At 44.7% G+C, this 115,343-nt stretch carries 112 protein-coding genes, 10 tRNA genes, 1 rRNA gene and 5 pseudogenes (2 of these 128 only partly in view); 30 read left to right on the top strand and 98 right to left on the bottom strand.

The features are described from left to right. From ACH33_RS01425 to ACH33_RS01360, 15 genes and pseudogenes are all read right to left on the bottom strand, one after another. Positions 1 to 716, bottom strand: partial view of a methyl-accepting chemotaxis protein gene (locus ACH33_RS01425; RefSeq protein ID WP_057897393.1) — the 5' portion only. 574 nt of this gene lie to the left of the window's left edge; the window shows 716 of its 1,290 coding nt (coding positions 1–716); its start codon is at positions 714 to 716; the stop codon falls past the left edge of the window. Between the two features lie 105 nt (positions 717 to 821). After that, complete coding sequence (locus ACH33_RS01420) at positions 822 to 1,523, bottom strand: low molecular weight protein arginine phosphatase (RefSeq protein WP_057897392.1); 702 nt, start codon at positions 1,521 to 1,523, stop codon at positions 822 to 824. 227 nt (positions 1,524 to 1,750) lie between these two features. Continuing rightward, positions 1,751 to 2,644 (bottom strand): annotated as a pseudogene (gene tnpB, locus ACH33_RS01415) (IS200/IS605 family element RNA-guided endonuclease TnpB). Next, complete coding sequence (locus ACH33_RS19960) at positions 2,538 to 2,855, bottom strand: helix-turn-helix domain-containing protein (protein ID WP_236781940.1); 318 nt, start codon at positions 2,853 to 2,855, stop codon at positions 2,538 to 2,540. Before ACH33_RS19960 ends, tnpB begins: the two are co-directional and overlap by 107 nt. 7 nt (positions 2,856 to 2,862) lie before the next feature. Next, positions 2,863 to 3,081, bottom strand: coding sequence for a transposase (locus tag ACH33_RS01410; RefSeq protein WP_257721583.1), 219 nt, complete (start codon positions 3,079 to 3,081; stop codon positions 2,863 to 2,865). Between the two features lie 33 nt (positions 3,082 to 3,114). Further along, positions 3,115 to 3,864, bottom strand: a complete 750-nt coding sequence (locus tag ACH33_RS01405) for a ZIP family metal transporter (protein WP_057897391.1) — start codon at positions 3,862 to 3,864, stop codon at positions 3,115 to 3,117. An 11-nt stretch (positions 3,865 to 3,875) separates the two neighbouring features. Continuing rightward, complete coding sequence (locus ACH33_RS01400) at positions 3,876 to 4,439, bottom strand: manganese efflux pump MntP (protein WP_057897390.1); 564 nt, start codon at positions 4,437 to 4,439, stop codon at positions 3,876 to 3,878. Positions 4,440 to 4,609: 170 nt separating this feature from the next. Beyond that, complete coding sequence (locus tag ACH33_RS01395; protein WP_057897389.1) at positions 4,610 to 5,668, bottom strand: L-threonylcarbamoyladenylate synthase; 1,059 nt, start codon at positions 5,666 to 5,668, stop codon at positions 4,610 to 4,612. Positions 5,669 to 5,858: 190 nt separating this feature from the next. After that, complete coding sequence (spoIIR, locus tag ACH33_RS01390; protein ID WP_057897388.1) at positions 5,859 to 6,449, bottom strand: stage II sporulation protein R; 591 nt, start codon at positions 6,447 to 6,449, stop codon at positions 5,859 to 5,861. Positions 6,450 to 6,568: 119 nt separating this feature from the next. Beyond that, the gene (prmC, locus tag ACH33_RS01385; protein ID WP_057897387.1) at positions 6,569 to 7,444 is read right to left on the bottom strand and encodes a peptide chain release factor N(5)-glutamine methyltransferase; all 876 of its coding nucleotides are present in this window, start codon (positions 7,442 to 7,444) and stop codon (positions 6,569 to 6,571) included. 3 nt (positions 7,445 to 7,447) lie between these two features. Beyond that, positions 7,448 to 8,521, bottom strand: a complete 1,074-nt coding sequence (prfA, locus tag ACH33_RS01380) for a peptide chain release factor 1 (protein ID WP_057897386.1) — start codon at positions 8,519 to 8,521, stop codon at positions 7,448 to 7,450. Positions 8,522 to 8,659: 138 nt separating this feature from the next. Then, on the bottom strand, positions 8,660 to 9,187 hold the full coding sequence (locus ACH33_RS01375; RefSeq protein ID WP_057897385.1) for a YhcN/YlaJ family sporulation lipoprotein: 528 nt from the start codon (positions 9,185 to 9,187) through the stop codon (positions 8,660 to 8,662). A gap of 57 nt (positions 9,188 to 9,244) precedes the next feature. Next, positions 9,245 to 9,841 carry a thymidine kinase gene (locus tag ACH33_RS01370; RefSeq protein ID WP_057897384.1) on the bottom strand — a complete coding sequence of 199 codons (597 nt, stop codon included), beginning with the start codon at positions 9,839 to 9,841 and terminating at the stop codon, positions 9,245 to 9,247. 133 nt (positions 9,842 to 9,974) lie between these two features. Further along, a complete protein-coding gene (gene rpmE / locus ACH33_RS01365; protein WP_057897383.1) occupies positions 9,975 to 10,175 on the bottom strand; it encodes a 50S ribosomal protein L31 in 201 nt (66 codons plus the stop codon). Between the two features lie 112 nt (positions 10,176 to 10,287). After that, complete coding sequence (locus tag ACH33_RS01360; RefSeq protein WP_057897382.1) at positions 10,288 to 11,562, bottom strand: radical SAM family protein; 1,275 nt, start codon at positions 11,560 to 11,562, stop codon at positions 10,288 to 10,290. A gap of 170 nt (positions 11,563 to 11,732) precedes the next feature. Between ACH33_RS01360 and ACH33_RS01355 the strand changes: the two genes are divergently transcribed. Further along, entirely contained in the window at positions 11,733 to 13,103 is a 1,371-nt protein-coding gene (locus ACH33_RS01355; RefSeq protein ID WP_057897381.1) for a TrkH family potassium uptake protein, read from the top strand. A 28-nt stretch (positions 13,104 to 13,131) separates the two neighbouring features. Here the strand turns inward: ACH33_RS01355 and ACH33_RS01350 are convergent, their stop codons facing one another. The 19 genes and pseudogenes from ACH33_RS01350 to ACH33_RS19785 all read right to left on the bottom strand — a co-directional run bounded on the left by ACH33_RS01350 (position 13,132) and on the right by ACH33_RS19785 (position 35,699). Next, positions 13,132 to 13,917 carry an undecaprenyl-diphosphate phosphatase gene (locus tag ACH33_RS01350; protein WP_057897380.1) on the bottom strand — a complete coding sequence of 262 codons (786 nt, stop codon included), beginning with the start codon at positions 13,915 to 13,917 and terminating at the stop codon, positions 13,132 to 13,134. A 125-nt stretch (positions 13,918 to 14,042) separates the two neighbouring features. After that, positions 14,043 to 15,323 carry a transcription termination factor Rho gene (gene rho / locus ACH33_RS01345; protein WP_057900203.1) on the bottom strand — a complete coding sequence of 427 codons (1,281 nt, stop codon included), beginning with the start codon at positions 15,321 to 15,323 and terminating at the stop codon, positions 14,043 to 14,045. A 61-nt stretch (positions 15,324 to 15,384) separates the two neighbouring features. Then, on the bottom strand, positions 15,385 to 16,353 hold the full coding sequence (glpX, locus tag ACH33_RS01340) for a class II fructose-bisphosphatase (RefSeq protein ID WP_057897379.1): 969 nt from the start codon (positions 16,351 to 16,353) through the stop codon (positions 15,385 to 15,387). A 19-nt stretch (positions 16,354 to 16,372) separates the two neighbouring features. Continuing rightward, positions 16,373 to 17,641, bottom strand: coding sequence for a UDP-N-acetylglucosamine 1-carboxyvinyltransferase (locus ACH33_RS01335; RefSeq protein ID WP_057897378.1), 1,269 nt, complete (start codon positions 17,639 to 17,641; stop codon positions 16,373 to 16,375). Between the two features lie 75 nt (positions 17,642 to 17,716). Then, positions 17,717 to 18,364 (bottom strand): fructose-6-phosphate aldolase, encoded by a 648-nt coding sequence (gene fsa, locus ACH33_RS01330; protein WP_057897377.1) that lies wholly within the window; start codon positions 18,362 to 18,364, stop codon positions 17,717 to 17,719. 42 nt (positions 18,365 to 18,406) lie between these two features. Then, positions 18,407 to 19,270 carry a class II fructose-1,6-bisphosphate aldolase gene (fba, locus tag ACH33_RS01325; protein ID WP_057897376.1) on the bottom strand — a complete coding sequence of 288 codons (864 nt, stop codon included), beginning with the start codon at positions 19,268 to 19,270 and terminating at the stop codon, positions 18,407 to 18,409. 65 nt (positions 19,271 to 19,335) lie between these two features. Continuing rightward, positions 19,336 to 19,701, bottom strand: a complete 366-nt coding sequence (locus ACH33_RS01320; protein WP_057897375.1) for a response regulator — start codon at positions 19,699 to 19,701, stop codon at positions 19,336 to 19,338. Positions 19,702 to 19,896: 195 nt separating this feature from the next. After that, positions 19,897 to 21,498: a CTP synthase gene (locus ACH33_RS01315; RefSeq protein WP_057897374.1), complete on the bottom strand. Its 1,602-nt coding sequence runs from the start codon at positions 21,496 to 21,498 to the stop codon at positions 19,897 to 19,899. A 197-nt stretch (positions 21,499 to 21,695) separates the two neighbouring features. Next, a complete protein-coding gene (gene rpoE, locus ACH33_RS01310; RefSeq protein ID WP_082705833.1) occupies positions 21,696 to 22,202 on the bottom strand; it encodes a DNA-directed RNA polymerase subunit delta in 507 nt (168 codons plus the stop codon). A 202-nt stretch (positions 22,203 to 22,404) separates the two neighbouring features. Next, positions 22,405 to 25,659, bottom strand: coding sequence for a fused isobutyryl-CoA mutase/GTPase IcmF (icmF, locus tag ACH33_RS01305; RefSeq protein WP_057897373.1), 3,255 nt, complete (start codon positions 25,657 to 25,659; stop codon positions 22,405 to 22,407). A gap of 103 nt (positions 25,660 to 25,762) precedes the next feature. Continuing rightward, the gene (locus ACH33_RS01300; RefSeq protein WP_057897372.1) at positions 25,763 to 26,389 is read right to left on the bottom strand and encodes a TetR/AcrR family transcriptional regulator; all 627 of its coding nucleotides are present in this window, start codon (positions 26,387 to 26,389) and stop codon (positions 25,763 to 25,765) included. A 138-nt stretch (positions 26,390 to 26,527) separates the two neighbouring features. Continuing rightward, positions 26,528 to 27,472 carry a methylmalonyl Co-A mutase-associated GTPase MeaB gene (gene meaB, locus ACH33_RS01295; RefSeq protein WP_057897371.1) on the bottom strand — a complete coding sequence of 315 codons (945 nt, stop codon included), beginning with the start codon at positions 27,470 to 27,472 and terminating at the stop codon, positions 26,528 to 26,530. Between the two features lie 13 nt (positions 27,473 to 27,485). Further along, positions 27,486 to 28,628: an acyl-CoA dehydrogenase gene (locus tag ACH33_RS01290; RefSeq protein ID WP_057897370.1), complete on the bottom strand. Its 1,143-nt coding sequence runs from the start codon at positions 28,626 to 28,628 to the stop codon at positions 27,486 to 27,488. An 18-nt stretch (positions 28,629 to 28,646) separates the two neighbouring features. Beyond that, positions 28,647 to 29,789, bottom strand: coding sequence for an acyl-CoA dehydrogenase (locus tag ACH33_RS01285; protein WP_057897369.1), 1,143 nt, complete (start codon positions 29,787 to 29,789; stop codon positions 28,647 to 28,649). Between the two features lie 59 nt (positions 29,790 to 29,848). After that, positions 29,849 to 30,700, bottom strand: a complete 852-nt coding sequence (locus tag ACH33_RS01280) for a 3-hydroxybutyryl-CoA dehydrogenase (protein ID WP_057897368.1) — start codon at positions 30,698 to 30,700, stop codon at positions 29,849 to 29,851. Between the two features lie 152 nt (positions 30,701 to 30,852). Then, a pseudogene (locus tag ACH33_RS18990) lies at positions 30,853 to 31,470 on the bottom strand (RNA-guided endonuclease TnpB family protein). A 64-nt stretch (positions 31,471 to 31,534) separates the two neighbouring features. Next, positions 31,535 to 32,722, bottom strand: a complete 1,188-nt coding sequence (locus ACH33_RS01270) for an acetyl-CoA C-acetyltransferase (RefSeq protein WP_057897367.1) — start codon at positions 32,720 to 32,722, stop codon at positions 31,535 to 31,537. Positions 32,723 to 32,931: 209 nt separating this feature from the next. After that, on the bottom strand, positions 32,932 to 35,061 hold the full coding sequence (locus ACH33_RS01265; protein ID WP_057897366.1) for a (Fe-S)-binding protein: 2,130 nt from the start codon (positions 35,059 to 35,061) through the stop codon (positions 32,932 to 32,934). Between the two features lie 485 nt (positions 35,062 to 35,546). Further along, the gene (locus ACH33_RS19785) at positions 35,547 to 35,699 is read right to left on the bottom strand and encodes a hypothetical protein (protein WP_175493646.1); all 153 of its coding nucleotides are present in this window, start codon (positions 35,697 to 35,699) and stop codon (positions 35,547 to 35,549) included. A gap of 501 nt (positions 35,700 to 36,200) precedes the next feature. Here ACH33_RS19785 and ACH33_RS01260 point away from each other — a divergent pair. Together ACH33_RS01260 and ACH33_RS01255 are read left to right on the top strand one after the other, a co-directional pair. After that, a complete protein-coding gene (locus ACH33_RS01260; RefSeq protein WP_057897365.1) occupies positions 36,201 to 36,398 on the top strand; it encodes a hypothetical protein in 198 nt (65 codons plus the stop codon). Positions 36,399 to 36,466: 68 nt separating this feature from the next. Next, positions 36,467 to 36,724 carry a hypothetical protein gene (locus ACH33_RS01255; RefSeq protein WP_057897364.1) on the top strand — a complete coding sequence of 86 codons (258 nt, stop codon included), beginning with the start codon at positions 36,467 to 36,469 and terminating at the stop codon, positions 36,722 to 36,724. 1,339 nt (positions 36,725 to 38,063) lie between these two features. Here ACH33_RS01255 and ACH33_RS01250 read toward each other — a convergent pair. The 4 genes from ACH33_RS01250 to ACH33_RS01240 all read right to left on the bottom strand — a co-directional run bounded on the left by ACH33_RS01250 (position 38,064) and on the right by ACH33_RS01240 (position 39,583). Beyond that, complete coding sequence (locus ACH33_RS01250; protein ID WP_057897363.1) at positions 38,064 to 38,345, bottom strand: hypothetical protein; 282 nt, start codon at positions 38,343 to 38,345, stop codon at positions 38,064 to 38,066. A gap of 337 nt (positions 38,346 to 38,682) precedes the next feature. Next, on the bottom strand, positions 38,683 to 38,898 hold the full coding sequence (locus tag ACH33_RS19955; RefSeq protein ID WP_220559197.1) for an integrase core domain-containing protein: 216 nt from the start codon (positions 38,896 to 38,898) through the stop codon (positions 38,683 to 38,685). Beyond that, on the bottom strand, positions 38,895 to 39,101 hold the full coding sequence (locus tag ACH33_RS19950) for a hypothetical protein (RefSeq protein ID WP_057897359.1): 207 nt from the start codon (positions 39,099 to 39,101) through the stop codon (positions 38,895 to 38,897). Before ACH33_RS19950 ends, ACH33_RS19955 begins: the two co-directional genes overlap by 4 nt. Before the next feature lie 170 nt (positions 39,102 to 39,271). Further along, on the bottom strand, positions 39,272 to 39,583 hold the full coding sequence (locus ACH33_RS01240; protein ID WP_057897358.1) for a transposase: 312 nt from the start codon (positions 39,581 to 39,583) through the stop codon (positions 39,272 to 39,274). Positions 39,584 to 39,902: 319 nt separating this feature from the next. Between ACH33_RS01240 and ACH33_RS19945 the strand changes: the two genes are divergently transcribed. The 5 genes from ACH33_RS19945 to ACH33_RS01215 all read left to right on the top strand — a co-directional run bounded on the left by ACH33_RS19945 (position 39,903) and on the right by ACH33_RS01215 (position 44,636). Further along, on the top strand, positions 39,903 to 41,009 hold the full coding sequence (locus ACH33_RS19945) for a hypothetical protein (RefSeq protein WP_236781939.1): 1,107 nt from the start codon (positions 39,903 to 39,905) through the stop codon (positions 41,007 to 41,009). A gap of 5 nt (positions 41,010 to 41,014) precedes the next feature. Then, entirely contained in the window at positions 41,015 to 41,365 is a 351-nt protein-coding gene (locus tag ACH33_RS01230; protein ID WP_006324125.1) for a transposase, read from the top strand. Between the two features lie 508 nt (positions 41,366 to 41,873). After that, positions 41,874 to 42,650 carry a recombinase family protein gene (locus ACH33_RS01225; protein ID WP_057897362.1) on the top strand — a complete coding sequence of 259 codons (777 nt, stop codon included), beginning with the start codon at positions 41,874 to 41,876 and terminating at the stop codon, positions 42,648 to 42,650. Between the two features lie 159 nt (positions 42,651 to 42,809). Beyond that, positions 42,810 to 44,045: an IS110 family RNA-guided transposase gene (locus ACH33_RS01220; protein ID WP_057897361.1), complete on the top strand. Its 1,236-nt coding sequence runs from the start codon at positions 42,810 to 42,812 to the stop codon at positions 44,043 to 44,045. Positions 44,046 to 44,441: 396 nt separating this feature from the next. Next, positions 44,442 to 44,636, top strand: coding sequence for a hypothetical protein (locus tag ACH33_RS01215; RefSeq protein WP_057897360.1), 195 nt, complete (start codon positions 44,442 to 44,444; stop codon positions 44,634 to 44,636). A 461-nt stretch (positions 44,637 to 45,097) separates the two neighbouring features. Here the strand turns inward: ACH33_RS01215 and ACH33_RS19940 are convergent, their stop codons facing one another. From ACH33_RS19940 to ACH33_RS01205, 3 genes are all read right to left on the bottom strand, one after another. After that, positions 45,098 to 45,313, bottom strand: coding sequence for an integrase core domain-containing protein (locus ACH33_RS19940; RefSeq protein WP_220559197.1), 216 nt, complete (start codon positions 45,311 to 45,313; stop codon positions 45,098 to 45,100). Next, a complete protein-coding gene (locus ACH33_RS19935; protein WP_057897359.1) occupies positions 45,310 to 45,516 on the bottom strand; it encodes a hypothetical protein in 207 nt (68 codons plus the stop codon). The genes ACH33_RS19940 and ACH33_RS19935 overlap by 4 nt, the downstream gene beginning before the upstream one ends. A 170-nt stretch (positions 45,517 to 45,686) precedes the next feature. Beyond that, complete coding sequence (locus ACH33_RS01205; RefSeq protein WP_057897358.1) at positions 45,687 to 45,998, bottom strand: transposase; 312 nt, start codon at positions 45,996 to 45,998, stop codon at positions 45,687 to 45,689. A 49-nt stretch (positions 45,999 to 46,047) separates the two neighbouring features. Between ACH33_RS01205 and ACH33_RS18980 the strand changes: the two genes are divergently transcribed. The 4 genes from ACH33_RS18980 to istB all read left to right on the top strand — a co-directional run bounded on the left by ACH33_RS18980 (position 46,048) and on the right by istB (position 49,649). Continuing rightward, on the top strand, positions 46,048 to 46,326 hold the full coding sequence (locus ACH33_RS18980; RefSeq protein ID WP_139184971.1) for a hypothetical protein: 279 nt from the start codon (positions 46,048 to 46,050) through the stop codon (positions 46,324 to 46,326). 89 nt (positions 46,327 to 46,415) lie between these two features. Then, complete coding sequence (locus tag ACH33_RS01200) at positions 46,416 to 47,003, top strand: hypothetical protein (protein ID WP_057897357.1); 588 nt, start codon at positions 46,416 to 46,418, stop codon at positions 47,001 to 47,003. A gap of 685 nt (positions 47,004 to 47,688) precedes the next feature. Next, on the top strand, positions 47,689 to 48,897 hold the full coding sequence (gene istA, locus ACH33_RS01195; RefSeq protein WP_057897356.1) for an IS21 family transposase: 1,209 nt from the start codon (positions 47,689 to 47,691) through the stop codon (positions 48,895 to 48,897). Then, positions 48,894 to 49,649, top strand: coding sequence for an IS21-like element helper ATPase IstB (gene istB, locus ACH33_RS01190; RefSeq protein WP_057897355.1), 756 nt, complete (start codon positions 48,894 to 48,896; stop codon positions 49,647 to 49,649). The genes istA and istB overlap by 4 nt, the downstream gene beginning before the upstream one ends. Before the next feature lie 403 nt (positions 49,650 to 50,052). Here istB and argS read toward each other — a convergent pair whose 3' ends face one another. From argS to speE, 4 genes are all read right to left on the bottom strand, one after another. Then, a complete protein-coding gene (gene argS / locus ACH33_RS01185) occupies positions 50,053 to 51,723 on the bottom strand; it encodes an arginine--tRNA ligase (RefSeq protein WP_057897354.1) in 1,671 nt (556 codons plus the stop codon). A gap of 184 nt (positions 51,724 to 51,907) precedes the next feature. Next, on the bottom strand, positions 51,908 to 52,288 hold the full coding sequence (locus tag ACH33_RS01180; RefSeq protein WP_162264983.1) for a YwiB family protein: 381 nt from the start codon (positions 52,286 to 52,288) through the stop codon (positions 51,908 to 51,910). A 368-nt stretch (positions 52,289 to 52,656) separates the two neighbouring features. Further along, the gene (speB, locus tag ACH33_RS01175; RefSeq protein ID WP_057897352.1) at positions 52,657 to 53,523 is read right to left on the bottom strand and encodes an agmatinase; all 867 of its coding nucleotides are present in this window, start codon (positions 53,521 to 53,523) and stop codon (positions 52,657 to 52,659) included. Positions 53,524 to 53,536: 13 nt separating this feature from the next. Next, a complete protein-coding gene (gene speE / locus ACH33_RS01170) occupies positions 53,537 to 54,367 on the bottom strand; it encodes a polyamine aminopropyltransferase (protein ID WP_057897351.1) in 831 nt (276 codons plus the stop codon). Positions 54,368 to 54,747: 380 nt separating this feature from the next. Between speE and ACH33_RS01165 the strand changes: the two genes are divergently transcribed. Both ACH33_RS01165 and ACH33_RS01160 read left to right on the top strand, forming a co-directional pair. After that, complete coding sequence (locus ACH33_RS01165; RefSeq protein ID WP_057897350.1) at positions 54,748 to 55,572, top strand: hypothetical protein; 825 nt, start codon at positions 54,748 to 54,750, stop codon at positions 55,570 to 55,572. A 113-nt stretch (positions 55,573 to 55,685) separates the two neighbouring features. Continuing rightward, positions 55,686 to 57,710: a transglycosylase domain-containing protein gene (locus tag ACH33_RS01160; RefSeq protein ID WP_057897349.1), complete on the top strand. Its 2,025-nt coding sequence runs from the start codon at positions 55,686 to 55,688 to the stop codon at positions 57,708 to 57,710. Positions 57,711 to 57,882: 172 nt separating this feature from the next. On the opposite strand, the gene ACH33_RS01155 is transcribed toward ACH33_RS01160, so the two are convergent. From ACH33_RS01155 to ACH33_RS01140, 4 genes are read right to left on the bottom strand one after another with little or no spacing between them, the layout of a single operon-like run. After that, entirely contained in the window at positions 57,883 to 58,380 is a 498-nt protein-coding gene (locus ACH33_RS01155) for a YwhD family protein (RefSeq protein WP_057897348.1), read from the bottom strand. Positions 58,381 to 58,399: 19 nt separating this feature from the next. Next, on the bottom strand, positions 58,400 to 59,698 hold the full coding sequence (locus tag ACH33_RS01150) for an HD domain-containing protein (protein ID WP_057897347.1): 1,299 nt from the start codon (positions 59,696 to 59,698) through the stop codon (positions 58,400 to 58,402). Positions 59,699 to 59,709: 11 nt separating this feature from the next. Next, on the bottom strand, positions 59,710 to 60,642 hold the full coding sequence (locus ACH33_RS01145; protein ID WP_057897346.1) for an RluA family pseudouridine synthase: 933 nt from the start codon (positions 60,640 to 60,642) through the stop codon (positions 59,710 to 59,712). Positions 60,643 to 60,688: 46 nt separating this feature from the next. Beyond that, a complete protein-coding gene (locus ACH33_RS01140) occupies positions 60,689 to 61,456 on the bottom strand; it encodes a sporulation protein (RefSeq protein ID WP_057897345.1) in 768 nt (255 codons plus the stop codon). Positions 61,457 to 61,906: 450 nt separating this feature from the next. Between ACH33_RS01140 and ACH33_RS01135 the strand changes: the two genes are divergently transcribed. After that, a complete protein-coding gene (locus ACH33_RS01135; RefSeq protein WP_057897344.1) occupies positions 61,907 to 63,751 on the top strand; it encodes a monovalent cation:proton antiporter family protein in 1,845 nt (614 codons plus the stop codon). 331 nt (positions 63,752 to 64,082) lie between these two features. Beyond that, complete coding sequence (locus ACH33_RS01130; RefSeq protein WP_057897343.1) at positions 64,083 to 64,490, top strand: spore morphogenesis/germination protein YwcE; 408 nt, start codon at positions 64,083 to 64,085, stop codon at positions 64,488 to 64,490. A gap of 71 nt (positions 64,491 to 64,561) precedes the next feature. Here the strand turns inward: ACH33_RS01130 and ACH33_RS01125 are convergent, their stop codons facing one another. Continuing rightward, the gene (locus ACH33_RS01125; RefSeq protein WP_057900200.1) at positions 64,562 to 64,786 is read right to left on the bottom strand and encodes a YuzB family protein; all 225 of its coding nucleotides are present in this window, start codon (positions 64,784 to 64,786) and stop codon (positions 64,562 to 64,564) included. 255 nt (positions 64,787 to 65,041) lie between these two features. Beyond that, entirely contained in the window at positions 65,042 to 65,356 is a 315-nt protein-coding gene (locus ACH33_RS01120; RefSeq protein ID WP_057900199.1) for a DUF3905 domain-containing protein, read from the bottom strand. Between the two features lie 208 nt (positions 65,357 to 65,564). On the opposite strand from ACH33_RS01120, the gene asnB reads away from it, so the two are divergent. Then, positions 65,565 to 67,409, top strand: a complete 1,845-nt coding sequence (asnB, locus tag ACH33_RS01115; protein WP_057897342.1) for an asparagine synthase (glutamine-hydrolyzing) — start codon at positions 65,565 to 65,567, stop codon at positions 67,407 to 67,409. 44 nt (positions 67,410 to 67,453) lie between these two features. Here asnB and ACH33_RS18460 read toward each other — a convergent pair whose 3' ends face one another. Further along, positions 67,454 to 67,609: a helix-turn-helix domain-containing protein gene (locus ACH33_RS18460; RefSeq protein WP_162264982.1), complete on the bottom strand. Its 156-nt coding sequence runs from the start codon at positions 67,607 to 67,609 to the stop codon at positions 67,454 to 67,456. A 31-nt stretch (positions 67,610 to 67,640) separates the two neighbouring features. Next, complete coding sequence (locus ACH33_RS19620) at positions 67,641 to 67,790, bottom strand: hypothetical protein (RefSeq protein WP_162264981.1); 150 nt, start codon at positions 67,788 to 67,790, stop codon at positions 67,641 to 67,643. A 180-nt stretch (positions 67,791 to 67,970) separates the two neighbouring features. Here ACH33_RS19620 and ACH33_RS01110 point away from each other — a divergent pair, with 180 nt between their 5' ends. Then, positions 67,971 to 68,852 (top strand): helix-turn-helix domain-containing protein, encoded by an 882-nt coding sequence (locus tag ACH33_RS01110; RefSeq protein WP_057897341.1) that lies wholly within the window; start codon positions 67,971 to 67,973, stop codon positions 68,850 to 68,852. A gap of 132 nt (positions 68,853 to 68,984) precedes the next feature. Here ACH33_RS01110 and ACH33_RS01105 read toward each other — a convergent pair whose 3' ends face one another. From ACH33_RS01105 to ACH33_RS01090, 4 genes are all read right to left on the bottom strand, one after another. Beyond that, on the bottom strand, positions 68,985 to 69,857 hold the full coding sequence (locus tag ACH33_RS01105; RefSeq protein WP_057897340.1) for a cation diffusion facilitator family transporter: 873 nt from the start codon (positions 69,855 to 69,857) through the stop codon (positions 68,985 to 68,987). A 175-nt stretch (positions 69,858 to 70,032) separates the two neighbouring features. Further along, positions 70,033 to 71,238 (bottom strand): ABC transporter permease, encoded by a 1,206-nt coding sequence (locus tag ACH33_RS01100; protein WP_057897339.1) that lies wholly within the window; start codon positions 71,236 to 71,238, stop codon positions 70,033 to 70,035. Next, complete coding sequence (locus ACH33_RS01095; RefSeq protein ID WP_057897338.1) at positions 71,225 to 71,977, bottom strand: ABC transporter ATP-binding protein; 753 nt, start codon at positions 71,975 to 71,977, stop codon at positions 71,225 to 71,227. Before ACH33_RS01095 ends, ACH33_RS01100 begins: the two co-directional genes overlap by 14 nt. A 187-nt stretch (positions 71,978 to 72,164) precedes the next feature. Further along, positions 72,165 to 72,428, bottom strand: a complete 264-nt coding sequence (locus ACH33_RS01090) for a hypothetical protein (protein WP_057897337.1) — start codon at positions 72,426 to 72,428, stop codon at positions 72,165 to 72,167. 471 nt (positions 72,429 to 72,899) lie between these two features. Here ACH33_RS01090 and ACH33_RS01085 point away from each other — a divergent pair, with 471 nt between their 5' ends. Further along, positions 72,900 to 73,835, top strand: a complete 936-nt coding sequence (locus tag ACH33_RS01085) for a DMT family transporter (RefSeq protein WP_057897336.1) — start codon at positions 72,900 to 72,902, stop codon at positions 73,833 to 73,835. A 611-nt stretch (positions 73,836 to 74,446) separates the two neighbouring features. Here the strand turns inward: ACH33_RS01085 and ACH33_RS01080 are convergent. Then, complete coding sequence (locus ACH33_RS01080) at positions 74,447 to 75,742, bottom strand: class I SAM-dependent rRNA methyltransferase (RefSeq protein ID WP_057897335.1); 1,296 nt, start codon at positions 75,740 to 75,742, stop codon at positions 74,447 to 74,449. A 132-nt stretch (positions 75,743 to 75,874) separates the two neighbouring features. On the opposite strand from ACH33_RS01080, the gene ACH33_RS01075 reads away from it, so the two are divergent. Next, positions 75,875 to 76,720: a YihY/virulence factor BrkB family protein gene (locus ACH33_RS01075; protein WP_057897334.1), complete on the top strand. Its 846-nt coding sequence runs from the start codon at positions 75,875 to 75,877 to the stop codon at positions 76,718 to 76,720. 127 nt (positions 76,721 to 76,847) lie between these two features. Then, complete coding sequence (locus ACH33_RS01070) at positions 76,848 to 79,847, top strand: heparinase II/III domain-containing protein (RefSeq protein WP_057897333.1); 3,000 nt, start codon at positions 76,848 to 76,850, stop codon at positions 79,845 to 79,847. 1 nt (position 79,848) lies between these two features. Here the strand turns inward: ACH33_RS01070 and ACH33_RS01065 are convergent, their stop codons facing one another. The 9 genes and pseudogenes from ACH33_RS01065 to ACH33_RS01025 all read right to left on the bottom strand — a co-directional run bounded on the left by ACH33_RS01065 (position 79,849) and on the right by ACH33_RS01025 (position 87,393). Continuing rightward, positions 79,849 to 80,223: a DUF423 domain-containing protein gene (locus ACH33_RS01065; protein ID WP_057897332.1), complete on the bottom strand. Its 375-nt coding sequence runs from the start codon at positions 80,221 to 80,223 to the stop codon at positions 79,849 to 79,851. 50 nt (positions 80,224 to 80,273) lie between these two features. Beyond that, entirely contained in the window at positions 80,274 to 81,503 is a 1,230-nt protein-coding gene (locus ACH33_RS01060; RefSeq protein ID WP_057897331.1) for an MFS transporter, read from the bottom strand. A gap of 217 nt (positions 81,504 to 81,720) precedes the next feature. Then, positions 81,721 to 82,366, bottom strand: a pseudogene (gene pcp / locus ACH33_RS01055) (pyroglutamyl-peptidase I). A 34-nt stretch (positions 82,367 to 82,400) separates the two neighbouring features. Then, positions 82,401 to 83,363 (bottom strand): DUF979 domain-containing protein, encoded by a 963-nt coding sequence (locus ACH33_RS01050; RefSeq protein WP_057897330.1) that lies wholly within the window; start codon positions 83,361 to 83,363, stop codon positions 82,401 to 82,403. A gap of 2 nt (positions 83,364 to 83,365) precedes the next feature. Next, a complete protein-coding gene (locus ACH33_RS01045) occupies positions 83,366 to 84,073 on the bottom strand; it encodes a DUF969 domain-containing protein (RefSeq protein WP_057897329.1) in 708 nt (235 codons plus the stop codon). Positions 84,074 to 84,115: 42 nt separating this feature from the next. Then, complete coding sequence (locus ACH33_RS01040) at positions 84,116 to 84,880, bottom strand: LamB/YcsF family protein (RefSeq protein ID WP_057897328.1); 765 nt, start codon at positions 84,878 to 84,880, stop codon at positions 84,116 to 84,118. Between the two features lie 28 nt (positions 84,881 to 84,908). Then, positions 84,909 to 85,901 (bottom strand): 5-oxoprolinase subunit C family protein, encoded by a 993-nt coding sequence (locus ACH33_RS01035; protein WP_057897327.1) that lies wholly within the window; start codon positions 85,899 to 85,901, stop codon positions 84,909 to 84,911. Next, positions 85,892 to 86,617 (bottom strand): 5-oxoprolinase subunit PxpB, encoded by a 726-nt coding sequence (gene pxpB, locus ACH33_RS01030; RefSeq protein WP_057897326.1) that lies wholly within the window; start codon positions 86,615 to 86,617, stop codon positions 85,892 to 85,894. Before pxpB ends, ACH33_RS01035 begins: the two co-directional genes overlap by 10 nt. A 17-nt stretch (positions 86,618 to 86,634) precedes the next feature. Beyond that, complete coding sequence (locus ACH33_RS01025; protein ID WP_091260781.1) at positions 86,635 to 87,393, bottom strand: IclR family transcriptional regulator; 759 nt, start codon at positions 87,391 to 87,393, stop codon at positions 86,635 to 86,637. Between the two features lie 508 nt (positions 87,394 to 87,901). Here ACH33_RS01025 and ACH33_RS18975 point away from each other — a divergent pair. Further along, positions 87,902 to 88,054 carry a hypothetical protein gene (locus tag ACH33_RS18975; RefSeq protein WP_156423979.1) on the top strand — a complete coding sequence of 51 codons (153 nt, stop codon included), beginning with the start codon at positions 87,902 to 87,904 and terminating at the stop codon, positions 88,052 to 88,054. Here ACH33_RS18975 and ACH33_RS01020 read toward each other — a convergent pair. The 5 genes from ACH33_RS01020 to ACH33_RS01000 form a co-directional block, all read right to left on the bottom strand. Beyond that, positions 88,033 to 89,253 carry an ABC transporter permease gene (locus tag ACH33_RS01020; protein WP_057897324.1) on the bottom strand — a complete coding sequence of 407 codons (1,221 nt, stop codon included), beginning with the start codon at positions 89,251 to 89,253 and terminating at the stop codon, positions 88,033 to 88,035. The genes ACH33_RS18975 and ACH33_RS01020 overlap by 22 nt on opposite strands. Beyond that, positions 89,254 to 90,468: an ABC transporter permease gene (locus ACH33_RS01015; RefSeq protein WP_057897323.1), complete on the bottom strand. Its 1,215-nt coding sequence runs from the start codon at positions 90,466 to 90,468 to the stop codon at positions 89,254 to 89,256. A gap of 69 nt (positions 90,469 to 90,537) precedes the next feature. Further along, positions 90,538 to 92,208: a DUF6583 family protein gene (locus ACH33_RS01010; protein ID WP_057897322.1), complete on the bottom strand. Its 1,671-nt coding sequence runs from the start codon at positions 92,206 to 92,208 to the stop codon at positions 90,538 to 90,540. Beyond that, complete coding sequence (locus tag ACH33_RS01005) at positions 92,186 to 92,890, bottom strand: ABC transporter ATP-binding protein (protein WP_057897321.1); 705 nt, start codon at positions 92,888 to 92,890, stop codon at positions 92,186 to 92,188. The genes ACH33_RS01010 and ACH33_RS01005 overlap by 23 nt, the downstream gene beginning before the upstream one ends. 555 nt (positions 92,891 to 93,445) lie before the next feature. Continuing rightward, positions 93,446 to 94,798, bottom strand: coding sequence for a TrkH family potassium uptake protein (locus tag ACH33_RS01000; RefSeq protein ID WP_057897320.1), 1,353 nt, complete (start codon positions 94,796 to 94,798; stop codon positions 93,446 to 93,448). Positions 94,799 to 94,981: 183 nt separating this feature from the next. Between ACH33_RS01000 and ACH33_RS00995 the strand changes: the two genes are divergently transcribed. Continuing rightward, positions 94,982 to 95,827: a polysaccharide deacetylase family protein gene (locus ACH33_RS00995; protein ID WP_057897319.1), complete on the top strand. Its 846-nt coding sequence runs from the start codon at positions 94,982 to 94,984 to the stop codon at positions 95,825 to 95,827. Positions 95,828 to 95,960: 133 nt separating this feature from the next. Continuing rightward, on the top strand, positions 95,961 to 96,242 hold the full coding sequence (locus ACH33_RS00990; protein WP_057897318.1) for a HesB/YadR/YfhF family protein: 282 nt from the start codon (positions 95,961 to 95,963) through the stop codon (positions 96,240 to 96,242). Positions 96,243 to 96,422: 180 nt separating this feature from the next. On the opposite strand, the gene ACH33_RS00985 is transcribed toward ACH33_RS00990, so the two are convergent. Beyond that, positions 96,423 to 97,598, bottom strand: coding sequence for a dicarboxylate/amino acid:cation symporter (locus ACH33_RS00985; RefSeq protein WP_057897317.1), 1,176 nt, complete (start codon positions 97,596 to 97,598; stop codon positions 96,423 to 96,425). Between the two features lie 255 nt (positions 97,599 to 97,853). Next, positions 97,854 to 98,405, bottom strand: a complete 552-nt coding sequence (locus ACH33_RS19780) for a zinc ribbon domain-containing protein (protein WP_082705828.1) — start codon at positions 98,403 to 98,405, stop codon at positions 97,854 to 97,856. A gap of 450 nt (positions 98,406 to 98,855) precedes the next feature. Here ACH33_RS19780 and ACH33_RS00975 point away from each other — a divergent pair, with 450 nt between their 5' ends. After that, entirely contained in the window at positions 98,856 to 99,296 is a 441-nt protein-coding gene (locus ACH33_RS00975; RefSeq protein ID WP_057897315.1) for a hypothetical protein, read from the top strand. A gap of 50 nt (positions 99,297 to 99,346) precedes the next feature. On the opposite strand, the pseudogene ACH33_RS18445 reads toward ACH33_RS00975, so the two are convergent. From ACH33_RS18445 to ACH33_RS19610, 5 genes and pseudogenes are all read right to left on the bottom strand, one after another. Continuing rightward, a pseudogene (locus tag ACH33_RS18445) lies at positions 99,347 to 100,015 on the bottom strand (group II intron maturase-specific domain-containing protein); the annotation flags it as partial. Between the two features lie 127 nt (positions 100,016 to 100,142). Next, positions 100,143 to 100,463: pseudogene (locus ACH33_RS00965) on the bottom strand (DUF3238 domain-containing protein); the annotation flags it as partial. A 274-nt stretch (positions 100,464 to 100,737) separates the two neighbouring features. Further along, positions 100,738 to 100,995, bottom strand: a complete 258-nt coding sequence (locus ACH33_RS00960) for a helix-turn-helix domain-containing protein (RefSeq protein WP_057897312.1) — start codon at positions 100,993 to 100,995, stop codon at positions 100,738 to 100,740. Continuing rightward, positions 100,985 to 101,125: a sigma-70 RNA polymerase sigma factor region 4 domain-containing protein gene (locus tag ACH33_RS20520; RefSeq protein WP_442854481.1), complete on the bottom strand. Its 141-nt coding sequence runs from the start codon at positions 101,123 to 101,125 to the stop codon at positions 100,985 to 100,987. Before ACH33_RS20520 ends, ACH33_RS00960 begins: the two co-directional genes overlap by 11 nt. A 20-nt stretch (positions 101,126 to 101,145) precedes the next feature. Continuing rightward, the gene (locus tag ACH33_RS19610; RefSeq protein ID WP_057897311.1) at positions 101,146 to 101,466 is read right to left on the bottom strand and encodes a hypothetical protein; all 321 of its coding nucleotides are present in this window, start codon (positions 101,464 to 101,466) and stop codon (positions 101,146 to 101,148) included. A 310-nt stretch (positions 101,467 to 101,776) separates the two neighbouring features. Between ACH33_RS19610 and ACH33_RS00950 the strand changes: the two genes are divergently transcribed. After that, complete coding sequence (locus tag ACH33_RS00950) at positions 101,777 to 102,154, top strand: hypothetical protein (RefSeq protein WP_057897310.1); 378 nt, start codon at positions 101,777 to 101,779, stop codon at positions 102,152 to 102,154. 2 nt (positions 102,155 to 102,156) lie between these two features. Further along, complete coding sequence (locus tag ACH33_RS00945; RefSeq protein ID WP_057897309.1) at positions 102,157 to 102,600, top strand: N-acetylmuramoyl-L-alanine amidase; 444 nt, start codon at positions 102,157 to 102,159, stop codon at positions 102,598 to 102,600. Positions 102,601 to 102,859: 259 nt separating this feature from the next. Here the strand turns inward: ACH33_RS00945 and ACH33_RS00940 are convergent, their stop codons facing one another. After that, positions 102,860 to 103,849: a zinc ribbon domain-containing protein gene (locus tag ACH33_RS00940; protein ID WP_057897308.1), complete on the bottom strand. Its 990-nt coding sequence runs from the start codon at positions 103,847 to 103,849 to the stop codon at positions 102,860 to 102,862. Positions 103,850 to 104,268: 419 nt separating this feature from the next. Between ACH33_RS00940 and ACH33_RS00935 the strand changes: the two genes are divergently transcribed. Beyond that, a complete protein-coding gene (locus ACH33_RS00935; RefSeq protein ID WP_057897307.1) occupies positions 104,269 to 104,946 on the top strand; it encodes a TerC family protein in 678 nt (225 codons plus the stop codon). Between the two features lie 282 nt (positions 104,947 to 105,228). Beyond that, positions 105,229 to 105,840, top strand: a complete 612-nt coding sequence (locus ACH33_RS00930; RefSeq protein ID WP_057897306.1) for a CYTH domain-containing protein — start codon at positions 105,229 to 105,231, stop codon at positions 105,838 to 105,840. 298 nt (positions 105,841 to 106,138) lie between these two features. Here ACH33_RS00930 and ACH33_RS00925 read toward each other — a convergent pair whose 3' ends face one another. The 7 genes from ACH33_RS00925 to ACH33_RS00895 all read right to left on the bottom strand — a co-directional run bounded on the left by ACH33_RS00925 (position 106,139) and on the right by ACH33_RS00895 (position 113,401). Next, positions 106,139 to 107,608 carry a DUF8451 domain-containing protein gene (locus tag ACH33_RS00925; RefSeq protein WP_412674529.1) on the bottom strand — a complete coding sequence of 490 codons (1,470 nt, stop codon included), beginning with the start codon at positions 107,606 to 107,608 and terminating at the stop codon, positions 106,139 to 106,141. Positions 107,609 to 108,065: 457 nt separating this feature from the next. Continuing rightward, entirely contained in the window at positions 108,066 to 108,734 is a 669-nt protein-coding gene (locus ACH33_RS00920) for an HAD family hydrolase (protein WP_236781938.1), read from the bottom strand. Between the two features lie 201 nt (positions 108,735 to 108,935). Continuing rightward, a complete protein-coding gene (locus ACH33_RS00915) occupies positions 108,936 to 109,850 on the bottom strand; it encodes a ribonuclease Z (RefSeq protein ID WP_057897305.1) in 915 nt (304 codons plus the stop codon). Between the two features lie 168 nt (positions 109,851 to 110,018). Then, entirely contained in the window at positions 110,019 to 111,122 is a 1,104-nt protein-coding gene (locus ACH33_RS00910) for a toxic anion resistance protein (protein ID WP_057897304.1), read from the bottom strand. A gap of 31 nt (positions 111,123 to 111,153) precedes the next feature. Beyond that, positions 111,154 to 111,828 carry a 5-bromo-4-chloroindolyl phosphate hydrolysis family protein gene (locus ACH33_RS00905; RefSeq protein ID WP_062731142.1) on the bottom strand — a complete coding sequence of 225 codons (675 nt, stop codon included), beginning with the start codon at positions 111,826 to 111,828 and terminating at the stop codon, positions 111,154 to 111,156. A 248-nt stretch (positions 111,829 to 112,076) separates the two neighbouring features. Next, positions 112,077 to 112,556, bottom strand: coding sequence for a DinB family protein (locus ACH33_RS00900; protein WP_057897302.1), 480 nt, complete (start codon positions 112,554 to 112,556; stop codon positions 112,077 to 112,079). 50 nt (positions 112,557 to 112,606) lie between these two features. After that, the gene (locus ACH33_RS00895; RefSeq protein WP_057897301.1) at positions 112,607 to 113,401 is read right to left on the bottom strand and encodes an enoyl-CoA hydratase; all 795 of its coding nucleotides are present in this window, start codon (positions 113,399 to 113,401) and stop codon (positions 112,607 to 112,609) included. 184 nt (positions 113,402 to 113,585) lie between these two features. Between ACH33_RS00895 and ACH33_RS00890 the strand changes: the two genes are divergently transcribed. After that, positions 113,586 to 113,771 carry a hypothetical protein gene (locus ACH33_RS00890; RefSeq protein ID WP_057897300.1) on the top strand — a complete coding sequence of 62 codons (186 nt, stop codon included), beginning with the start codon at positions 113,586 to 113,588 and terminating at the stop codon, positions 113,769 to 113,771. 103 nt (positions 113,772 to 113,874) lie between these two features. Here the strand turns inward: ACH33_RS00890 and ACH33_RS00885 are convergent. The 11 genes from ACH33_RS00885 to ACH33_RS00835 form a co-directional block, all read right to left on the bottom strand. Continuing rightward, positions 113,875 to 113,951: transfer RNA gene (locus ACH33_RS00885), tRNA-Ile, on the bottom strand. Between the two features lie 3 nt (positions 113,952 to 113,954). Beyond that, a tRNA-Ser gene (locus tag ACH33_RS00880) sits at positions 113,955 to 114,046 on the bottom strand. A gap of 26 nt (positions 114,047 to 114,072) precedes the next feature. Continuing rightward, positions 114,073 to 114,145 (bottom strand) — tRNA-His (locus ACH33_RS00875). A 16-nt stretch (positions 114,146 to 114,161) separates the two neighbouring features. Further along, positions 114,162 to 114,250, bottom strand: a tRNA-Ser gene (locus tag ACH33_RS00870). A gap of 52 nt (positions 114,251 to 114,302) precedes the next feature. Further along, positions 114,303 to 114,379, bottom strand: a tRNA-Met gene (locus tag ACH33_RS00865). A gap of 26 nt (positions 114,380 to 114,405) precedes the next feature. Continuing rightward, positions 114,406 to 114,482, bottom strand: a tRNA-Pro gene (locus ACH33_RS00860). A 6-nt stretch (positions 114,483 to 114,488) separates the two neighbouring features. Continuing rightward, positions 114,489 to 114,565: transfer RNA gene (locus ACH33_RS00855), tRNA-Arg, on the bottom strand. A gap of 53 nt (positions 114,566 to 114,618) precedes the next feature. Beyond that, positions 114,619 to 114,694 (bottom strand) — tRNA-Gly (locus tag ACH33_RS00850). 38 nt (positions 114,695 to 114,732) lie between these two features. Then, positions 114,733 to 114,816 (bottom strand) — tRNA-Leu (locus ACH33_RS00845). Positions 114,817 to 114,822: 6 nt separating this feature from the next. Continuing rightward, a tRNA-Lys gene (locus ACH33_RS00840) sits at positions 114,823 to 114,898 on the bottom strand. Positions 114,899 to 114,971: 73 nt separating this feature from the next. Further along, a 23S ribosomal RNA gene (locus tag ACH33_RS00835) occupies positions 114,972 to 115,343 on the bottom strand (it continues 2,564 nt past the right edge of the window).

Genomic DNA, 115,343 nt, shown 5'->3' with positions numbered 1-115,343 from the left:
TCCAATCTGCGGACGGTCTGAATAGAATGTTGGTTTTCTTTCGCTAACTTGTGCATTCCCTCTACAAGCGATTCCACGACTTTACTGCTTTCTGTAAGCGTCGTGAGCATTTGCTGTGACAATTTGCGAGAATGTTCAGCGTATTCATTCGCTTCTCGGCTTAATTCTCCCGCCGCCTCCACCGACTCCGCCATCGTCTTTGTATGCCGTGCCTGACTTTCAGCGCCGCGCGCAATTTGATCCATCGTAACGCTAATTTGCTCAATTTGCACTGCAGCCTGTTCAGATGCAGCAGTTAATTCATTTACGCTCTTTGCTGCATGCTCGGATGAAAGATCGATATCTTTAATCATGGTTCGCAAATTGGTAATCATTAAAGCAAATGAATGAGAAAGAGCCGCGATTTCATCGTCTGATTTTGGCTCTTTGATTTCTACTCGCAAATCGCCTGCGGAAGCGCGCGCAGCGGCCTGCTCTAACTCTACAATTGGTTTCGAAATCCAACGTGCTACCATCCACCCAAATATGCAGGACCAGAGCACACCTAGCACGAGCGTCAACAGCGTAAACATCCAATGCGGGATGATGTGAGTCGCATAATCGCTTAACACAAAAATAAAAAATGCACTTGTGCCGTACGTAACGGTGGACAAAGCACCAATCCCTAACACAAGCTTTTTTTCCAAACTAAACGAATAAGTCCGCTTCTTGTCCATACTGCTCCCCCCTGCAATTATAAGAAACGCATTACATCTATTGCATTGCCCCTATTATTTATTATTATCGGATAGAAGCAGGGCAGTTATTGACTAAATTTGTATTTATTTACGATGAAAATTTCGTATTTTTTCAATCATGTCAAGCAAGCGTATAAGTGACTCTTCGATTTCCTGAGCGCACTTTTCATATGTCTCCAACGTTCCACCGAACGGATCAACAATATCATAATCAGGCTTCTGGCTTTCAAGAATCGCGATTTGATTACGTTCCTCGGCCGTTGCCTGCATCATTTTCTCTTTCCAATTATCCAGCTTCTCGCGCACGAGTTCCAGTTTATGATAAAGTTGCTGATATTCTTCCTCAAGCTTGTTGATCTCTTCATAATGTTCTTTCATGAATTGCGTTTGTTTGGCTTCCAATTGCTCATATAAACGATTCAGTTCTTGAAGCCTCTTCCGGGCGCTCTCTGAAGTATCCGTATATTCCTTAAGCGTGTGTACTTTCCCCTGGAATTCAGGGTATCGTTGTATTAATGTATGTTTATGGGATTCCGTCATTGTTACGATAAGGTCGGCCCATCGCAGCAAGTCCTCATTGACCGTCTGTGAAGTATGTTCTTCTTCGATTCCTTTCTTCTCAAGAACCTTTACAGCATTGGGAGAAGCGGCCGAACCTTGCACGGCGAACAAGCCTGCTGATTTTGCTTCCGCTTTCACTCCCCGTTCCGCAGCCAATTTTTTGAATATTTTTTCTGCCATCGGACTGCGGCAGGTGTTTCCGGTACAAATAAACAAAATGCGCATTCAATTCCTCTCCTTTCTTTCCCGCTTTTCTCCTCCATTGTTTTCCGAACGCCATGAAATTGCAAGATCGCAGGAAAAGTTTCTTCTCTATATTATCTTACCTTTCCTCTTTCCTAATAAGTCATTTGAACCTCTCATGGCTAAAGCCACGAGATTCTTGACTAGCCCGCTCTACCGAGCAGAATTAGTACATGATGTACCCCAAGCTATCTCCGCAGTTCCTGCAATTATGCAGATAGTCGTCTTTTGCCTTCGGCAAGAATATTCAAACTTGCGTTTACATCGCGGTCATGGGAAGTATTGCATTCCGGGCATTCCCATTGTCGCAAGGTAAGATTTTTAACTTCTTTGTTTTGGTATCCGCAACATGAACAGATCTGAGAGGAAGCAAAGGTTTTGCCTACGACAACAACAGTGCGACCATACCACTTTGCTTTATATTCAAGCATCGTTCTGAATTGATACCAAGACACTTCACTAATCGCTTTGGCAAGTTTATGATCTTCATCATATTAGACACTTGCAAATCTTCAATCGCAATCATGTCGTGGTTTTTGACAATATGCGTTGGTTGAAATCTTTTGCAAGTAGTCTTCTCGAGCATTTGCAATACGTTCATGGATTCGGGCAACCTTCATCCGTTGCTTATTCCAATTTGAAGAACCTTTCATACGTCTAGAAAGAATGCGTTGAGCGCGTTTGAGTTTTTGCTCCATACTCCGTAGAAATTTTGGATTCTCGAACACTTCACCTGTCGAAAGAACAGCAAAGTCTTTGAGGCCAACATCAATTCCAACTTCGCTGTTTGTTTTCGGCAATGGTTGTACATCGTTTTCAACCAAGATAGAGACAAAGTATTTACCAGAAGGATTGCGTCTAATCGTAGCATGTAAAATCCGACCTTCCACTTCTCTTGATTTCGCAAAACGAACAAGCCCAAGCTTCGGAAGTTTAATTTTGTTTTCTACAATCGCAATATTTCCGTTGGTGTGTTTCGTTGTATAAGACTGAACCTTATTCTTTTTGCTTTTGAAACGTGGTGCATCGTTCTGTTTCTTGAAAAATCGTGAGTAAGCATCGGCAAGATTTTTTACTGACGACTGAATGGCGATGCTGTCCACTTCTTTTAGCCAAGGTAATTTTTTTCAGATTCGGCAATTCAGAACAACAGGCTCCATATGACAACCCTTTGCCTGTTGCTTTGTACGTTTCGTTCCACTTTGCTAAGAAGTAGTTAAACACAAATCGACTACATCCCATCGTTTTAGCGATTAAGACTTCTTGTTCTTTGTTTGGATAGATACGGAATTTGTATGCTTTATTGACTACCATTGTCTTTTCACCTCACTTTCTGATTTTGAATGTATTGTCGTATCTGCGTTTCTGTATGTTCGCTAGCCGTTGCCACAAAGTAGGATGGATTCCAAAGATCCCCTCCCCATAGTTTCTTTTTTAACTGGGGGAACTCTTTAAATAGCAACCTTGCTTTTATTGATTTCAAAGTTAACATATGTCGGACAATTGGCGTGTCAAAAGACACGCCTTGTCCGAAGCCCATTCATCTCATGACTGAAGTCACGAGTGTTCTCGGCTAAATCATAAAAATATGAAGCAGCAGCATCCCCACCAGGCTAACCAGCATGCCAAACTGGGCGCTTAGCGTATGCATTCTAAGTCCGGCCGGTCCAAGCTCTTTCCAAATAAGATAAACCATCGCCCCGGCGGCGAACGCCATACCAAATGTGACAGCCTGAGGACTGGAAGTAAAATAAAAGCCGCCTATCCACGCCCCCGCGGGAATACATAAACTGATAAAAAAAGCGAATAACAAGATCCATCGTTCCCGCATACATCCAAGCAAAAAAGGAGCAGCCAATCCCATCCCTTCCGGAATGTTGTGCAATGACATGGATAAAGCAATCATAACTCCTGCATGATGGTGTGCCTGAAATCCGGCACCAATCGCAATGCCTTCCGGCACATGATGAAATGCGAGCGCCGCGGCCATCATCCAACCGGCTCTCCTCCACTCCTGCACATCATTGTGGCGCGGCCGGGCTTGAGTGCTGTCAGAACCTGCACTCCGCATGCCCATTAGATGATGGAGAAGCTTAAGCAACATGAACCCCATGACCATTCCGAGAAAAGCGCCATATACCTCTCCTTTCCAGAGGGTGGCTGGCAATAATTCAACCGCTACAACTAAGGCCATAATCCCGGTGGAAAGCCCGAGGTAAAACGCCATCAGCTTACGCCCTGGCGTTCCAATAAACAATGTTATCAACACGCCGATAACCGTTGTAAGGCCAGCAAGTGTGCTTATAAATAAAAGTTCGCTCATCTGCCTGACCTCTACAGCAAAAACTTAAGCCCAAATCCAAGCAAGATGAGCGCACCAAAAACCTCGCTGTACTCTCCGAACCATCCTCCGACCCTTCGTCCAAGCAAAAGACCGGTTGCCGCCAGCACCGTACTCGTTACGCCAAAAATCAAAACGGCCAACGCAACGTTAACGCGAAACAGACCAAATGAAAGCCCAACCGATAACGCATCTAAGCTGACACTAAAACTAAACAACAAAAGGCCCCAGAATGTTTTTTTTAAGATAGGACTTTTCTCTTCGCCATCAAAAAAACAATTCCACAACATATGCAGTCCCAACACGACAAGAATGAGACCGCCGATATAGACGGCAATATAGCCGACATACGAAGTCAAAAAAATGCCAAAGGCAATGCCGATAAGTGGCATGATAATATGAAACACGCCGATCGTTATACTAACTTTTGCGATCGTCAAAAGACGTATACCGCCCATTCCCATGCCTACGCCAAGCGAAAAAGCATCCATGCCCAGCGCAACCCCAATCATTAAAACCGTAATTAGTTCCCCCCACTGCAACGCTCCCCATCCCATGTCCACATACATCCTCCTTATATTATATACATAGCTTTTGACCTTTCGATACTTGAGGAAGAGGTGGAGTCTCTTACCACAAAACCAATGTCGAAATTTCAAAATTTCAAAAGATGATGTATATAGACAAGATATGCGGAAACGGACAGGATATGCGGGGAAGCGAAACGCTATAGATAACGGCCGCCTGCCGCCTTTGCCAGGCGGTTCATAATCGCTGCACCAACGCCGCTTTCCGGAAACGTTTCAGAAAAAATCATATCCACTCCCTCCTGATCAAAACGGCGCAGCGCATCATAAAGATGACGGGCTACGCTAATCAAGTCACTGCGCTTTCCGCAAGCAATGACTACATAGTCTTCGCCGTAACATAATTTAGACTCCGCCGTAGCAAGAATCCCCACTTTTTTACCCTGCGCTTGGGCTTCGTGCGCCAACTTCCGAATGCGCCGTACCATCTCTTCCACACTATTTTCTTTTACTAATCTCATGTCTCCTGCAGGCGCATAGTGGCGATATTTCATTCCCGGTGATTTCGGAGCCACACCTTCTTCCAGAATTCCCGGATCCATCCTCACTTCGCCCGTAATCTCAGCAATTTGTTCGGCCGTTACCCCACCTGGTCTGAGAATCATCGGCACATCTCCCGTAACATCCACTACGGTCGATTCCACACCGATGCCGGTCGATCCTCCGTCCAGAACGCCCGCAATTCGGCCATCTAAATCTTCCAGTACATGCTGCGCCGTCGTAGGGCTTGGACGACCAGAAAGGTTGGCGCTCGGCGCTGCAATCGGCAAACCTGAAGCGCGGATAAGTGCCAACGCAAGCGGATGATCCGGCATCCTGATCGCTATTGTATTGAGCCCTGCAGACGCCCGCATTGCCACACCAAGCTGTTTAGGAAATACAATGGTCAGCGGTCCTGGCCAAAACGCCTCCATTAATGCTTCCGCTAGCGGTGGAATCTCGGATACAAGCTCGCCCAGTTGTTTGCGCTCGGCAATATGAAGAATCAGTGGATTATCGCTCGGTCGTCCCTTGGCTATGTATATCTTTTCCACCGTCTTATCCACGAGTCCATTACCGCCGAGTCCATATACTGTCTCTGTAGGAAAAGCAATAAGTTCATTTTGCCGCAAAAGCAACGCCGCCTCGCGAACTTGTGGATAATTTTCTAATCCATCCACAAACTTATCCACATTCCAGTACTTCGTTTCTTGTTTCATTGAATAACCCTCAATTCTGCTAATTATGCTCTTTTTTTAGTTATACCTGCTCTTTTTTCCGTTTGCAATAAACAACATATCCACATGATGTGAATAATTTGTGGATAATTATAATTCGATTCATTGTGTATAATGCTTTCTTATAGAGAAAATAAAAAAGAAAAAACTCCGCCGCATAGACAGAGTTTATTCAAGAAAATAGTTTGTGGAACCATTCAACCAAAAAGAATCGGACTTTAATTTGGCTTTTATCTTTGCCCTGTTCCTTCGCTTGTTCGGCATGTGCCGTGTCCCCATTTGAAATATCCACAAAGCAAAGCGGAGGGAACAGCACGCACCACCAATTTTGTCCTTCAGCATTGCCAATAGCAATGCGAACCGCTTCGTACCTTCCGGCTGGAAATACTTGTGTGCCGTACATCTTTGTTGGAAACTCGGTCGGCCGCAGCTCTACACGCGCAGAATACGAAAAACCTTTTTCCTTAATTGCATTGTTCACCAGTTCCTGCAACTCTGGTAAATGGTTGCTAATAACAGCACGCGCCTCTTCCATTGTTCCCGCTTCACCAGCCCATTGCTTCACTGACTCGATTACGCGGTCGCGCACATAGCGCTTCAATTGCTGATCTTTTGGGCTGTCGCTATTTGCTAGAATCCGCAGGCGAATCGAATGCTCCGGAACGAAATGATTCGTAAAGACAGCCAGCGCTTCCTTCTGACTTTCCCAGCTCATCATTAAAAGAAATAAGGCGAAAAATAGCAGATAATATTTTTTCATCATTTCGACTCCCCTTTCCTCTCCCTGTTCACCAGTATGGACAGAAGAGGCCGGGGATAAACTCGCTATTTTCGTTTCTCGTACATTTATCTTTTTGCGAAAAGGTAGAAAAGGAACGCTCACTATCGGATCGCGATCACGTGACGGCCAATACCTGCCAGATCACGCACAATATACGTTTCTAGAAAAAGACCTGTCTCCATAAGCCAACAACGAACCGTATCAGCTTGGTGAATACCGACTTCAAATCCAACCAACGCCCGCCGCGTTAGCACAGAATCCAATCCTTCTATTATGCGCCGGTAAAAATCAAGGCCATCTTCTCCGCCATCTAACGCGCGGCGCGGCTCATGGTCCTTAACCTGCACATCTAGATCGATAATATCGGCGGAAGGGATATAAGGCGGATTGGACACAAGAATGTCTACGCGCTGCCCGGCATTCAGCAGCGGTGCAAGCAAATCTCCCTGAGCAAACGAAACCTTGTTTTCCACATGATGCCGCTTCGCGTTACGGCTCGCTGTAGCAAGCGATTCTTCTGCAATATCGGTCGCGGTGATCCTCCAGTTCGCTCCACCAATAACCGCCAGCGTAACCGCAATCACCCCACTGCCTGTCCCGATATCCGCCGCGAAAAGCGCCGCATCAGCAGGCCATAATTTAAACGCTTGTTTAACAATCTCTTCCACAAGCAATTCCGTTTCCGGGCGGGGAATTAATACAGAAGGATTGACTTCGAATGCCAACCCGTAAAATTCTTGTTCACCGACAATGTACTGCATCGGCTCCCCAGCGGTGCGCCGCAGCAAAATTGCTTCAATTGCTGCCCACTCTTCCTCTGTTAACGTGTAAGACATACCCGAAATAAACCGGGTACGATCCCAGCCCAGCGCATGCCGGATAGCATACTCAGCCAGAAACGCGGCGTCTTCAATGCCCTTTTCACGTAAAAAACGAGAAGCCTTCTGCAAGGCTTCCCGTACCGTTATTCCTTTCATCTTTTACGCTCCTTCAGCGTTGCGCATCAATTCCGCTTGTTCATGCAACACAAGCGCATCAATAATCTCATCCATCTCCCCATTTAGCACCTGATCCAGCTTGTGCAGCGTCAAACCAATGCGATGATCAGTTACACGGCTTTGCGGGAAATTATACGTACGGATGCGTTCGCTCCGATCGCCGGTTCCAACAGCGGAACGGCGTGCGTCCGCATATTCCGCCTGCGCTTCCTGCTGGTATTTGTCGTATAGGCGCGCGCGCAATACGCGCATTGCCTTTTCTTTGTTTTTATGCTGAGATTTTTCGTCCTGACATGTTACCACAATTCCGGTCGGGATGTGTGTCAAGCGAACAGCCGATTTGGTCGTGTTAACACTCTGTCCGCCGGCGCCGCTGGAACAGAATAGGTCGACGCGTATGTCATTTTCATTAATTTCAACTTCTACTTCTTCAGCTTCTGGCAGCACAGCTACCGTTGCGGTGGATGTATGAATACGTCCGCCCGATTCGGTGGTCGGCACACGTTGCACCCGATGGGCGCCGCTTTCAAACTTCAGGCGGCTGTATGCGCCTTTACCATTGATGGAGAAAATAATCTCCTTATAACCGCCGATATCGGTCGGTGTTGCTTCTAGCACTTCAACTTTAAATTTGTGCTTTGCTGCATAGCGGGTATACATTTCAAACAAATCGGCCGCAAATAAAGCGGCTTCATCGCCGCCGGCTGCGCCCCGAATTTCAACGATAACGTTCTTGTCATCATTTGGGTTCTTCGGCAGCAAAAGAATTTTGATGCGCTCTTCCAGCTCCTGTTTCTTGTCTTCCAGCTCGCTGATTTCCATTTTGACCATTTCACGCATGTCGTCATCGAGCTTTTCTTCCAGCATCTCTTTGGCGTCTTTCAGTTGCTGGGCTACTTCTTTATATTCGCGATACGCTTGTACCGTTTCTTCTATGTCTGATTGTTCTTTCGAATACTCACGCAGCTTGTCCGGGTCATTCATGACCTTCGGGTCGCAAAGCAACTGCGTCAAACGTTCATACCGTTCAACAACCGCTTCCAATCGCTGTAACACGGCGCTTCACCCCCATTTCAAAAATGCGTAACATTATAATTATAATGGGGGATAAACCAAAAAGTCAAAGCAAAAAGATAATACAAAAAAGAGGAAGGCTTATTAGACCTTCCCTAGATTATTGATAAATACATCTTTTTATTTCATGCGTGTATCCAAATCATTCATATGGATGCGGTAGTTATTAAGCGGAGTTCCGCTACGGATGCCGTCGCCGATGTCCTGAATACGGTTGAAAATACCCGCGTCAGAGCTAACACGCACTTCATAGCGCGGCATTTTTTGCTGAACGAGCACACGAACTCTTTCCATAATGTCAGCCGCTTCTTTCCTGCTGCGTACTGTCTCGGCAAGCGTAAGTCCCACATACGCACGAGAGCCATTAATCACTACGCTGGCCCGCTTCACTTTCGGAACTTGTACCGCCACATTCGCCATGCTGTCGGCTTCCGCCTGAATATCGCGCACATCGTTGCGCCCGGTTACAATATTCGGATTCAAATCGCTCCCCACCAGGACGCGGGTCTTCCGCTCCGGCGTCGTGCGATTATATTGATTAATCTGAATGCCTTTTCTTTCGGGGGCCGCTCCTTGGTTGTTCTGGCCGCAGGCCGCCGTCAACAAAAGGGTCACGCCAAGCAGCGCGATTCCGATAATTTTTCGCATACAGCCCACCTCCTCAGTTGTATTGTTTCTGGGAAGAGGCGGACTTATGCGCCCGCATTAGGCAAGGGCAATTTTTCCGCTTATGATTTTTGGATGCTTATAACATTTACGACAAACCGGTATGTAACTGTCATTGCCGCCGATTTGGATTTGCTCACCTTCATATACAGGTTCCCCATCTTTAACGCGCAGCACCATCGTCGCTTTACGGTCGCAAAACCAGCACACCGTTTTAATTTCTTCCAGCTTATCCGCATACAGCAAAAGAGCCTCGCTGCCTTCAAATAAACGATTAGAAAAATCATTTTTTAAGCCATATACGATAACCGGAATTTCCAGTTCGTCTACAATTTCTGTCAGCTGCAAAATATGATGCCTTTTCAGAAACTGCCCTTCATCCACAAGCACGCAATTCGGCAAGCCTTGTTCATTCATTTCCACGATCGTTTTTATATTTGTATCCTCTTCAACAGCAATCGCTTCGCGCTTCAACCCGATCCGGGAAGCTACGTATCCCTTACCGTATCGATCATCCAATACAGACGTAAAAATCATTACCCGCTTTCCCTGTTCTTCGTAGTTATGCGCCACCTTCAATATTTCAACCGACTTGCCACTATTCATTGTACCGTATCGAAAATATAACTGTGCCATGTTTCCTCTCCTTCTAGCTCATTCATGAACAAAAAAACCTTGAGCCAAGCGAACAGCCGCATTTCTCATATACTTTCTTATACGAAAATAAAAACAGACAGGCATACGACCTGTCTGCTTTACTTTTATACAATTACTTGAGATTGTATTTCTTTTTGAAGCGGTCCACACGTCCACCGGAATCTACAAACTTTTGTTTGCCAGTGAAGAAAGGATGACACTCGGAGCAAATCTCCACGCGCAGGTTTTCTTTCACTGAACCGGTCTCGAATTCGTTACCGCATGCACAAGTAACTTTTGTTAACTTGTAGTCAGGATGGATAGCCGGTTTCATTACATTCACCTCTTTCTGCCCTGAATCTTTACGAAACAGAGTTACACTCAAACACACATGAATGCATTATATCACGGTTATACCCTGTTTGCAAATAGTATTCAGAAAAAAATCATACATTCAGCGTCTGGCGCCGCCGTTCCTGAAATTCCAGTGGCGGTACATGCGTATAGGAGCCGATCACCACATCAGGCAGTTCCTGACGATAAATCTCCAGCGCCTGCTTCATGCCGAACACCTGGCCTTTTGCCGGCGGAATCATCGCTAGATAACTGTCCGGATCAATATTAAGATTGCGCATTTGAATCAGACGAATGCCATTCTTACGGATAAAGTCAATCATTGCTTCCATCTCTTCCTCACGATCAAACACGCCTGGAAAGACGAGATAGTTAATGGAGGTGTATACCCCTTTCTCGCTGGCATAGCGCGCCGATTTCGCCACGTTCTCTAGCGTATACGCGCGCGGGCGATAATAAGCGTTGTAATGTTCATCTATAGCGCTAATTGTACTAATGCGCATTAAATCAAGCCCGGCATCGACGATCGCTTTGATATGGTCCGTTAACCCGGCATTTGTGTTAATGTTAACAAAACCCAGCTTTGTCTGCGCCCGCACCCGGCGCATCGCCTGTGTAATAATCGCTGCCTGGGTGGAAGGTTCTCCTTCACATCCTTGACCAAAACTAATGATCGACTCCGGCGTTTTCAGATGGTGCAGCATGACTTCTACTAGCTCGTCCACTGTCGGCTTAAAATTCATTCGTGTCTGTGGCGCCGGAAACCCGCTGTCTTCCGGTTGCTCAGAAATACAGCCATAACAGCCCGCGTTACAGGAATACGATACCGGAAGCCCTGCTTCCCAGCGGTTAAAAAATGTGTTGGACGCAGTTAGGCACCCGTATCCTAGCGTGCAGTTGCTTAAATGATGAAACACACGGTTTTCCGGATATTGTTTCAATACGCTTTTTACCAGACGTTCTTTTTCATCCTCCGGAAAGTTCAAAGGGTTCCATTTGTACGGATCGTCCGACTGTTCAGCCGCCACGTAAAAACCGCCATTATGCCAGACAACCGCCGTGTAGCCAAACAAAGGAAGTTTTTCGTTCTTATCAACTTTTACATAGCCGGGCAACATAAGACGGGTAAACCCTTGCGGCATGAGCGCACCGACCGCCTGATATTCAGTCAGTCGAACCATCTCGCCCGTTTCCGGATCCATACCGACGGGATGACAGTTCGGCAGGCTTACTAAAGTGGCGCCCTCCGGCAGCGGAATCAGCTCTTCTTCCAAAATTTCTATCAGCAAGTCACCGCTGCGGCCCAAGCCGTATAACTCGGGATGATCATATACCTGTCCCTGCTCATCTGCGTAAACCAGATACATATATCAAAGCTCCTTATCTAATTCGTTCGCAAGCACAAAGGGTCGCTACATCCGAAATATTATAATTCACGACGAATCAAAAAGTCAAAGATTGTGCTCTAAAAGGAATTCTCTATAATAAGATTAGCTTGCTAAAACAGGCAATGAACCGGAAAGGAAGGTAGGCGCGAATGCAAATACCGCAGCAGCCCCGCAAAGGCAAAACATCTTTCTCACCCAATATCATAAGCCCGGCCAGAATTCTCGTTATCGGATTTGCCTCCATTATTTTCCTTGGAGCGTTTCTTCTCACACTGCCTGTCGCCACTGTTGATGGGCAAGGGCTTCCATTTGTAGACGCTCTTTTTACGGCCACTTCCGCTACCTGTGTGACTGGCTTGGTAGTTGTCGATACCGGAACAACGTTTACTCTGTTCGGCCAGCTCACAATTCTGGCTATGATCCAGGTTGGCGGGCTGGGGTTTATGACATTTGCCACACTTGTGACGCTTCTGCTGGGAAGAAAAATTTCACTGCGCCAGCGCATCCTGATTCAGGAATCAATGAACCAAATAAACTTAGAGGGAATGGTGCGGCTCGTTAAAAACGTGGTATTGTTTACTTTCATATTTGAAACGGCGGGTGCCATTTTGTTGGCGTTGCGCTGGTCGTTCGATTACGATTGGTCACACGCCTTGTATCTTGGGATTTTCCACGCCATATCTAGCTTTAACAATGCCGGCTTCGATATATTGGGCGGCTTTAAAAGCATGACCGGGTACGTCAGCGATCCGGTTATCAATATCGTAATTATGTTGCTGGTCATTTCCGGTGGTATCGGCTTCATTGTTATCGCGGAGCTTGTCGAGCTTCGCAAAAGAAAAAAGCTTTCCATGCATACCAAAGTCGTACTTACGGCTTCCGCATTCTTAATTCTTATCGGTGCCTTCGTCATCTTTAGCATTGAATACAACAACCCGAAAACAATGGGGCCGCTCAGCTGGACGGGTAAAATTCTGAGCGCGTTTTTCCAATCGGTCGTAGCACGTACAGAAGGTATGAATTCGTTGCCGATTGGCGATCTCCATCAAGCGTCCTTATTTTTCATTATTATCCTGATGTTCATCGGCGCCTCGCCCGGTTCCACCGGCGGTGGTATCAAGACGACAACGTTCATGACACTGCTTGGAGCCGTGTGGGCAATGATCCGCGGCGAGGGGGATGTTGTGTTTTTCAGGCAACGAGTGGACGAAGATAAGGTGTATAAAGCGCTAACAATAACTATGGCATCTGTCCTTCTCGTCATTAGCGTAACCATGATTCTATGCATTACCGAAAAGCAGAGCGAATTTCTTACCATTCTTTTTGAAACGACGTCCGCCTTCGGCACGGTCGGATTATCAATGGGACTGACCCCTCATCTTACAATGTTTGGCAAGATTCTATTGTCGATTGTCATGTTCGCAGGACGCGTCGGACCGCTTACTGTCGCATTCGCGCTGAGCTGGGATCGCAAAAAACGGCGCTTTCGCTATTCTGAGGGTAAAATCATGATCGGATAGAATTTTGAGAGGTTTTTGGCAACCGCTTCTAAAATACTCCAAACCACTGCGCCCCGATAATCAATAACCCCAATATCCAGACATATATCGCAAACGGGCGGAGTGAACCTCGCTTCAGTAAACCTATCATCCAGCGCACGGCAAGATAACCAAATACGGCGGAAAACAACGCACCAAGAAGAAGCGGAGACAGGCCAATTGCCTCTCTGCCTTCCCCGCTAAACAGCTTAGCTCCCTGCAGCATAACCCCGCCTCCAATCGCTGGCAACGAAAGCAGGAAAGAAAAACGTGCAGATGCCTCCCGATTTATACCGCGGAACAATGAAGCAGCGATTGTAAGCCCTGATCTCGACAGTGCAGGCATAATGGCCGCCGCCTGAAAGCAGCCGATAAACAAAGCATCCCTGTATGTAATGTTCTCAATCGGCGCTCCCTCCTTATCTTTCCACCGTTCCGCCATCCAGAGTATAGCTCCCGTCAGAAGAAACTCATAGCCTATCGTTACGCCAGTACGGGAAATCTCTTCAAAAAAGTCTTCAAATAAAAGCCCTGCCCCTGCTGCCGGAATGGTTCCGACCAGCAAAAGGCCCATCAAACGGCTAAACGGTCTTTTTAACATTTCAACCACGTCGTCTCCATAAACTGCCAGCACGGCAAATAAAGTGCCGATATGCAGCATCGTATCCAGAAACAATCCGGCCTCATCCAACCCAAAAAGATGCCGTCCAAGATATAAATGTCCGGTGCTGCTAATGGGGAGAAATTCCGTCAATCCTTGAATCATCCCAAGAATCATCGCCTGAAGTTCGTTCATACTTCTTGTCTCCTTTCTTGTACAATCCTATGAACGAACCAGGTTGAATATAATAAAAAAACCCGCGGGCACGCCTCGCGAGTTTTTCCTGCCTGTACTTCAGAAAGTTTGCATCGAATCTATAATTAAGCCCGCGCTTTAGTTGCGCCTATTTTTTTAATGTCATCAAGTACAAGAGAATCAAGAAATTCCTGGTTGGTTTTCGTTTCGCTAAGCTTTTTAATGAAGGCTTCGGTGAAGTCATTGTTATCATGAATAAATTTGCGGAGCGCCCAGATTTTATCAAGCTCTTCTTTGCTGAATAACAATTCCTCGCGGCGTGTGCCGGAACGGCGGATGTCAATCGCCGGATACACGCGGCGCTCGGCCAGCTTGCGATCCAGGTGAAGTTCCATATTACCCGTACCTTTAAATTCCTCATAGATTACGTCATCCATGCGCGAACCCGTCTCTACGAGCGCGGTGGCAAGAATCGTCAGGCTGCCGCCTTCTTCCACGTTCCGCGCCGATCCAAAGAATCGCTTCGGACGGTGGAATGCAGCAGGATCGATACCCCCGGACAACGTACGTCCACTCGCCGGCACGGTTAGGTTGTACGCGCGCGCCAAACGGGTAATACTGTCCAACAGGATAACTACATCTTTTTTGTGCTCAACTAGGCGCAGGGCGCGCTCCAGCACAAGTTCGGCCACCTTAATATGATTTTCCGGTAATTCGTCAAATGTGGAACTTACGACTTCCCCTTTGACTGAGCGCTGCATATCAGTTACTTCTTCCGGTCTCTCATCAATTAGTAGAACAATCAATTCGACTTGAGGATGGTTGGTTGCGATGCTGTTCGCGATTTCTTTCAACAACACCGTTTTCCCGGCTTTCGGAGGAGCAACAATCAGCCCGCGCTGTCCGAAGCCGACAGGCGCTATTAAATCAATAATACGGGAAGAAATGCTGGTAGGCGATGTTTCGAGCACCATCTTCTTCTGAGGATAAAGAGGCGTTAGCGCCGGGAAATGCAAACGTTCGGGTGAGGTTTCTGGAGGCTCGCCGTTGACCGCGTCAACATGCAGCAATCCGAAATACCGCTCATTTTCTTTCGGCGGCCTTACCTTCCCTGATACTTTGTCGCCGGTTCGTAAATCAAAGCGCCGGATTTGCGAAGCCGAAATATATATATCCTCCGCGCTTGGAAGATAATTGATAGGACGTAAGAAGCCAAAGCCGTCGGGGTGCGTATCCAGCACCCCTTCCATAAACATGTGACCTTGCCGCTCTGCCTGCGCTTGCAAAATCGCAAAAATTAGTTCTCGTTTCTTGAATGTTCCATAATAAGGAATCTGGTATTCTCTCGCCAGCTTATAGAGTTCCGTTAACTTCATTTCTTCTAATTGCGCAAGGTTCATTTCCATATAATGCTCAAACACCACACTTTTCTTAATTAATCTTCATTGTATCCGATTTGGAATTCTATTAGTCTTTCATAACAAATTGCGGTTTGCGTTCAAGACGATGCTGACCCTCGATGAAACGAACCGTTCCTGATTTTGCACGCATAACAATCGATTGGGTAACAGCTTTCGTACCGTCAAAACGCACGCCTTTCAACAATTCGCCATCCGTAACACCCGTCGCTGCGAAAATACAATCGTCGCCTTTTACAAGATCTTCCATACGAAGCACCTGCTTCGGATTTTTTAGTCCCATCTTTTTACAGCGCTCATATTCCGCTTCATCATACGGAACAAGACGTCCCTGGAAGTCACCGCCAAGACATTTCAGCGCCACTGCCGCGATAACCCCTTCCGGTGCGCCGCCGATACCGAATAAAATATCCACACCAGTATGCTCAAACGCTGTATTAATGGCGCCGGCCACGTCTCCATCAGAAATCAGCTTAATTCGAGCGCCAGCTTCGCGAATTTCTTGGATGATTTTCGCGTGACGTTCACGATCCATTACACATGCTACAAGATCGCTAATGTCTTTGCCATTCGCCTGCGCCACCGCTTTTAAATTGTCGATAATCGGCGCATCAATGTCAACCTTTCCCGCCGCTTTCGGACCTACCGCCAGCTTCTCCATATACATGTCAGGCGCATGCAGCAGATTTCCGCGATCAGCTACCGCAAGCACAGTAAGTGCGTTCCACGTTCCTTTGGCAACGATGTTCGTGCCTTCCAGCGGGTCCACAGCCACGTCCACTTCCGGGCCAATGCCCTGGCCCAACTTTTCCCCAATATACAGCATCGGCGCCTCATCCATTTCACCCTCGCCAATGACAACTGTTCCTTGCATCGGCACGGTGTCAAACACAGCGCGCATAGCAGATGTAGCGGCTTCGTCAGCCTCTTCTTTTTTTCCGCGTCCCATCCAGCGCGCGGATGCCAAAGCCGCCGCTTCTGTTACACGTACCAATTCAAGAGTTAAACTGCGTTCCATACTTTTCATCTCCTATTTCTTAGTAAGCACTTTTTATCGGTTTCTCGCGCCACATATCGGCACCCAAACTTCTTAACTTCTCTTCAAGGTTAGCATATCCGCGATCAATATGGTGTACCCCAGTAATTTCCGTAACGCCCTCGGCCATTAATCCGGCCACAATAAGGGCTGCTCCAGCGCGCAAGTCAGTCGCTGTTACCCTGGTGCCTGTAAGTAGCGTCCTTCCCTCAATGACAGCCGAACGTCCCTCTACTTTAATTTTCGCACCCATATTTAATAAATGGTCCACATGCTTAAACCTTGTGTGATAGATGTTATCTGTCACAATACTGGTACCTGAAGCTGCTGTTAAAAGAGAGGTGATAGGCTGCTGAAGATCCGTAGCAAATCCAGGATAAGGAAGAGTTCTTATATCAATCGCTTCATACTTCTCATTACCAATGACGCGAACGGCATCATCGTCTTCTTCCACCCTGACGTTCATCTCCCGCAATTTGGCGATAAGGGATTCAAGATGTCGGGGAATAATATTGTCGATGACGACATCACCACCTGTCGCTGCGGCAAAGATCATGTATGTTCCGGCTTCAATCCGGTCGGGGATAATAGAATGACGGCACCCATGAAGATTTTTCGTACCTTCGATCCGAATTACGTCCGTCCCAGCGCCTTTAATATTTGCACCCATGGCGTTTAACAGCGTTGCGACATCAATAATTTCGGGCTCTTTCGCTGCGTTTTCAATCACGGTTTTACCTTTTGCTCGACACGCAGCCAGCATAATATTAATGGTTGCCCCGACGCTGACCACATCTAGAAAGATTTTGTTACCGACCAATTGTTTCGCTTCAATATGTAAAGCGCCATGCTTATGGAAAAGAGTTGCTCCCAACGCTTCAAATCCTTTAATGTGCTGGTCAATCGGGCGGGGACCAAGATTGCATCCACCTGGCATGCCAACCGTCGCCTGTCCAAACCTGCCCAGCATTGCTCCCATCAAATAATAGGAAGCACGCAGCTCTTTTACTTTTCCATTGGGCATTGGTTTCGCTTCTATATGGCGGGAATCAATGCGCAGTGTATCGTTGTCACGCTCTACTACCGCGCCTAAGTCCTGCAGAATTTCGCTATAGATATGGACATCACTAATATCGGGCACATTGTCCAAAATCACTTCCCCATCGGCCAAAATCGCCGCAGGAATTAGCGCAACCGCGCTGTTCTTTGCTCCGCTGATTTGGATTCTGCCCGCAAGCTTTTGTCCGCCTCTAATGAACAATTTTTCCACAGTTTGATTCCCCTTACTCAACGGGAAAAAGCACCTTTTCTAACACAATTTTTGAAAAGGTGCTTCTTTCCGTTATTATTTTTGTTGCGCTTTTTCCCAGTCGGCAAGAAAGCGTTCAATTCCAATATCCGTAAGCGGGTGCTGCACCATTTGTTTGAAAATCTTGTACGGAATTGTGGCAATGTCCGCCCCCATCTTCGCACACTCTACTACATGCAGCGGATGACGAACGCTCGCCGAAATGATCTCTGTTTCAATGTTGTGGACGCTAAAGATCTGAGAGATATCCTTAATTAGCTGCAAACCTTCATGTGAGATGTCGTCCAAACGCCCAAGGAACGGAGAAACGTATGTTGCGCCTGCGCGCGCCGCAAGCAATGCCTGAGTCGCAGAGAATACGAGCGTTACGTTTGTTTTGATCTTCTTCTTTGTAAAATATTTTACGGCTTTTAAGCCCTCTATCGTCATCGGTACTTTGATCACGATATTTTTAGAAAGCGAAGCGAGCTTTTCACCTTCTTCGATCATACCTTCAGCATCCAGGCTAATGACTTCCGCGCTGATCGGGCCATCGACAATATCAATGATCTCTTTCAGCGTTTCTTCAAAGTCACGCCCTTCCTTTGCCACAAGAGACGGGTTAGTTGTAACACCGGCCAATACGCCCCATTCGTTTACTTCACGAATTTCGTTTACATTGGCTGTATCAATAAAAAATTTCATAATGCACTCCTTCTGTTTCCGTTCCATGCTGGCAAAGTCGGCTTACGCTTTATGGCTGCTGCCGAACTCGCGCATTTTCGCTTTAACGGTTTCTTTAATTGTATCACGCGCCGGACCGAGATATTTTCTTGGGTCGTACAACTCGGGCTTTTCTTCTAGAATTTGACGAACGGTCTTGGAAGCTGCGATTTGGTTTTCCGTATTCACGTTAATTTTTGCTGTACCAAGGGAAATCGCACGCTGAATATCTTTTGTTGGAATGCCTGTACCACCATGCAGCACAAGCGGAACCCCGGTCAGCTTCATAATCTCTTCCATTCTATCAAAACCAAGCTTCGGTTCGCCTTTGTAAGGTCCATGTACAGAGCCGAGCGCAGGTGCGAAGCAGTCTACACCAGTCTCACGCACAAGCTGTTCACATTCAGATGGAACCGCGTACATTGCTTCCGCGTCTTCTACCATCAAATCGTCCTCTTGGCCACCGATGCGGCCCAATTCCGCTTCCACCGATACGCCGAGTGTGTGCGCTACATCCACTACACGCTTCGTGAGCGCAATATTTTCCGCGAGCGGATAGTGCGAACCATCGATCATAACGGATGTAAAGCCTGCATACATCGCTTCCACGCATTTTTCAAAGGAAGAACCATGGTCAAGATGAATCGCCACGGGCACAGTTATTTTATACTCTTCCATCAAAGCTTTTATCATGGCCACAACCAATTTAAATCCGCCCATATAACGAGCAGCACCTTCACTTACTCCAAGGATGACAGGAGACTGTTCTTCTTCCGCCGCTTGCAGGATGGCCTGGGTAAATTCAAGATTATTCAGATTAAATTGACCAACTGCATATTTACCTTCCACGGCTTTATTTAACATTTCTGTCATCGAAACTAATGGCATATGTAAGAATCCTCCTTATTTTCGTGCATACTCTCAAACATTGCTTATTATATCACAATGCAGGATTAGCATGCGAGTTGCTTATTAACCGCCATCCGCAGTTCATCAATATCAAACGGCTTCGTAAAATGCGTCAAAGCTCCTAATTCTGTCGCCTCTTTAATCATATCCAATTCGCCGTAGGCTGTCATCATAATGACTTTCGTATCAGGAGCAATTTTTTTAATTTCTTTTAAGATTTCAAGTCCATCCATGCCAGGGATTTTCATATCAAGAATGACAAGATCCGGCGACTCGTGAATCACAATCTCAAGTGCCTGCTTTCCATTTGCGGCCTGGAACGTTTGATACCCCTCTTTTCCAAATACCTCAAACAACAGCACACGAATCCCATACTGATCATCTACAATTAACACTTTCTTGTCTTTCATGTTACTCCCCCTTCCACCCTTTAATCATGCAACTTACGTAAACTTGACATAAACCTTGTGTAAATCTTGCTGCAACTATGTACGAGATTATGTTTCAGCATTTATTTTACAAATTCGTGGAAACATAAAAAATTCCTGCTTATTTCACAAATGATAAAAAGGGACGAATTTACAACTCGTCCCTTTTAAAACTTATCACTTTTTTAACTGCAACGCAGCGCCTATAAAACCACGGAACAGCGGCTGCGGGCGGTTCGGGCGAGACGCAAATTCCGGATGGAATTGGCTTGCCACAAACCATGGATGATCCGATAGTTCAATTACTTCTACGAGACGTCCGTCCGGAGAAGTACCACTGAATGTAAGACCGGCGTTTTTCAATATTTCCCGATATTGGTTATTAAATTCGTAACGATGACGATGGCGTTCGTATACAAGCTCTTCGCCATATGAAGCGTGCGCGATTGTGCCTTTCTCCAGTTTGCACGGATACAGACCAAGGCGCATCGTACCGCCCAGATTTTCGATATCTTTTTGGTCCGGCAAAAGGTCAATAACCGGGTGTGGCGTAGACGGATTAATTTCTGAGCTGTTTGCATCCTTCAGACCAGCAACATGGCGGGCAAATTCAATCACCGCAACCTGCATACCAAGACAAATGCCAAGGAATGGGATCTTATTTTCGCGCGCATACTTCGTTGCGATAACTTTTCCTTCTACGCCGCGGTCGCCAAATCCGCCCGGCACGAGAATACCGTCCACATGACCAAGCAGATCTGCCACATTATGTTCATATACTTCTTCCGCGTCCACCCACTCGATATTTACTTCAGCATCGTTTTCATAACCGGCATGATATAACGCTTCAGCTACGCTAAGATACGCGTCGTGCAATGACACGTATTTTCCGACGATTGCAATCGTTGTTTTGTGGGAAAGATTTTTGATTTTGTGAAGCATTTCCTTCCATTCTGTCATATCCGCTTCCGGGCAAGTGAGGTTCAAGTGATTGCACACGTATTCATCCAATCCCTGGTCTTTCAGCATCAACGGAACTTCATACAGGGAATCGGCGTCCGTCGCTTCAATTACCGCTTTCGGATCAATATCGCAAAATAGCGCGATTTTTTCTTTCATATCCTGCGACATCAGATGTTCGGTGCGACATACGATTACATTCGGCTGAATCCCCAGGCTACGCAGTTCTTTTACGCTGTGCTGGGTCGGCTTGGTTTTCATCTCACCAGCCGCAGCCAGATACGGAACAAGCGTACAGTGAATGTACATAACGTTTTCACGGCCTACATCGCTCTTGATCTGGCGAATGGCTTCCAGGAACGGAAGGCTCTCGATATCGCCCACAGTACCACCGATTTCCGTAATAACAACATCCGCGTTCGTTTCACGGCCGGCGCGAAATACGCGTTCCTTAATTTCATTGGTAATGTGGGGAATAACTTGCACGGTTCCACCTAAGTAATCGCCCCGACGTTCTTTTGTAATAACGGAAGAATAAATTTTACCCGTTGTCACATTGCTGTTGGAGTTGAGATTAATGTCGATAAAGCGTTCGTAGTGTCCAAGGTCAAGGTCTGTCTCAGCGCCATCCTGGGTAACAAATACTTCCCCATGCTGGTATGGGCTCATGGTACCCGGGTCTACGTTAATGTAAGGATCGAATTTCTGAATGGTCACTTGGAGTCCGCGATTCTTTAACAAGCGGCCCAAAGATGCGGCCGTAATCCCCTTTCCTAAAGAAGAAACTACACCACCAGTCACAAATATATACTTTGCCATACGAATTAAACCCCTCTTTCTTCGCCCATTCAATACTTTTCCACAAACCAATTGGCTGTATGAATCTATAAAATAAAAATAAAAAAAACAAAAGCACTCCCCGGCCGAATATTCGGAGGGGGCACTTTTGTTTTTCATTATATGACATGCACAACGTTTACTTTTAAAGCCCAAAAAGTATTTTATCGTCGTATGTATTACATGTCAAGTTCTTCATCTTCATCTTCCGTATCCAAATCTTCGTCTTCGAGAGCCGACTCGAACTCTTCATCCGCATCTTCATCATAATCAGCGTCTAAATCGTCATGCTCATCATCCGAAGCTTCGATATCATCGTCATCCAATTCATCGTATTCTTCTTCCAGTTCTTCTTCGTCCTCGTAATCATCATCGTCGTCAAGCGCAAATTTGCCGCGGAAACTGCCTTCTGCCGATTCCTCCTGCGTTTCGACGAGATACCAGCGCTTCAATCCCCACAGGTTGTCACCGAGGCAGATAAAACGCCCATCGAGATTGATCTCGGTATATACCTGAGCGATCATGTCCATCGCTTCGGACTCGGACATGTTTTTCATCTCTGTGAGCTGTTTGTATAAATCGCGGTAATACGCCGGTTTCTTTGACTCGTTTAAAATTCGATAAGCGAGATCTACCATCGCCATTTCTTGAATTTTTTCCGCTTCCAGGTTCAAAGCATTGCCCAACCTCGGCACTTCCCTTCTTTAACTTTGATTCAGAAACAAGACGCAAAACCGCGTCCCGGACATACTATACCCTATTATTTAGCATTCCTTATTTTAACCAAATTCATGCACAAAAATCAAGACGGATGTTTGGCGGAGCAGTTCTACCCTCTGAAAAAAGACGAAGGGAAAAAGACAGCGCTTTTTCCCTCATCTTTCAACTCTACATATTCCTACGGTACTGACCGCCTACTTCATAAAGCGCGCCGGTGATCTGGCCCAAGCTTGCGACTTTGACCGTTTCCATCAGCTCCGCGAAGATGTTTCCGCCGCTGCGAGCCACTTCTTTCAAACGCTGGAGTGCAGGGCCCACCTTATCTTTATTGCGTTCCTGGAATGCGCGCAAGTTGTTGATCTGCTGAACCTTCTCTTCCTCTGTTGCACGAGCAAGTTCAATTTCATAGTCTTCTTCAGACGCGTTCGGATTCAGGAATGTATTTACCCCAATAATTGGAAGTTCGCCGCTATGTTTCAATGTCTCATAGTAGAGCGATTCCTCCTGAATCTTGCTGCGTTGATACTGGGTCTCCATCGCACCCAGCACGCCGCCGCGATCGCTTAGGCGCTGAAATTCCGCCAGAACAGCTTCTTCTACCAGATCGGTTAGTTCTTCAATAATAAACGAACCTTGCAGGGGATTTTCATTTTTCGCGAGTCCCAACTCTTTTGTGATAATCATCTGAATCGCCATCGCACGACGCACAGAATTTTCTGTTGGTGTCGTAATTGCTTCGTCATACGCATTTGTATGCAACGAATTGCAGTTATCGTAAAGCGCCATCAATGCCTGCAACGTTGTGCGGATATCGTTAAAATCCATTTCCTGGGCATGCAGCGAACGTCCGGATGTCTGAATGTGATATTTCAGCTTCTGGCTGCGCTCATTCGCACCGTACTTGTACTTCATAACCGTTGACCAGATGCGACGAGCCACCCGTCCAAGCACGCTGTATTCCGGATCGAGACCATTGCTGAAAAAGAATGATAGATTCGGCGCAAAATCATCAATATGCATACCCCGGCTTAAGTAATATTCCACATACGTAAAGCCGTTGGCCAGCGTGAAAGCAAGCTGGGAAATCGGATTCGCGCCCGCTTCGGCAATATGATAGCCAGAAATACTTACGGAATAGTAATTGCGCACTTTGTTCTGAATAAAGTATTCCTGAATATCACCCATCATCTTGAGCGCAAACTCTGTAGAGAAAATACACGTATTCTGACCCTGGTCTTCCTTCAGAATATCGGCCTGCACTGTACCTCGCACGCTTTGCAACGTCCTGGCTTTAATCTGTTCTGCTTCCTCGGCGTTCGGCTCGCGGCCGTTTTCCTTCCTGAATTTCTCCATTTGTTGATCGATAGCCGTATTCATGTACATCGCCAGAATGATCGGCGCCGGGCCGTTAATGGTCATGGACACGGATGTGGACGGATGGCAAAGATCGAATCCAGCATACAGCTTTTTCATGTCATCCAGCGTACAGACGCTAACTCCACTTGTGCCAATTTTTCCGTAAATGTCCGGACGGTAATCCGGATCTTCGCCATACAACGTGACGCTGTCAAACGCAGTGCTGAGCCGCTTCGCTGTGTCTTCCTTGGACAGATAATGGAAACGGCGGTTTGTCCTTTCCGGGGTTCCTTCACCCGCAAACTGGCGCTTCGGATCTTCACCATCACGCTTGAACGGAAATACTCCAGCCGTGTATGGGAAATGGCCAGGCAGGTTCTCTTTCATCACCCAGCGCAAGATTTCGCCCCAATCTTCAAACTTTGGCAACGATACTTTCGGAATACGCGTACCGGACAGAGAAGTCGTGTACAACTTTGTCACGATTTCCCTGTCGCGTACTTTCGTGACGAACTCGTCCTGCTGGTACGCTTCCTTAAGCGCTTTCCAATTATCCAAAATCTTTTTGCTTTCCGGGTGCAATTTTTCTTCATAGTGTGCGATAAGCTTATCAAGTTCCTTTTGAAGATCGGTTGCCAGTTCACCTGTTTGTTTTGCGAGTTCTTCTTTTGTTCCATTCAGTTGGAACAATTTACGTGCGATTTGCACTTGTTTCTCTGTGAAGTTATTGTACTGACGAACCGTATTTGCGATTTCGGCCAGATAATGTACGCGGTCAGACGGAATAATATACTTTTTCTTCGACATTCTGTCTTTGGAAATATCGAGAGTAGTCGGCCATTCCTCACCCGTTTTCTCAGAGATGATCCGCATCAGGTTAACGAATAGTATATTTGTGCCTGGATCGTTGAATTGGCTGGCAATCGTACCGTAAACAGGAACGTCTTCGTCCTTCATATCAAACAGATTGCGACTACGCTTCCATTGCTTCTTCACATCGCGCAGCGCATCTTCTGAGCCACGGCGCTCAAACTTATTGATCGCGATAATGTCCGCGTAATCAATCATATCGATTTTTTCAAGCTGGGTCGGCGCGCCGAATTCGCTCGTCATTACGTACATCGCGACATCACATACCTGCGTAATGCCAGCGTCGCCCTGGCCAATGCCGGAAGTTTCGACGATGATAAAATCATAGCCTGCTGCTTTTACGATATTGATGGCGTCTTCGATCGCCTGGCTAAGTTCACTGTGAGATTTACGAGTCGCCAGCGAGCGCATATATACGCGCGGAGAATGGATAGCATTCATGCGGATACGGTCGCCCAGCAGCGCGCCGCCTGTTTTTTGCTTCGATGGATCCACTGACAGAATGGCAATTGTTTTATCCGGATACTGTTCCAAATAACGGCGCACTAACTCGTCTGTCAACGAGCTTTTGCCAGCCCCGCCTGTTCCTGTGATGCCAAGCACCGGAACCGTTTTTACCATTTCGTTCACTTTTTCAAGCGTGGTTGCTACTTCTTGATCCTGCTTTTCCACGTTTTCCTCCGCCAGTGTAATCAGGCGGCCGATCGCGTTCCAGCTACGATTTTTCAGTTCATGAATTTCTTTTTCTACTTCTTTTGGAGTCGGATAGTCTGTTTGCTGGATCATGTAATTAATCATGCCTTGCAGACCATACTTACGTCCGTCATCCGGAGAAAAAATTTTCGTTACACCGTATTCATGCAGTTCGCGAATTTCAGAAGGAACTATGACACCGCCGCCACCGCCAAACACCTTAATATGGGAGGCGCCCTTTTCTTTTAGTAAATCAATAATGTACTTAAAATACTCCACATGGCCGCCCTGGTATGAACTAACTGCGATTCCCTGCACATCTTCCTGAATGGCGGCATTTACGACTTCTTCTACTGAACGGTTGTGGCCAAGGTGAATCACTTCCACCCCGGACGCCTGCAAAAGGCGACGCATGATGTTAATGGAAGCATCATGACCGTCGAACAGGCTGGCAGCTGTGACAAAACGGACATTATGTTTTGGACGATAAATATTCGTTTCCATTTTGTTCTCCTCCTTCAAGGTCGCGAATCGGACGCGCTTTTTCAATCATAATCACTAAACCCGGTCTAAGGAAGGTTTCTCCTTTCACTAGGTGTCTTCCCAATCACTCTTCTGTTAGCTCGCGCAAAATCAGAGACGTCTGCATTTCCATATACTCTTCCAGCGTGTAGTGCTTATGCAAACTCCAACGCCGGAACGTCCACATTTCTCCCAGCACAACAATGTTATGGGCCATCAGCTTAATGTACTTCTCATCGATTTTAAGGGAACCGTCTTCCCGGCCCCGGCGCAAAATTTCTTCAAAAAAACTCGTAATTTCTTCTTCTTTGGCCAAAACGTACTTCATCGCTTCTTTCGGCAACGATTTAATTTCCTGATAAATCAGAAGTACACGATCCTGCATTTCATCCATTACACGCAGAAAACCTTTGATCGCTGCCTTTAGCATCACAGCGCCGCTGACGCCGTTTACCAGCACTTCCTTTAATCCTTTTTCCACACCTTCGTGAATCGCATCGCATACAAGATAGAGAACATCTTCTTTTGATTCAATGTATTCATATAATGTACCTATGCTGAATCCTGACGCACGGGAAATTTCACGGGTCGTTGTCTTGTGAAAACCTTTGGAGATGAAAAGCTCAACCGCAGCTTCGATAATTTGATCGCGCCGCTTTTCGATAAGTTTCGGATCTTTTACCATCGAAGGAATCGATTTTCGATGTTCCATTGTTTCATTACTCCTTTCCTCACGCCGACTGAGCGATTGCTCAGAGTGCAGGGAAAAAGAAAAGGCACACGGCCTTCTCTTTCTTCTTGATTTTATTATACGCGTGAAGAAATCGAATCCGCAACATTTTTCAGAAAACTATTTTTCTTTCACCAATTGTCTAAGCAAGCGATCGGCTACTTCATACGGATTGACTTCGCGGCGGGCCACCTGTTCCATCGTTTCTTTATACGCTTCACCGCGCAGGTTTGTTACGACAAGCCTGTGCACCTCATGTTCGACGATTTCCGCCACTTCTTCTTTTAAATGAGATGCACGTCGCTTCTCCCATTCTCCGCTCTCTTTGAGGTATTCGTTATGGTCAAGGAACGCCCGCCACGCCTCAGCAATCCCTTTGTTCTGCAGGGTAATCGTTTTAACGATCGGTGGACGCCAGGGGGCGTTATGCTTGACAAGATCCAGCATTTGTTCAACTTCACGAAATAGCTTCTCTGTACCCGGCAAATCGGCCTTATTCAGGATAAACAAATCCGCGATTTCCATAATACCTGCTTTGAACGCCTGCACAGTATCACCGCCGCCTGGATTAAGCACAACCGCCGTCGAATCAGCAATGTTCATAATATCAAGCTCCGATTGGCCAACACCGACCGTCTCAATGATAATTACATCCTTGCCGTATGCGTCCAATATGCGTACCGCTTCCTTCGTGGAACGAGCCAGCCCGCCCAGACTACCGCGCGTGCCCATACTGCGGATAAACACACCTTCGTCAAGAAAATGATCCTGCATGCGGATACGATCCCCCAGAATGGCCCCCCCGGTAAACGGACTGGTAGGATCAACCGCTATAATTCCGACGGTCAGGCTCTGTTTACGCAAATACCCGATTAACTTATCGACAAAAGAACTTTTTCCTGCACCTGGAGAGCCAGTAATGCCGACAAGAAACGCTTTTCCCGTGTATGGAAACACATCTTGTAGAATTTCTTTTTTCTCTGGATGATCATCTTCTATATAGGAGATCGCACGGGCAACCGCCCGACGATCTCCCGCCAAAATCCGTTCTACCAGTGTATGCAATGCGTTCACATCCTTAGTCTTTAAGCAGATAGTTCGAGATAACAAGACGCTGGATTTCGTTTGTTCCTTCATAGATTTGCGTAATCTTCGCATCGCGCATAAAACGTTCGACCGGATATTCACGCGTGTAACCATAGCCGCCGAAAATTTGCACGGCGTCTGTCGTCACTTCCATTGCAATATCGCCCGCGAATAGCTTTGCCATCGCCGATGCTTTGCCGTATGGCAAGCTGTTGTCTTCCAAATATGCCGCTTGATATGTCAACAGACGCGCTGCTTCAACTTTTGTCGCCATATCAGCCAGCTTGAACGCAATTGCCTGCTGCGCGGCAATCGGTTTGCCGAACTGATGACGTTCCTTCGCGTACGCAAGCGCGTGCGTCAGCGCACCGTCCGCAATTCCCACAGCCTGCGCTGCAATACCGTTACGGCCGCCGTCCAGGGTCATCATTGCAATCTTAAAACCCTGACCTTCTTGGCCAAGCACATTTTCCGCCGGAACGCGGCAATCTTCGAAAATGACCTCAGTTGTCGCAGAAGAGCGGATACCCAGTTTCTTTTCTTTTTTGCCGACTTTGAACCCTGGCATATCTTTCGTGACGATAAACGCCGTTTGGCCTTTATGCTTCAACTCCGGCGTGGTCGCTGCAAATACGATATAGATATCCGCCAGGCCACCATTGGTAATGAAAATTTTGCTGCCATTCAGGATATAGTGATCGCCATCTTTCTTCGCTGTTGTCTTCATGCCAGCTGCATCGGAACCCGACCCCGGCTCCGTCAAACAATACGCCCCCATGCTTTTGCCTTCCGCAAGCGGGCGAAGATATTTTTGCTTTTGTTCTTCCGTACCAAATTTGTAAATCGGCCAGCTCGCCAGCGAAGTATGCGCGGATAAGGTAACGCCGACGGAAGCATCAACCCGGGACAGCTCCTCCACCGCGATCACATAGCTTAAATAATCGAAACCTGCGCCGCCGTATTTTTCATCCCAGGGAATTCCGGTAAGTCCCAACTCAGCCAGCTTATCAAACACTTCCATGTCGAAACGTTCCGCTTCGTCGCGTTCCGCAGCTTTGTCAGCCAACTCGTTTTCCGCAAACTCGCGCACCATTTTGCGTATCATTTTGTGTTCTTCAGATAGTTGAAAATCCATGCGTCTCCACTCCCTTTATTATTTATTTAACAAGTGTTTGGAAATTACAATGCGTTGAATCTGGTTGGTTCCCTCATAAATTTGCGTAACTTTGGCGTCACGGAAATAGCGCTCTACAGGATATTCGCGTGTATAGCCATAGCCGCCAAAAATCTGCACAGCTTCTGTCGCCACTTTCATTGCAGTATCCGTCGCGAAACGCTTGGCCATAGAGGCTTCCATCCCACACTTAATACCCTGGTTACGCAGAGAAGCCGCACGGTATACAAGCATGCGGGACGCTTCAATTTGGGTCGCCATGTCGGCCAGCTTAAATGCAATCGCCTGTTGTGCAGCAATCGGTTTGCCGAATTGATGACGCTCTTTTGCGTACGCGAGCGCGTGTTCAAACGCACCTTCTGCAATCCCTAGACCTTGCGCTGCAATGCCGATGCGACCCACATCCAGGTTTGCCATCGCAATCGTAAAGCCCATGCCTTCTTCACCAAGCAAGTTTTCGGCTGGCACTTCGGCATTGTCAAAAATGAGTTCTGTCGTATTAGAACCTTGAAGGCCCATTTTCTTTTCTTTTTTGCCTACCTGAAATCCCGGCGTATCCTTTTCTACGATAAAAGCAGAGATTCCTTTGGGCCCTTTCGACGGATCGGTGACAGCGAATGTTATATAAGTGTCTGCTACACCGCCGTTTGTAATAAATATTTTCGAACCATTCAGGATATACTTGTCACCCTTTTTCACCGCAGACGTCCGTATACTTGCCGCATCGGAGCCGGCATTCGGTTCTGTAAGTGCAAACGCGCCAATATATTGTCCAGAAGCCAACTTCGGTACGTATTTTTTCTTCTGTTCCTCGCTTCCAAAATAAAGGATCGGATTCGTGCCTACCGATGTATGAACGGACAGAATAACGCCAACGGTCGGGCTGACTTTGGAAATCTCATGAATGGCAATGATGTAAGAGACAAAATCCGCTGCCGAGCCACCCCACTCCTCTGCCACTGGAATTCCCATCAAGCCGTATTCGCCCATTTTGCGGATGAGCTCGAGCGGGAATTCATCGGTTTCTTCCATTTTTTCTACCTGCGGCGCGATCACTTCACGAGCAAAATCACGCACCATACGACGCATCATTTCCTGCTCTTCTGTAAACTGCAAATGCATGGTTTCTCCTCCTAACTCCTGTTCTCTTTACTTTATGTTTGCTGTTGTATTTCCCTTATTTACTCATATACATAGAATCCACGTCCGGATTTGCGGCCTAGCCATCCCGCTTTTACATATTTGCGAAGCAACGGGCACGGACGATATTTGGAATCGCCAAATCCTTCATGAAGCACTTCCATGATATATAGACATGTATCCAAGCCGATAAAGTCGGCCAGTGTTAGAGGCCCCATCGGATGGTTCATACCAAGCTTCATTACTTCATCAATCGCTTCCGGTGTCGCCACGCCCTCATATACGCAGTAAATCGCTTCGTTAATCATCGGCATCAGTACGCGGTTGGATACAAAGCCCGGGAAATCATTAACTTCCACCGCTACTTTCTGCATCTTCTCAGATAGTTCGGCCACTATACGGTACGTCTCATCGGAAGTCGCCAAACCACGGATAACTTCTACTAGCTTCATAACCGGTACCGGGTTCATGAAGTGCATGCCAATCACTTTCTCTGGCCGTTTAGTTACCGCTGCAATTTCCGTAATGGGGAGCGAAGATGTATTACTTGCCAGAATGGCGTGCTCTGGCGCGATTTCATCCAGTTGCTTAAAAATCTCGGTTTTGATGTTCATATTTTCGACAACCGCTTCCACAACGAAATCAACATCTTTTGCATGGTTCAAATCAGTAGAAGGCTTAATACGCGCTAAGATCGCTTGCTTTTCTGCTTCTGTTTTACGTCCTTTCTCCACATCACGGGTCAGATTTTTTGTAATGACGCCAAGGCCACGGTTTACAAACTCTTCTTGAATGTCGTGCAGCACAACTTCCAGACCCGCCTGTGCTGCTACCTGAGCGATACCGCTTCCCATCTGACCTGCGCCGACAACCATAAATTTTTTGACTTCCATGCATCTCCACCCCTTTTTTAAATTCCTTCATAGTATGGTTAGATTTTGTTTTGAACCTCTCATGGCTAAAGCCACGAGATTCTTGACTAGCCCGCTCTACCGAGCAGAATTAGTACATGATGTACCCCAAGCTATCTCCGCAGTTCCTGCAATTATGCAGATAGTCGTCTTTTGCCTTCGGCAAGAATATTCAAACTTGCGTTTACATCGCGGTCATGGGAAGTATTGCATTCCGGGCATTCCCATTGTCGCAAGGTAAGATTTTTAACTTCTTTGTTTTGGTATCCGCAACATGAACAGATCTGAGAGGAAGCAAAGGTTTTGCCTATGGCAACAACAGTGCGACCATACCACTTTGCTTTGTATTCAAGCATCGTTCTGAATTGATACCAAGACACTTCACTAATCGCTTTGGCAAGTTTATGATCTTCATCATATTAGACACTTGCAAATCTTCAATCGCAATCATGTCGTGGTTTTTGACAATATGCGTTGGTTGAAATCTTTTGCAAGTAGTCTTCTCGAGCATTTGCAATACGTTCATGGATTCGGGCAACCTTCATCCGTTGCTTATTCCAATTTGAAGAACCTTTCACACGTCGGGAAAGAATGCGTTGAGCGCGTTTAAGTTTTTGTTCCATATTGCGCAGAAATTTCGGATTTTCAAACACTTCTCCTGTCGAAAGAACAGCAAATTCTTTGAGTCCAACATCAATTCCAACTTCGCTGTTTGTTTTCGGCAATGGTTGTACGTCTGTTTCTACTAACAACGAAACAAAAGCCCATTCATCTCATGACTGAAGTTACGAGTGTTCTCGGCTAAATCATAAAAAATTATTTGGCAGCCTGAACTTCCACCAGAATCGCGTCACCTTGCGCCGCGCCGGAACAAATTGCGGCAATGCCGAGACCGCCGCCGCGACGTCGCAATTCGTAAATCAACGTCATTAAGATACGGGCTCCGCTTGCACCAATCGGATGGCCAAACGCGATGGCTCCTCCGTTGACATTTACTTTTTCCGGGTCCCATCCAGCAATTTTCTGGCTTGTAAGCACAACGGCTGCAAACGCTTCATTCACTTCAAACAAATCGATCTGGTCAATTGTATAACCGGTTTTCTTAAGCAATTTATTAATCGCGAGGCCCGGCGTGGTCGCGATATACGGGGCTTCTTGTCCGACGGCCGCATGCCCAAGAATCGTCGCCAGCGGCTTAATACCAAGCTCTTTCGCTTTTTCGTCAGACATAACAACCATAGCGCCTGCTCCATCATTTACGCCTGGCGCATTGCCGGCCGTAATTGTACCGTCTTTTGTAAATACAGGAGGCAGATTCTGTAGTTGCTCAAGGCTCGTCTCACGCGGTGCTTCATCCTGCTCGACGATAACCGGATCGCCTTTGCGCTGAGGCACTTCCACCGGTACAATTTCCTCTTTCAGCCTGCCAGCTTTTATCGCCGCCGCCGCACGCTGCTGACTGCGGAGCGCCCACTTATCCTGTTCCTCGCGCGTAATTTTGTATTCTGCGGCTACATTGCTGCCGTGTACTGCCATATGCTTGCCATCGTACGCGTCGGTTAACCCATCCCTAAGCATCAAGTCCACCAGTTTGCCATCCCCCATGCGCATGCCCCAACGCGTGTTTGGCAAAGCATACGGTGCGTTGCTCATGCTCTCCATGCCGCCCGCAACGATAATGTCCGCATCTTGGGCACGAATGATCTGATCGGCTAACGTTACGCTGCGCAGGCCGGATGCACATACTTTGTTAATCGTCTCCGTCTGTACTTCCCAGGGCAATCCTGCCTTGCGCGCCGCCTGGCGAGAAGGGATTTGTCCTGCTCCTCCTTGCAGCACCATGCCCATGATAACTTCATCGACCATATCGGGAGAGATTCCAGCGCGTTTTACGGCCTCTTTAATCACAATGCCTCCAAGCTCAACCGCTTGCAGCGAGGAAAGGCTACCACCAAATTTACCAAATGGAGTCCGGGCCGCACTTACGATTACGGATTTTCTCATCTTGTTTTGCGCCTCCTTATATCTCTACGTATTGATACATTCATATGCTTTCGTGAAAACAAGTAAGAAGCAGAAAAATTTCCGGTATCCTAATTTGAGCGATTGCTCGGTCAGTTTGATCGCGGAAACGTACCCGGCAGTTCGACTGCCGGGTCTTTATTCCTTCTCCTTCCATCTTATCAATATTCACAAAAATTAAAAAGAGTAATTTATAATGATTTTTCTAAAATCTCTACCATATCCAAAGTTTGCACTTTGTCTTCCACTTCTTTCGCTTTCGTACCGTCAGATAACATCGTCAAGCAGTACGGACACGCACTTCCGATTGTAGTCGGATTTACCGCCAGCGCCTGTTCGGTACGCGCGATGTTAACGCGGGTGCCTTGATGCTCTTCCTGCCACATCATTCCGCCACCGGCACCGCAGCACATACTGTCACAGCCGGAACGTTCCATCTCCACGATCTCGACGCCAGGAATGGCTGATAGAATTTCGCGCGGTGCATCGTACACTTCGTTGTAGCGGCCCAGGTAACAGGAGTCGTGGTAGGTTATGCGTTCCTTGACTTCTTTGGTCGGCTTCAGGCGGCCGTCTTTGATCCATTTCGCCAACAGTTCGGTATGGTGGTACACTTCCACGCCTTCCAGACCGAATTCCGGATACTCGTTCTTGAATGTATTGTAGGCATGCGGGTCCATCGTAACGATTTTCTTCACGCCGTATTTCTGGAAGTTCGCGATATTTTCCATTGCCAGCTCCTGGAACAACAGCTCATTGCCGAGGCGGCGCGGCGTGTCGCCAGAGTTCTTCTCTTCATTGCCAAGAATCGCGAACTTGATGCCCGCTTTGTGCATCACACGCACAAAGGATTGCGTAAGTTTGATGCTCCGATTATCAAACGAACCCATCGAACCAACAAAGAATAAATATTCAAAGTCATCCGTTTCTTTGACGGTTGGCACCAGCTCTTCCATGCCTTCGCGCCATTTGATCCGATCCTTGCGGTTAATCCCCCATGGATTGCTCTGGCGCTCGATGTTGCTCAGCGCACGCTGCGCATCGGACGGCATGCGGCCTTCTGTCATCACAAGATAGCGGCGCATATCGATGATATGACCTACATGTTCGTTGGCGACCGGGCACTGGTCTTCACAGTTGCGGCACGTCGTACAAGCCCACAGTTCTTCTTCCGTGATCACATCCCCGATAAGCTGCACATCATAGTCGATTTTCAGTGCGGCCGTCCCTTCCGTCGTAGCGGCCACCTCACTGCTGGCTTGTCCGGCTCCGGCTTCACGCGCCTGCATCGCTAGCACGTTACCTTTCGACTCTTTAAACAACCCGGCCGGCATCCACGGTGTACGTCCCGTGATCGCCGCCCCTTTTTCCGTTAGGTGATCCCGCATTTTAGTGATTAGATCCATCGGTGACAGCGTCTTGCCCGTTCCTGCGGCTGGACACATGCTGGTGCATCGCCCGCACTCGACACAGGCATACAAGTCAATCAATTGCGTTCGCGTGAAATTCTCGATTCGTCCGACGCCGAACTCTTCCGCACCTTCTTCTTCCAGCTTCTCAAAGTCGATGGTGCTCAATCTTCCCGGCGGGCGTGTTTTGTCTTTCACCAGCCAGTTATACGGCGCAAATATCAGATGGGCGTGCTTGCCCTGTGGAATGTATACCAGGAAGAATAAGAGCGTAAGCAAATGAATCCACCAGAACACATAGAACGCCGCACCTGCTGCCGTCGAACCGATGCCTGCAAACAACACTGCAAGACTGGAAGCGATCGGTTGCGTCGAGCGGAAGCCGATCTCATCCGGATGTAACCAGATGATTTCCATTCCTTCGGAAAGCAACGTACTCACCATGAGAATCGTAATGAGCCAGACAACAAGGTTCGCTTTCCAACCTCGTTTTAAGCGCTTTAATTTCTCAACATTCCGACGATACCATGCATAAAAAATGGCGATAAGAATAGCCGTAACAACGACTTCCTGGAATAAAAGAAAATACGGATATGCCGAACCGAACGGCAGATGTGAACCCGGCTTTAGTCCTTTCCAAATTAAATCAATGGCTCCAAACTGCACAAGCAGAAAGCCGTAGAACAAGACAATATGCATCACACCGCTTTTGGAATCCTTTAACAGCTTCTTCTGTCCAAAAACGTTGACCCAAAACGCATTCAGGCTGCGTGTCGCGTCTTCGCGCAAGTCCGCCGGGCGGCCAAGCTTCATGTAGGTGATGCGGCTGTACACCAGGTGCGCAAACAAGTATACTGCATAACCTACGACCGCAAAAAACGCAATGAGGTTAACTAGCGACAATACATTCATTTGTTTCTCCTCTCCTTCGCCGAAATTATTCTGACTGTACGGAAAATTGTTTATTCTATCATAGCATGTTTCACTCAAATTATGAATGACTATTCAGTCAGAATATATTTCGCGAAAAATAAAAAATCCACTCCTTTAGTGAGTATTCTACCTCTTTTTATAAATTTCCGCTAGATAGAAAAATGTAATAAAACTGAAAAAAAGGTCGCTTTGCTACATAGAAAAAGCAACGCTTGGCACACGTCTCACGATTGTTTCCCCGTTTACTCATGAAAAGAAAGCATATGTCACGGGTGCTGATTAGGCAGTTTTTTACAAGTGAATAGTAGTACATGAAGTGGAGGTTTCTGAACGAGCCACCTCGATAGAACAGGCGATCAGCAGGTTGTCGCTGATCTCACAGACACGTGCCGTCTGCGAGGGAAATCATTCAGCAACACACCCTTACGGGCGTGGGTCGAAACAAACCATCTACTACTTCTCGCTTAGGCGATCCGTAGATACGTGGGTTTCTGAATTTCAAACGGCAAGGACTGAATCCGGTTTTCATACAACACTTTGGACAGTAGATTCGCCGCACCGTGAATGTCCCGATGTTGGGTATAGCCGCACCACGCACGTTCTTTTTCGCCCCGCAAACCGGACAGGTTTGCGATGTACTTGTATACACCAAAAGGTTTAGGGTAGGAGGGATTAGTTCCTGTCTTATCGAACCTCGCGGGTTTAGTCTTGGCGAGTTTTATTTTTATTCAATATATACCACTATGGATATATAAATTAGTTTAAGTAGCAGGGGAACTCCCTGTTTTTTTATTTAGCACGAGTATCTGCGTTTATTATGTTTGATTGGTAGTTGGGGTATCGCTAACTTTTTAATGAAAATATACGCTAAGATCATTTTGGCATGAAAGAAGCCTGTTTTTCCTACTCTAAGGCGTTGTCAATGCAATTTCGTATCAGTAAGGTACGGTTATAATGAGACAGTTAAGAAACGACGGTACGATAAGGGTTTGTTGCGTCCCATTTACTTGTCCTAAAAATATTATCATTCAAAAAAGATGAATTTGTTACCCGTCCATTATCACTGACTTCGTGATAAAATAACAAAAAAATTGAGGCGAGGGACGAAAAATGGAAAAATGTTGAAGAAAATTCTTTCTGAGTTACAGTCACTTAGAGAGGTCCAAAGCAGACTTGAAAAACGGATGGAAACACTTGAAGCTGGTCAAAATGATTTAAAAAATAATATAAGAAATAAAATAGATGGATTAGCAGAGAAGATTCTTGAAAAACTTGATCACACTCTACAAACTGTACACAAGGTTAAAATTTCCTGAAAGGCAAAAACCCGGATTTTAGCCGATTTGACCGAATTACGGTTTTTTGGTGTTGGTGAGTTTACTATATGACGATTATCGGACGTACATCCAAAAATAAGTGGACTGAACACTTGTCCATAACAAAGATAAAGGACGAGCATATGATAGAGGGAATCTACATGTTGGGGGGAAGTAAAGGAATGGGTACAAAAAAACCAAATATACAAAGGATACACAGTGTTTTTGAAAAAAACATATCTAAACAAGTAAAAATAAAAACCAAAGATAATCACAAATCTACAAAGGATATATTCAAAAAGTGGATGATGGACATGTTTATTTAGCTGTGCCTAAAACCAAAAAAGCAGCTGGTATGGTAAAAATAAACTCGTTTGGTCGTAGACACTTTGGATTTATTGCGATACCTCTAGCTCTCATTGCCGCTCTATTCCTGCTTTAATTCCATTAAGAAGACATCAATAAGAAACAGAACAATAGCACAAAAATAGTAAGCATAAAATAAATTTCTGAATAAAGGCAGTAACCTAACACTTGTCTGTACCCATCTACATAGTATGAAACGTAATTCAATCCATTGTACATGGGAGGGAATTGTATGAGTTTTTGTGGTGAGAGACGAGAAATTGGAGTTATTCTTGTTCTCTTTATCCTTTTAGTTATTATCGCATGTGCATGTGACTAATAGGTAGAGCAGAATTCCGTTGTTCGTCATGTAGCAGCAGAATTACCACGGATCACTTTTCGCTGTCCAAAAGTGATCCTTTAGTCGGGTAAGTCGGGGGCATCACTGCCCCTTTCTCCCCTCAGAACCATACGTGAGCCTTTCAACTTATATATACAACTCAAACCTTCTTTTTCCTTGTATCGTAAGACAACATTTTGCGATACAGCACGTTGTTTCGGGCGGAGATAGCCCTTGCGACTAGGCTAGCAACATATCGACTGAATCGACGTTGCACTGTATAAAAAGCGACTTTCTTGTCGCGCCATAATTGACATTATCGGACGTAAGAAGCTAAAATCCCGAAAAAAGTAATCAAAACGGAAGCTTACCCATATCATAAAGTAATGCAAAAATAGGATAGTCCCTCGTAGCGACCCTTATCTCCTTTGGATAAGGGTTTTTTAGATAACAGAGATTATTGGATGTATCCAGATTTATATTCCTTAATCCACCGTTTTACAATCAACGGTAACAAACTAATTCATTCGCAAGAAGCACAGGCCCAGTGTATTTTTTGCCTTTTTTATTTCTATTAGGTACCTTAAAATATCCCATCTGTTGTTTTCCATTCTTAATTCGAGTAATCACCCATATAGAGCTGCTCCTTTGGGGTCGGGAAATTTTTTGCATAACCCTCCATCCATCTATAAACATGTATCCTCTACTTTACTCCGTCAAAGTGTAAAAGAAAATACACAATAAGTGAAGATATACTCCTTCATTTATTGTGTATCGGTTACTGAATCACATGGCTTGTTATTGTTTTTGTTAGACGATTTTGATCGAATGTGTATCTCTTCACTGTACATACTACATGTAAGTTCATTTCTGTCTTTATCCGGTTTTCCAATTTCATTTACGATTTATATCCGCTATGATACGTTAAAGAATTTGCGTAAGCTGGAAATCCGCATAAAGGCAAGTAAGAATACTACCTCTTACTTGAACGGGCAGTTAGATGGCTGAACAGGCAGGTTTAACTGTTGAGTAGGGAAGTTAAACTGCTGTGCAGGTGCAGTTTGAGCATTATTACCAAATAATGATTGGAATAACTTTCCAAATCGTCCGCAGTTAGCGAATTTTGGTTGTTGTGCTACAGCGTTAGTAGCTGGGTTTTGGAATCCAGTTTTGAATGGGCAATTTGCTGCACTTGCACTTCCCACATCAAATGTTAGTAGGGATGCACCAAGAATAGTAACGGCTGCTAGTAACTTTTTCAATTTTCTTCACTCCTAAACTAAAAATTGTTGTTGCTAACTCCTATTCCACTTTAACATACATGAAACCGGAATTTGGCTGGTAAATATTTTTTCTGGCCTGGTAAATATTTTTTATTGAAAATTCAAACGAACGGAGAGAAACCAGATGATTGATTCACGTCAAAATGAAATTCAAGCCTTGCTTGCATTGATGAAAACAACAAAAGATATACGAGTGTATGGACGTTATCAAACCATCTATTTCTATTTACAAGGCTATTCTTAAAAAGAAATCGGATTAACCCCCATTACTTGGACACAAACAACCTTATTCATCCTTTTTCGTAAAATTCCTCGCTTATACTCGCACTCCTCTAATTACGAACTTACGTTCTGTTTGAAGCGCATAAAACTCTTGTGGAGCTAAATCGCAAATGCTCGAATGGATTCGTCTCTCGTTATAAAAGCGGATATCTGTTACAACTTGATACGCCTCTGCATAGGACATAAACTCATAACGTGCCAGACATTCATCTTCCAGGATGCGATGAAACGCTTCGATGTGCCCATTCATATTCGGTGTTCGTGGCGGAATACGCTCATGAACAATTCCAAACGTTTCACATGCTTGTGTAAAATGATGAGACGTAAACTGCGGGCCATTATCGGAACGAAGAACGTGAAGCGTATCTGTTCCAAATAATTGCCGTTTAAATAATGCCTGTTGTATCGTACGACTCGCATCCTTTGCCTCTCTTTGATCTGTTCATCGGACACTTTTGTGCCCTCCTGCTTTAGGGAATAGCCCGGTATGGCTCGTCCCTCACTTTTCACTGGTTCCACGTTCTGCCCTTTTCGTTTTCGATGGTAGTAATACGTGGAGCGTGGAATCCGGGCAAAACGCAAGACTAGCCGTTTTGGATAGCCCTGCTGAATATAGCGTTCCGCTACTTCAAGTTTTTCAGCAAGTGAGGGTTTTTCTTTTTTATCAAATCACGTAAAATCGCAAGTTCTAATGCTTGTTCGCCAAGTAACCGTTTAAGTTGTTCGTTTTCTTTCACAACTTCTTCGGCATCAAGGACCGGAACCATAGAGAAATCAATTTCTCCATGTTTTCCGCTCTCGAACTCTCGCTTCCAGCGCCCCACCATGTTAGCAGATAACTCATAACGGCGGGCAACGGCTGCTAAATTACCGGTCTCTTTCGCTTCTTTCACCACTTGTTTTTTGAAATCAATCGAATACTTTCTTCTTGTCATTGATGCCTTCCCCCTCTGTCACTATAAGTGTAATCAAAATACACCCTTAGTGTCCAACTTCTCTAGGGGGCTAAAGAGCTATTATGTGGCTCAGCTAGTTTTTTACTGTCTACGATGGTGTTGCAAAACTTATAATCGTTGAATGGTAAAGGGTAAATATAATCAATTATGCATAATCCTATAATTTGTAAAAATAGGTCTATGAATTAGGTGGAAAATATTTTAAATTGTTAATATATGTATATATTGGGCGATTCATGCATTATATGTAACTTATTTCCTTTACGTCCGACTCAAAAAAAGAAAGAGTGAAGACGAAGTGTTTGGATCGTTAAAAAATATATATGATATGTATAGGCTCGGAAAAAGTGTTGTGAACTCAAAAAGTTTTCAAAAATCACTCAACAGGGCGGAAAAAGAATATCAAAAGAGAAGGAAAAAGCAGGAGGAAAAATTAAAAAGAACAAAGGCTGGAAGAAGGCAATTAAAAGAAATAAAAGCTTATGAAAAAGCTACAAAACAATTGTGGAAAGGGTTCACTCAGTCCTTTCAGACCTTAGGTAAGGTATGCACTTCCGCTAGAAAACTCGCAACCAACCTATTGCCCATTGAACAGATTTACAAATTAAAGAAGATCATGAAGGCTGAGGTGATAAAGAAACAAAATTCCGCTATTAAAAAGTTGCAGAAGCCAAAATCCATTCAAAAACCAAAATCAGTCTCCCCATCACCTCCACCAAAGCGTAGTATGATGGATGATCTGGTAGTTGGATTAAAGAAGTTTGGAAGAGAGTTCAAACCTGCTTTTTCTCACGGAGCCAAAGAGCTTGCTACGCTTTCAAATTATAAACCCTTAACCAGGGAATTAGTTGGAAAAGAGAATTTTGACGCATTAACAGACAATAAATGGACGATGGATGATGTGAAAGCCGCAGGCGGAGCATTAGAAAATTTGTTTTTAGGAAGACTTAAGGTTGTCAAAAACATCAATAAAACGGTTAAAATTACAAAAAGATTGGATAAAGCGAAACAGCCATTACAACCGCCGAAGCCGAAACAATCCACTGGGAATGCAACTAAGGGGACGGGTAAATTTAGTAAGTATGATGTAGGATTATATAAAGAAATAAAAGGTGTACCGGGGTTAGATGCACATCATGTTGGACAAAAAGCAATTATGAAAAAATTCATTCGAAATTATGATCCAAATAATGCACCAGCAATATTAGTACCAAAAGCTGGACATACAAGAAAAGGTCCTAGGGGAATAGTTTCGAGAAGTTCAAAAGGAATTGAGAGTGTAAGACAATTATTAGCAAGAGATATAATGGAATTAAGAAGAGTATATCCAGACATTCCTAATTCTCAACTTCGAAAATTAATTGAATTAAATAAACAATTGTATCCAGAGATGAGAAGGAGATGAGATATATGAATAAAGAAGAGTTTGTTAAACTTTTACATCAGTCAATTATAAAAGAAAATCGTAATTTTTATCGAGATATATTCAATAATACTGATATTAATGAAGTTACAGACCCCTATTGGAAAGAAGCATTGATGTTTTATTCAGAACTATCAGATAAAAATAAAGAAATATTATTTAAAATAATCGAACAAGTAGAAGTGGATGCTGTATCTAATATTTTAGGGGTGTTAGATGGGGTAGTATCAATAGGAGAAGAGGATATTGAGTTTAAAGTGACAATTAACGATAATAATGAACCAATTAATGGAGATTTACAAGACCTATTTTTGGAGTATGATGAAGAGAATAGGTAACAAGTTTAGAGATACGATTTTGTATTTGCTAAAATACCATTTATAACTTTCTTTTAAAGTAATTTGTGAATTTGAGATACAATGTATCAGTGGAACAAAAAGAAGGCTTCTAATAAATTATATTACCTTGATTGGCTTTATGCCTTTCAAGGTTTTTATTTTAAAACTAACAGATGTATCAAATAATAAAGTGCAATTACGAGAAAATTTATATATCGTTTTTACCAACATTTTAATTCAGACTTCATAATGGTTCCGCCTACTATGAGTTTGGCTGTGATGCATGGTGAAACTATTAACAACACTAATACCCTTCGAGTATGCTTTAAAACACGAGAGAAAGCTTTCTCGTGGCGAGAAAGAGGGTATAAACTTTTAACTGACTGTGACAATAAAAAGCTGGCAAATTACTTTTGTATTGTATTTTCACTAGAGACAGTCGTATAATACTCGTCATTGTTAACAAGCGTTACATAAATTGTAATTTTCGTAACGGGGGGATGTAACATTGAATGTTGTCGGGTATATACGAGTCTCGACACAGGGGCAAGCAAAAGATGGATATAGCTTGAAATACCAAGAGGAGGAAATACAAGCGTATTGCGAAAAACATGGTTGGAATTTGATACATATATTTAGAGATGAAGGAATCAGCGGGGCAAAAATGAATGAAGAAGCGTTGGAAGTGGACAGGGTGGGCTTACAAGAGATGTTAGCCCACCTTTTTGCTTTCCAAATTAAGTATGTCGTGGTGTTAAACACAAGTCGGTTGTGGCGCTCTGACATGGTGAGAGTGTTGATTCATCGAGAGTTACAGAAGTATGGGGTGGATATTAAAAGTATTGAACAGCCAAATTACAGTATCTACAAAAAAGACCCAAGTGATGTATTAGTCAATGGACTAATGGAGTTATTAGACCAATATCAGCGATTGGAAATTGCTTTAAAACTAAAGAAAGGTCGGCATAAAAAAGCAAAAGAAGGAGGATATGCCGGAGGAAGAGCGACTTTTGGTTATAGGAAGTTAAGGGGAGAAAAAGAGTTAAGAGTCGACGAGGATAAAGCCAAAGCCGTACAACGAGTGTTTGAGTTAAGAGAGCAACATCCTACATGGTCTTTTACTCGAATTGCTGATGTGTTAAACAAGGAAGGGCATTTGACGACACAAGGTAAGCCCTTTACCAAAGTACAAGTGAAACGGATTTTAGACCGAAAGGACTTTTATAAAGGGATGTATACCTATGGATGCATACAGGCGAAAGGGAAACACCAAGCCATTCTTTAAAGCGGTCACTTAAAAAATACATGAAATTTCTTATATATCCGTATAGATGATACATCCATGGACAGGCTGATGTACCAATGCGCACCAGAAGGTGAACGCTCGAACTAAGGTTGCCGCCATGGGAGTCATCATCAAACTCAATGGATTGGGGGAGGATGTATGCATCACAAACAACGGCATATTTACGTGGGGATTGATTTACATAAACACCATCATACGGCGGTTATCATCAACTGTTGGCATGAAAGATTAGGAGAGATTCAATTTGAAAATAAGCCCGCGGCTTTTACGGATTTTTTCATCAAGGTTCATCAATTAGTACCTGAGAATATGACACTGGTCTTCGGTTTAGAGGACGTTGGTGGATACGGACGAGCATTGGCAACGTTTTTAGTCGATCATGGGCAAATGGTAAAAGAAGTGAATCCCGCTTTGTCTTATGCCGAACGTAATAGTTATCCTACGATGCAAAAAAGCGATAGCTGGGATGCGGAATGTGTAGCGAGAGTTCTTGTAAACAAACTAGATTTTTTGCCGGATGCAGAGCCAAAGGATGTATATTGGTCTATTAAACAGCTAGTCACAAGAAGAAACGCCCTTGTGAAAGCCCAAGAGGCGCTGAAAAACCAGCTTCATGTACAATTAAGCCATCATTACCCCAGCTATAAGAAATTTTTTGCGGAAGTAGACGGAAAAACAGCATTAGCATTTTGGGAAAGATATCCGTCACCATCGTGTTTAGAGGGAGTAAGGATAGATGAGCTTACTGCTTTTTTACAAGCTGTTAGCCACAACACTTGTTCAAGAAAGAAAGCAAAAGAAATACTAGAACTTGTGAAAACAGATGGAACGACCACCAAACAATACCAAGAAACACGGGATTTCCTCGTGCAAAGCATGGTGAGAGATTTGCGCTTTAAAAAGCAGGAAATGGCATTGGTCGAAGGAGAACTAAGAAAATTAATGAAATTACTCGATTACCAACTGGAGACAATGCCGGGGATTGATGTAGTGACAGCATCCGCCTTGGTTGCCGAGATTGGAGATATTCAGCGTTTTCCAAATGCCAATAAACTTGCTCGTTATGCGGGAATTGCGCCTGTGCATTTTGGCTCTGGAGGAAAAGGAAAAGACCACAAAAGCAAACAAGGCAATCGAACGTTACATGCGTTATTTTATCAATTAGCGATACAACAAATACAAGTGGCAAAAGAAAGTAAAAAGCCAAGAAATCCTGTATTTTATGAATACTACCAACGCAAGCGAAAGGAAGGCAAAACAAAAGGACAAGCGTTGGTTTGTATCATGAGAAGGCTGGTAAATATTATTTATGGCATGATGAAGAATAAGACCGCTTATATCATGCCTGACATACCTAACAGCAAAGTAAGTTGATATAATGAGTGGTAGTTACTGAACTGCCACTTTTTTTATAAAGTACATGTTTAGAACTTCCTAAGGGTAAAGGAAATCCTACACATAATGCTGCTCAATACCAAAAATTAAAGGAACAACTAGCTTTAGATGAAATACAAAGTGTTGTAAATACAACTAAACATGGAGCAGAGAGGTTAATAGAAAGAGGATTTACACCAAAAGATATAAGTGACTTAAAACTTAGACCTGATATTATTAAAACTCAATCAGATGGTGCACAAGTATTTATAAAGCAGGTTAATGGCAAGTATAATGTTATTGTTGAAGGAGAGAATGGTGTAATTACTTCATTAAAAAACATTAGTGAAAAAGCACTAAATAGACTATCAGACAACTATGGTTGGAGGTGATTTTATGGAGAAAAACTCGTATCAGTGTTGTTTTTGTGATGAACAAATTATTTCAGATGTTACTGAATTAGTTGTAGTTGCAAATTGGGACAAAGATAAAAGTATCCAACAAGAACAACAGATGTTCTGTCATATGGAATGTCTTAAAAAAGCAGTATCAAGTAAATTTCCTCTATATATCGCTGATTTAGTGGATTAAGAGGCATATTTTATCCTAGGAAGAAACAGTAGAAAATCTTCCTAGGATTTTTGTTTTTAAGGGGGTGGAGTGCCGAATAAAACGCTTGTTATTGAGAGAATAGACATAACGGTCGTAAGCCCTATATAATATTTTCACGAATTTTAAAGGACGTACAACAACTGTAAAATGTATGCCCTATTTAATGTAATGTACCTTTTAAAAATAATCACAAAATCATTAGTTACCACCATTTCTATTCTTCAAAACCCTACCTTCGATTTCTCCCTGCCTTTAAATTTTTTCGCAACTTTTACGTACATAAAACGATTACTAGAACAAGAGGACTACTCCACCTCGATTAACTCCTGAATGTCGATGTCTAACACTTTGCATACCGTTTCTATTGTTGATAGATCGGATTAACCCCCATTACTTGGACACAAACAACCTTATTCATCCTTTTTCGTAAAATTCCTCGCTTATACTCGCACTCCTCTAATTACGAACTTACGTTCTGTTTGAAGCGCATAAAACTCTTGTGGAGCTAAATCGCAAATGCTCGAATGGATTCGTCTCTCGTTATAAAAGCGGATATCTGTTACAACTTGATACGCCTCTGCATAGGACATAAACTCATAACGTGCCAGACATTCATCTTCCAGGATGCGATGAAACGCTTCGATGTGCCCATTCATATTCGGTGTTCGTGGCGGAATACGCTCATGAACAATTCCAAACGTTTCACATGCTTGTGTAAAATGATGAGACGTAAACTGCGGGCCATTATCGGAACGAAGAACGTGAAGCGTATCTGTTCCAAATAATTGCCGTTTAAATAATGCCTGTTGTATCGTACGACTCGCATCCTTTGCCTCTCTTTGATCTGTTCATCGGACACTTTTGTGCCCTCCTGCTTTAGGGAATAGCCCGGTATGGCTCGTCCCTCACTTTTCACTGGTTCCACGTTCTGCCCTTTTCGTTTTCGATGGTAGTAATACGTGGAGCGTGGAATCCGGGCAAAACGCAAGACTAGCCGTTTTGGATAGCCCTGCTGAATATAGCGTTCCGCTACTTCAAGTTTTTCAGCAAGTGAGGGTTTTTCTTTTTTATCAAATCACGTAAAATCGCAAGTTCTAATGCTTGTTCGCCAAGTAACCGTTTAAGTTGTTCGTTTTCTTTCACAACTTCTTCGGCATCAAGGACCGGAACCATAGAGAAATCAATTTCTCCATGTTTTCCGCTCTCGAACTCTCGCTTCCAGCGCCCCACCATGTTAGCAGATAACTCATAACGGCGGGCAACGGCTGCTAAATTACCGGTCTCTTTCGCTTCTTTCACCACTTGTTTTTTGAAATCAATCGAATACTTTCTTCTTGTCATTGATGTCTTCCCCCTCTGTCACTATAAGTGTAATCAAAATACACCCTTAGTGTCCAACTTCTCTAGAGGGCTAAAGAGAGATGGACTGATTAAAAAATATGATAGTTTAGATTTTATTGGTTCATACAGAAATAAATCAGAAGATAATTATACAGTCTTTGCTCTTGCGTATAAGGGAAAACAAATTTTCCGTTTGGATGCAAAATATTTGAATCACCCAACAGATGGTAAATCAATCTGGTTCCATTATCATATTGCACCGAATATGAGCACGCATAACGATCTTGGTAAAGTTTCTATTCCTTCCTTTCCAGGATGGCCTTTTTAAATCAATAATATAGGAAAAATGGTAGAATCATAGTATAAGTGCTATGATTCTATTTTCGGTTTACATGGAGAGGAGGCATATCAAAAATTATGAATAATGAACACCAACCCATTTTTTACTATCCTAGTCACTTTACAAATTTTCAGGATCAACAAGTACTTACTATTGATTTTGGGTATAAGCAAGGTAACCTAGTATCGGATGAAAAAACTATAAATAAACTAGTAACTATTATGGAAAGGATTTTTAATGAAAACAGCTATATTTTTGTAATTTCTTGCCTAGATAAGGATATGGTTACAATACGTGAGGATTTATCTCATTTTGACTTGCTGAACCACGTAAATTCTATTGAACCTTATGGTCATATTCATACTCTTCAATATAGGATTCCTAAAGAAAGACTCTGGGAATTTCTTCAATATACTTGGAAAGGAGAATATGAGTACGATATTTGGTTATACTCACCAAAAGAAGAAGTATCCTTTGATTTAGCAAAGTTCTATCCCACGAATCAATCTTGTTTATCAGAAACAATTATATTATTAAAAAAGCTCGATTATATACTAGTTAGGGATATGGATGGTTTATACGTTCATATATTATTTTCTAAAGATAAGAAGGATTCCTTTATTTCTAGAATTTCCGATTTACATAGTATAACCAATGAGTATTAGTATTATATTTTGATTCGAATGTTCACCTTGATAAATAGGTACTACAACTTTTACTCATGTATTTATTGTAGTCAAAAAAACTTTCTCGCGACGAGTGTTAAAAACCGACACTTCCGACACTTTTTACTTGTCTAGATTACAGCATGATAAACTAAGGACAACCGAATAAATCAAATAGCCGCTTCCCTTTGGATGCGGCTTTTTTATTGGGAGGGAAAATGCGTTGATAAATGCAGTCGGGATGCAGACGCATAAACAAGAAAGGAATGATTGCCATGAAGTAGTAAGAGGTCAATATATTGTGTTTACACGGTGTTGGAGTACCTAAACAAAAATTCCTGTTCTGCTTTCAAATGTTTAGTATGTGACTTGATACATTTGCATAAAGCGCAACCGAGATACGTGTAAAAGGGGTAGAGGTAGCATTCGTCCATTTTGGGGCCATGCGTGAAAAAGAAATAGCACCAGCAAAACGCAGATTTACCACGTTAAGGCCGACAGAAGCTACTAACGAGGACTAGCGTGGTAAATTAGCGTTTTACTAAGGAGATGGCCCCAAAATCAATAGATGCTACTTCTACCCCTAAAAATATGTTAAAGCCGATGATAAAATCCCCAATATAGCCGGAATAAAATTCCCCAACCTACAATAAGAACCATAGACATCTGAGAGGAGCTATGGTTCATGATTACGAGAGGGGAATTTTTTATGATCAAGGAGTTATACCGGAAAGGAATGTCTATCTCTGACATTGCCCGGCAGTTGGGGATTGATCGAAAAACAGTTCGTAAGTATCTTGGGGAAAACTCCCCGCCTTTGAAAAAGAAACGAACGAGCCGAGGAAGTAAACTAGACCGCTATAAAGACTACTTGCATAAACGCATGATAGAAGATGGTGTGTTTAACAGCGAGAAACTGTATGGAGAAATCCAGAGCCTTGGTTATACAGGGGGAAGAACGATCCTGAAAGACTACATCAAGCCCTTTCGGGATACGCATAGAGCGAAGTATACCGTACGGTATGAAACGTTGCCTGGAGAACAGATGCAGGTAGACTGGAAAGAAATTGGCACCGTGATCCTACATGGCGAACCAGTCAAGCTGACAATGTTCGTTGCCGTATTAGGATACTCCAGAATGAAGTATGCAGAAGTGACAACGTCTCAAGACCAGGAGCACTTGATGCAGTGTCTCATTCATAGTTTCAAGTATTTTGGCGGTGTTCCGCAACATATCTTGTTTGACAACATGAAGACTGTGACAGATGGACGGGAACAAGGTGTGGTGAAGTGGAATGAACGATTTGCGGAGTTTGCCTCTTACTACTCCTTCACTCCGAAGGCTTGTAAGCCCTACAGGGCTCAAACAAAGGGCAAAGTAGAGCGAGCCATTCAGTACATTATAAATTCATTCTATGTAGGGACATCTTACGATTCGGTAGAGGATCTGAACCAACAGCTTCTTCGATGGCTGGATCGCGTTGGAAACCGCAAGAAAAACGATACGACAGGGGTTTCTCCGCAAGAGCGTTGGGCAGAAGAAAAGCTTCAGCCGATTCTCCAGAAAGCGGACTATGACACAAGTTATCGTTCCTATCGCAAGACGCATTTCGACGGGACGTTCTCCTATCGTGGCGTGAAATGGATTGTGGATCCAGAGTACTCACAAAAAGAGATACTGGTCAAAGAGTCCCTAGATGGACAAGTGACAGCCTACTATCAAGGAGTGCGCATCTCGTGCAAACAGCTTCACGAGAACGTGATTTTCCTTCCGCAAAAGCAAAATGAGAAACAGGACATTGGAGTTGGCCGCTCTCAACCCGCTTCTCATTTTGAGGTACATACTCGTTCGCTTTCTGAATATGACGAGCTCACCGGAGGTGAGATGTCATGATGGAGAAAATCGAAGAGTACTGTCAAAGATTAAATTTACCGACCATATGCGATATGTGGTCGGAAGCAGCAGAACAAGCTGCCAAGAATAATGTACCATACTCTGCGTTTTTATTCAGCCTTCTAGAAGCAGAAATTGCGCAGAAGCATCAACGTACAACGGAAACGTTACTCAAGTTGGCGAAACTACCGTTTCGCAAAACGTTGGACGAGTTTGACTTCTCTGTGCAGACTTCTGTAGATGAACGGCGTATTCGAGAATTGATGACCCTTTCATTCTTGAAACACAAAGAGAACCTCATCTTTCTTGGTCCTCCCGGCATTGGGAAAACACATCTTGCCGTTTCCATCGCTCTTGAGGCAATTGGACAAGGGCATAAGGTATATTTCATTACAGCACAGGAGCTAATCTCCCAGTTACGAAAAGCGGACCAAGAAGGAAAGTTGGAGAAAAAGCTTCGCACATTCGTAAAGCCAAGTTTACTCATTGTGGATGAGATGGGTTATATGCATCTAGAGCACGGAAGTGCCCACTATCTTTTTCAAGTCATCTCTCGCCGCTATGAACGTGGTTCTATCATCATGACCTCCAACAAGTCATTTGGTGAATGGGGAGAAGTATTGGGAGATCCAGTTATTGCGACAGCGATGTTGGATCGACTTCTGCATCATTCTCGTATCTTTAACATGAAAGGTGAAAGCTACAGATTACGGGAAAAGAAGGCTGCATCACGAAAACAGAAGGGTTCGTGAGGAGCCCTTCTGGGGAATTTTAAAACGGCGATTTTGGGGAAGTTATAGCCGGCCTTGACAAAATAGGTCATAACCTTGCTTTTATTGGAAATAATCCTGCGGACTAGAGCAGCTTCCTTTTTACACTTTACTCGTTTGTGGAAACGAAACCTTTTGCCGGCTGAAGTGAGAATAAGTATTTTTGAATTTTTATGCATAGAACAAAGAAATAATCCAGCGTATATCGAAAGGAAATGATTAGTTAATCAACGCTTGTGACATATGCTTTCCTATACCAAAATAAAAACAGGTAGAACGATAAAGTCCTCACTCCTTCCATTTGTTACATCATTTTGCGGTAAAAGCGTTACCTCTTTGTAGAAGAAATGCAGACAAATGTTTCTACCTGTTTTTCTGGAATAACTTACATTCTTTCCGGTGCGGAGACACCGATTAAGCGCAGGGCATTGACGAGCGTAATTTTTACTGCTTTCATCAGCGCGAGACGCGCGTGCGTTAGTCCTTCATCGTCTGTAATCACGCGTTCCGCGTTGTAGAAACTGTGCAACAGAGACGCCAAATCATGCGCATAGCGCACAACACGATGCGGTGCAAGCATTTCTGCGGCTCCGGCCACTTCTTCCGGAAATTCGCCCAAATGCTTCAGCAAATCAATCTCTTTCTCGCCGGTCATGCGGTTAAAGTCAGCTTTTGTCGTATCGAGCGTAATTCCCTGCTCATCCGCCTGGCGGAAAATGCTGCAAATGCGAGCGTGAGCATACTGTACATAGAATACTGGGTTTTCGTTCGATTTTGATACGGCCAAATCCATATCAAAATCGAGGTGAGCATCCTGGCTACGCATCGTAAAGAAATACCGGGTCGCGTCCGTTCCTACTTCTTCCATCAAGTCGCGCATTGTGACTGCTTTACCAGTACGCTTAGACATCTTTACTTTTTCGCCGCCCTGATAGAGACTTACCATTTGGTTGATCAATACGACAAGCCGCTCCGGATCGTAACCCAAGCACTGCATGGCTGCTTTCATCCGTGGAATATAACCGTGGTGGTCAGCACCCCAAATATTAATCAGCTGATCAAAACCGCGCTGGAACTTATTTTCGTGGTATGCAATGTCCGGCGTCAAATATGTGTACGTGCCGTCCTGCTTAATAAGCACGCGATCTTTGTCATCACCAAACGCAGTTGAACGCAACCAGACCGCCCCGTCTTTTTCGTATACGTATCCCTTTTCACGAAGCATCTCCACGATCTTTTCGACTGCACCGCTCTCATACAGTGAAGTCTCACTGAACCATTCATCGAATTTCACACGAAAATCAGCAAGGTCTTTTTTAATCTTTTCCAATTCTTTGTCGCGGCCCCAGTTGCGGAAAAACGCAAAGCGCTCTTCCGGGGACATTCTGGCATATTTGTCGCCGTCCTTTTCCGCAAGCTCTTTCCCAAATTCAATAATATCCTGACCGTAATAGCCGTCTTCCGGCATTTCCGCATCCATGCCAAGCGCTTGGAAGTAACGCGCCTCAAGCGAACGCGCTAAATTAGCAATCTGGTTGCCAGCATCATTAATGTAATATTCGCGCGACACATTGTAACCCGCCATCTCAAGCACATTGCATAGCGCATCGCCAAACGCCGCGCCACGGGCGTGTCCCAGATGCAGGCTGCCGGTCGGATTCGCGCTCACAAACTCGACCTGCACTTTCTTGCCTTTACCGGCATTCGTGCGGCCATAATTGTCTCCTGCTTCAATAATCTGGCCAATCACGCCGGTCAAATAGCTATTATCCATAAAGAAATTAATAAAGCCTGGCCCCGCAATTTCAATTCTGGAAATGCTGGCCGCCTGTTTATCGAACTGCGCTACGATTTCTTCCGCAATCTGGCGCGGGTTTCTCCGCGCAATGCGCGTCAGTTGCATCGCCACATTGGTCGCGTAGTCGCCGTGCTGCTTGTCTTTCGGCAATTCCAAAACAAAATCTGGAATTTTCTCCGCTTCTGCAATGCCGGCTGCAACAACCGCTTGCTTAATCTGATCAATGATTTTATTTTTCGTTTGCTCAACTATACTCACAATAATCCTCCTTAGATATACGTGTAACTTATTGCTTAAACACAATTTTGCAAGTTGATAACATAATCACTCTTTTTAGGAACACGATTATGAGGCTTGGAATGAGCCTTCGAGGAGGGCAGGACGGCAGACCATCCGATGACGAGAAACTCAGCCAATTTATTGGCGAACAGTTCACAATTTATCATATACGCATAAGGCGACAGCTTATCCTATAACGCCCGACTTTTTGCTCATTTAAATACAAATCATATGTCCAGACAACAGCGGATAAATCCCCTTCTTCGTCATAACATACTTGCATTTCTTTCGTTGCTGTATCCATCCACATCATACCCCCAGGGCCGGCATACGAACCGCTCGTTCTTATTCCGGGGCGGTAAGAATGACGCATGGTAACCAGCCCGTTGCGAATGACCATGATTTCGTCTTCTTTCACTTTAAGCGTAGTATACGTCTGCCCATCTTCTTCCTGCTCAACATATTTTATGTACCAGGCCCCATTCACAAAATACAATTGACCTGAATAGACGAATTGAGACATATCGGGCGGCGACATGTTCATAGAAAAAGCGCTCGTAAGTTCAATTTTGATCTCCTGTACAGGGGCCACATGTATCACCTGATATCCATCGTTACTTATCACCTTATTCTACGACGTTTCATCGAACAAAACAAATGAGAAAAATTCCTGACCTATCTGTAAGAATAATGCCCAAGTCAATCGACAAATTATCGAAAATACTGATTCTTATCATATCTATTTTTTATATTTTATCATAAGAAAAATGCGCGAGCATTGTCTGTTCGTCCTTTTTCCGCCGCTAATCATGGAGAGAAAGTAAAGCGACATTAGCAACATTATGCTTTCCTATACCTAAAAAGATGCGGCCAGCAATTTGACCGCATCTTTTTTATTTATGTTTAAATTTCTTACTTCACCATTGTCAAAATCACTTCGCGAATCATTTTGGAAGCCAAAATCTGCGTTCTTTCGGACTGGTCAAGCACCGGCGCGACTTCTACAAGGTCAAAGCCGACCACATTCAGTTGCGACAACAAATAAATCGATTCAATCGCCTCCGCAGCCGTGATACCGCCTGGCTCGGCTGTACCCGTTCCTGGAGCGTAGGCCGGGTCAATCGCATCAATGTCGTATGTTACGTACACTGGACGGTCTTTCAACTCTTCGAGGCATTCTTTCAGCGGTTCAATCACTTTGAACTTATACAGATGCAGATGCTTTTTGGCAAACTCAAACTCTTCTTTCAAACCGGAACGAATTCCGAACTGGTATACGTTTTCCGGTTTTACATAGTCGAGCGCGCGGCGAATAACCGCCGAGTGAGATAGCGCCTCCCCTTCCATTTCTTCACGCAAGTCTGTGTGCGCATCAATGTGGATAAGGACAAGGTCAGGGTACTTCTCAGCCATCACTTTAATCGGTGCAAGGCTTACAAGATGTTCACCGCCAAGGCCGATCGGAAACTTGCCATCCGCTACAACCTTGCGTACATATTCTTCAATCACCTGAAGGCTGCGCTGTGCGCTGCCGAACGGAAGCGGAATATCGCCGGCGTCAAAATACGCTACTTCGCCAAGTTCACGATCCGCATATGGACTGTAATCCTCCAAATTAATCGACACTTCGCGGATGCGGGTCGGACCGAAACGGGAACCTGGACGGAAACTGGTCGTCCAGTCCATCGGCATACCATAGATAACCGCCCTAGCATCTTCATATGTACTCTGGGCTTCAAAAAACGCATGTCCACTGTAAGACGGGTTAAAGAAATGCACAAGAATCCCCCCCTTACTTCACTAGATCTTCCACAAACTTCGGCAGCACAAATGCCGCATGGTGGAGGCGAGGTGTATAGTATTTCGTTTCACGTTCCGGAATACTGTTTATATCCACCGCTTCCGGATCATATTTTTTGGAACCGATCTGGAAAATCCATATGCCGCTCGGGTACGTTGGAATATTCGCATGGTACGCTTTCGTAATCGGGAAAATTTCTTTAATATCTTTGTTTACTTTACGAATTAAATCCGCCTTGAACCACGGGTTGTCTGTCTGCGCGACAAACATGCCATCTTCTTTCAACGCCTCGTAAATACCTTGATAGAAACCGCGCTCGAACAACGGAACAGCGGGCCCTACTGGCTCCGTGGAATCAACCATAATGACATCATACATGTTTTTGCTTTTAACAATATGCATGAAGCCATCGTCCACTTTCACTTCAACGCGCGGATTATCAAGTTCGCCCGCGATTTCAGGCAGGTATTTTTTGGAATACTCAATCACTTTGCCATCAATTTCAACAAGTGTCGCTTTCTTTACTTTCTCATGCTTCATGATTTCGCGGATAACGCCCCCATCACCGCCGCCGACTACAAGCACGTTTTCCGGATTCGGGTGCGTGTTCAAAACCGGATGCGCCATCATTTCATGGTATACGAATTCGTCTTTTTGCGATGTCATTACCATGCCGTCAAGAAACAACATGTTGCCAAATTCGGGGGTTTCCACCATGTCAAGTTTTTGAAATTCAGTTTGCTCTGTATGTAAAGTTTTGTTAACTTTTATTGTAATACCAAAGTTTTCCGTTTGCTTTTCCGTAAACCATAAGCCACCCATCTTCGCCTAATCTCCTTTCACGTTTCATTGCGCTTTGTTACGCAAAGAACTTCATTTTCTCGACCTGTGTTCACGACAATACTTTACTTTAAAACAAGTAAATTATATAGGACTCATCTCAAAAATCAAGCATCCATTTTTTTAGTATTCCCTATCCCTTTTCATTATTTCAGGCGAATCAACATTAAAAACGACCATATTTTTTCTTTATTTTACCAGTATACCATTCATTTTGATAGAATAGTTAAAAAAAACAATATAAATTGATAACCTGCTTGATTTTATAGAAGCTCAATTATTTTTGCTTTTAAGCGCAACTTTAAATAAAATAAAAACGTTCATAAAATATGGAGATTAAGGAATAAAAAGGAGAGGATATTGTGTCTAATTTGATTGCATCTACATCAAATTATACAATGGTTGCTTTACTATTAGCCATTGTAAGTTTAATCGCAGCCGGAACTGCCATCTCTATAGCAAGCCGTGCATTTAAAAGGGGAGTATCTTTGCTTGAAAAGTATAATGAAGTTGTCAACAAGCAAAGTGAATTAGCTTCTCAACAAAGTGATATGCTTAGCAAGCAAGAAGATTTAGCCGAACGCCAAAGCGATTTAACTACAAAGCATAATGAACTAGTCTCTCGTCAAAACGAACTAGAGGCCAAACAAAGCGAATTCGCTACTCGCCAAAACGATATAATCGCCCGACAAAATGACTTGGCTTCCAAGCAAAATGAAGTAATCAGCTTACAAAATGATTTGGTTGTCCGACAAAATGAACTGGTAGGAAAGTATAATGACTTAATGTCTAAGCAAAATAGCTTTGCTTTAGAACAATATAATTTAATTGAAGGACAAACAGAGCTATTAATCAGACAACATATATCCTCAAGCAAAAAAGCAATCGAAGATTTTCTAAACGAGATATCCAAAACCGAGGCAAGCTTAGAGCAAAAAGAAAAGCAAAATGAGATTTTGGTATCACTTATCGAAAATAGCATTAGCGCATATGAAGAAGCCTGCGCCAAATACCTTGAGAACAAAGTGAATAAAGAAAGATTTAAGAAAATGTATAAATTCGAAATTCTTAGTCTGGTAGAAAAAGAAGAATTCAAACAGTATTTCGAGGAAGGAAAATATAAATCCCTATTGCAAGTCTATAATGAATGGCAAGGAAGAGCAGCGGCAATAGGATTTTTATCTTAAGAATTTTGCGTCCAACATTCCGTTTTCCTGTCTTTTTGCGTAACGTATAGATTTTACTAGATTTCCCTATACTGATACTGCAAGATAGTAGAAGGCATAGGGAGGTCTTCACAGTGGAAATTAAACAGGAAGATCAGCTTATCCGCTGGCTAAAAATTGTCGGAAAAACAACGAAATACTTTTTTATCGCTCTCATCGTTCTCGCGGCTTTATTCGCGTTGTTTATTCTTTATTTGCGTTCCCAGCCTTTGCCCGAAACAACCATCAATGAAACGACAACCATTTACGGAACGGATCACTCGGTCATCGCTACGCTCTATAAAGGCGAAAACCGCGTTTTCCTGCCCCTTTCACAAATTCCGAAATACGTGCAGCAGGCTTCCGTTGCGATTGAAGACCGGAAGTTCTACGAGCATCCCGGCTTCGATATTAAACGAATTGCGGGTGCCGCATTAACAGATTTGCGCCATATGAATAAACGCGAAGGTGCCAGCACGATCACCATGCAGCTCGCTCGTAACCTCTATCTTAGTCTTGACAAGACATGGACACGGAAATTTAAAGAGGCGATCTTGACCATTCAATTAGAGCTGAATTATACGAAACCGCAGCTTCTGGAAATGTACCTGAACCAAATTTATTACGGCCACGCTGCGTATGGTATTCAGGCGGCGGCAAAAACATACTTTGGCAAAAACGCAAGCGAATTGACGCTCGCGGAAGCAAGCATGCTGGCTGGATTACCGAAAGGCCCGCGTTTCTACTCACCGTTCCGCGACATGAAAGCGGCTAAGAGCAGGCAACGTATCGTTCTGCAAGCAATGGTAAGCGAAGGCTACATCACTCAACAACAAGCGGACGCCGCATTAGCCGAACCGCTGAAACTGGCCTCGCCGGAAAGCATAAAAGGACAAACGATCGCACCGTATTTTCGCGATTATGTTGTAAAACAGGCAAAAGAAAAATATGGGATTGACGAAGAGCTTATCGAACACGGCGGACTGAAAATCTATACAACGCTCGACCCGGTTATGCAACAGAAAGCGGAATCGGCAGTGCACAAGTATCTACCAAAAGATCGCCCGTTGCAGGCCGCACTTGTGGCCATTGAACCACAGACCGGCTATATTCGGGCTATGGTCGGAGGTCGCGATTATAAGGAAAGCCAGTTCAACAGGGCGCTTGCCCGCCGCCAACCTGGTTCATCCATGAAACCGGCGCTGTATATGGCTGCGCTGGAAAACGGTTTTACACCGCTAACAAAAATCAAAAGCGAGCCGACCGTATTTACGTTCGGCAACGACGAAACCTATATTCCGAGAAACTTCGGTGAGCAGTATGCCCATGATTACATTACGATGGGCGAGGCAATCGCCCGCTCGGACAACATTTACGCCGTTCAAACCCATCTGGCAATTGGACCGGATAAAATGGTAACAATGGCAAAACGATTGGGTATCGACTCGCCGCTTAAGCCACTTCCTTCGCTGGCGCTCGGCAGCTATCCGGTTACGCCCCTAGAGATGACCCGTATGTTCGCAACCATTGCCAACCAGGGGCAAAAAATTGAGCCACTCGCTATTGTCAAAATTCTGGATCGGGAAGGCAAGCTACTGGTCGAAGCCCACCCCCAGGTTCAGCAAGTCGTTAGCCGGGAAAATGCGTTTATCCTTACACATATGCTGGAAAAAATATTTGCGCCCGGCGGCACGGCCCATCGGGTCAGCCCGCTGTTACACCGGCCAGTAGCCGGGAAAACCGGAACAACCGACTACGACGCATGGCTGGGAGGATTTACGCCACAGCTGGCTGCCAGTGTCTGGGTTGGCTATGATGATAACCGTCGCATTGATAATTTCGCTGACGGGCGACAGGCCGCTCCAATATGGGCCGACTTCATGGAACAAGCACTTACCGGGAAACCGGCTGCTGTCTTCCCCGTCCCACCTGGAGTCGTGCCAGCATATATCGACACTGCCAGCGGCAAGCTGGCAGGCAAAGATTCAAGAAACCCGGAATTAATGTACTTTATTCCGGGCACAGAGCCAAAAGAATACTATGAAGCACCTAAACAGGAAAAATACGAGGAACCAAAGAAAGAAAAGTCGTTCTGGGATAAGCTGAAGTTCTGGAATTAGCAAAGAGCGGGCAGTGTGCCCGCTCTCAAACTGAAGGGTGTCCCTCACTTTTGGGACACCCTTTGTGCGTCTTAGTAAAAGATGTATATAATAAACCTAGCCTTACTAAACCAATCAATAAAAAAATTCACACCATGTTCATTCTTAAAACAAGCTTAAAAACGATCGTAAATTACGCGAGTTTTTCCTTTAGCTCATCCGGCGAATTCTTCCACATATTTTCATTATGCGTCATCAGCAATTCACGCAGATTTTTCTTTTCTTTTTCATTCATACCATCTAAGATGTAGCGACGTTTCATCGCGTAGTCCATCTTATTTACATGATCGGCAAGAATTTTCCAGCCGCGGCGCGCTTCTTTGTCGATCAACATTTCGCAGGCAGTTACGCCCGCATAGTATGGACCATTGTCACCAATGTCCACCGCAACCCACACAAGCCAGTATCGTTTGCCGTTCGGAACGTCTTCTTTGTTGATGGAAAATTTCACGCCCTTTTCCACTGCACTCTTGGCATGTAAAGCACCAAGGTCAATCACAGCAGATTCTTCATCCACAATAATAGAAGACACGTTACTCAAATCAATCATGCCCGCGCCATAGCCACCGTGTACCTGGTTTTTGTTGCTAATGATATTGAACCCGCCCTGTTTGCCTTTAAAAATATCCATAATACAACCCTCCTTATATTTACTGAACACGCAACCGCCGTTTGATCTCGCGAACAACATGCGGCTTACGCGTGCCATCCTCCAGAAAATCAAGCGGATAATAAAGCTTGTGATCATACCGTCGCTTGCCGGAAATCGACTCCACAATGACAGAGCATTTCGAAAGCTCTTCTAAGCCGCCGTCCGGCATCAGTAAATAGATCGGCATCTTGTCTCCATCTTCACCGCTTCGATAAACATCATACGGTAAATCGGAGGGAGAATCCACTCCGAGATAGTATGTCGGGTCAATGCCAATCTCTCGAAACAACTCATCAATCTCCTGTTTCCATTCCACGCTTCCGACCCGCTCGCCGTATTCTGCATACTTAAAGAGACGGCGGTTCATAAACCGCTGCGACAAATCACGCAAAATATCATCCTTTTCCTTACACCATTCGCTCATATAAAACATAACCGTCGGTTCATCCAAGTCCAAATACTGTTCTAATGTAATATCTTGCTCGAACAGTGGAATAAAGTGTACAGGCTCCCACCGGAACTTATACCCTCTCCAATACAGATCGCGGGCCCGTTCAAAGATCTTGCGGAGAACGACCTCCGCGCTGCGCGTCACCCGGTGAAAATATACCTGCCAGTACATCTGATAACGCGCTACAATATAGTCTTCAACCGCGTGCATTCCCGTATGTTTCACGACCACTTTGTTTTCATACGGCCGCAGCACACGCAGAATACGTTCCATATCGAAAAATCCGTAGTTCGTGCCTGTGTAGTATGTATCCCGCAGTAAATAATCCATCCGGTCAGCATCAATCTGGCTGGAAATCAGGCTTATAATTAATGGATTTTCATATGTTTTTCCAATAATGGCCGCTACTTTGTGCGGAAAGTCCGGGGAAACTTTCCGCAAAATGCGATTCACCTGCGTATCCCCAACCAAAATACGCCGCGTCCATTCTTCATGGTCTGTGTGAAATACTTTTTCAAACGAATGTGAGAACGGGCCGTGACCGATATCGTGCATCAGCGCTGCGCTTAGGCAAAGCAGGCGTTCCTCTTCAAGAAAAGCAAAGGAAATCCGCTGCTCAAACTGCTCCAAAATGCGTCGCATAATTTCATATACGCCGAGACTATGATTAAAACGGCTATGTTCCGCGCCGTGGAACGTTACATAAGAAGTGCCAAGCTGACGAATCCGACGCAGGCGCTGAAATTCAGTCGCGCCTATCAAATCCCAGATTAACTTATCCCGTACATGTACATAACGGTGAACAGGATCTTTAAATACTTTCTCTTCATGTAAACGTCCCACCATATAGACACCTCCTACATTTGGCGGAAGCGCTTCAACAAGCGCTCCACATCTTCCGGCAATGGCGCCGTATATCCTTGCCTTTCCCCCGTTACCGGATGACAAAACTCAATGCGATGCGCGTGCAACGCCTGTCTTGCTAAGCCCTTGATCCGCGGACCGCCGTATAATGTATCGCCAAGCAACGGAAAACCATGATGACTGAAATGAACGCGGATTTGATGGGTGCGCCCCGTCGCTAATTCCACTTCCACCAGGGAAACCGCATGTTCCGCAATGCCCGGAAAAGCGACAAACTTCTCCAGCACCCGATAATGAGTAACTGCTGGATCACCTCCGGCATCAGCTCTACGCCGGATCGGGTGATGCGGATCGCGCGCAATTGGTTCCGAAAATGTGCCTGTCTCTCCTTGTCCACCCGGATAGCCGGACACTAAGGCAAGATATGTTCTCCGGATCTTATGTTCGCGAAGTTGCTTATCCAAAAGGCTATGAACAAAGCTATTACCTGCGACAAGTAATGCCCCGCTTGTGTCCTTGTCCAGCCGATGCACGGGACGGATCGCCCGCGCTTTGCCTTTCGCCTGCCAATAATAAGCAATACCATGCGCAAGCGTATCGTTCTGCCCTTCCCGCACCGGATGAACAACTATACCGGCCGGTTTGTTCACGACAAGCACCGCATCATCCTCGTATAAAACGGAAATGTCCATCGGCACCGGATCGAGCGACGTCTCCGCCTCGTCTGCAATCAGTACCTTTACTCGATCACCCGCCTTTACTTTTCTCTGCAAAAACGGTCGCTTTTTATTCAGGAACAATCCGTTCTTTCTTGTCAACCGCTGGAGCATACGGCCCGACACCATAAGCCGCTTCCTTAACAAAGATTCCAGCGTCATGCCGGCACACGCCTCATCCACCTCATATTCCAACCATTTTCCGTCCATTCTCCATGCTGTCACACTTTTCCCTCACTTTTCGTTTCGCACGCTGTTATCGGCGAACTAGCGCTTGACGAATTCTCCTCTCCAATTCACCCGGAATGACGCCGCGCTGCCGGTCAATCGTAAACCGCACGTACTGCTCATCCAAATCCAGCATTTCTTCAAAAATGCCGCGTAAACTCGATGGGCGTCTGTCCACCTGCATCAGCACATCTATACCTTCAGGGTATACGTCAAAAATTAATTCAATCTCATCCAATTCATTACGGAACATAGATGTCGGCTTTAATTCGAATTCCTGTACGAACGGTACCATCCTATGAATATGCTTCTTATATTCGCATATACCGCTGTCATATGAATGGCGGAAACCCATGCCTTCCATCTCGGCCAGCAATTGAGCCGCCAGCGGGTCCGGCAATACTGTAACCACATCCGTATCTTTCGGATCAACTGCCATTTCGATATCAAGCCCGGTACTCAAATACACATTCTGACGGCCGAAAGAAATGGGAGCATGATACGGAACACGCAACTGGAAGGGAAGGATCTTCTCCTCCCCCGGCCTAATAAGCAAGGAGTCCGCTACACGATAAGAGGCAAGCACTTCTTTATGCTTCGTCTTAGTATCATTCGTTTCTTTATAGTATTCAGTATACAAATACATATAAATCTGTGAAATCGTTTGTTCGACATTGCCCCCCTTAACATGCACTTCTCCGCGTAATTCGCCACCGGGGTGAACCTTTGAATCAGCCAGGCGGGCATCAACTTTCGCTGCTCCAATTCCAAAACTCGCAAGAAACTTATTTAGCATAATGTCCATCCTTCCTATAAAGTGTCATTATCTGTATATACGAAACCCGGCAGCAATCGATTCATACATATGTATTTCTCTGGTCGCCCTTATTTTTCCTTTCTCCCTGACATTTTTGACGCTTTCGTCGTTTCATGCCCCTTTTTTATGCGGAAAAAACATACTAACAATGCGTTACCATGAATAAAAGAGAACGGGTGAAACAAAAAATGAAACCGATTGATTAACACTACTCGGTTCAGCAATAATATGGCATAATGGTAAAAGTTATTCGTACACTTGTCTTTACAGCTATGCGCGTAGAACATTATTTTTAAGCATAATACAAGGTAAAAGAACCAACACATTCTTACCGCTTGTTTGTCTTTATCATATACAGCTTTCCTGTGTGCCGCGCGACGCGCAATACATATACAGCGTACACATCATATACAAGAAAGGAGCGGTATAATGGGCGAAAACGCGCATTCTCCGATTTCACTGCTCATCGTCATTTCCGTCGCGTTTCTAATGCCGATTTTGCTACAACGCCTACGCTGGACAATGATACCGTTTGTCGTGGCGGAAATTCTGGCCGGTATGATTATCGGCAAGAGCGGATTTAACATTGTACAGGAAGACAACTGGCTTTCGATTCTTTCTTTGCTTGGGCTCATCTTTCTGATGTTTCTAAGCGGGTTGGAAATCGACTTTGACACCTTCTCGCAAAAAAAGAAAGAAGGCGGAAATCCGTTCGCGATTGCGTCTTTTGCGTTTTTGCTCATATTCGGTGCTTCTTATCTCGTCTCACTCGTGCTAAATGGTCTTGGCATTATTGAGCAGACCTTTTTTATGACGCTGATCATTTCGACCATTTCGCTCGGTGTAGTCGTTCCGGTATTAAAAGAACGGCGATTAACCGAAACGCTTCTTGGGCAAGTCATCCTGCTTATTGCTGTTATTTCTGATTTCATGACGATGATTTTACTGGCGGTGTTTATATCTCTGCGCTCGCAAGACTCTACCAAACCGCTGCTTTTGCTTGCGCTGTTTGCGGTCACTTTCGTGCTATACCGGATTATCCGGCGAGTCCGCAAATTGTCCAGCTTTGAACAGCTATCTACCGGAACTGTACAAATCGGTACACGCGGCGTGTTTCTGCTGATTATTCTTTTCGTAGCCCTTGCGGAAAACATGGGAGCAGAAAACATTATCGGCGCTTTCCTCGCAGGCGTTATCGTTTCCATGCTGGGACCACGCAAACAGTTCGTTCGCCAGTTGGACGCGTTCGGCTACGGCTTTTTGATTCCTATCTTTTTTGTAATGGTAGGAGTCAAACTTGATCTATGGGCGCTAATTCGCGATCCAAAAGTATATATTTTCATTCCGCTTCTGTTGGCGGCGCTGTATGTATCCAAAGTCATTCCGCTGCTCATACTTAAGAAGTGGTTTAATTGGCGGGAAACTATCGGTGCTGGCATGCTGCTGACATCAACGCTCAGCCTTGTTATTGCGGCAGCCGCGCTGGCGCTGGAGGAAAATCTGATCGTGCAATCCCTGCATGATGGATTGATTTTGGTCGCGATTCTTTCCTGCTTTATTTCTCCTGTAGCCTTTAACCGATTGGTTCCTGCAAAAACGGCCGACCGCACCATCAGAGTCGGCATTGTAGGCCTCAATACCATTACGATGCCGGTAGCGCTTGAAGTACAACAGGCCGGTTTTGATGTGGAAGTATACACACAGAGACGGCAAATTAAAGAGAATAAGGATGTCATTGAAAACAGCCAGACTTTCTACAACAAATTTAAAGCGGTGCATATCGTTGACGATTTCTCCGAGGATACATTGACAGAAGAAGGCCTGTTTGAACGCGATGTGCTGGCATTTGTTTCAAACGACGATGACACGAATATGAGACTTGCCCGGCATGCGCAAGAACTGGGCAAAAAAACAATCATCGTGCGCATGGAAAACCCGACGCGGCATGATGAAGTGCAAAAGAACGGCTTCATCTTATTTTCTACCCTTTTCTCGGCAAGTACGCTGCTTAAAGCGCAAATCGAAGCACCAAACGCGATTGACCTCATCGCGCGAACGGAAGACGCTATACAAACGATTATCATGGGCAACCGTTATTACCATGAGACCCAACTTAAACAATTGCCGTTTCTCGGTGACGCACTTATCCTGCGTATCTACCGCAACAATGATTCCATCATTCCGCACGGGGATACCAGGCTTCAGCTTGGCGACCGTCTACTGGTAACCGGATCGCTTGAAAGCTTGGCCTCTCTGGAAAATGAGCTGTCATAATAAGCTCTTTAGCTTCTTGGCATCTTTTTCTTCCAGTCAGGGAAAAAGATGCCTTTTCAATACTTAAAACAGAGCTCCCATCATCACTATGCCAGAAAAAAATGGATGGCAAATAAACCTCTGAACCCATATCAAATGAAATCATCATCCAAAAAACTTATTTCTCATAAAATTGTCAAAAATAATTAAAATTTTCATCCGATTATTGTATGATATAATTAATTATTTTTCACAACCACATAAAACTACGTACAATAGCCGTCGCACTTTAGCAGTAATATATATGCAAGCGCTTTCTTACATTTAAAAACAAAGAAGGAGGAATTTTCGGATGGACTTATTAATGATTAACCTGCTCTTTGCCAGCGTAGCACCGTTATTGTTTTGGCGCTGGAACCAGAAAGTCCTGAGTGTACTGCAATTGCCGTTCATTGTTGCGATGTGGATGTATCTTCCAGAAATACTTCCATTAGGCGCACCAAAAACAGATTCTACATTCGCTTGGTGGGTGCTGTTTTACTTTAATCTTGTCTTCAGTAATTTGGCCCTCGGAATGGGAATGTTCCGCTGGGCAAACTTCGTCTGGGGAAAAGAAAGCAACACTTCACATTCCTCTGACGAACGATGTTCGACCTTAACTTTGTCTTCAGTCATTTGGCTCTCAGAATGGGAATGTTCCGCTAAGCGAGCCTCATCTAAGGGGAAAAGAAAAAAAAGGGCAACGTATTCCAGAAGATAAACAAAAACGAATAACAGAGCTCTGGCAAGTAAAAAGCCAATGCCCACGGCACCGGCTTTTTGGGTTTTGGTTTATTTTTTCAAATGCTTCCTTACTTTCTCAATCAGCTGGTCCTCCGTTACCCCTGTCAAATAGCGTCCGTTCACCACAGCAAAATGTTTTTTGAATCCAATCCCGCAATACGATTGGCATCCCATCTCTATTTCAGCGTCGGGATCAATTTCTTTTAGCCGCGGTACCAGTGTTTTTATGTTAATCATCTTACACTCATCACATACGCGAAATTCATTGCCCATACCCATGTTCCTTTCCTTGCTCGATACTGCCTTAAGCATGCTTTGTTCATTTCATCATCATACCACATTTGCATCCATTTCTGCACGCTCCGTCCACTTTGCAGCTGACAAAAAAATACGCGGACGCAATTGCTCATCCTTTTTCGCCAAGGAGGAGCACGGTTCTGTTCCTATGCAATAAAAAATCAGGGCAGGCAAAAGCCTGGTTTCCTTCTTCATTCAGAAGAAAACGATGGCTGTGCCTACCCTGATGCTTCAATCTTTGCGATAACTTACGTCCTTGGTCGGATGCATGAACCGCCCACTCTGTGGCACATAACCTTCTTCAATGTAACCTCCTTCAAGAAGCTCTTGGTTAGCCGGAGTATTCCAGCCGATATCATTGGTCGGGTGCACCCACTCGTCTCCAGCCATAATGGCCGGATCTGTATCTTTGCTCCAATTGTTCAAGGGGGAATTTGCTGAATCGTAGAAGCTATCGCCAATCATAACACCATATCTGTTTACAAACGGTTTCTCAAGCTTTTGTTCGGCTTCCGCCCGCTCCGGCGCGTCTATCTGATGCGGCATCGCCGTTTCAGCCGGCTCCTGCCCGATTGCTTTTTTATTCTCATTTGCCACTATCTCGCCTCCTGTCTAGAGTAAATTTGAATATACATAGTGTTTACCTTTTTCCGTCCGCTTACTCTTCGATTGTTTTTGCTTGGTCAGGCACCCATCGATCCGTTCCGGGCATAGTGTAATACTGGGCTATATAATGAGAAGTGGAGGGATTACTATGTGCGGAATCGCAGGATGGATCGATTGGCAGGTGGATATCAGCAAGCAACAAGCCGTACTTCAAGATATGGCCCAAACACTGATTCCACGCGGACCTGATAGCGAAGGAATCTGGACATCAACGCATGCCGGGTTCGCTCATCGCCGTCTCATTGTGATCGACCCGGAAGGAGGCGTCCAACCTATGACCCGGACACACGCGGGCGAAACGTATACGATCGTATATAACGGAGAACTTTATAATACAGACGATCTACGCAAGGAACTTATCGCACGCGGTCATCGCTTTCAAACGACGTCTGACACAGAAGTATTGCTTGTCTCATACATCGAATGGGGCCCGGAATGCCTTAAGTACCTCAATGGCATTTACGCCTTCGCCATCTGGGCGCATCACACAAAAAGCGTGTTTTTGGCGCGGGATCGCCTCGGCGTCAAACCTCTATTCTACACGCAACAAGGTACCAGTTTTATTTTCGCTTCGGAGATTAAAGCGCTACTCGCGCATCCAGCGATAAAGCCAGAAATTACCCAGGAAGGACTCGGAGAAATTTTCGGACTCGGTCCAGCGCGTACACCCGGTATTGGTGTTTTTCACAATATATTCGAACTGCTTCCGGCTTCCTGCCTCCTGTATACACGTTACAACATGAAAATCAAATCCTACTGGGCGCTAGAAAGCCACGAACATCCAGACGATTTGGAAACGACAATCGCTACGATCCGACACCTGCTTGGCGACAGCATTAAACGCCAGCTAGTGGCTGACGTTCCGGTTTGCACCCTGCTTTCGGGGGGAATTGACTCCAGCGCCATTTCCGCGTTTGCAGCGCAGGCATTCAAAGAAAAAGGCTACGGGCCGTTGCACACCTTCTCCATTGACTATGTGGACAATGACATTCATTTTCATCCGAATGAGTTCCAACCGAACCCAGACGCTCCCTGGGCAAAGCGCGTCTCCGAATATCTTGGCACAATACATCACAATGTATACTTCGACACGCCACACCTTATCGACTCCTTGCAAGCAGCATTACGCGCCCGCGACCTTCCTGGAATGACCGACGTCGACGGTTCGCTCTATCTGTTCTGCGGTGAAATTAAAAAAGAAGCAACGGTAGCTCTATCCGGTGAATGCGCGGACGAATTGTTCGGCGGTTACCCTTGGTTCCACCGCGAAGAGGCGCTAACGGCAACCATATTTCCGTGGGCGCGAAACCTCAAAGAAAAAATGCAATTCTTCTCGTCTGACCTGCTTTCGCAAATCGACCTAGAGGACTATACAAAAATGCGGTATCAAGAAGCGCTCGACGAAGTGCCGCACCTTAAGGGGGAAAACACGAAAGACGCACGAATCCGCGAAATGTTCTATCTCAATCTAACGCGCTGGATGCCAACGCTGCTGGATCGTAAAGACCGCATGAGTATGGCTGTCGGCTTAGAGGTACGTGTGCCATTTTGCGATCACCGATTGGTGGAATACATGTGGAATGTGCCATGGTCAATGAAAACGTACGGCGGGCGTGAGAAAGGTATTTTACGTCAGGCACTGCACGGCTTGCTGCCGGACGATGTACTAATGCGGCGCAAAAGCCCGTATCCAAAAACGCATAATCCGTCCTACTTGGCCGCAGTATGCAAAAAAACGCTGCAAATTCTGGACGATAATACATCTCCCATTTTACCGTTCATCAACGTACGGGCAGTAAAAGAATTTGCGGCGCTCGATCTGGCTTCAATCCATATGCCGTGGTTCGGCCAGCTCATGAACGTGCCGCAGTTCTTCGCTTACCTCATCCAGCTTGATCATTGGATGCGTGAGTATAAAGTAATTGTAAAATAACGGAAAGCGGTGAACTATGTGTTTCACCGCTTGCTGCCTATCATTTATGAACTGAATTTTCCTTGTTTATATTCATGAACCCAACGATAAATCATTTTGCTGTTTAATCTATATTTTCTCGCCACCAGGCTCAAGCTTTTTTGCAAGAGTGCGTCTTTGACCACTTCACGTTTAAACTCCAATGAATACTTTTTTCTCATTTCTTTTCCTCCCCCTTCAGCTAGCAGCCCATCAATGTTGATAAGGAAGACGAAGCATAACGGCTGAGGTGTCCTGAGCATTTTTTACTGATTCTTTTTCCACTTCTTTGCTATTAAAAATTCCGTTAATACTAATAAGTAAAAGGGCCGTCATTCCTAGTGAAAAAATTTTCCTCTTCACTGTCTTATACCCTCCTTTCAACTTGGAAAATTATGAGACATATGTTAGTACTATCATAATATATTACATATATTTACGAATTTAGGCTAATAGAGTATTTTTCGAGAAAAAAATAGTTTTTTTTAGCTTTTTCTCAAAAATACGCGATAATCTATAAAAATATTTATATAGGAGCTATGCATGAGTACTCAAAGAATCGGAGAAGTCGTCCGGGAAATCAGGAAGTATCTTAACATCTCACAGACAGAGCTAGCGAAAGGAATTTGTACTCAAGCACTTATCAGCAAAATCGAAAAGGGAGAAGTGATTCCTTCCGCCGAAATTCTTTACTATATCGCCAAGCGATTAGGAATTACGCTCGATTACTTTTTTGACCGAATGGAAAATCCAAGATTTACTTATGTTCAGGAGTTCCTCTATCAAATTCGCAAACTTATCCGAGAACGAAATTATGAGGAAGTGGCTATCCTTATTAAAGCGGAAAAAAACAATCCGATTTTCCAAAATCGGAAAAACCGGCAATTCCTCGTCTGGCATGAAGGAATTTGCGCCTATTACACGGAACAGAACACACAAAAAAGTTTGGATTTACTGCATCAGGCGCTTAACATGGCTGTAAGCCCGGATAACTATACGGAAAAAGAAGTGGAAATTTTGAATAGCATCGGCATCATTTACAGTGAAGAAAAACAATTCACAAAATCAGCAGAAATCTTCTCGACCGCCATCAAACACATGAGCAACGTGACGCTTGTTCAAGATTATACGATATACATCAGACTATTTTATAATTATGCCAAAGTACTTACCAAACTAGGCAATTTCTCTTCATCACTGGAATATTGCGAACGGGGAATTTCTCTCTGTCTACAGCATGAATATTTGTACCTATTTGGAGAGCTACATTATCAAAAAGGAGAGAACTTGTTTCATTTGTGCAACAAGGAACAGGCCATTGAATTCTTCCGCAAATCTATCATCATTTTTGAACTGCAACAAAACAATATTTTTGTGGATTATGTAAGAAAAAGACTTGCAGAAGTTGAGTCTATATCAAAGTAAATGTCCCCTTTATTCTAATGCATTGAAAGAACAGGAGAAAAGAAAAAGACGGAAGGCCTCTCTCTTCTCCTGTCCAGCCTCATCCCCCCAAACACTGCTCACGAATTACATCGCAGGTCGCCTCCCTGGTTCTTATTTCTCCCACGGCTCGACATGGACATGCACACTGATAATGCCATGTTCCTCCTGCATTCTTTTCTCAATCGCTTCCGTAATATGATGACTCTCTATAACGTTCAAATCAGGGTCAACATAAATAACCACATCTACTAGCACATTGTTACCGTGCACGCGCGCTTTTATATCGTTTAGCGCTTTCACTCCCGGTATTTCTTCAATGGTCTGGCGCAATTTCATAAGTTTTTGCTCATCGAAACCATCCGTCAGATTGTGTGTCGCATCCCGAAAAATTTCCCACGCTGTACGACAGATCATAAACCCGACAACGACCGCCGCTAGCGGGTCAAGCCAAGGCATACCAAACTGAGAACCAAAAATACCGACAGCCGCGCCAATGCTTACCCAAGCATCTGATAGATTGTCTTTCGCCGCAGCCATCATAGCCTGACTATTAATCCGCAAAGCGAGCCTGCAATTAAAACGGTACACACCATACATCACCAGGGCGCATCCTACAGCCGTCCACGCCGCCAATGCATCCGGCGTCTCTGCCCGAAAATCCACAATGGAACGCCCGGCGTTGTACAATACCTGCATCCCTACCACCATCATAATGAACGAAGCCATCAATGAAGCAATTGTCTCCGCGCGCCAATGGCCGTAAGGGTGATCCTCGTCCGGCGGTTTGCGGGAAAAACGAAGGCCGATTAGCACCGCAACCGACACTATAATATCAGTCGTATTGTTTAAACCGTCCGCCATCAACGCCTCTGAGTTGGATAGATATCCTATAATCAGCTTAAGAGCAGATAGCGTAAGATAAGCAATAATGCTAACCCAGGCACCTCGTTCCCCTATTTTCAAGTTATTGTATTGCTCTTCCATGCAACTAGACCTCCAGCCATTCCTGTATAAATATGCTACCAGAAAAATTTTGTGTGGGTCTAGAGAAACCTTTTTGCCGAGGTCTAGCATTGTAGGGTAAATAAAACTTATTGCGTTTAAGGCAAATAATTTGCCTAAAGGAAACAAATTGTTGTCTTGCTTTCCGTTATTCTGCTTACACCTTTTTACGTAACACTCTCCAGCTGTATACATAAGAAAAACTAACGCCAATAACAGGGGCAGCCAGCCAGTGCCACCCCGGCATAAACGGGATAAACACCGCAGTATACAAAACCAGCGCCTGTACAAGTAAAAGCATAAATACCACACGCACAACAGCATCCTGCCTTGTCCCAGCCGGAACAGGATAAATATGGTGCCAGAATACATACCGATAATACTGGCGTAGCATCGAAAGCTGCGCCCCTGTCAGGGACAAGATGATAAAATAGGCAGCCACTTTTCCCCAAGCTTCGCCAATGAATGCGATCACGATCCAGCCGATAACTGTCAGACGAAGAAACATCGGCAACAAATCGGAACGCGCGAACACTTTTCTGTACAGATAAGCATATGCATTTCCCCTGGTAAACGGCAGCTGGTCTGCCCAAGCCGCTGCCCAGGAACGGCGTTGCACCCGGTTTGCAATGTGCGGCACATCGACAAACTGGGTGATAAACGTATAAAATCTCGCCTGCATTCTTTTTTCGATCTGTACAAGGCGCTCCCAGTGAATCGCCTGATGCGCCAAGCCCCTATAACAGAAAAAAGCTGCCAAAAGAAACGCGCCTGTAACCAGCATAACAACCGGGATAAACCCGTGTGAGAACAGCATAAATAAAATAGCCGCATTCGCTATCCAGCGAACGAGCATGCATAAAGCTCTCCTGCTTTGTTCTCGCAGGCGCTCCTCCTGCCACTTGCAAAGCAAGTTTACACCCTTTAATACAAGCGAGAAAACAAGCAGTGCAAGAAACGACTCCGCTTTTTCCCCCATCCGATGCGTATATAAAGGCCACACCGCAAGCAGAAACAAAAATATATACAGCGCATGCCAAAACAATGTATATATGATAGAAGCCCGGAAATACGAGCCCATCCGGCTCTCTATCGGCAATAAAAAGACCAAATCCGCTTCTTTCAAGAACGTACGTACCGTCCCTGCTGTCATAAGAACAGAAAACAAGAACGCAATCAACCATTCAACCGGATACGAGCGCGGAATTTTCCCAAGTGCCTGTGAATAATAATACGCCGCTAAAATAAACGCGAAGACAAGAAAAGCAATCATTCCGCTATTTGCAACATAACGAGCATAGCCAAGCGCTTCCTTCTGGAACGCTTCTATCCGCCTGCGCCAAAGATGCCTAGCGTCCATCATTGGCCCCATCCTTTGTCAGTTCGTAAAACACATCGTCCAACGAAGCGGCTGCCATTCCCGCCTGTCGGCGAATCTCTTCCAGCGTACCTGCAGCGCGGATACGGCCATTATGAAGTACGATAAATTTGTCGCAATACCGCTCAACGGTTGAAAGGATGTGCGAACTCATCAGAATCGCCGCGCCCGTATTCTTCATTTTCACCATTAATTCCAGCAGCGAACGGATTCCGCGCGGATCAAGTCCGACAAACGGTTCATCGATAATATAAAGCACAGGACGGACAAGAAATGCATTCATGATCATCATTTTCTGCCGCATCCCTTTGGACATATGCTGCGGAAACATCCTTTTTTTGTCCTGCATATTAAATTCTGCAAGCAATGACTCGACCCGCTCTTCAAATACCTTGCGTTCCAATCCGTACGCCATCGCTGTCAGCTCAAGATGCTCCCACAGCGTCAAGTCATCATACACAAGCGGTGTCTCTGGAACGTATGTGTAAGACGCGCGGTATAACTCCGGCGCTTCTTTCAGCGTTTGGTTGTGAATACGAACCGACCCTTCCGCCGGTTGAAGCAACCCGAGAATATGCTTAATTGTTGTGCTTTTGCCCGCGCCGTTCAAGCCAATAAGTCCAATCATTTCGCGCGGATAAATATCAAACGTAATATTATGGATGACCGGGCGTTTTCGACTATACCCACCCGTAAGGTTTTGTACCTGTAAAATTGGATTCATAGCCATCTCCAGACAATTTTTCTTCCATTATAACAAATCGTCCGAAAAGCTATACAAACGAGGAAAAGGTGAAAAGGATAAAATTTGGAAAAAGCAGGAGGGGAAAGATTAAACGCTCGGCTTCGCCTGTGGAGGCATTCACAAACGGTCCGTAAAAGGACAAGAAAAAGAAAGGCCTGTCTTTCGTTCAACCTGTATCCCAGTACTCCATTCCTGCCTTCCCATAAGCTTCCACTGACACCATGAACCATGCCATCTCTTCACCAGCTCCCCGTCTGTCCGTCCGCATCACGCAAGACTCATATGTTGCCTTTCGTAAGTCTTCACTATAATTCAGGTGCAAATACAACGAATCATCTTCTTCACGGCTAACCCTTCCATTCAGACCAATCTCGGTCAGTACACCTTCTTTGTAGTAAGTAAAAACTTCCTCATTGAAATCGTGATTCATTTTTCATTCCTCCTCTAAAGTATACTTCATCATAACGTTTGACTTATCCCTATCAAAACTGTCGCATGACGGCTTATTATCGGTCATATTATCTATAAATAAAAGGTACGGGGGAATATACCTGTTTTTTCGTTGTTTTTATATAGTCTCAGTGATAGGTTAGACATTGCTTATTTGTTGTTGGTGACTTTAGTATAAAATAAAAGGAAGCGAAAAAAAACAAAAATCGTGCGACAATTCACGCAATTGTAGGCGCTGATCTTGTTAGATTGCGCGATCAAGAGAATTTTTTGTTGGAAGAAAACGAGAAACATGAGAGAATGTAAAGGAATGGAAAGTTATGTCGAAGGAGGAATATGTATGAAGCAGGTTCGCCAAGAATGTGATGTACCCGCTGTTCGCGTAATGTAACGGGGACAGCGATACCCCGTTACGCGAAAAAAGAAATAAGCGAACGGAGGTATTACCATAATGAACAAAAATAAGCAAGCATGGCTAGGATATCTCGCTTTAGGCACCGCCGCAAGCATCTGGGGCGGCATGTACGTTGTCAGCAAAATGGTTCTCGATTCTCTTCCCCCATTTACACTGCTGTGGCTGCGTTATGTAATAGGATTTGTTTTTCTCTGGTATTTTGTAGCGCAGCGCGGCGAGAAACAGCCGCTATCCAAGGACTGGCGTCTATTTTTGTCGATCGGATTTGTCGGATACTTTTTGTCCGTTGGGTTACAATTTATCGGAACCTGGCTGTCTTCGGCCCATATGGGTGCGATTTTGACATCCGCAAGTCCCGTATTTATCGTGCTGTTTGCGTTTCGGATGCTGAGAGAGTCCATCACCTTGCGCAAATTGGTATCGCTGCTGCTTGCGATGATCGGTGTCGTTATTGTAGTTGGCTGGGAAAACAATCTAACCGGAAATGTAAAAACGTTTATCGGGAACCTCTGCCTCATTGGAGCTGCGATTACGTGGGCGCTATTGTCAGTACTGGCAAAGAAGGCATCGCTTCATTATTCACCGCTTGTGGTAACGACATATTCCATTTTTTGGGCAATTACGTTCACGACGCCGGTGATGGTGGTAGAGTGGGGCTTCTTGCCAGTGCAAAATCTGGATGAATGGTCTACATGGTTTGCTGTGTTGTATGTTGGGATTGTGTCTACGGCGGGCGCATTCTATTTATGGAATAAAGGGCTTCAGCTCGTGGAAGCGGGCACCGGTTCCATGTTCTTCTTCTTTCAACCGGTGGTCGGCGCGCTGCTAGGCTGGTTATTGCTGAAAGAGGATCTGAGCCCCTCTTTCTTCATTGGTGGATCGTTAATTTTGTTCGCTGTGCTTTTCATGTCGCTCCCGGTGCGGGAAAGCTTGCACGAACGAAGCGACGCAAAGCCAAAAAAGAATGTATGAAAATCAAAAGTCGAAGTACTAATCGTAAAGTCTAAGAAGAAATCAGAATAGACTTACAATGAATAAAGCCCGGCACATTACTATATGCCGGGCTGCTTCTTTAGCGCTAGAAACTTCATTTCTTCATATCCTCAAAAAATCCTTCTTATTCCACAAAAACAACACTTCTTTTTTCGCATCATCCCCTTTCTTTCTCACACATTCTCCTGTCTTCTTTTTAAAGTAAAAATGTCGTCGATCCCCCGGAATTTTTGCACGACTCCCGATCAACGAAAATAAAATGTAACTGAACAACCAAGAAACCCCCACTTCAAGCGATAGCTAAGTGGGGGAGCGTTCACAACCTATAGTAATGTGATATTAAGCTATATTAGTATCTCCTTTTCGTAATATGAATTTTGCCAACTTCTATTCTACGTGAATTTCTGATGATGGCTCTTCTTTTTTGAAACTGATCATTTTTACACCATTATATGGACTCAACCCAGTAACAAAAAAGAGCTAAACATTAGAAAAGTATAAGAAAAAGTAGGAGCATACATTTGTAGATCTCCTCATAAATCTGCCAGTGAAAGCTTAAAGTAAATGTAAAAAGTGGAATGGGAAAAGCCCTATACTCTTGACCGTACTTCGTAAATGGCAAATTTCAAATAATCGCCTTCATCAGCGCCCGTCAATTTCGGATGATCAACGCCTGCACCGCTCCAACGCAAAAGACGGAGAATTTTTTTCGCATCCATCGCCGCCTCCTGAATCGTCTCCTCGAACAATTCTGGACTCATATGGTAAGAACAGCTGGCTGTTACTAAATAGCCGCCGTCCCGCACAAGCTTAAGGCCGTTCAAGTTAATATCTTTATAGCCGCGCAGCGCACCTTTTACCGCACTGCGCGATTTGGCGAACGCGGGCGGATCGAGAATTACAACGTCCCACTGCCTTCCCTCTCGTGCCGCTTCCCGCAGGTAGTCAAACGCATTTGCCACGACAAACTCGACCCGGTGCAGGAACCCATTTAACTGAACATTACGTTTAGCTGTCTCAATCGCGTGATCCGAAATGTCAAGCGTGGTTACTTTTTTGGCACCATACTTGCAAGCATTCAATGTAAAAGAGCCAGTGTGTGTGAAACAATCCAGCACCTCGGCACCGTCCCAGAACGGATTTTTTACAATCTTTCCGCGGCGATCCACCGGCCACATTTCTTTTTTTCCATCAATCTCCACTTCCTGCATGCGGATACCGTGCGCCTCTCCCCAACCGGTCATGAGCGGAGCGATGGAGGCGCGGTTCTCACGCTGGTCGAAGAAATAGCCGGTTTTCTGACCGTGTTCAATATCAACGATAAGCTTCAACCCGTTCTCTTCGATTTGGATTTCCGTTTCCGATTCGCCGTACCAGAACCCTTTTTCCTGTTCCAACCCTTCAAGCTCGCGGACATACACATCATTGCGCAAATATATCGCTTTCGGGGAGAATACTTCCAAAAGTGCATGTAAAATCCACTCTTTACGCACTTCCATTCCAAGAGAAAGAATTTGGACAACAAGTACGTCTTCGAACTTGTCCACTACAAGACCTGGCATAAAATCAGCCTCTCCGTATAATACGCGGCAGGAACGAATGCCCGGAAGAAACCGACGGCGGAAGCTCCATGCCTGCCGGATGCGAGATATGAACAACTCCTGATTGATTTCTTCTTCCTGCTTTGTCGTAAGTAAACGTACAATCATTTGCGACTCGGGGTTGATATATCCTCTACCGAGGAAGTGACCCTGATGATTTACCACTTCAACAATATCACCTGGCGTGAATTCCCCTTCGATTCTTTCCACTTCACTCCGAAAAATCCAAGGATGCCCCTGTTCTAGGCGTTTGCGGCGGTTCCGCACAAGAAACACTTTTGTCACGATAATGTCCCTCCGTATTTATCTTCTACCCTGTAACCGAATAGCATAATAATGAACATAAACCTAATGGCATAAAATGAGCATAGTGGTAAAATAACTATAAATAACCCTACATGTCAATGGAGATCGGGTATGGATAAAAAACGAAAAAAACACCGGCTTATCCAGTTTGGCCAGGAATTGGTGGACCGTTTTATAAAGGACGATGTTTCCGGTATGTCCGCTCAGTTGGCCTATTATTTTTTGCTTTCTATTTTTCCTTTTTTTATTTTTGCCTTTACGCTGATCGGATATATGCCAATTTCAACGGAAAATGCGCTGACAATCATTCGGATTATCGCCCCGGAAAAAGTGACCGAACTGCTGGAAAGCAATCTGCACAGTTTTCTAAACACACGGCGCGGCTGGCTGCTGTTTCTCAGCCTGGCAGGCACACTATGGACATCGTCGAGCGCCATACATGCGATTATTGTGGCGCTGAATCGGGCATACGGAGTAGCCGACGAGCGCTCTTATTTTACGTCGCGCCTGCTGGCAATTCTATTTACCATCGGCATGGTGTTGGCTATCTTTATGACGCTGATTTTACCCGTATTCGGAAAAATGATTGAGACGTTTTTTACTTCGCGAATGCATATACCTTACTACATTTTGTTTACCTGGCGTTTGTTGCGCTGGGTCGTCAGTCTTCTATTCCTGTTCAGCCTATTCGCCTTCCTATACTATTTTGCACCAAAATGCAACGTGAATGGGAAAGTAGCCATTGTCGGTGCGCTGTTCGCCGGTTTTGGCTGGCTTGCCGTATCGTACGGTTTCTCTTACTACGTAAATAACTTCAGCAACTATTCGCTAACATACGGCAGTCTCGGGGGCGTGATTATCTTAATGATCTGGTTTTACCTTTCGGCAATGATCCTGATTTTAGGCGGACAGATTAATGCGATGCTCCAAAAATATATGGACGAAGACCGATGCTAGCTAACTGTGCCGTTTCAACAGCCATGTTCCTAATCTATTAAGAAAAACTCGCGTATGCTGCCTATCTACCTTTTCTCTGTTCCACACGTGTCGCGTTTTTTTCTATATCCAAAAGGAGGGAACACACATGCAAAAGCCAATCCCAAAGCTAGGCTTCTATTTCACGCCCGAAAACATTACGATGGCGCAAAAAAATAGCCAGAATCATCCCTGGGTAAAGCAGCGGCTTGAAACGTTACACAAGCATTGCGATCATTTTCTATCCGAATACAGGGATGAAGACATTTACCGGTGCGTGCTCTCTATGCAGGGACAGGCATTTGCTTATGGCATATCCGGCTGTCCCTACTGCAAGGGAGCGTTTCCTTCCTCTCCGGAAATAGGCGGTGGCTTTCTTTCCCGGTTTCCAGAAAAAAATCTGACCTGCCCGTCCTGTGCTTCCATTCTGCCGAATCAAGATTCTCCGGATGATGGAGCAGGATTCCTGCGGGAAGGTAAGGCTTACTATCCTATCGGGGTGTGGAATTTTCACACTGCGGGATGGTTGCTTGGAGGCGTGCGCGATCATGAAGGAATGGTCACCAAGCTGACATATGCGTACATGCTGACTGGAGAAAAAAAGTACGCTCAAAAAGCGCTCGTCATTCTGGATGCATTTGCGGCCATTTTCCCGGAAACGATCGGCCCGCGCGATTTTACTCCGTTCCAGAGCAAGGCGGAAATGGGGCGGCTGCACCTTTTGACTAGCGTGGTGCATCGGGTTAAAGTTTTTCTCGCCCATAATTATGACTGGCTCTATCACCTGGAAGAAATGGATACCCCCTCTCCGGCACTCGCGTTGCTCGGACGACCGGGAACATTCCGGGAAAACATCGAACGAATGCTGAATGATTATATGTTGACAGAACTCGGAGGCCCAGCATACGACCTGAAAGGAGGAAATCTAACTGAACTGCATAACCATGAAGCCGACGGTGTCCGGGCAATGCTAGCAGTAGGACTTGTCACGGAACAGCCAGATTATCAAAAGTGGGGCATCAAAGCGACGGAAGTCTTCCTTTCCAACGCGGTCGGTCGGGACGGTATGTACTTCGAAGGCTCCTATGGCTATTCCATGTTTACGATTACCGTCTTCCTCGACATGGCGCTTCTTGCGATACGGGCCGCCTCCCCGGAGCAATTGCGCGCATTTCATCCTTTTGCCAGTGAACGCTTTTTCCGCTTCGCCGTACAAAATCCCGCAGAAATGCTGTGTCAGGGCCACCTGCCCTGCTACGGCGACTGGGGACAGGACCGAAGACGCAACCGCAAGCTTGATCCTAAGACGGCCGCTGACATATACCGCGCCGCGCTTCACTTCTATCATTATTCTCCGGATCCGGCCATCCAAAAAGAAGCTTTTGACATGTTGCAGCGCACTTGTACATCTGCCCGCCCAGAGCTGGGGGACAAAGGGATGGATTTATTTTTGTTCCACCCGTGCTTAACACCTCGACGTTTTACTTGGCCTGCTGGAACAACGCTCGCAGGGCAAGCAGGCGTCGGCATTCTCAGGGACGCCAATGACACAACCATCCTGATGAGAACGGGCGCCAATCATACGCACGCGCATGACGATATACTCGCCTATAATTATTATGTGTACGGAAAAGAAATCTCTGCCGATATCGGCTACAGCACATACGGTTCCAACGGACATTACGGATGGGCAACCAAATCCATCGCCCACAATACCGTTGTTGTTAATGAAGATCAAGAGATGAAAAAAGGGCAACTTTACAAACCTTTTCCCGGCGGAGAGGTTTCGCTTCTCTACGAATCGCCGCACGTAGCGGCATACGAAGGAAAAGCGCCCGGTCTCTATGGACTGGATGCTTATCAGCGCATGGCAGCGCTTGCGCCGCTGCCTGACGGTTCTTCCTACCTGGTTGACTTATTTTATATTCAGGGAGCTGAAATATGCGACTATACATGGCGTAGTTTTCATGAAAAGGCGGAACTGCGGCTCGACGGCGTAAAAGAATGCAAAACGAATGACGCTTGGACGCTTGCCGGGATAAATGCCCGGGAAAAACCGTACTTCGACACACCCGGAAACAGCTTCGGAGAACGACTTACAATAGGAGAGACGTTCTCGCCGCTGCTCGAAGAGGAAAAAGCACAATACTGGACACCAGCGCCGAATAACGGATACGGATTTATCTATGGAATCCGGCAATACGAGCCACTTCTCCCCTGTGTAAAGGCCTGCTGGGAATCTGAAGAAGGGTTTACGTTGACTTGGCACGGCCTCACCGATCCGGACGATCATATCATTATCGGAACGTATCCGACGCTGTCAGGAAAAGAACACCATCCTGTTCTTATCGTGCGCAGTCGCCGCCCTGCCAAGCAATACGTCGCCCTTATCCATACCAGAAAAACAAAGAGTGCTTTACGTATTCAAACTATACACAGATTAGCCACGCGCGGAAGTGCAGTTATGGCGTTTGCCACTGAACTTACAAATGGCTGGCTTGACTTCTGGGCCTATAGCCCGCTGACGCAGACGATGTGCATCCACACGAGATTCGGAGAATGGCGGATTCGCGGACGTTGCGGCTTTATCCGAACCGACCGCACCGGCAAAATTCTCGCCAGCGCCTGCATCGAAGCCGACGTCATGACATTCCAGGGTCTGAAAATCGAAGGAAACGCCCGACCATGGGTACAAGTTCAAGAGCTAAACTACAAAAAAAGAACGATCCGGCTCCATCCGCATTCTCCGCCGAAGAATGCGAAATATATCCGAATCGCTCCATCGCCTGAAGCTCCTGCTGCTCTCTATTCGGTAAAAGAAATTTTGCAACGCGAAGACGGCATACTCGTCATCACAAGGGATTCTTTCAGCCTTTCGCAAGGCGCGGTCGCCACCTGTCAAAAAGATGTCATCCGTTCTTTGTACCCGTTGCCGCTCGCTGCCTCTTTCCGCGGCAAACTCCTGCTCGGGAAAAACGGTGGACGCGCCGTTATCGAAGACATACCCGATGTAAAAACGATACGGGCCCATATTCTTGCCCCATTCATGGTCGGAGAAGCATTCGATATTGTGGATGTGGCAGAACATTACTGGGCACAATGGCTATAGGCTATTTTTTTGCTGCGGCAACCGCCAGAAAAATCCAGCCGATCAGGAAGCAAACGCCGCCGATAGGCGTAATCGCTCCGAGCCAGCCAATATTAGTCAAGGCTAAAGCATACAAGCTAAATGAGAAGAATAAAATCCCGGCTTGCAAAAACCAGCCGGCAAGCCTCAACTGCTTCATCCCGGCGGTCAGGCGTTCTCCGAACACACCGACCGCCAACAGGCCAAGACCATGTACCATATGATAATGGACACCTGTTTTGTAAACTTCAAACAGTCGTTCTGCGATTCTTCCTTCCAATCCATGGGCGCCAAACGCGCCGAGCGCTACCGATAAAAATAGGTTTATACTGCCAAGAATAATAAAAATACGTGCCATGGCTCTCTCCTTTGCTTTAGAAAATCTTATTCTCATTATAGCAAACGTTATTACGAAGTTTTTGACAGAGCCGGTACATTTCGCGCAAATAAACTCCGGCTTATCAAAACACCGATGCAAGCTATAAGAAGCAGCCCTCCCATTACCAAAAGCGAAAAGGAAGCGCCTGTATAGGAAACCGTCCGCGCAAACAACCCGATTAAACTAATTCTAAGTAACATTCCTATCGCCGAGAAAAAGCTATTCACCCGTCCCATAAATTCATTAGGTACTTCATTCATCATAATCGTGTTCCGCGCGACACGAGAACCGGCATTTCCCCAACCTAGAATGACATCCAGCGCAAGAAAAAGAAGAACCGCGGGAAAAATAGCGATAAGAATCGTACCAGCCGTATAAGCGCAAACCGTAAACAAAACCGTGCGAAAAGGCCCTATTCTACCTAGCATCAGTGGAATGATACATCCGCCCAAAACCGCACCAACCGCATATATCGCATCCGCCAATCCCATTACCGTACCGTCCGCTCCGAGCGTCTTCGCAATATACACCGGGTACAGATAATTGCCGACCATAACACCGACAAAGGGCATAAGCGAGCTTACGTAAAAAACAATGAACAGCGGCTTATCTTTAAGATAAAAGAATCCTTCTTTCATCGTTAACCAAACAGAAGCCTTCGATACATTCATTTGCTGTCCGGAAAGCCTGTAGGGAACAAGGGAAAGCAGTGCAAATCCTCCGGCATAGGTCAACGCATTCGCGAATAAAATCCAGAAAAAATCAATCCTTTCAATGAATACGCTCGTCAGGCCGCCCGCCAGCATGGAAGCGACCTGATTCTGAATTTCCATCACGCTGTTCAATTCTTGGTACTGCTCTTTCGTGAAAATCTCTTGGTTAAACGCGAACTGGGCCGGATAATGCAACGCATAGTAAAAAGAACTGACGGCGTATATGCCGAGAAGGTGCCATGTTTCATAGGCTCCAGCTCCAAAACCCCATGCTGCAAAAAAAGCGGCGGCTATGAAGCCAAATCCCTCGCTAAACAGCAACACCTTCTTCCGCGACATTCTATCAATAAATACACCGATATACGGTGACGCAAAAAAAAGAAAAGCCGTCATGCAGAATGCCGCATATCCGTAAATCTGAGCACCGTCCTCCCGATTTACCAGAAGCCAGGGAACTCCGATCATAGTCACACCTGAGCCGATAGAGGAAAGAATATTAGCGAATATTAATTTTTGAAAACGTGAATCCCGCAACACACCCTTCATTCATGTCACCCCATGATTCCACAGGATATTTTTATAAATATTATTTGTAATCATTTTAATTTATCGTCTTTACAATGTCAACAAATTTATAATAATTTTAAATAAAAAGAAAAGTTTGCAGGAATTGCCGGTTCGACCGACGTGCTACACGCTCCACATGAAAAAAGGCCATGACACAATTTGTCATGACCTTTCGTATCTTAATCTATAATGAAAATCAGTGCGTCTGTCCGCCCACCTCTACTATATCTTGCTCATGAGTAAGAGTCGTTTCGACAGCAAGTTCCAGTCCTTTTACAATCATATTAAGCGGCATACTTGGCTGTCCTGGATGGGCGACAGCCTGTTGTGGAAGATATGGAATATGAATAAATCCTCCGCGCGCTTTTTTTTCCGATGTATTCAGAATATGCATTAATCCATAAAATACATGATTACACGAATGTACCTGCCGTTTGTGAAATCGAAGCCGGAATCCCCTGCTCACGTAGCCTTTTAACAATAGCCTTAATTGGAAGCGTCGCCCAATATCCAACCGGGCCTCCCATCACAACCGGCACATCCACAGGCTGTTTGCCTCTATTATCTGCTATTCTCGCATCATCCACGTTAATTGCTACACGTTCGACCGTAATATCCGGACGACCACCTGCCTGTCCCACACAAATAATAACTTCCGGCTTTAACTCTTCTATATATTTTTCTAATTCGGCTATTGATTCATGAAATACAGTAGGAAGCTGACGGGCCACCACTACATAATCATCAATCTTCTTACCGTCTAACTGTTTCACGGCTTCAAGCGACGGGTTTACCGTTTCCCCACCAAAAGGCTCAAAACCTGTAATCAACACGTGTTTCATTGCTGCATCCCCTTATCGCCTTTTATTTAAATGACTAGAAATGATAAACAAGATAATACATTAACAGCATGTTAATAATAAAAACAGGAATTGCCGTCATCAATTGCGTTTTTACAACCGCATTCTTATCTTTCAGTTCAAGCAACATCGCTGGAACAATATTAAAGTTAGCAGCCATCGGTGTCATCAGCGTACCACAATAACCGGCAAACATACCAAGTGCAGCCATAATCGCCGGATTTCCACCATGCATATTCACAATAAGCGGAACTCCGATTCCCCCGGTGATTACGGCAAAAGCCGCAAACGCATTTCCCATTACTATTGTAAACAGCATCATGCCTAAACAATAAGCAGCTACAGCAACAAACGCATATTGAGTAGGCAGAATATCGCCCACAATACCGGATACTACTTCACCGATGCCCGCCTTCGCAAAAATACCACCAAGCGCAGCCAGCATTTGCGGCAAAATAACTGCCCAACCTACTGCCTGCATCAAACGGCTTCCTTCTGTCACTGGAACAGTCGCTTTTGCGCCCGTAATGCGCAACGCAGTTATCGTCGCAATAATCATAGCCAATCCCAGCGCAATCAACGTCACTTTTTTCGGATCAACTAACAAAACAGAACCAAAATTAATTTTATCAAGTGTAAATGTTCCGACAACTGTAAGAAGAGGAATTAAAATAGCAGGAATAAAGACCTTATTCTTCAAACGCTCAGCATGCCCTGCACGCTCTTCTACATCCGCTTCTTTTTCATTAGATTTTGTTACTTTGCCAATAGAGGCAAGTACAACCATGACTAAAACAAGATACCCAACATAAAGCGGCGGAATCTGATTGCCGAATAAAAAGGTTACAGCAAAAATTCCCCAGAACATACCCGAACCTATACGATTCGGATGATTTCTATCTAATGCTACACGAATCGCAATAAACGCAATAATAAGACCTGTCAAATAGTAAAGCGTATCTAATGTGAGCAATTTCATATTTACGCCCCTTTCTCATCCTGCTGAACAGACTCAGCATGACTGTTTTGTGCATCGTTTGCAATTCGTTTATCCAAACGATGAAAACGAATCCAACTTACAAAGAAAGCGGCCAATGCGGTAGGGATTCCCCATAACGCCATGTCCCATATGTCTACATCCATACCCAGAGAATCGAAAAATCCCTTCATGAGTAAAATGGCCCCTGTTGCAATAAAAATATCTTCACCAAAGAACCACCCTGTGTTTTCAGCTGTAGCTGCATAAGCTCTGATTTCACTTCTCGTCTTCTCTGAGATGTTACCATACCGCGCAACAGCGGCTCCTTCCGCCATTGGTACAATCAGCGGTCGTACCGCTTGTGCATGTCCACCGATATTCAATCCAATAGCCGCTGATGCTTCACGAATAAGCAAGTATGTTAGGAGTACACGACCTGTTGTCGCATTTTTTGCTTTTCTAATTAATGCTTCAGCCCTCTCTTTTAACCCGTACCGCTCAAGTACTCCAATTACAGGGAGTGATAACACAATGGCTAGGGACATGTACCGGTTTTCAACGAAAAACTTACCGAATAAGGCCATAACTTCATTCAAAGACATCCCTGATACTAAACCGGTTACAATGCCGGCCACCATAACAACTAGCAAGGTATTAAAACGAAAGGCAAACCCAAGTGCAACAACCAATATCCCTATTAACTTGATCATACGGTTACTCCCTTCTATGTTGTTATTAAAAAATAAATGTATCTACACCTCTCCAATAGCCTTCGCAATGACACCCGCATCCCCAAGAAGAGTGTGGAGCTGTTTCGCAAATTCATACGCATGTGCACCATCCCCATGAATGCAAACCGTATCCGCCTGAATATCAATATCCTGCTGCTGAACAGTATGCACTTTCCCTTCTTTAACCATACGGATAACCTGATATACAGCTTTTTCTGTATCTGTAATCAGTGCATTCGGTTCGCGTCGTGAAGTCAAGGAGCCATCAAGTTGATAGGTACGATCGGCAAATACTTCATTGGCTGTACGAAGCCCGATTCTTTCCCCCGCTTTCACCAGTTCGCTTCCAGAAAGCCCGAACAGAATCAAGTCAGGATCTACTTTGTATACCGCTTCAGCAATCGCTTCCGAAAGTGTCGGGCTTTTCGCGGCCATATTGTACAATGCTCCATGCGGTTTCACATGCTGCATCTTACCTCCTGCCGCTTTCACAAAGCCATACAGCGCACCCACTTGGTATACCACCATGTCATACGCTTCCTGCGGCGTAATATCCATATTGCGGCGGCCAAACCCTTCCAAATCCGGCAAACCCGGATGCGCGCCGATCGCTACACCTTTCTCAAGAGCCATTTCTACCGTCCGGCGCATAACAGCAGGGCCGCCGGCATGAAATCCGCAGGCGATGTTTGCGGAGGTCACAAACGACAGGATTGTCTCATCCGCTCCCATCTCATAAACGCCAAAACTTTCGCCCATATCACAATTGATATCTACTCTATACATGGTATTCCTCCTTACATCGTGTATCGTGCTACTGGTAGCGCAGGGCAATTCCCTGTTTTACCTGCTGAATCTGTTCCTCGCGGGTAAGATACAGCATCTCCGCTTCTTCCAAAGAAACTTCTTGAAACCGAATTTTCTCCCCTGGCTTTACCTGCGCAATAACGGGTAGGTCTACCGAAATAATCTGGGCGATCTTTGGATATCCGCCAACTGTTTGTCTGTCTGCCAGCAAGGCAATCGGTTGGCCTTCAGACGGTACCTGTATCGTTCCCGGCGCCACCGCTTCTGAAATCATTTCAAGGGGATCAGCAAGCGAAAGTTGCGGCCCCTGCAACCGATATCCCATCCGATCCGATTGTGGCGTCACCCGAAACGCGGAAGCAAAAAATTGCTGCCGGCTTTCCGGGGTAAAACAGTCAAACTGCGCGCCGCGGATCACCCGTACCACTGGATTTTTTCCGTATGCGGGAAAAACCTCAGAGCTTATCGTCCAGTCCGCTGATCTTCCTCCTGCCGCGGCCAGCATCCGCATTTGCCAGGCCCCCCATTCGGATGGCTCCCCAAATTCCAACCTATCTCCTTCCTGCAATGCCCTACCCTTATATCCTCCAATGTGCGCACGTAAATATGTACTGCGGCTTCCTAATACCTTCTCTACATTAAAACCGCCTGCCACCGCCAGATACGCTCGGCACCCGGACGTGCAACCTCGGAATGCAAGCACGCTTCCACCTCTCACATATACTGGCCGCCATAACAAAATCGGCTTGCCATCTACTTCCGGTGACAAATCAGCGCCGCAGATCGAGATAAGTGTATCGGATTCAAATTCCAGGCGCGGCCCCATCAGCGTAATTTCCAGTGCGGCAGCGTTTTCCTCATTGCCAACAAGCAAATTCGCCATTCTAAGCGCAAACGGATCCATCGCTCCGCTTGCAATAATCCCCTGCTTCTGAAATCCGTAACGACCTAAGTCCTGAATGGTAGTCAACAATCCGGGCCTGAGCACTTTTATCCGCATGCGCCCCTCTCCTTCCATTCATCATACTCCTGCCGGGAAATAGCCCGGAAACGAATCCGATCCCCTGCCTTAAGCGGTGTCGGCGGATCACTGTCCGGCATGAACAACGGAAGCGGCGTACGGCCAATAAGCTGCCAACCGCCAGGTGTTGCAATCGGATACACGCCTGTTTGCTTACCAGCAATGCCAACAGAACCGACCGGAATTGACAGGCGCGGCGATGAACGGCGCGGTGTGGCGATTTGTTCCGGCATTCCCCCAAGATAAGGAAATCCTGGCGCAAAACCAATCATGTATACAAGGTACTCAGCACTGCTGTGAATACGGATAACATCCTCCTGAGTCAGCCCATTGTGTTCGGCTACAAACCCCAGATCCGGCCCGAACTCACCGCCGTAGCATACCGGAATTTCAATAACGCGCGTTTTTTCCACTGTCTTATCCTGTAATTCAGATAAAATATTTTCCAGCATGGCGCGCATCTTTTGATAAGGCGAAACAAATGTCTTCGTTTCCGCTCCGCTGTTAGCCAATACGCGGCATGGATCATAAAACACCGTCACCGTCGTAAATGCGGGTATATATTCTATCATGCCTGGAAGCGGATGCCGCGTCAGATATTCGGATAACGCCCGAACTTTACAATGGGTTTCTTCATTAATCACACTACCCAATTCAACGACAATAGCGGCGTCTCCGAGGGGAAATAATTTCATGCGTTTCACCTCGCTCGTTATTCATCCCTCCAGCCCAATTGCAGGGAAATCTCCCGGGCGGTTTGTTTAATCTTTTTAATAAGCGGAGGTAGTTTATCAGGCGCATAATGGGCCTCAAGCCCAGCCATGCTTAATCCGGCCACCACTTCTCCTTTATGATTGTAAATCGGGGCCGCCACAGCCGCTGAATGATCCTCTAATTCCGAATAGCTAACGGAGTACCCGTTTTTCTGCGACTCGACAATCACCTGGCGCAAACGCTCTTTATCTGTAATTGTTCCGGAAGCAATCGCTTTCAATTCTGTTTGTGCAATATATTGTTCAGCTTCTTCCGGTGGCATAAACGCCAGCAAGATTCGTGAACATGCCCCGGCGTACAGCGGAGAGCGGCGCCCTACACGCGTATAGAGACGAACCGGTTTTTTTGTATCCACTTTCTCGATATAAATCGCTTCATTTCCTTCACGCACAATTAAATTGACCGCCTCTCCCATTTCATCGCGCAACTTGTGCATAAAAGGAAGCGCAACTTGCCTAATATCAAGCCGATCAGCCACAAGCTGTCCAAGTTTTATAAAAATTAGACCCAGCCTGTACTTACCGTCTATGTCGCGCGTAAGCAACCCCATTTCTTCTAACGATTTCACCTGACGATAAACGGATGTTTTTGGGATATTTGAAATTTCTACCATCTCTTGCAGCGTAAGCCGGTCATGCTCATAAAATAACTTTAGAATTTCAAGCGATTTAACAACTGTTTTGTTTCCGCCCATCAAATCCCCCTGTTCCGAATTTCGGAACTACAATTCCGAATTTGTTTATTTATCTGTTATCATAAAATTATCTGAATAAAAACGCAAGAGGTAAATTTTCTTTGTATAATCCATAGTTGTTGGTATAAAGCAAAAAACTATAATAAATAACAAAACAGAGCGGGAAAGCTGCTATGTCAAAGTCAACGTGACTCTATGCTATCTTTTTATGAGAGGGAAAGATACAGTGACAATTACTACGCACTGGAGGATGATTTTGAGGACTTGCTGGATGTACAGAGGAAAGCGTTTCCTCCGCCTTTCCCGGAAGAATTATAGTAGAGCCGTGAACAAATCAAAGCACATGTCGAGATGTTCCCCGAAGGGGCTATGCTAGCAGAATGGAAAGGCAAAGTTGGCAGATCAGCCACATCCCTTATCGTTCAATATGACGGTGAACTTCATGCGTGGGCGAAAGTATCGAATCATGGATATATAAGAAATAGCCATAATCCAGACGGGGACAGCTTGTATGGTATCGACGTTTGCGGACACCGCTTTTGTCAAAGCGGTGCCGATAAAAATCGCTTCTTTGCAGGAAGTCAACAAAGCCCGGAAAGAAGAGACGTACTTGTTAGCAATCCGCGAAGGAAAAGGGATATTTTACCCAGCAAAAACCCGGTAACGGATGACGTAGAAGCTCCACACCAACAGAAACACTCCGATACCTGCCAACGTTCCAGCAGTTTGTGTAACCTGGCCTATACTATAATCATTAACGAGCAGCGCCTTCATCCCGTCCAACGCCCATCCCTGTGGCGTCAACAGTGATAACGTTTTAATCCATCCATTCAACGGAAGAAAAGGCCAAAAACAACCGCCTACAAAACCTGTCAGCAAAGCCAGAAGCGGTGCGGTGGTCTGCAATTGCTGCGGCGTCGGCAGCAACGTTGCAAAAAGCATACTAAGTCCAATAACAGCAAGAATATAAGCGCCAAGAATAATAGATTGCAGCGGATGGTATAGCAGGCTTGCATCAAACCAAAAACGCGCCACAGCTTCGCACAGCGCCGCTAGAAATACAGATAACGTGAACAGCATGGCAATGTTGCCCAGATAGAAGGTTCGAAACATGCCCGGAACGGACATCATCCGTTTCAGCGTACCGTTTTCTCGTTCTTCGATCAGCCACCTGCTGTGCAGCGCCACGAACATCATCATAAACACCAAAAGTGCGCCAATTCCAGTTAATGCCGCTACGGATACACGGGTCAGGCGCGTAACAGACTGCACACCCCCGGCCTCCATCTCTTTGTAATTAATTGTCATCAACGGTTTCGGAGTCCACTGGGAATCAGCATACTTCCATACCCGCTCCCATAACCTCTCCGGTTCATTACTCGTCAGCCCGTAGAGCCTGTACCATTCCTCTGCGCGATTTGCCGCGCCTGTATTGGCAGACAGACGCATAACTTCACTGCCTAGCATCTCGCCAAGAATCCCATAAGACAATGAACCGGGGTTTTTTACCATTTTGATCGTCTTATCCGTCTCTTCTTCCAATACCGCATCCTGAAAACCTTTCTGTATGACGAACGCCGCTTCTACCCGGTAGTTTTCTACCAGACGATAGGCCTCGTCACTGGTCACGCGAAGTACTCGAATTCCTTCTTTTCGGGCAAAGCGATCAACGATCAGCCTGGAATATTCACTATTGTCCTCGTCCGCCACCGCTACTGGAATCACCGGCTCTTTCCGAAAGCTCTGGGTCGCCCCCAAAATAAACACAAACAGAACCGGAAACAAAAGCAATAACACAAGAAACATCTTATCCTGTAAAATCAATCGCATACGCAACCATAAAACTTGTAGTACCCCGTACATCTATTTCCTCCCGGTCAGGGGCAACAGCACGACCGCCGCCACAAGCAATGCTCCGCCTATGGCTAACAGCATCATTGTTTCGGGCCATACCGATAAAGAATGATTCCCCGAAAAAACTTTTAACATCCCGTGCATCGCCCACTTGTTAAATGTAAAGTCACTCGCTGTCTGCAGGCTTTCCGACAGGGAAAAAAGCGGATAAATATTACCGCCGATCAGCGCCAGAAAAAACGTTCCCACATAACCGAGCAATTCCGCTCCTCTGGAAAAAAGGCCGATCACCGCAAGCAAGAACGACCATGCCGCAACCGAAAATGCCGTACCGAAAAACACAAGAATAAAAGACAACGGCGCCGCGCCAAGATAATTTTTAAACATGAGGCTGGCCATCCCTACAATGAGCGCCGTTTGCAACAAAAGCAAAAGAAACATGGCGATAAATTTTCCGACATACAAAGATAAAACCCCGCCCGGAAGCGTCCGGAAGCGATCCAGCACACCCAGTTCCTTTTCTTCCGCAAGCAAACGACTGCCGCGAACGCCAAGAAAACTGACAAATACTATGGTCAGCGCCGCCGTAAAATACTCGGGAAAACTCACATCGGGGATCGTGGCGAGCGTCACCTCATCATAAATTTCATTGCGACCTAGCGCCCTCGTCATAAAATCAAACACACTCTCTTTTAAAATGCGGTCAAGTTGCTGGGGGGTAGCACCTCCGTCACGCGCCGCATACCAGACCGCCTTCACGCCGCTCTGTCCGGCCGACAAATCATTCGTCGCACTGATTAGCTGATTCTTTGCCTGATCGGCTTGTACCTTTTGGCTTCTATTTCCAATAAAGGTCACCGGGAAATTATCCCCGCTGTATAGGCTTGCTGTAAACCCTTTAGGAATAATAATGCAGCCAGCGATTTGGTTCTGCGCCAGCATATCCATTGCGCGCTTCCTGTCCACACGGTGCACAGTAATAAATCCTTTCATGTAGTCCAATTCTTCTAGCTGCTGGCTAATCATCTGCGTGTTTAACGTTTGGTCTTCGTCGACAAACGCGATCGCAAACGTCTGACTGTAACGGCTGGAAAACAAGTATGGAGACAACGCCTGCGCAAAAAGCCAGATAAAAAAAAGCGGCATCAGGAAAAGCAGCAGGGCCGCCTTTTTATCTCTCCAGTACAACATCCATTCTTTCAAAATAATGGTGATAAGTCGCAAGATGAAAACCTACCTGTATACAAATTCGGGAAGGCACCTTATCGGTCCCTTCCCGTTGCTCTTTTTTCCTTACTGTACCATATTTCCGGCCCCTGGCGGCATAATGCCAAGTTGCTGGAATAATTGCATGTTCTTCATCACGTACTGGCCGACACTGCTCTGGATTTCCTGCTGAATTTGCATCATTTGCTGATCCGTCAGCGTTGCCAGATTAATGCTATTCTGTACACCCAGCGCCGGAAGCTTTACTTCTCCTACATCGAACTTCTCATCGTTCTTAATAGTAAACCCTATTTTTTTCGGCATCGTCGGATCATTTTTCGGCAGATTGATTTCTACTTTGTAGTCGGCTGCACGTGTTTTATCCTTGTCGTTCTCCGTTGTCGCTCCTTTCCATGCCAGCGCGATCGGATCCGTATTGTTGCCATTGACATACAGCTTAATATTTACGTCCTGATTTTCCTTGTTTCCATCTTTGGCAAGCGTAAAATCAGCATCCGCTTTAAAATCGGACATAGGAGTGTTGCCCATTTTTTCGGTTACATTCAATTTTACATTGCCTTTGCTGTTGTCACCGTCTTTTTTGTTTACATATGTGATGGTAAAGATGCTTTCCCTATCTCCTGACTTCGTAGAAGACACGTTAAAAACAACACGATCCTGCTTCTCGTTGTCTTGGAAACTAGCAAGTTTTAGGACATCTTTTTGGCCGGCGTTTTTGTTGTTAAATTCAATCGTACGGCTCAAAATATTATCATTTCTGTCCACGTATACGATCATTTTTACCCCGTCACCAAAATCAGCCTTATTAAGGGAGCGATCCGTTTCCTCTTTAAACTCAGCGAACTTCTTCTTGAATTCTTCTTTACTCAGCTTTGGCAGATCCTCTTCCGATCTCCCACTACCTGTTAATTCAACTAATTTTTGATAACGAGGATAAAGAAGATCCTGTAATTTTTCGTCCTTGGAAATTTTTTCAACAATGTTTTTCATAAGCTGTTTGTATTGTTCAGGAGTGAATGTTACTGTAATTTCTCTGGCAGCCAATTTCACGCCGTTCTCTTCGAACGTCGCGCCTTTTTTCACGCTTACTTGCTCGTCTTTAATGCTATCAGCGTAAAGCTTGGCATACTCACGTATAATCGGCTTTAATTCTTTGCTCGGAATCTGGATCAGTTCCACATATTCTTTTTGGGAAGGTATTTTATCCGGAATGTCCATGTCGTATTTTTGCTTGATAACTGCTTTGTCTTTCCAGTTGAAGTAACCGTATTTGTTATACAAAGCCGGAGCACCAAAGGCTAGTTTCTCAGCATCATAGAAAAATTCGGCACCAATAAGATTGCTGTTTTTAACGTTGAAATTAACTTTCACGTAATTTTTCTTGTTTGTGTCATCCATCTTCGATTCCATGATCAACCTGGAATCTTTGAGAAGGTCCATGACTTTCTGAACTTGCGGATCCGGAACTTCCATATCTATATTTAGATTGGAAATTTCCATCTTCTGTTCCACGGCCCCTTCTAGGTAAGGAGCGATGTACTCATTGTATTGCTTGTTGTACTCTTCCACTTTCTTGGATAGGTTGTTCATCTCTTTCGCTTCTGCTTCTAAATAAATCGTTTTGTTGCTTTTGAATACGTCAAAAAACGCATACGCGAAGTAAGCGCCGAAAGCGACCAGCAATACGACGACAACCGCAATAATCACTGATTTTTTACTCTTTTTCTTCGTCTCCATATTGTTCCCCCTCCAATTCATGTTGCACCTCTTGTGGTGTACCAACGGCGACCAATCGCCCCGATTTCAGAACGCCGATTCGATCACAAGCCTTCATTTCTTCAAGATGGTGGCTTGTATACAAAATCGTGCACCGCCGCTCGCTTATTTCCTTTAAAGCTTTTAAAATGTGTTTCCTGGAGCCGACATCTACTCCCGCCGTCGGTTCGTCAAGAATCAGCAGCTTAGGCCGATGCAGCAGCGCCACACCAAGATTAAGCCGTCGCTTCATACCGCCGGAGTACGCTTCGACGCGCTCACGAATTCTGTCGCGCAAATGGATGATTTCCGCCACCTCATCCATGCGCTGTGCAAGTTCTTTTCCACGCAGACCGTACATCCTGCCCCAAAAGGCCAAGTTATCAATGCCACGCAAGGAAGGATACAGCGCCAGTTCCTGCGGCACATACCCGATTTGTTGTTTGGCCTGAGAGCCAAGCATATGGACGGACTGTCCGCCAATAAGCACTTCTCCACTGTTTGGCTTCATGACAGCCGCGACAATAGAAAGCAATGTCGACTTGCCCGCACCATTGTGACCCGCGACTCCAAACATTTCTCCTTCTGCAATTTCCAGATTTACCTCTTGCAGCACTTGTTTTTTTCCATACCGCTTGCTTACATTGCGAATGTTTACAAACACACTGTCTTCCTCTTCCCTCTCAAAATCTGTGCATGGCTAGTAGTTGCACGGCCGCCTGCCCCGACCAAAATTGGCTTTACTGCATATGATTCTTTCCCGGTAAACCGGTTCTCGAAATAGGTCGAAAACATATAGCACCCAATCGTGTTTTGCTCTTCTTCTGTGAAGAATTCTCCACCCCTCGTACAGGCTCTATATCAGTCTCTATAGCACTTTCGTCTAGGCGATACATGCGGAGAGTGGATTGCTAATACTTTCATAAATACCATAACAGAAATCTTCTACTACACAAGATGTCTTTTCACAGACCATCCCATCTTTCACAAAATAATCGCAAGCTTATCTTTAGCGATTAAATCATACAGTAAAATACCGAGAACCTCTTCGTCTCATCCAGCATTCAGTATTCCAGTCGACTCCCTCTATTTCCTCCCTTCTCTTTATTTACAACATCATATACGGATACGCGCAAGAAAAAGTTCCTCATTTTCCCTCTTTTAGTAATTTAGACAGAAAAAGAAAACGCCTGATAAACACCTATTTTCCTAGTAGCTTTTAGCCTATAATAATCTTTTCTTTTGGATAATGGACGTCCGCTGTTGATTTGCCCGAAGTAAAACTTGACAAGAACGGCATCATGCCAATTCGGCCTATATACATCAAAAGCACCAATATTATTTTGCTGCTGTAAGACAAACCGCTTGTAATCCCAACGGAAAGGCCACATGTGCCAAACGCGGAGCATACTTCAAATATAACATGTACCAACTCAAACCTTTGATCCTCTAACATATGCACAACTAACGTGCCGCCTGTCACAAGCATCAAGGCTGTTACAAAAAACACAAAACTTTTAATAATGTCCTCCTGTCGAATGGAACGGCCAAACACACGCACCTCGCTCCGGCCACGCGCAAACGTAACAATCATCAAAATCACAACCGCAAGCGTTGTTGTGCGGATGCCTCCTCCCACACTGGAAGGACTGGCCCCGATAAACATCAAGATGGAGGTGACAAACTGGCTTCCCACGCTTAACTCCGATACATCAACCGTCGTTAATCCGGCACTACGTGCAGTAACTGAAAGAAATAAAGAATGGAAAAACTTCTCATACCAGGACATTTCAGCAAAATATCGTGAATCTTCTGTAATCCAGATTACAAGCATGCCCAACACAAGCAGCACCAGAAACGTCACAGTCGTAATCTTCGTATACAAGGAAAAGCGAAACCGATTATGGCCACCGAACAAATATTCACGAACTTCAACCAGTACCGGGAAACCGATGGCACCAAGAATGATGAGAAGCATGGTTACCGATTGAACAAAGTAGTCATGAGAATAGTCAATCAGCGAATTGCCAAAAAGATCAAACCCTGCGTTCGTATACGTCGAAATCGAATGAAAAACCGCATAATAAAAAGACGCATAAAACGTATCGTAATAACCAGCAAAATAGAAATACAGTCCGAAAATCAGTGTTCCTACCGCTTCAAACAACAGCGTCATCCCAAGCACCAGCTTCATCAGCTGCACCAAACCAGACAGATTGTACCGGTTCTGGTCGATCATAATCAACCTGCGCTGCGAAAGCCCTATGGGCGCACCGAACAAAATCCAGAAAAATGTGCCCAGCGTCATTACGCCGATTCCACCGATTTGAAAAGCTAGCATCAAAACAAAAGAACCGAATGTACTAAATGTGTCCGCTGTGCTGACTGTCGTAAGCCCAGTCACGCTCACCGCACTTGCAGCGGTAAACAAAGCATCTATCAATGACAGGTTGACCCCCGGTTTTACACTGATAGGCAACATCAATAGCCCGGTAATGATCACAATGGCTGTAAAATAAGCGCTGACAATAATTTGCGTTGGAGAAAGTTTATATACGTATTTACGCAGCATGTCTTTTGCCCCTTATTCCTGTTACATCAGATGAATATTACAGATTTTCCTCACGCTTGTCAAATCAATACGCTTGAGCGTCATGAGAGAGAAGCCTCCGACATACATATCTAAACATAAGCGTTCAGAGAAACGGAGGCGACCCTCATTAGAAACGCGATTACAGTCGGTATCGTCTTTTTTATGTTGTTCATTCTGTACGCGTCCGTGCAGGCAAAGGCACACTATGACACACTGCGCATGCTTGAGCAGATCCAGCTCGAAAACCAGAAATTACAACGGGTAAACGAAAATCTACGAAATGAACTGAAAAAAAAGCAGCAAGAATTAGAAAAAGCGAAACAAGCGCAAAACAATAACACTAAAGTAGCATACCTTACATTTGACGACGGTCCATCCACCAATACAGAAGAAATTCTCGCAATTCTGGATCGCTATAAGATAAAAGCGACATTTTTCGTTATCGGCAACAACAGCGAATTCGGTAAGCAAATGTATCGGCGCATCGTAAGCAAAGGGCACGCGCTCGGCCTGCACTCCTACTCGCACGAATATCGTAATATTTATACTTCTGCCACCGCTTTCCACAGTGACATGGAAAAACTCAGACAGCTGATATACAAAGCAACCGGCCAAAAGCCCAAAATTATGCGTTTCCCCGGCGGTTCCAATAATCACATTAGCCGCAAATACGGCGGACATTCCTTAATGCAAATCCTTATCCAACAAAGCGTACAGAAGGGCTATAAGTACTTCGATTGGAATGTTGATTCCCAGGATGCCAAACGAAAAGTCCAACCACGCGACGTTATTATTCAATCCGTGATGAAGGAAAGCCGAAACAAGAAAAAAATTATCGTCTTAATGCATGATTCGCAGATCAAAGTCACCACCGTTCAAGCGCTGCCAGCTATTATTACAGAGTTAAAAAAACAGGGCTTCTCGTTTGATATATTAAGCGATACATCTTTTACCTATCATTTTACTTTAGAACCCCCTACTTCTAAGCGAGGTGGAAGTGGTAGGTAGTTCACTAAGTCAACTCATTTGCTTGTTATCCTCCTTTACCCGGCATACGTAAGAGCCAGACAATAAATAAGCGCAAGGAATATGGTACAATAAAAAATACACGCATTGCCGCAAAACAAAGGAGGCATGAAGCATGAAGCTAATTATCGACCCTGCGGCCATGGAATGGTTCCGCAAAGAAATGGATGTGAAAAAAGGGGACGCCGTCCGCTTTTTTGTCCGTCTAGGCGGTTGCAGTACTGTGCAAAGCGGATTTTCGCTTGGCATTGCCAAAGAACAGCCGAAAGAAATCGGCGTTTCTACCGTGGAAGGCGGCATTACATTCTATATCGAAAAAGAAGACGCCTGGTATTTAAATAATTCCGACCTTGTCGTAACATACAACAAAGAACGGGATGAAATCGAATTCCGTTAAGAAACGGCCGGAATGCCGACTTCACGGGCGGTCACCGCGCCGTACAACAACAAACTGCCTGACCCTATAGTCTATCCTCGTTTACTACATGGAAAAAAAGCATATGCTGCTTTATCACTGTAAAGCAGCATATGCTTTCCTGCTATCTATCACAAAAAACAAAAAACCGAAGCTCTTTGTTTATTCTTGCGGTGTCAATTTGTGTCCAGAAATCTTGTTAACCATAAGCGCAATCGCGCCGTCGCCCGTTACGTTGCACGCAGTGCCAAAGCTATCCTGTGCAAGGTATAGCGCAATCATTAATGAAAGCAGCGTCGGATCAAAATGCAGCATCGATTGGAGCAAGCCGAGAGCCGCCATCACTGCACCGCCTGGCACGCCCGGGGCTGCTACCATAGTTATACCAAGCATCAAAATAAACGGGAATAACGCACCAAACGAAGTATTCATGCCGTTCAGCATCATAACCGCCATCGAGCAACTGACCAGCGTAACCGTACTTCCTGACAAATGAATGGTCGCGCAGAGCGGTATTACAAAATCAGCAGAGCCCTCATGCACACCGTTCTTTTTGGTCTGGCGTAACGTTACGGGAATGGTCGCTGCGGACGATTGGGTGCCGATTGCAGTAAAATACGCCGGCATCATATTTTTAAGCATTCTAAGCGGATTGGCTCCCGCTATCGCGCCACCGAACGTGTACTGCAACAACAGGATGACAATATGCAGAATAATAATCATTACAAACACTTTGGCAAATACGGACATAATCATTGCCACTTGTCCAGCGTATGTCATATTCGCGAAAATTCCCATAATATGCAGCGGAAGCAGCGGAATAATAATATTCCGGATCAATTTCTCCACAATTTGCTGAAAGTCATTCATTAGATTCTTTAGGGTATCGCCTTTAATTGCGGCGATACCGAGACCAAGCGTAAACGCGAGCAGTAGCGCCGTCATTACTCCCATAACAGGAGGCATGTCCACTTTGAATAACGGCGGTACCAGCGCTTCTTCCGGATTTTTCGCGTTCAAGTGCATGCTGCCGACTTCCAAAATGTTGGGAAGTACAACAGCGCTCGTAACATAGGCGATAAGTCCAGCCACAATCGTAGAAACGTAAGCGATCCCTGCGGTAATCGCCAGCAGCTTGCCTGCGCCTTTTCCTAATTCGCCTATGCCCGGTGCAACAAATCCAATAATGATGAGCGGAATGACAAATCCCAGAAAATTACCAAAAATACTGTTAAAAGTCGCGGTAATTTTGATCACCCACTGCGGACTAACCATTCCAATAAAAATACCCAATAGAATTGCCGCAATTAACCTTGGTAAAAGACCGAATCTTTTCATTTTTATGTTCCTTCCAAACTAATTTACATATAAAATATTATTTATATAATTTGTTCTCCCACAGTATACAATAGTTTATACAGGAAGGACAATAGATAATTTATTGATTTAATAATATTATTTATATATGAACCTTCCCCACTTACCATACCATAGGTTGAAGTGGGGGTTTCTGAACTATCCACCTCGGCAGAACAGGCGATCAAAGGGTTGTCGCTGATCTCACAGACACGTGCCGTCTGCGAGGGGAATCATTCAGCAACACACCCTTACGGGCGTGGGTCGGAACAAACCATCTACTACTTCTCGCTTAGGCGATCCGTAGATACGTGGGTTTCTGAATTTCAAACGGCAAGGACTGAATCCGGTTTTCATACAACACTTTGGACAGTAGATTCGCCGCACCGTGAATGTCCCGATGTTGGGTATAGCCGCACCACGCACGTTCTTTTTCGCCCCGCAAACCGGACAGGTTTGCGATGTATAACGTTCCTCGCGCTTGTGGAGCATGATGCCTTCCGCCTTCAGTTTGTACGTTAGGTACTTCTTTACTTTCCCAACCTGCCACTGGCTCATTCGCTGATTGTGGCAGCGAGAACGTTTCTTTTTGCGTTTACTTTTAGAAAGAAGATATTGTTTCGCCCGGTTGTACCGCTTCCACTGACGGCTGTATTTCTGGCACTTGCTCATTTTTCGCTGAAGCTCTGCAAGCTTCTTGTTATTTTTTTCAACAAGGTTCCACAAACGAATGTTTTTGGCGATTTCCGTAAGACATTTTTCTGGTCGTTCTTTGGGTAGTTTTCTCATATCCAAAAGTTAAACCAAAAATAAATCACCAAAACATCACTATTCAACCGTTTTTGGTTATATCAATTTACATTATTTGTATTAATGTATAAAATCCACGAAATGTCGTCAGTACCCCTACATGTGGTTCCACCAACAATACATGAACATGTGAAGTCTATTTCAGTTGGTGAGGAAAAAGCGAAAAGAATATTGTGTTGTTGAAATCCATAGGCCGGTCGTTTGATACATTCTGTAAACAGAACCGAATCCATAAAATACAGAAAAGAAAACAATGTGAATTTGTAATTTTGGAATGAGAATATTTTCATTCCAAAAAAATACAATTTTTTTGGTTTTTAAGTTAAAATATTGGTAGTACTCTATTGTATATTATTAGTGTACAGTTTACTCAGTTTTTTGAAGGGTCATCTTACATCCTTGAAATATCTCAAAATTGGAGTAATTATTATGCGATGGATGAAATTAGCAATTATTTCCGTTATCTCTTTTTTTGTAGGCATTTTAACTTATTATGTAATGTTATCAATTATTTGGAATCAACCTATCCATGATTTAATACCAGTTTTATTATGGGGTGGAGGATCGTATATCATTATTGTGTTCCCACTATATCTTTTAACTTTCTCATTAATACAGAAGAAATTTCAACCTGCTATTAGTCAAACTGTTTGGATTTATCCATTGGCAGCAGCTTTGCTATGCATCATTCCGACTTCTTTGATTTTCTGGATGTTTGGGAATGTATGGAGTTTTAAAAGTATGTTTTCCTCAGAAGCAATACTATTTGATTCATTCTTTGCTGTTTCGGGAATTGTTTTTGGATTTGGCTGGTGGATGATATGCGGTAGGACAAAAAATCTCAAAAATCGAGTAGGAGGGGGTGATTAGCCCCCGACCTCTCACACCACCGTACGTACCGTTCGGTATACGGCGGTTCATTATGTACGCCGCAAGGCGTTGTACCGTTCTTTCAGGCTCTTAAGTTGATACGATTCGAAGAATCGTTTATCAAGAGTCCGATGTAAAACAGGGCTTTTAGCGATACGCCAATATCCCTTACGGGAATTTCCCCATTCATAGGCTTTTCCTCTAGGCACGCCTAAAGCAATAAGTCTTTTCACTTTTGTTCGGGGAAGTTTCCACTCTTTCCATAAGCACATTCGCAATCGTCTGCGAATCCATTGGTCAAGAGTAAGAAACACGCTTGGCGTGTCTACTAATGTAAAATACCTCATCCATCCCATAAGGTATTCATTTAGCTCCTCGATTCTGTCCGGTAAAGATATGGGTCGAGAAGTAATGTCACGGATTTTCTGTTTGACGCGTTGTAAGGACTATTTCGCTATGCGAACTTTCGGCTCCAGATGTTGAGTAAAACTGAAACCAGGGAATTTTCGTTTCCAAGGTCGGTCGACAGCACTTTTTTCCTGATTGACTTTTAACTTTAGTTTCTTTTCGATATAGGTAGTTATCGATTGTATCACACGTTCTCCTGCTTTGCGGGATTGTACATAGATATTGCAATCATCCGCATAACGAACGACTTGTGACCTCGTTTTTTCTAGTCCTTTATCCACCTCATCTAATACGATAACAGACCTCCCCGGGTAAGAGCGCCATCTTCCCCTCCATCTACCTTCCTCATTTACCTTCGCTCGCCTTCGGCAGTATGGACTTCGCCTTGTTATGCAGGCTCATCCACCGAACGCTGGCCTTATATGAGATTCGTGTTCCTCAGGCCGGAGGTTTGCCGCCGGCTTCCTTCAGAGCCGGGGCTGCCGTTACTAAAGGATTACTTGCATCTACAATCGCATCAAATTGAACAGAATGTTGTCCCCATTGAACATTTGCAAATGAAATACCGGATAAAGGAGCAGTACCATACTTGGTTGTAACAGTTCCATCAGTCTTAGTAATTCTGTTTACAGTTTGATCCATATCTTCTCGATATGTCATAGAGCCAGTAGAAAAATCAATTTCAAACTCTTGCCATGTCCGATAACGTTTATAATATGTTTCTGATGCTCCGGTATATGGGGTAAATCCACGATTATCCCCTTGGAATTCTTAGTAGTCACCACCAGGGAGATCAGTAGGGTCGTGAACCCATGGAGCTCGAATAAATGTAGCTAATCGTACAATCACTTTAGTAGCCATAATATCATGTTCCCTTCTTTATTTAAAATTTCAGGGAACAAAAGGGATGCAGAGGTTGAAGGTTCATCCCTAACCTTTTCCCTCTGTTTCGTTCTATACAATAAAGAGAAAGAGACATCTCTTTTGGCAACCCTAGTTTAAAAAATTCTTTATAAAAAAGATTAACGCACCTTTATTCGGTGCGTTTCTTTTCTATCTGTTCGATAAACTCAAAAAATCCAGGTGTGTCATCCAAGTTGTAATTACAAACGGTTTCCATTACCTTTATCGTTAATTCTTGTTCTAAATCCTCACGCTCACTTAGAGAGGTTTGATAAAGAGAAGATTTTAATTTCGGCTTAAATGTTTGAACGAAAAGTAACACGGCCTCCGTGTCTTTATTTTGTGCATCTTTAATCAAAGAAGTTAAATCCTCTATTTTAGACAACATATTTTTCCTCCATATGTCTACGAATTTTAGTAATGGCTCTCTTACGCGTTTTACATATTGCTTGATGTGATACCCCTAATTTTTGGGAGATTGTACGATCTGACATAGCATGGATATAAGCAAGCTCCACAATTAACTTTTCTTTTGGGGTTAACAGTTTGATCGCTTGATTGAGGAGAGGATCACTAACAACTTCTTCCAAAACATTATTTTTTCAATCATCCATTCATCGGGAGTTCGTTCACTAGAAGGAACTAAATCAATAATGCTTATTCCGTCATCTTCTGGTGTATTCTGAACCGACTTGTCCAGTATTAGCAAATACCTTTGCTTATGTTTGCGAATTTTTTTATTATAATTAATTGCAATATAATAAATAGTTTTGAAAATAAAGTTAAGTAATCTAATTTTTAGATAAAAGGTTTTGAAAACTTCATCTAACTTTTCTTGATTTTCTTTAGTAGGGAACATTATTGTTTTACCGAAAAGCAGTAGATTATTCTCTTCCTTTAGGAAATTTTTAAGAATAGGATTTGAAAATTAAAGTCATTTACATCTTCTTCAAAATGAGGATGTTGTTTCAAGAAATTAGTAAGTGTCATCATTTCCCCTCCCTCTTTATGTATAAAGAGGGATTTAAATCCAAAATGGCAATCCTATATAAAAACAATTGTTCTATTTTTGTGAATATTTTACTATAATTAATTGATAATTAAAATAGGTTGCCACAAATATAGCTATTTCTTCTTTATATCTCTGAAAGAGAGGTGAAGAAGAAAGTATGCCTGATTTGAAAACGGCCCAGCAAATTGCACAATCTCAATATGTATTTAGTATCCTTTTTATCTTTTTATTTTTTTCCGTTATTGGTGCATCTGTATGGTTATTTAATAACTTACGTAAAGAAAACGAGGAACGAGAGAAAAAAATCATGGAAATGCACGAAAAAAGGGAAAAAGAATTGCTTCAAACAAACTTGGAGTACAAGTTAGAAAGTAAAGAGCGAGAACAAAAGCTCATGGAGCACTTGGAACGAACAACCGAAGCTCAAAAAGAAATGTCACAAACAATGGAAAAAGTCCAGCAAGGTCTTTCCACATTAGAAACAAATATTAAAGACGTTTGGATGGAGATCAAACATTTGAAAAAGGTGAATTAATTATGGCTAAAATTGTTGCACTAGGGGCAGGGCATGGATTACCTGATCCAGGAGCCTGCGATTTTGTTAAAGAATATGAAATTATTATGCAAATGACGTTAAAAGTTAAATCCGTCCTGGAAAGACATAACGTAGAAGTAGTTTTAACGCGCACTAGCGATCATTCACTTTCTTCAGCATCTGATCTACAACAAAATAAGCGAGAAGACTTGGAACGAAGAGTAGAAATCGTAAATAAGTCAGGTGCTGAACTCTTAGTCGAGTTTCATATGAATGCTGGTGGTGGAACGAGATATAAAACGCTTTACTATAGTGAAAATGACCAAATCCAGACCATTCATATGACCGTTAGTAACTACCTGCGATTGTTTGACATCCGTGATCGTGGCATCAAGGTTCGAAAGAATTTACGCGTACTACAAGTTAAACCAAAGGTAGCTTATTAGAAATGCTTTTTGTAAACCACCCTCAAGATGCAAAATACATGGCTAATTCTGTTTTTCAAAACGGATTAGCAGAAGCAATTGCTCATGGGATTCTTACTGCTATTGGTGTAGCCTATATTCCACTAAAAAACTAACCTGCCATAATTACAAATCTTACACAATTATATTTTGTAAGATTGAACGAAATGCCTCAAACCCTTGGTACATAAGGAGATGAGGCGTTTTTTGTTTATTCGAGATAGGAAAAAAATTGAAGCGATCAAAAAATATTATCCCAAAACAAACGGAACAAACCATCTACTACTTCTCGCTTAGGCGATCCGTAGATACGTGGGTTTCTGAATTTCAAACGGCAAGGACTGAATCCGGTTTTCATACAACACTTTGGACAGTAGATTCGCCGCACCGTGAATGTCCCGATGTTGGGTATAGCCGCACCACGCACGTTCTTTTTCGCCCCGCAAACCGGACAGGTTTGCGATGTATAGCGTTCCTCGCGCTTGTGGAGCATGATGCCTTCCGCCTTCAGTTTGTACGTTGGGTACTTCTTTACTTTCCCAAACTGCCACTGGCTCATTCGCTGATTGTGGCAGCGAGAACGTTGCTTTTTGCGTTTACTTTTAGAAAGAAGATATTGTTTCGCCCGGTTGTACCGCTTCCACTGGTGGCTGTATTTCTGGCACTTGCTCATTTTTCGCTGAAGCTCTGCAAGCTTCTTGTTACGCAGGCGGTGAATACTTCGGATTTTTCGTCCGGTCACAATGAGACTGTCTCCAGTTGTTGCGACGGCTGCAAGCGTATGAATTTCACCCGGGTCAATGGCGCATGTATGCGAACCCGGCGGGTTCGGTGCTTGACGCTTGCCTTCCCAGATGCCGCGACGCAACGAGATGCGTCCGTTAGGATGAATGGTAAAACCGTCCGCCGCCCACTTTGTGTTGAAATACTTATTTTGCTTATATGGATAGCGGACGTTCGTGTGCCCTTCCTTTCGGGCCTGATGTGCGCTATCTCGCGCCCAAAGATATTTGTGGCACACAGCTTGTATACTCTGGCTGTGCATCAGGAAACGACGCTTCAAGCGTTTTTGTAGTTCGGTTTTACCGATCCACTGCCCGGTTTGCTGGTAGTAGACTTTCGCTTCAGTCAAGCACGTATTCCACACCTCTGCCGAGAAGCGATGTAAGGCAAACAGGGCATCTATGGTGAAGCGGGATGCGGTAAAAGCGACTTTTACGGTTCGAATCATTCGAATCCCCTTCTTTCTCAATACGAACGTACATTCCTAGTATACAACGAATAGAAGGGAAAAAGAAGCACGATTCATCCCCCACCTACGCCGGAGGCGTGGAAGAAGGGGACTTCTCGCGTGTTATGTTAAAAAACTTATTCATGGCTGGAAATCAATCAAAAATAAAGAATTGACTACAGAAGCTTCCTGTTTTACTCTAAAAGTAGAAATCCAAAGGGGAGTAGCTGGACAGCAAAGTCGTCATTTCGAGGTTTACAGCCTCCGGCTTTGTTGGCAACATGATTTGTTGTTAGCAAGACCTTTGCCATAACGGGTGAAGGTCTTTTTATATTGCATTAAGTATTAAAGACCTTTATCCGGTTGGGTAAAGGTCTTTTCCTTTGGTGAAAATATTAAAATGAAGGGACTGATGTATAATGGAATTCTTCTCAGCAGAATTTTTTTCCGCGCTGCTGGCCATTCTGGTTATCGATCTGGTGCTTGCTGGCGATAACGCTATTGTTATCGGTATGGCGGCCCGCGATTTGCCGAAAGAACAACAGAAGAAAGTAATCGTATGGGGTACAATTGGCGCGATCGTTATTCGCCTTATTGCGACGCTACTCGTCGTCTGGTTGCTTAACATTCCGGGATTATTGCTGGCCGGCGGGTTACTGCTTATCTGGATCGCTTACAAATTGTTGGTACAAGAAAAAAAGCACGAGCATATTAAAGCGGGCGAAAATACCTGGATGGCTATTCGCACCATTATTATCGCCGATGCGATCATGGGACTGGATAACGTACTGGCTGTCGCCGGAGCTGCGCATGGCAGCTTCCTGCTCGTCGTGCTTGGTCTTATTATCAGCGTTCCTATCGTTGTCTGGGGCAGCACCGTTATCATCGGGTGGATTGAACGTTTCCCTTCGCTGATTTATATCGGCTGCGGTGTAATTGCCTGGACCGCCGCCAAAATGATTACGGAGGAGCCTTTTCTGGCCGTCTATTTTACCGCTAACCCAGAATTTAAGTGGTTTTTTTCCATTCTTGTTATCGGTTGTGTGCTCCTAATCGGCAGACGCAAAAAACAAAAGAAATCTGCTACTTATTCGTAAGGTGAGAAAGAAGGCGCCACATTACGCTCGGCGCCTTCTCACTATAAACTCGTTCTAATTTGTAATCTTACGTATATTATCCAAAAAATATCGAAAATTATAAACCAAAATTTCCGCCCCTCATTAAAGTTCAAACGTATCTATACATATGTACACATTTCCCAAAGCATATCGAACAAAACAGTAATCAGGATTACAATATAACGCACTGTTGCTTTTTTTCTCTCCGTTCCCTATTATAAGCAACGAATGTAAAATGATCTGTGAACAAAGGAGATTCAAATGCCAAAACGAGAACAAGAACTAAAGCTTATGGTGACAAAAGAGACGTATGAAAAACTGCTGGCATACGCCGATCCAGAAAAGCCTCTCCTTCAGCAAACCAATTATTACTTCGACACTCCCGACTTTTATATGGGTAAGAATGGGGTTATGTTGCGTGTACGAGAAGAAAACGGCACCTGGATTCTATGCGCAAAAATTAAGCAAAAAAGCCAATCTTCCGCCATATCTGCCATTGAATTAGAAACAGAAATATCCCCAGATATGTTTGTGAAAGGCCGGGGAAAACCGGAAATTCTAGTAAATTTGCTACCTCCTGAAGGTCAAGAAGCCATCTACCGTCTGATCACACCGTCAGAACTTGTTCTGCGCGGCACGCTGCACAACGAACGTCGAATCTTGCACATAATAGACGATTATACATTTGAGCTAGATCGCACATTCTTTCCGAACGGCCAGGAAGAATATGAGCTTGAAATCGAAGGAATGAAGGATGAAGCCGCCTGCCAGCGCGTCATGCAGATGTTAACAAAGATGGGATATTCGTACTCGGTAAACCAAAAAAGCAAGTACCAGCGCTTACAAGAAGCCATTGTTCAAGAACTCAAATAAGCATACCAACTTTTTATTTCCCAGGAAAATATTCGTGCTTATCAACCGACTGTTTCTCCCACCCTTCTCACCTATCGCTACACAAAATATCGAGCCATAGGAAAATAAGCATATGTTGTAAATCACTTTCCTTGTAGATGAACAAAAGCAAGTATGAAAATATTATCGCAATTCATCCTCACCTACGCCGGAGGCGTAGAGGAAGGGGACTTCTCGCGTGTCATGTTAAAAAAACGAGGTGCAAAACGCTGGCGCATAAACATATCATGATACAATCGGTTGTCTAGCACCTCATTTTCTATTTAACTGTTATATATGCCTGTTTCGGGTGATTCACTTGATCCGGGTATTTAAGACGAAGCTTGTTTTCCTTAAGCAGTTTCCCTAAATAATTGTTTCGTAAACCATCTGGCGTCCGCTCCAGCATATCCGCCAATTCTTTAAGGCGTAATGGTTTCTGCGCACATAAACGCAAAATAACTTCTTCCATCACTTTAGGGCTGAGACGTTTCCGCTTTCTGGCGATTTCAGCCATTTGCCAAAGCTCTTCATCCGTTATTTCCTCTTCCTTTACTTCCACTTTTTCCACCTCTCCCGTAGCTCCTTCTTCCGCTTCTGGACCCACATGCTCCTCAACATTATCTTCTTGCAGCCACTCTTTCGATTCTTTTTCAAAAGAAGCCAATGTTCTATTATTTACGGACTTGTTTACAGAGCCAATCTTTTTATTATAGGAGTTCAGCCAGTTATTTAATGAGTTCCATTCATTATTATCGGAGTTAATACCTTTATTTAGGGAGTTTTCCCTCTTATTTACGGAGTAAAACTCGTTATTAACGGACTTAAACTCCTTGTTTATGGAGTTGATTTCTTTATTTACGGACCACCCTTCCTTATTTAAGGAGCTTTCGATTGTTCGTTTTTCTGCTTCTATTTCGCTCTCAGAAGCGGATATCATTCGTAAAATAAACGTCGTCCTGGCCGGTGATTCTTGCTGCGAAATTTGCGGAATTTTCCACTCTTGTTCCCGCCATGTTTGTCGAATGTTGGAAAGCCCGGAGCCGGCACGCTCGCCCAGACCTATAAGCAGAAACATCTTGCACACATTCGGATTCCGCAAGTCGCTCACACCGCCCGCAAACGCCTGATGCGGCGGTACGCGAAGCGTTCCCGGATTTGAAAAGACGAAGCCATCGCTCTCTTTTGTCACCACAATACCACGCTCACCGCTATAATCAGCATGCACAATTGCGTTTACCAACGCTTCGCGCAGAGCAGTATGAACGGCTGTCTCATCCTGCCGCAGCGTTCCCTGCAACTGAAACGGTACTTTAAGTCCTGCGATCAGCCGCGGCATAACCATAAAATAAAAATCGAATAAGTTGCCGGACCATGTACCATCCTGTGAAGTGATTCGGTCCGTCCATCGCTCATCATAGGCCGTCCCAGTTTCATCACGATACTCAAGAAAATAATGAGGCAATACCTCGGTAATAATTCTTTCCTCGCTGAACATAAGTAAGCCCGCGAGTGTCAGTCCCTCTTTTCCTGTTTCGCGCCGCTTGCCCCAAGCTCCAATCTTATAGAGAAATTCTTTCGTTTCTAGTCCATTCCAAGGATGATTCGGCTTCACGGCCAGAAAGCGGTTGCGGTAATTCTTGACGGAATCGAAATGAAGCTCGTTTACACCGTAATGTTCCAGAATCATTCCGTCCTGAACACCGAACGATGCTTCACCCGTATGATGAATCTCTTCTCTTTTGTTCACTGCCAATCTTCCTTTTCGCATAATCTACGCCTTTTTATGCTTGCCTGCTGCCTTTTATTATACGTTCTATTCTATCATTTTTAAGAAATGGCTACCCGGTTGCCGGAATAAAATATTTTCCGCCGGATGAATGGATAAAAAACAAAAAAGTTTGTTTGCAAATAAAAATATCACGACAACTTCTTTACTTCTTTTCAACTCTGTTATAGTTTCATTTTGCTAGAAATAATATAACACCCTTCCTATTTTGCTTCTACATTTTTAAAAAATGTCCACTTCATGTGGAATTTGCATAAAATTCTCTATTCCTCCCCTCTTTTCAGCAACTTTATGTATTGCCATCACAGCAAGAATTTCGTTGCAATAAACAAAAACAATGCTCAATAAGAAGAAAAAGCGAGGCCAATATAGAAAACGCCTCGCTTTTTTCAATAATAAATGATATTCCCCTTTTTTCTCATTTTGTCTTCCATACCAATGACTGTATCAGTTCACGCATATCGTTTATATGAAGAACCGGATGCACTTTCCACTTTTCCATTTCCTTTATATTTCCTTTGTAAGCGGCAAAACGTATGTTGCTGTCCTGCGCAGCTTTGCCGTCAATCCAGGAATCTCCAACTAGCATCCATCGCTCCGAAGGTACATCAGGATAATAGCGCAAAATATAATGAATGCCTGATGGCGAAGGCTTTAGCACTGTCATCTGTTCACGACCGACAATATAATCGAAATAATGAGCGATTCCGGTATTGTGCAGCGCTTCCTGCGCCGCCTCCTGCGCATTGTTGGTCAACACAACTAAGTGACATTCATGTGAAAGGTATTCCAATACTTCCGGCACATACGGCTCCAAATTTGCCCCATACATACCACGTTTCTCAAACTCTGTCACCGCTTCCCAAATGAGCGCTTCTACTTCCGGTCGCAACCGCCCTGACTGCCGTGCCATCTCAATAAGCTGAGAAGCTGTAAATTCCTGCCATTCAAAGTCATAGGCGCACAATTCATACTCTGTAAGCAACCTAAAAATCGCCTGTTTCATCCCGGTGAAATCAATCCTAGATTGAAGCAGCGTATTATCCATATCAAAAATAATGCCATATTTGTATTTTACTTTCTTCACTTCTTTTCCCTCGCTCCTTTAATTAAATCATATTATTTACGGAATCATTTTTAAAACAAAACATGATATAAGCATAATAAGAATATTTATTCTTAATTAATCGAATCATGTGGGATTGTGGTAGAAAATCAGCTACTACGCAAGGGAAAATGATTGGATTCAAAACGGCAGCATCCAATGGTTTTGTTTCGGTTCAGACGTCTAATCTTTTTCGAAAACCAAGCTAATCGTCATTCGATCTTCTCCCAGCTTCGTTTGTGGAAAAATTCGACGCGCAACGTCAATAAATTGCTCCGGTTCAGATAAAGATGGGCTATAATGGGTAAGCCACAGTTCTTTCACTCCACCCCTTAAGGCCAGCATTGCCGCTTCTTCAAATAACATATGCTTGTGCTCTTCCGCCTTTGGCAGGCTCTCCGGGTCGCCGTACATCCCTTCTCCGATAAATAAATCGGCGCCGCGGATAAACTCGACAAGCTCTTCAGTCGGCCGCGTATCGGTGCAATACGCCACTTTCAGGCCCTTGCGCGGCGGACCAAGTACCATATCCGGCGTAAACGTCCTGCCGTTATATGTAACTTCTTCCCCTTTCTGCAGGTGCCCCCAAAAAGGAACAGGAATCTCCAGTTCAGACGCCCGTACAGGATTAAATTTTCTTCCTCGTTCAATCTCAAGCGTATAACCCAAACAAGGAACCGTATGCTCTACTGGAAGAGTTCGCACAGTAACCCCAACAATTTTGCTGACAGTAGGCTCCTGAGCGGACAGTTCAATCGTTTGCAGCTCATATGGAAGATACGGGGCGATCACCGTCATACCACGGACTACTTCCGTAAGTCCTGGCGGTCCTATAATGAGAAGCGGATCCGTCCGTCCCGCATTCGCGATGGCGAACAGCAAACCGGGCAAACCGGTAACATGATCAGCGTGGTAATGGGTAAAACAAATAGCTTCAATTGACTTGAAGCCCCATCCCAGCATTTTCATCGTTACCTGTGTACCTTCCCCGCAATCGATTAATATCATCTTGCCCTGATATGAAGCCAGCAAAGCAGTAAGCCAGCGTTTCGGCAATGGCATAGTGCCACCGCAACCCAGCAAAGCGATATCTAACATCGTTTCATTCACCTTTTTCTATCCTAAAAAATGAACTGTATAAAAATAAAAAAGAAAGTATATATGACTTCATCACTTTAAATCGGCATATACTTTCTCAAACGATAAAAAATCCGGATATACAATACACCTTAGCATATGGGAAGAAGGCATCAGCGCTATGGCCCACTATACCGTATTTCCAGATCTAATAGGTTTTACATCCATATCCTGTTCAATTTGTCTGCGCTTCGCGCTTCCCTCCTGCTGCATATGCAACGTTTCTTCTACCACAGCCAACAAACCGCGCTGTGTTTCTTTAAACGCTTCCAACTCGGCGATCATAAGCTCCTGTTCCTGACTTATTTCCCGGTCAGCTTCTTTCAAAGCGGCCGAAGTTTGCTTGAGCAGCGTTCCGGACGCGCTTACCGCCTGCCTCTGCACCGCCAGAACGTCACGTTGTCGTACAAGCGAAAGCAGGATGACCATCTGGCTTTTCCAGAGCGGAATTGTAGTTAAAATGGATGATTGGATTTTTTCCATTAGCATCTCATAATTTTCCTGAATGAGCCGGATTTGCGGCGCAGTTTGCAAAGCAACGGTTTGACTTATAAGCAGATCTTGTAATTTCTTCTCAAGGCGATCAGCAAAGCGCTCCATATCTATAAGTTCCTGCATTTTTAACGGGTCACCCTCTGCGACTTCGGCTTCCAGTTTACTCCGTAAATTCGGAAGCGTGTACTGCTGCAGTTCTTTCAACTTTTCCCGCGCCGCCACGATGTAAATATTCAATTCGTTAAAGTACTCCCGGCTCCGTTCGTATAACACTTCAAGCATCGTGGAATCGCGCAACATCTGATGACGTAAACGTTCCAACATATCTGCCATCCGTTCAATTTCATAGTTCGCCTTTTGATATTGAACCAGCAAACGCTCTTTCGATTTGACGACCGATCCGTTGAACAAACGATTCAAGAAGCCACGCTTTTCTTCAAACAGCTTGTCCGGTTGCACTTCTTTTATCTTTGCTAGCAAATTGCGCAAAATGGCTCCAATTTGCTCCTCTACGCGCTGTATTCGTACCTGATTCAGCATGTTATCAGCAAGCTCCGCCATTTTCTGCTGAACTTCTGCTCCGTATTGGGTCAGAACATGCGGCTTTGTTGGCGTCAGGTAAAACATCAGCTCTTTTACCTGTATTTGCTGTTGCGGGGAAAGTGAGTCAAGCGACGCTGGATTCACTCCAAAAGACGCTTCAGCTGGAACAGAAGGATACAAATTTAATTGCCTCATGCTTTCCCTCCCTTGCTTCTGCAACACAGACTCATCGCTTCATTTTATCCTTATATTCTTCATGCTTTACTGACTTAATTACGTACTCCGGTCGTATGCCTAGCGATTTTTTCAGTGTTTCAAGCTCAACATTGAGGTTTAGTACATCATCCGAAAGCACCTGCATCAGTTCTTCTTCCAGCGCGGCAATAATATCATCCAGCATAGCTTCGGCCTTTTTGAGCGCCATGACCATTTCTTGGCTGTGTATCGGCTGCGAAGCAAGGAATGTATACTTTTCAAGAATCGTAATGGTGGAATCAAGATAGCTGGCAAAGAAATTGCGGGCGAAACGGAAACGATGTGGCTGTTCCTCTATAATTATCAGAATACGGCGGGCTACTTTATACAGGTGCGACGTTTTTTTCCAGATAATAATAGAGCGAATGCGAAACTGCAAGCGGCGGATGGTTTTTAGCTTGCGCTGCGCCTCACGCAAACTTTGTTTTATATAGGCTCTTTCATGCTTGTCCATTTCTGGATTATATCTTTGCGGCTTTCGGTAGCGCCGTTTCACTATCCACATGGACAAGGCAAAAGTAGCAACACTTAGCAAAAAAACGGGTATAAATTCTTCGTCAAACAGTATGAAAAACACGAGCGAACTGACCAATCCTATAGTGCTTGATAGTAACACACACCATACATTGGTGAAAAATTCCTTCATCAAATCTCACCCCGCTATTGGTCTTTTGCATACTTCTATCTTATCATAGGAATTTTTTGAAGCCTATTCTCGCCTATGTTTACTTATACGATACGTCTTTCTTTTATGTTTCATCAAAAATAAGAAAAACTTACGGGCATTGTCCCCTCGTTCTTTTTTCACAAAAAAAGAAGGCAATCGCCTTGAACAGCTATTGCCTTATGTTCCCATTTATAAAAAATCCGTTCAATCCTTCGCTTTCCATAAGCTTAACCAATAATTCGCTTCATGGCGCTAATATATCCAGTATGTACACCTTCATGATAAATAGCCATGTTTATCAATTCGCCGACCGTGTCCATCCGTAATCCGGATCGTAACGTGAACGGGGGGACCAGCGTTTCATCCAAACGTTCCTCTATGCTATCTTTGCCATCTTTTACCCTTGCCTCTTGTTCTTTAAGCTGTGCGACAATTTGCTGGAAAGAAGGAGGTGTCTCTTTCCAATCGTCCGGTTTTGTTCCGTTCGCAAAGAAATCTTTGTAATTATCTGGAATATTCACAGAGCCGCCGGGCAAGCGAAACAGAAACTGCTCAGCTGCAGACAAAATGTGTCCGGCATGCCAGTGAATATTATTGTTGAATCCTTCCGGCTTTTTGGCGGCCATTTCTTCCGTAACATCCTCAAGCGCCTTTAAAAGCCGCCGGCGTGCGATAATAAATTGCTTGAGCACAAGTTCATTTTTCATCCTGATCATCTTCTCCTGTCTTATTTCTTAAATTATAAGTATATAAACAATTAGCATCCTTTCCATATCGGCTGCCGCTTCTCAAGAAACGCGCAAATGCCTTCTGTAGCGTCGGCAGCGGTAGCGTTCAGGCTCATAACTTCCTTTGCGTAAGAATAAGCTAAACCTTGTGACATATCCAATTGTTTATAGAACGCTTGTTTTCCAATTCCAACAGTAAATGGGCTTGCTTGGGCAATTTTTAAGGCGAACGCCTTCGTCTCTTCTTCAAGCTTATTGGCAGGTACCGTTTTATTGATTAAACCAGCCAAAGCCGCTTCTTCAGCAGACAAGGCTTCCCCCGTCAACAGCATTTCCATCGCTTTCTTGCGACCAACTGCGCGGGAAATCGCTACCATCGGTGTAGAGCAGAAGAGGCCAATTTTCACACCCGGCGTAGCAAAACGGGCATCTTCCGTCGCAACGGCTAGATCACAAGTAGCTACCAGCTGGCATCCTGCTGCCGTCGCGATTCCATGCACCTGTGCGATAACCGGTTGCGGAATGGACTGAATCGTTTCCATTAATTTTGTACAGACATCAAACAGGTTGCGATAAAAACTTGGCTCCTGATCCACCATCTCACTTAAATCATGTCCTGCACAAAACGCCGGCCCATTTCCTTTAAGGATTACAACAGATATATTTTTATCCTTTGAAATGTTTTCAAAACAATGGATAAGTTCCTGCATATGCTCTAGTGAAAGAGCATTCCGCTTATTGGGGCGATTCATCGTTACGTAGGCGATTGCGGAGTCTAATTCAAACAGGATATTGTTGTATGCTACAGTTTGGGTGTCTGCCATCTTCTGTTTACCTCCTTAGAAAATATAAATAATTAAAATATTTCAACACTACAATCATAACAATTATTCCACTAAAATCCTAGGCTCTATCGAAAATTTGGAAAAAAGTATTTACATTCTTTAGGGGAGTATGTAAATATAGTAAAGCAATCATCATTTATTTCATCAGGGGAATGATAACATCATGACAAAAAAAACTTATATTGGAGTTCATATGACTCAGGAAGAAAAAGAGTTGCTGGAAAAGTTTGCGGAAGCAATAGGCTGGTCTTTTTCAGAATTGGAGTTTTACCTCACCAAAGCTATTGCTGAAAAAATGAAAAAAGAAGAAAGGCATACTGAATTTCTACAGCCATCCCCCATCAACTAAAAAAGCAATCTGCCCTAGTCGCAGATTGCTTTTTTCATTATGGAAAAAGCCAGGTTTCGTATACACCTCGTGAGTTTTTCCTGTACTTAATTATTAAAAAAAATGGTGGGCCTAGGCTGACTCGAACAGCCGACCTCACGCTTATCAGGCGTGCGCTCTAACCAACTGAGCTATAGGCCCACATGGCGGAGAAGGCGGGATTCGAACCCGCGCACGGTTTGACCCGTCTACTCCCTTAGCAGGGGAGCCCCTTACAGCCTCTTGGGTACTTCTCCATAATCTATCGCGCTCTATATTAATGGGCGACCGATGGGAATCGAACCCACGAATGTCGGAGCCACAATCCGATGCGTTAACCACTTCGCCACGGTCGCCACAGGAAAAGGGTACTGGCGGAGGGAGAGGGATTCGAACCCCCGTGGGCTTGCGCCCTAACGGTTTTCAAGACCGCCCCGTTATGACCACTTCGGTATCCCTCCGTGTTATTCAATTCGCTCCGAGATACAAACAAATAGATAAAAACAAACATAATGGTAGCGGCGGAGGGGATCGAACCCCCGACCTCACGGGTATGAACCGTACGCTCTAGCCAGCTGAGCTACGCCGCCACAATACTTACATATTTGAATCTTCATGGTCGGGAAGACAGGATTTGAACCTGCGACCCCCTGGTCCCAAACCAGGTGCTCTACCAAGCTGAGCCACTTCCCGAATAAATGGCGTGCCCGGAGAGACTCGAACTCCCAACCTTCTGATTCGTAGTCAGACACTCTATCCGGTTGAGCTACGGGCACATTGTTAAAATGAAGAAGCCTGAAAGTACAACTGAGTAAAAAATGAATACAAATGGAGCGGACAACGAGACTCGAACTCGCGACCCCAACCTTGGCAAGGTTGTGCTCTACCAACTGAGCTATGTCCGCATATTATAATATAAAGCATCCTCAATGAAGATGAAAAATGCGGATGAAGGGACTTGAACCCCCACGGTGTTGCCACCACTAGAACCTGAATCTAGCGCGTCTGCCGATTCCGCCACATCCGCATAAAATGGTGAGCCATACTGGACTCGAACCAGTGACACCCTGATTAAAAGTCAGGTGCTCTACCAACTGAGCTAATGGCTCATCATAAGATGCCACGTTGCACCTTGAAAACTGAATCAGAAGAAACATGACGCACAGGATATCCAGTCTATCTTTGGTTAAGCCCTCGACCGATTAGTATTCGTCAGCTCCACGTGTTGCCACGCTTCCACCTCGAACCTATCCACCTCATCATCTATAAGGGGTCTTACCAGCTTACGCTGTGGGAAATCTCATCTTGAGGGGGGCTTCACGCTTAGATGCTTTCAGCGCTTATCCCGTCCGCACATGGCTACCCAGCTGTGCTCCTGGCGGAACAACTGGTGCACCAGCGGTGCGTCCATCCCGGTCCTCTCGTACTAAGGACAGCTCCTCTCAAATTTCCTGCGCCCACGACAGATAGGGACCGAACTGTCTCACGACGTTCTGAACCCAGCTCGCGTACCGCTTTAATGGGCGAACAGCCCAACCCTTGGAACCTACTTCA

Origin of the sequence: Aneurinibacillus sp. XH2, from assembly GCF_001439585.2 — a bacterium.
Lineage (GTDB): Bacteria > Bacillota > Bacilli > Aneurinibacillales > Aneurinibacillaceae > Aneurinibacillus > Aneurinibacillus thermoaerophilus.
This window is presented reverse-complemented; position numbering and strand designations above follow the sequence as displayed.

Coding starts and splice junctions, on each gene's coding strand:
- ACH33_RS01420 (WP_057897392.1), bottom strand. CDS start 1,523: ATGCGCATTTTGTTTATTTGTACCGGAAACACCTGCCGCAGTCCGATG.
- ACH33_RS19960 (WP_236781940.1), bottom strand. CDS start 2,855: ATGGTAGTCAATAAAGCATACAAATTCCGTATCTATCCAAACAAAGAA.
- ACH33_RS01410 (WP_257721583.1), bottom strand. CDS start 3,081: ATGGGCTTCGGACAAGGCGTGTCTTTTGACACGCCAATTGTCCGACAT.
- ACH33_RS01405 (WP_057897391.1), bottom strand. CDS start 3,864: ATGAGCGAACTTTTATTTATAAGCACACTTGCTGGCCTTACAACGGTT.
- ACH33_RS01400 (WP_057897390.1), bottom strand. CDS start 4,439: ATGGGATGGGGAGCGTTGCAGTGGGGGGAACTAATTACGGTTTTAATG.
- ACH33_RS01395 (WP_057897389.1), bottom strand. CDS start 5,668: ATGAAACAAGAAACGAAGTACTGGAATGTGGATAAGTTTGTGGATGGA.
- spoIIR (WP_057897388.1), bottom strand. CDS start 6,449: ATGATGAAAAAATATTATCTGCTATTTTTCGCCTTATTTCTTTTAATG.
- prmC (WP_057897387.1), bottom strand. CDS start 7,444: ATGAAAGGAATAACGGTACGGGAAGCCTTGCAGAAGGCTTCTCGTTTT.
- ACH33_RS01375 (WP_057897385.1), bottom strand. CDS start 9,187: ATGCGAAAAATTATCGGAATCGCGCTGCTTGGCGTGACCCTTTTGTTG.
- ACH33_RS01370 (WP_057897384.1), bottom strand. CDS start 9,841: ATGGCACAGTTATATTTTCGATACGGTACAATGAATAGTGGCAAGTCG.
- rpmE (WP_057897383.1), bottom strand. CDS start 10,175: ATGAAACCGGCTATCCATCCTGACTACAAGTTAACAAAAGTTACTTGT.
- ACH33_RS01360 (WP_057897382.1), bottom strand. CDS start 11,562: ATGTATCTGGTTTACGCAGATGAGCAGGGACAGGTATATGATCATCCC.
- ACH33_RS01355 (WP_057897381.1), top strand. CDS start 11,733: ATGCAAATACCGCAGCAGCCCCGCAAAGGCAAAACATCTTTCTCACCC.
- ACH33_RS01350 (WP_057897380.1), bottom strand. CDS start 13,917: ATGAACGAACTTCAGGCGATGATTCTTGGGATGATTCAAGGATTGACG.
- rho (WP_057900203.1), bottom strand. CDS start 15,323: ATGGAAATGAACCTTGCGCAATTAGAAGAAATGAAGTTAACGGAACTC.
- glpX (WP_057897379.1), bottom strand. CDS start 16,353: ATGGAACGCAGTTTAACTCTTGAATTGGTACGTGTAACAGAAGCGGCG.
- fsa (WP_057897377.1), bottom strand. CDS start 18,364: ATGAAATTTTTTATTGATACAGCCAATGTAAACGAAATTCGTGAAGTA.
- fba (WP_057897376.1), bottom strand. CDS start 19,270: ATGCCATTAGTTTCGATGACAGAAATGTTAAATAAAGCCGTGGAAGGT.
- ACH33_RS01320 (WP_057897375.1), bottom strand. CDS start 19,701: ATGAAAGACAAGAAAGTGTTAATTGTAGATGATCAGTATGGGATTCGT.
- ACH33_RS01315 (WP_057897374.1), bottom strand. CDS start 21,498: ATGGCAAAGTATATATTTGTGACTGGTGGTGTAGTTTCTTCTTTAGGA.
- icmF (WP_057897373.1), bottom strand. CDS start 25,659: ATGGAAACGAATATTTATCGTCCAAAACATAATGTCCGTTTTGTCACA.
- ACH33_RS01300 (WP_057897372.1), bottom strand. CDS start 26,389: ATGGAACATCGAAAATCGATTCCTTCGATGGTAAAAGATCCGAAACTT.
- ACH33_RS01290 (WP_057897370.1), bottom strand. CDS start 28,628: ATGGATTTTCAACTATCTGAAGAACACAAAATGATACGCAAAATGGTG.
- ACH33_RS01285 (WP_057897369.1), bottom strand. CDS start 29,789: ATGCATTTGCAGTTTACAGAAGAGCAGGAAATGATGCGTCGTATGGTG.
- ACH33_RS01280 (WP_057897368.1), bottom strand. CDS start 30,700: ATGGAAGTCAAAAAATTTATGGTTGTCGGCGCAGGTCAGATGGGAAGC.
- ACH33_RS01270 (WP_057897367.1), bottom strand. CDS start 32,722: ATGAGAAAATCCGTAATCGTAAGTGCGGCCCGGACTCCATTTGGTAAA.
- ACH33_RS01265 (WP_057897366.1), bottom strand. CDS start 35,061: ATGAATGTATTGTCGCTAGTTAACCTCATTGCGTTTTTTGCGGTCGTA.
- ACH33_RS01260 (WP_057897365.1), top strand. CDS start 36,201: ATGTTGAAGAAAATTCTTTCTGAGTTACAGTCACTTAGAGAGGTCCAA.
- ACH33_RS01255 (WP_057897364.1), top strand. CDS start 36,467: ATGACGATTATCGGACGTACATCCAAAAATAAGTGGACTGAACACTTG.
- ACH33_RS19955 (WP_220559197.1), bottom strand. CDS start 38,898: ATGAATGGGCACATCGAAGCGTTTCATCGCATCCTGGAAGATGAATGT.
- ACH33_RS01240 (WP_057897358.1), bottom strand. CDS start 39,583: ATGACAAGAAGAAAGTATTCGATTGATTTCAAAAAACAAGTGGTGAAA.
- ACH33_RS01230 (WP_006324125.1), top strand. CDS start 41,015: ATGAATAAAGAAGAGTTTGTTAAACTTTTACATCAGTCAATTATAAAA.
- ACH33_RS01220 (WP_057897361.1), top strand. CDS start 42,810: ATGCATCACAAACAACGGCATATTTACGTGGGGATTGATTTACATAAA.
- ACH33_RS01215 (WP_057897360.1), top strand. CDS start 44,442: ATGGAGAAAAACTCGTATCAGTGTTGTTTTTGTGATGAACAAATTATT.
- ACH33_RS19940 (WP_220559197.1), bottom strand. CDS start 45,313: ATGAATGGGCACATCGAAGCGTTTCATCGCATCCTGGAAGATGAATGT.
- ACH33_RS01205 (WP_057897358.1), bottom strand. CDS start 45,998: ATGACAAGAAGAAAGTATTCGATTGATTTCAAAAAACAAGTGGTGAAA.
- ACH33_RS01200 (WP_057897357.1), top strand. CDS start 46,416: ATGAATAATGAACACCAACCCATTTTTTACTATCCTAGTCACTTTACA.
- istA (WP_057897356.1), top strand. CDS start 47,689: ATGATTACGAGAGGGGAATTTTTTATGATCAAGGAGTTATACCGGAAA.
- istB (WP_057897355.1), top strand. CDS start 48,894: ATGATGGAGAAAATCGAAGAGTACTGTCAAAGATTAAATTTACCGACC.
- ACH33_RS01180 (WP_162264983.1), bottom strand. CDS start 52,288: ATGAACATGTCGCCGCCCGATATGTCTCAATTCGTCTATTCAGGTCAA.
- speE (WP_057897351.1), bottom strand. CDS start 54,367: ATGGGTGGCTTATGGTTTACGGAAAAGCAAACGGAAAACTTTGGTATT.
- ACH33_RS01155 (WP_057897348.1), bottom strand. CDS start 58,380: ATGGATATTTTTAAAGGCAAACAGGGCGGGTTCAATATCATTAGCAAC.
- ACH33_RS01150 (WP_057897347.1), bottom strand. CDS start 59,698: ATGGTGGGACGTTTACATGAAGAGAAAGTATTTAAAGATCCTGTTCAC.
- ACH33_RS01145 (WP_057897346.1), bottom strand. CDS start 60,642: ATGGACGGAAAATGGTTGGAATATGAGGTGGATGAGGCGTGTGCCGGC.
- ACH33_RS01140 (WP_057897345.1), bottom strand. CDS start 61,456: ATGCTAAATAAGTTTCTTGCGAGTTTTGGAATTGGAGCAGCGAAAGTT.
- ACH33_RS01135 (WP_057897344.1), top strand. CDS start 61,907: ATGGGCGAAAACGCGCATTCTCCGATTTCACTGCTCATCGTCATTTCC.
- ACH33_RS01130 (WP_057897343.1), top strand. CDS start 64,083: ATGGACTTATTAATGATTAACCTGCTCTTTGCCAGCGTAGCACCGTTA.
- ACH33_RS01125 (WP_057900200.1), bottom strand. CDS start 64,786: ATGGGCAATGAATTTCGCGTATGTGATGAGTGTAAGATGATTAACATA.
- ACH33_RS01120 (WP_057900199.1), bottom strand. CDS start 65,356: ATGCCGCATCAGATAGACGCGCCGGAGCGGGCGGAAGCCGAACAAAAG.
- asnB (WP_057897342.1), top strand. CDS start 65,565: ATGTGCGGAATCGCAGGATGGATCGATTGGCAGGTGGATATCAGCAAG.
- ACH33_RS18460 (WP_162264982.1), bottom strand. CDS start 67,609: ATGAGAAAAAAGTATTCATTGGAGTTTAAACGTGAAGTGGTCAAAGAC.
- ACH33_RS01110 (WP_057897341.1), top strand. CDS start 67,971: ATGAGTACTCAAAGAATCGGAGAAGTCGTCCGGGAAATCAGGAAGTAT.
- ACH33_RS01105 (WP_057897340.1), bottom strand. CDS start 69,857: ATGGAAGAGCAATACAATAACTTGAAAATAGGGGAACGAGGTGCCTGG.
- ACH33_RS01100 (WP_057897339.1), bottom strand. CDS start 71,238: ATGATGGACGCTAGGCATCTTTGGCGCAGGCGGATAGAAGCGTTCCAG.
- ACH33_RS01095 (WP_057897338.1), bottom strand. CDS start 71,977: ATGAATCCAATTTTACAGGTACAAAACCTTACGGGTGGGTATAGTCGA.
- ACH33_RS01090 (WP_057897337.1), bottom strand. CDS start 72,428: ATGAATCACGATTTCAATGAGGAAGTTTTTACTTACTACAAAGAAGGT.
- ACH33_RS01085 (WP_057897336.1), top strand. CDS start 72,900: ATGAACAAAAATAAGCAAGCATGGCTAGGATATCTCGCTTTAGGCACC.
- ACH33_RS01075 (WP_057897334.1), top strand. CDS start 75,875: ATGGATAAAAAACGAAAAAAACACCGGCTTATCCAGTTTGGCCAGGAA.
- ACH33_RS01070 (WP_057897333.1), top strand. CDS start 76,848: ATGCAAAAGCCAATCCCAAAGCTAGGCTTCTATTTCACGCCCGAAAAC.
- ACH33_RS01065 (WP_057897332.1), bottom strand. CDS start 80,223: ATGGCACGTATTTTTATTATTCTTGGCAGTATAAACCTATTTTTATCG.
- ACH33_RS01060 (WP_057897331.1), bottom strand. CDS start 81,503: ATGAAGGGTGTGTTGCGGGATTCACGTTTTCAAAAATTAATATTCGCT.
- ACH33_RS01050 (WP_057897330.1), bottom strand. CDS start 83,363: ATGAAATTGCTCACATTAGATACGCTTTACTATTTGACAGGTCTTATT.
- ACH33_RS01045 (WP_057897329.1), bottom strand. CDS start 84,073: ATGATCAAGTTAATAGGGATATTGGTTGTTGCACTTGGGTTTGCCTTT.
- ACH33_RS01040 (WP_057897328.1), bottom strand. CDS start 84,880: ATGTATAGAGTAGATATCAATTGTGATATGGGCGAAAGTTTTGGCGTT.
- ACH33_RS01035 (WP_057897327.1), bottom strand. CDS start 85,901: ATGCGGATAAAAGTGCTCAGGCCCGGATTGTTGACTACCATTCAGGAC.
- pxpB (WP_057897326.1), bottom strand. CDS start 86,617: ATGAAATTATTTCCCCTCGGAGACGCCGCTATTGTCGTTGAATTGGGT.
- ACH33_RS18975 (WP_156423979.1), top strand. CDS start 87,902: ATGGTATCGACGTTTGCGGACACCGCTTTTGTCAAAGCGGTGCCGATA.
- ACH33_RS01020 (WP_057897324.1), bottom strand. CDS start 89,253: ATGTACGGGGTACTACAAGTTTTATGGTTGCGTATGCGATTGATTTTA.
- ACH33_RS01010 (WP_057897322.1), bottom strand. CDS start 92,208: ATGGAGACGAAGAAAAAGAGTAAAAAATCAGTGATTATTGCGGTTGTC.
- ACH33_RS01000 (WP_057897320.1), bottom strand. CDS start 94,798: ATGCTGCGTAAATACGTATATAAACTTTCTCCAACGCAAATTATTGTC.
- ACH33_RS00995 (WP_057897319.1), top strand. CDS start 94,982: ATGTTGTTCATTCTGTACGCGTCCGTGCAGGCAAAGGCACACTATGAC.
- ACH33_RS00990 (WP_057897318.1), top strand. CDS start 95,961: ATGAAGCTAATTATCGACCCTGCGGCCATGGAATGGTTCCGCAAAGAA.
- ACH33_RS00985 (WP_057897317.1), bottom strand. CDS start 97,598: ATGAAAAGATTCGGTCTTTTACCAAGGTTAATTGCGGCAATTCTATTG.
- ACH33_RS19780 (WP_082705828.1), bottom strand. CDS start 98,405: ATGAGAAAACTACCCAAAGAACGACCAGAAAAATGTCTTACGGAAATC.
- ACH33_RS00975 (WP_057897315.1), top strand. CDS start 98,856: ATGCGATGGATGAAATTAGCAATTATTTCCGTTATCTCTTTTTTTGTA.
- ACH33_RS00960 (WP_057897312.1), bottom strand. CDS start 100,995: ATGTTGTCTAAAATAGAGGATTTAACTTCTTTGATTAAAGATGCACAA.
- ACH33_RS19610 (WP_057897311.1), bottom strand. CDS start 101,466: ATGTTCCCTACTAAAGAAAATCAAGAAAAGTTAGATGAAGTTTTCAAA.
- ACH33_RS00950 (WP_057897310.1), top strand. CDS start 101,777: ATGCCTGATTTGAAAACGGCCCAGCAAATTGCACAATCTCAATATGTA.
- ACH33_RS00945 (WP_057897309.1), top strand. CDS start 102,157: ATGGCTAAAATTGTTGCACTAGGGGCAGGGCATGGATTACCTGATCCA.
- ACH33_RS00940 (WP_057897308.1), bottom strand. CDS start 103,849: ATGATTCGAACCGTAAAAGTCGCTTTTACCGCATCCCGCTTCACCATA.
- ACH33_RS00935 (WP_057897307.1), top strand. CDS start 104,269: ATGGAATTCTTCTCAGCAGAATTTTTTTCCGCGCTGCTGGCCATTCTG.
- ACH33_RS00930 (WP_057897306.1), top strand. CDS start 105,229: ATGCCAAAACGAGAACAAGAACTAAAGCTTATGGTGACAAAAGAGACG.
- ACH33_RS00915 (WP_057897305.1), bottom strand. CDS start 109,850: ATGTTAGATATCGCTTTGCTGGGTTGCGGTGGCACTATGCCATTGCCG.
- ACH33_RS00910 (WP_057897304.1), bottom strand. CDS start 111,122: ATGAGGCAATTAAATTTGTATCCTTCTGTTCCAGCTGAAGCGTCTTTT.
- ACH33_RS00905 (WP_062731142.1), bottom strand. CDS start 111,828: ATGAAGGAATTTTTCACCAATGTATGGTGTGTGTTACTATCAAGCACT.
- ACH33_RS00900 (WP_057897302.1), bottom strand. CDS start 112,556: ATGAAAAATGAACTTGTGCTCAAGCAATTTATTATCGCACGCCGGCGG.
- ACH33_RS00895 (WP_057897301.1), bottom strand. CDS start 113,401: ATGGCAGACACCCAAACTGTAGCATACAACAATATCCTGTTTGAATTA.
- ACH33_RS00890 (WP_057897300.1), top strand. CDS start 113,586: ATGACAAAAAAAACTTATATTGGAGTTCATATGACTCAGGAAGAAAAA.